The 107,767-nt window shown below is 64.8% G+C and carries 123 protein-coding genes, 1 tRNA gene and 1 pseudogene (1 of these 125 only partly in view); 83 read left to right on the forward strand and 42 right to left on the reverse strand.

Annotated features, from left to right (window positions below; all coding sequences use genetic code 11):
* Positions 1-10 precede the first annotated feature (10 nt).
* From rpsS to GPL20_RS08950, 25 genes are all read left to right on the forward strand, one after another.
* The gene (gene rpsS / locus GPL20_RS08830; protein WP_008136357.1) at positions 11-289 is read left to right on the forward strand and encodes a 30S ribosomal protein S19; all 279 of its coding nucleotides are present in this window, start codon (positions 11-13) and stop codon (positions 287-289) included.
* A 10-nt stretch (positions 290-299) separates the two neighbouring features.
* The gene (gene rplV, locus GPL20_RS08835; protein WP_008549264.1) at positions 300-686 is read left to right on the forward strand and encodes a 50S ribosomal protein L22; all 387 of its coding nucleotides are present in this window, start codon (positions 300-302) and stop codon (positions 684-686) included.
* 17 nt (positions 687-703) lie between these two features.
* Positions 704-1,429, forward strand: a complete 726-nt coding sequence (rpsC, locus tag GPL20_RS08840) for a 30S ribosomal protein S3 (protein ID WP_130212057.1) — start codon at positions 704-706, stop codon at positions 1,427-1,429.
* Positions 1,430-1,459: 30 nt separating this feature from the next.
* Complete coding sequence (rplP, locus tag GPL20_RS08845; RefSeq protein ID WP_008136349.1) at positions 1,460-1,873, forward strand: 50S ribosomal protein L16; 414 nt, start codon at positions 1,460-1,462, stop codon at positions 1,871-1,873.
* A gap of 5 nt (positions 1,874-1,878) precedes the next feature.
* Positions 1,879-2,085: a 50S ribosomal protein L29 gene (gene rpmC / locus GPL20_RS08850; RefSeq protein WP_011088144.1), complete on the forward strand. Its 207-nt coding sequence runs from the start codon at positions 1,879-1,881 to the stop codon at positions 2,083-2,085.
* Positions 2,086-2,098: 13 nt separating this feature from the next.
* Positions 2,099-2,347 carry a 30S ribosomal protein S17 gene (rpsQ, locus tag GPL20_RS08855; protein ID WP_018647248.1) on the forward strand — a complete coding sequence of 83 codons (249 nt, stop codon included), beginning with the start codon at positions 2,099-2,101 and terminating at the stop codon, positions 2,345-2,347.
* 84 nt (positions 2,348-2,431) lie between these two features.
* Positions 2,432-2,800, forward strand: coding sequence for a 50S ribosomal protein L14 (gene rplN, locus GPL20_RS08860; RefSeq protein WP_008549246.1), 369 nt, complete (start codon positions 2,432-2,434; stop codon positions 2,798-2,800).
* A complete protein-coding gene (gene rplX / locus GPL20_RS08865; RefSeq protein ID WP_007603031.1) occupies positions 2,800-3,114 on the forward strand; it encodes a 50S ribosomal protein L24 in 315 nt (104 codons plus the stop codon). The genes rplN and rplX overlap by 1 nt, the downstream gene beginning before the upstream one ends.
* Positions 3,107-3,664: a 50S ribosomal protein L5 gene (gene rplE / locus GPL20_RS08870; RefSeq protein WP_011088141.1), complete on the forward strand. Its 558-nt coding sequence runs from the start codon at positions 3,107-3,109 to the stop codon at positions 3,662-3,664. The genes rplX and rplE overlap by 8 nt, the downstream gene beginning before the upstream one ends.
* Positions 3,665-3,710: 46 nt before the next feature.
* A complete protein-coding gene (rpsN, locus tag GPL20_RS08875) occupies positions 3,711-4,016 on the forward strand; it encodes a 30S ribosomal protein S14 (RefSeq protein WP_018647251.1) in 306 nt (101 codons plus the stop codon).
* Between the two features lie 14 nt (positions 4,017-4,030).
* Positions 4,031-4,429: a 30S ribosomal protein S8 gene (gene rpsH, locus GPL20_RS08880; RefSeq protein ID WP_018322269.1), complete on the forward strand. Its 399-nt coding sequence runs from the start codon at positions 4,031-4,033 to the stop codon at positions 4,427-4,429.
* A gap of 16 nt (positions 4,430-4,445) precedes the next feature.
* Positions 4,446-4,979 carry a 50S ribosomal protein L6 gene (gene rplF / locus GPL20_RS08885; RefSeq protein ID WP_091894742.1) on the forward strand — a complete coding sequence of 178 codons (534 nt, stop codon included), beginning with the start codon at positions 4,446-4,448 and terminating at the stop codon, positions 4,977-4,979.
* Positions 4,980-4,990: 11 nt separating this feature from the next.
* Positions 4,991-5,353, forward strand: coding sequence for a 50S ribosomal protein L18 (gene rplR / locus GPL20_RS08890; protein WP_008549238.1), 363 nt, complete (start codon positions 4,991-4,993; stop codon positions 5,351-5,353).
* Between the two features lie 47 nt (positions 5,354-5,400).
* Entirely contained in the window at positions 5,401-5,997 is a 597-nt protein-coding gene (gene rpsE / locus GPL20_RS08895; RefSeq protein ID WP_157329210.1) for a 30S ribosomal protein S5, read from the forward strand.
* 24 nt (positions 5,998-6,021) lie between these two features.
* Positions 6,022-6,216, forward strand: coding sequence for a 50S ribosomal protein L30 (gene rpmD, locus GPL20_RS08900; RefSeq protein WP_011088137.1), 195 nt, complete (start codon positions 6,022-6,024; stop codon positions 6,214-6,216).
* Between the two features lie 74 nt (positions 6,217-6,290).
* The gene (rplO, locus tag GPL20_RS08905) at positions 6,291-6,776 is read left to right on the forward strand and encodes a 50S ribosomal protein L15 (RefSeq protein WP_018322273.1); all 486 of its coding nucleotides are present in this window, start codon (positions 6,291-6,293) and stop codon (positions 6,774-6,776) included.
* Positions 6,777-6,924: 148 nt separating this feature from the next.
* The gene (gene secY, locus GPL20_RS08910; RefSeq protein ID WP_157329211.1) at positions 6,925-8,256 is read left to right on the forward strand and encodes a preprotein translocase subunit SecY; all 1,332 of its coding nucleotides are present in this window, start codon (positions 6,925-6,927) and stop codon (positions 8,254-8,256) included.
* Positions 8,253-9,464 (forward strand): preprotein translocase subunit SecY, encoded by a 1,212-nt coding sequence (locus GPL20_RS08915; RefSeq protein WP_157329212.1) that lies wholly within the window; start codon positions 8,253-8,255, stop codon positions 9,462-9,464. The genes secY and GPL20_RS08915 overlap by 4 nt, the downstream gene beginning before the upstream one ends.
* Positions 9,461-10,351 (forward strand): adenylate kinase, encoded by an 891-nt coding sequence (locus GPL20_RS08920; protein WP_157329213.1) that lies wholly within the window; start codon positions 9,461-9,463, stop codon positions 10,349-10,351. Before GPL20_RS08915 ends, GPL20_RS08920 begins: the two co-directional genes overlap by 4 nt.
* Before the next feature lie 187 nt (positions 10,352-10,538).
* Complete coding sequence (rpsM, locus tag GPL20_RS08925; RefSeq protein WP_018647258.1) at positions 10,539-10,907, forward strand: 30S ribosomal protein S13; 369 nt, start codon at positions 10,539-10,541, stop codon at positions 10,905-10,907.
* A gap of 130 nt (positions 10,908-11,037) precedes the next feature.
* Complete coding sequence (gene rpsK, locus GPL20_RS08930; RefSeq protein ID WP_007603045.1) at positions 11,038-11,427, forward strand: 30S ribosomal protein S11; 390 nt, start codon at positions 11,038-11,040, stop codon at positions 11,425-11,427.
* Between the two features lie 112 nt (positions 11,428-11,539).
* On the forward strand, positions 11,540-12,571 hold the full coding sequence (locus GPL20_RS08935; RefSeq protein ID WP_157329214.1) for a DNA-directed RNA polymerase subunit alpha: 1,032 nt from the start codon (positions 11,540-11,542) through the stop codon (positions 12,569-12,571).
* Positions 12,572-12,801: 230 nt separating this feature from the next.
* A complete protein-coding gene (gene rplQ / locus GPL20_RS08940) occupies positions 12,802-13,218 on the forward strand; it encodes a 50S ribosomal protein L17 (protein WP_011088131.1) in 417 nt (138 codons plus the stop codon).
* 263 nt (positions 13,219-13,481) lie between these two features.
* Positions 13,482-14,270 (forward strand): SDR family NAD(P)-dependent oxidoreductase, encoded by a 789-nt coding sequence (locus GPL20_RS08945; RefSeq protein WP_157329215.1) that lies wholly within the window; start codon positions 13,482-13,484, stop codon positions 14,268-14,270.
* 9 nt (positions 14,271-14,279) lie between these two features.
* Positions 14,280-14,576: a DUF1330 domain-containing protein gene (locus GPL20_RS08950; protein ID WP_157329216.1), complete on the forward strand. Its 297-nt coding sequence runs from the start codon at positions 14,280-14,282 to the stop codon at positions 14,574-14,576.
* A 100-nt stretch (positions 14,577-14,676) separates the two neighbouring features.
* Here the strand turns inward: GPL20_RS08950 and GPL20_RS08955 are convergent, their stop codons facing one another.
* The 3 genes from GPL20_RS08955 to GPL20_RS08965 all read right to left on the reverse strand — a co-directional run bounded on the left by GPL20_RS08955 (position 14,677) and on the right by GPL20_RS08965 (position 18,298).
* Complete coding sequence (locus GPL20_RS08955) at positions 14,677-15,654, reverse strand: Bug family tripartite tricarboxylate transporter substrate binding protein (RefSeq protein ID WP_157329217.1); 978 nt, start codon at positions 15,652-15,654, stop codon at positions 14,677-14,679.
* Positions 15,655-15,681: 27 nt separating this feature from the next.
* Positions 15,682-17,175: an amidase gene (locus GPL20_RS08960; RefSeq protein ID WP_157329382.1), complete on the reverse strand. Its 1,494-nt coding sequence runs from the start codon at positions 17,173-17,175 to the stop codon at positions 15,682-15,684.
* A gap of 109 nt (positions 17,176-17,284) precedes the next feature.
* Positions 17,285-18,298 (reverse strand): zinc-binding alcohol dehydrogenase family protein, encoded by a 1,014-nt coding sequence (locus GPL20_RS08965; protein ID WP_157329218.1) that lies wholly within the window; start codon positions 18,296-18,298, stop codon positions 17,285-17,287.
* Positions 18,299-18,411: 113 nt separating this feature from the next.
* Here GPL20_RS08965 and GPL20_RS08970 point away from each other — a divergent pair, with 113 nt between their 5' ends.
* Positions 18,412-18,789, forward strand: coding sequence for a winged helix-turn-helix transcriptional regulator (locus tag GPL20_RS08970; RefSeq protein ID WP_157329219.1), 378 nt, complete (start codon positions 18,412-18,414; stop codon positions 18,787-18,789).
* Between the two features lie 174 nt (positions 18,790-18,963).
* On the opposite strand, the gene GPL20_RS08975 is transcribed toward GPL20_RS08970, so the two are convergent.
* A complete protein-coding gene (locus GPL20_RS08975) occupies positions 18,964-20,577 on the reverse strand; it encodes an OprO/OprP family phosphate-selective porin (RefSeq protein ID WP_254125885.1) in 1,614 nt (537 codons plus the stop codon).
* Between the two features lie 313 nt (positions 20,578-20,890).
* Between GPL20_RS08975 and GPL20_RS08980 the strand changes: the two genes are divergently transcribed.
* The 4 genes from GPL20_RS08980 to GPL20_RS08995 are packed head-to-tail and all read left to right on the forward strand — an operon-like array spanning position 20,891 to position 25,237.
* On the forward strand, positions 20,891-22,297 hold the full coding sequence (locus GPL20_RS08980; protein ID WP_167532947.1) for a DegQ family serine endoprotease: 1,407 nt from the start codon (positions 20,891-20,893) through the stop codon (positions 22,295-22,297).
* Positions 22,294-23,631 carry a replication-associated recombination protein A gene (locus GPL20_RS08985; RefSeq protein WP_157329221.1) on the forward strand — a complete coding sequence of 446 codons (1,338 nt, stop codon included), beginning with the start codon at positions 22,294-22,296 and terminating at the stop codon, positions 23,629-23,631. Before GPL20_RS08980 ends, GPL20_RS08985 begins: the two co-directional genes overlap by 4 nt.
* A 52-nt stretch (positions 23,632-23,683) precedes the next feature.
* Positions 23,684-24,898: an RluA family pseudouridine synthase gene (locus GPL20_RS08990; protein ID WP_157329222.1), complete on the forward strand. Its 1,215-nt coding sequence runs from the start codon at positions 23,684-23,686 to the stop codon at positions 24,896-24,898.
* Between the two features lie 39 nt (positions 24,899-24,937).
* A complete protein-coding gene (locus GPL20_RS08995) occupies positions 24,938-25,237 on the forward strand; it encodes a hypothetical protein (protein ID WP_157329223.1) in 300 nt (99 codons plus the stop codon).
* Positions 25,238-25,241: 4 nt separating this feature from the next.
* On the opposite strand, the gene GPL20_RS09000 is transcribed toward GPL20_RS08995, so the two are convergent.
* Positions 25,242-25,688, reverse strand: a complete 447-nt coding sequence (locus GPL20_RS09000) for a hypothetical protein (protein ID WP_157329224.1) — start codon at positions 25,686-25,688, stop codon at positions 25,242-25,244.
* Between the two features lie 170 nt (positions 25,689-25,858).
* Here GPL20_RS09000 and GPL20_RS09005 point away from each other — a divergent pair, with 170 nt between their 5' ends.
* The 4 genes from GPL20_RS09005 to GPL20_RS09025 all read left to right on the forward strand — a co-directional run bounded on the left by GPL20_RS09005 (position 25,859) and on the right by GPL20_RS09025 (position 29,535).
* Positions 25,859-26,653: an ATP12 family chaperone protein gene (locus GPL20_RS09005; protein ID WP_157329225.1), complete on the forward strand. Its 795-nt coding sequence runs from the start codon at positions 25,859-25,861 to the stop codon at positions 26,651-26,653.
* A 58-nt stretch (positions 26,654-26,711) separates the two neighbouring features.
* Positions 26,712-28,331, forward strand: a complete 1,620-nt coding sequence (gene fliK, locus GPL20_RS09015) for a flagellar hook-length control protein FliK (RefSeq protein ID WP_167532948.1) — start codon at positions 26,712-26,714, stop codon at positions 28,329-28,331.
* Complete coding sequence (locus tag GPL20_RS09020) at positions 28,328-28,591, forward strand: EscU/YscU/HrcU family type III secretion system export apparatus switch protein (protein ID WP_157329226.1); 264 nt, start codon at positions 28,328-28,330, stop codon at positions 28,589-28,591. The genes fliK and GPL20_RS09020 overlap by 4 nt, the downstream gene beginning before the upstream one ends.
* Positions 28,592-28,695: 104 nt before the next feature.
* Positions 28,696-29,535, forward strand: a complete 840-nt coding sequence (locus tag GPL20_RS09025) for a penicillin-binding transpeptidase domain-containing protein (RefSeq protein ID WP_373568267.1) — start codon at positions 28,696-28,698, stop codon at positions 29,533-29,535.
* Between the two features lie 215 nt (positions 29,536-29,750).
* On the opposite strand, the gene GPL20_RS09030 is transcribed toward GPL20_RS09025, so the two are convergent.
* Both GPL20_RS09030 and GPL20_RS09035 read right to left on the reverse strand, forming a co-directional pair.
* The gene (locus GPL20_RS09030) at positions 29,751-30,344 is read right to left on the reverse strand and encodes a hypothetical protein (RefSeq protein WP_157329228.1); all 594 of its coding nucleotides are present in this window, start codon (positions 30,342-30,344) and stop codon (positions 29,751-29,753) included.
* Positions 30,345-30,496: 152 nt separating this feature from the next.
* Positions 30,497-30,901, reverse strand: coding sequence for a DUF4260 domain-containing protein (locus GPL20_RS09035; RefSeq protein WP_157329229.1), 405 nt, complete (start codon positions 30,899-30,901; stop codon positions 30,497-30,499).
* Positions 30,902-31,039: 138 nt separating this feature from the next.
* Here GPL20_RS09035 and GPL20_RS09040 point away from each other — a divergent pair, with 138 nt between their 5' ends.
* The 4 genes from GPL20_RS09040 to GPL20_RS09055 all read left to right on the forward strand — a co-directional run bounded on the left by GPL20_RS09040 (position 31,040) and on the right by GPL20_RS09055 (position 34,445).
* The gene (locus GPL20_RS09040; RefSeq protein ID WP_157329230.1) at positions 31,040-32,572 is read left to right on the forward strand and encodes an acyl-CoA carboxylase subunit beta; all 1,533 of its coding nucleotides are present in this window, start codon (positions 31,040-31,042) and stop codon (positions 32,570-32,572) included.
* Between the two features lie 146 nt (positions 32,573-32,718).
* On the forward strand, positions 32,719-33,066 hold the full coding sequence (locus GPL20_RS09045) for a hypothetical protein (protein ID WP_157329231.1): 348 nt from the start codon (positions 32,719-32,721) through the stop codon (positions 33,064-33,066).
* 66 nt (positions 33,067-33,132) lie between these two features.
* Positions 33,133-33,618, forward strand: coding sequence for an adenosine-specific kinase (locus GPL20_RS09050; RefSeq protein ID WP_157329232.1), 486 nt, complete (start codon positions 33,133-33,135; stop codon positions 33,616-33,618).
* Positions 33,619-33,701: 83 nt separating this feature from the next.
* Positions 33,702-34,445, forward strand: a complete 744-nt coding sequence (locus GPL20_RS09055) for a protein-L-isoaspartate(D-aspartate) O-methyltransferase (protein ID WP_246250186.1) — start codon at positions 33,702-33,704, stop codon at positions 34,443-34,445.
* A gap of 129 nt (positions 34,446-34,574) precedes the next feature.
* On the opposite strand, the gene GPL20_RS09060 is transcribed toward GPL20_RS09055, so the two are convergent.
* Entirely contained in the window at positions 34,575-35,036 is a 462-nt protein-coding gene (locus GPL20_RS09060) for a VOC family protein (RefSeq protein WP_157329233.1), read from the reverse strand.
* A 144-nt stretch (positions 35,037-35,180) separates the two neighbouring features.
* Positions 35,181-35,843: a glutathione S-transferase family protein gene (locus GPL20_RS09065; protein WP_157329234.1), complete on the reverse strand. Its 663-nt coding sequence runs from the start codon at positions 35,841-35,843 to the stop codon at positions 35,181-35,183.
* A 131-nt stretch (positions 35,844-35,974) separates the two neighbouring features.
* Between GPL20_RS09065 and GPL20_RS09070 the strand changes: the two genes are divergently transcribed.
* Both GPL20_RS09070 and GPL20_RS09075 read left to right on the forward strand, forming a co-directional pair.
* Entirely contained in the window at positions 35,975-36,289 is a 315-nt protein-coding gene (locus tag GPL20_RS09070; RefSeq protein ID WP_157329235.1) for a hypothetical protein, read from the forward strand.
* Positions 36,290-36,425: 136 nt separating this feature from the next.
* A complete protein-coding gene (locus tag GPL20_RS09075; protein ID WP_157329236.1) occupies positions 36,426-36,719 on the forward strand; it encodes a twin-arginine translocation signal domain-containing protein in 294 nt (97 codons plus the stop codon).
* 150 nt (positions 36,720-36,869) lie between these two features.
* Here GPL20_RS09075 and GPL20_RS09080 read toward each other — a convergent pair whose 3' ends face one another.
* From GPL20_RS09080 to GPL20_RS09090, 3 genes are all read right to left on the reverse strand, one after another.
* The gene (locus GPL20_RS09080) at positions 36,870-37,121 is read right to left on the reverse strand and encodes a GCG_CRPN prefix-to-repeats domain-containing protein (RefSeq protein ID WP_157329237.1); all 252 of its coding nucleotides are present in this window, start codon (positions 37,119-37,121) and stop codon (positions 36,870-36,872) included.
* A gap of 266 nt (positions 37,122-37,387) precedes the next feature.
* Positions 37,388-38,395 carry an alpha/beta fold hydrolase gene (locus GPL20_RS09085; protein ID WP_157329238.1) on the reverse strand — a complete coding sequence of 336 codons (1,008 nt, stop codon included), beginning with the start codon at positions 38,393-38,395 and terminating at the stop codon, positions 37,388-37,390.
* A 195-nt stretch (positions 38,396-38,590) separates the two neighbouring features.
* Positions 38,591-39,289 carry a winged helix-turn-helix domain-containing protein gene (locus GPL20_RS09090; RefSeq protein WP_167532949.1) on the reverse strand — a complete coding sequence of 233 codons (699 nt, stop codon included), beginning with the start codon at positions 39,287-39,289 and terminating at the stop codon, positions 38,591-38,593.
* A gap of 159 nt (positions 39,290-39,448) precedes the next feature.
* On the opposite strand from GPL20_RS09090, the gene GPL20_RS09095 reads away from it, so the two are divergent.
* Genes GPL20_RS09095 through GPL20_RS09105 form a run of 3 tightly spaced genes read left to right on the forward strand, consistent with a single transcriptional unit; the run spans position 39,449 to position 40,991 of the window.
* A complete protein-coding gene (locus GPL20_RS09095) occupies positions 39,449-39,757 on the forward strand; it encodes an NIPSNAP family protein (protein WP_027555111.1) in 309 nt (102 codons plus the stop codon).
* Between the two features lie 23 nt (positions 39,758-39,780).
* Entirely contained in the window at positions 39,781-40,131 is a 351-nt protein-coding gene (locus GPL20_RS09100) for an antibiotic biosynthesis monooxygenase family protein (protein ID WP_157329240.1), read from the forward strand.
* 50 nt (positions 40,132-40,181) lie between these two features.
* The gene (locus GPL20_RS09105) at positions 40,182-40,991 is read left to right on the forward strand and encodes an isocitrate lyase/PEP mutase family protein (protein WP_157329241.1); all 810 of its coding nucleotides are present in this window, start codon (positions 40,182-40,184) and stop codon (positions 40,989-40,991) included.
* Positions 40,992-41,049: 58 nt separating this feature from the next.
* On the opposite strand, the gene GPL20_RS09110 is transcribed toward GPL20_RS09105, so the two are convergent.
* Entirely contained in the window at positions 41,050-41,442 is a 393-nt protein-coding gene (locus GPL20_RS09110) for a hypothetical protein (RefSeq protein WP_157329242.1), read from the reverse strand.
* Positions 41,443-41,608: 166 nt separating this feature from the next.
* Here GPL20_RS09110 and GPL20_RS09115 point away from each other — a divergent pair, with 166 nt between their 5' ends.
* Positions 41,609-42,250, forward strand: a complete 642-nt coding sequence (locus GPL20_RS09115; protein ID WP_157329386.1) for a trimeric intracellular cation channel family protein — start codon at positions 41,609-41,611, stop codon at positions 42,248-42,250.
* 120 nt (positions 42,251-42,370) lie between these two features.
* On the opposite strand, the gene GPL20_RS09120 is transcribed toward GPL20_RS09115, so the two are convergent.
* Entirely contained in the window at positions 42,371-43,597 is a 1,227-nt protein-coding gene (locus tag GPL20_RS09120) for a c-type cytochrome (RefSeq protein ID WP_157329243.1), read from the reverse strand.
* A gap of 292 nt (positions 43,598-43,889) precedes the next feature.
* Here GPL20_RS09120 and GPL20_RS09125 point away from each other — a divergent pair, with 292 nt between their 5' ends.
* From GPL20_RS09125 to GPL20_RS09165, 9 genes are all read left to right on the forward strand, one after another.
* On the forward strand, positions 43,890-47,381 hold the full coding sequence (locus GPL20_RS09125; protein ID WP_157329244.1) for an indolepyruvate ferredoxin oxidoreductase family protein: 3,492 nt from the start codon (positions 43,890-43,892) through the stop codon (positions 47,379-47,381).
* A gap of 479 nt (positions 47,382-47,860) precedes the next feature.
* A complete protein-coding gene (locus GPL20_RS09130; RefSeq protein ID WP_157329245.1) occupies positions 47,861-49,018 on the forward strand; it encodes a thiolase domain-containing protein in 1,158 nt (385 codons plus the stop codon).
* Entirely contained in the window at positions 49,018-49,407 is a 390-nt protein-coding gene (locus GPL20_RS09135; protein WP_157329246.1) for a Zn-ribbon domain-containing OB-fold protein, read from the forward strand. Before GPL20_RS09130 ends, GPL20_RS09135 begins: the two co-directional genes overlap by 1 nt.
* A 217-nt stretch (positions 49,408-49,624) precedes the next feature.
* A complete protein-coding gene (locus tag GPL20_RS09140; RefSeq protein ID WP_157329247.1) occupies positions 49,625-50,485 on the forward strand; it encodes a MaoC family dehydratase in 861 nt (286 codons plus the stop codon).
* 163 nt (positions 50,486-50,648) lie between these two features.
* Entirely contained in the window at positions 50,649-51,527 is an 879-nt protein-coding gene (locus GPL20_RS09145; protein ID WP_157329248.1) for an SDR family oxidoreductase, read from the forward strand.
* 105 nt (positions 51,528-51,632) lie between these two features.
* Positions 51,633-52,586: a dihydrodipicolinate synthase family protein gene (locus GPL20_RS09150; RefSeq protein ID WP_157329249.1), complete on the forward strand. Its 954-nt coding sequence runs from the start codon at positions 51,633-51,635 to the stop codon at positions 52,584-52,586.
* Between the two features lie 4 nt (positions 52,587-52,590).
* A complete protein-coding gene (locus GPL20_RS09155; RefSeq protein ID WP_157329250.1) occupies positions 52,591-53,406 on the forward strand; it encodes an NUDIX hydrolase in 816 nt (271 codons plus the stop codon).
* Between the two features lie 81 nt (positions 53,407-53,487).
* Positions 53,488-54,402, forward strand: a complete 915-nt coding sequence (locus tag GPL20_RS09160; RefSeq protein WP_157329251.1) for a DMT family transporter — start codon at positions 53,488-53,490, stop codon at positions 54,400-54,402.
* A 125-nt stretch (positions 54,403-54,527) separates the two neighbouring features.
* Positions 54,528-57,215 (forward strand): PAS domain S-box protein, encoded by a 2,688-nt coding sequence (locus GPL20_RS09165; protein ID WP_157329252.1) that lies wholly within the window; start codon positions 54,528-54,530, stop codon positions 57,213-57,215.
* A 125-nt stretch (positions 57,216-57,340) separates the two neighbouring features.
* Here the strand turns inward: GPL20_RS09165 and GPL20_RS09170 are convergent, their stop codons facing one another.
* The gene (locus GPL20_RS09170) at positions 57,341-57,691 is read right to left on the reverse strand and encodes a GrlR family regulatory protein (RefSeq protein ID WP_167532950.1); all 351 of its coding nucleotides are present in this window, start codon (positions 57,689-57,691) and stop codon (positions 57,341-57,343) included.
* A gap of 250 nt (positions 57,692-57,941) precedes the next feature.
* Between GPL20_RS09170 and GPL20_RS09175 the strand changes: the two genes are divergently transcribed.
* Positions 57,942-58,439 (forward strand): hypothetical protein, encoded by a 498-nt coding sequence (locus GPL20_RS09175; RefSeq protein WP_254125889.1) that lies wholly within the window; start codon positions 57,942-57,944, stop codon positions 58,437-58,439.
* Positions 58,440-58,489: 50 nt separating this feature from the next.
* On the opposite strand, the gene GPL20_RS09180 is transcribed toward GPL20_RS09175, so the two are convergent.
* Entirely contained in the window at positions 58,490-58,873 is a 384-nt protein-coding gene (locus tag GPL20_RS09180; protein WP_157329254.1) for a VOC family protein, read from the reverse strand.
* A 153-nt stretch (positions 58,874-59,026) separates the two neighbouring features.
* Between GPL20_RS09180 and GPL20_RS09185 the strand changes: the two genes are divergently transcribed.
* From GPL20_RS09185 to GPL20_RS09195, 3 genes are all read left to right on the forward strand, one after another.
* Positions 59,027-59,599 (forward strand): hypothetical protein, encoded by a 573-nt coding sequence (locus tag GPL20_RS09185; RefSeq protein ID WP_157329255.1) that lies wholly within the window; start codon positions 59,027-59,029, stop codon positions 59,597-59,599.
* Between the two features lie 161 nt (positions 59,600-59,760).
* Positions 59,761-60,279, forward strand: coding sequence for a hypothetical protein (locus GPL20_RS09190; RefSeq protein ID WP_157329256.1), 519 nt, complete (start codon positions 59,761-59,763; stop codon positions 60,277-60,279).
* A 154-nt stretch (positions 60,280-60,433) separates the two neighbouring features.
* Positions 60,434-60,510: transfer RNA gene (locus tag GPL20_RS09195), tRNA-Arg, on the forward strand.
* Positions 60,511-60,567: 57 nt separating this feature from the next.
* On the opposite strand, the gene GPL20_RS09200 is transcribed toward GPL20_RS09195, so the two are convergent.
* The 3 genes from GPL20_RS09200 to GPL20_RS09210 all read right to left on the reverse strand — a co-directional run bounded on the left by GPL20_RS09200 (position 60,568) and on the right by GPL20_RS09210 (position 62,264).
* A complete protein-coding gene (locus GPL20_RS09200) occupies positions 60,568-61,533 on the reverse strand; it encodes an AraC family transcriptional regulator (RefSeq protein WP_167532951.1) in 966 nt (321 codons plus the stop codon).
* A 144-nt stretch (positions 61,534-61,677) separates the two neighbouring features.
* A complete protein-coding gene (locus tag GPL20_RS39930; protein ID WP_256557449.1) occupies positions 61,678-61,812 on the reverse strand; it encodes a hypothetical protein in 135 nt (44 codons plus the stop codon).
* 176 nt (positions 61,813-61,988) lie between these two features.
* Complete coding sequence (locus GPL20_RS09210; protein ID WP_157329258.1) at positions 61,989-62,264, reverse strand: hypothetical protein; 276 nt, start codon at positions 62,262-62,264, stop codon at positions 61,989-61,991.
* A 328-nt stretch (positions 62,265-62,592) separates the two neighbouring features.
* On the opposite strand from GPL20_RS09210, the gene GPL20_RS09215 reads away from it, so the two are divergent.
* Complete coding sequence (locus tag GPL20_RS09215; protein ID WP_157329259.1) at positions 62,593-63,054, forward strand: host attachment protein; 462 nt, start codon at positions 62,593-62,595, stop codon at positions 63,052-63,054.
* A gap of 27 nt (positions 63,055-63,081) precedes the next feature.
* Here GPL20_RS09215 and GPL20_RS09220 read toward each other — a convergent pair whose 3' ends face one another.
* The gene (locus GPL20_RS09220; protein ID WP_157329260.1) at positions 63,082-63,345 is read right to left on the reverse strand and encodes a hypothetical protein; all 264 of its coding nucleotides are present in this window, start codon (positions 63,343-63,345) and stop codon (positions 63,082-63,084) included.
* A 293-nt stretch (positions 63,346-63,638) separates the two neighbouring features.
* Here GPL20_RS09220 and GPL20_RS09225 point away from each other — a divergent pair, with 293 nt between their 5' ends.
* Entirely contained in the window at positions 63,639-64,085 is a 447-nt protein-coding gene (locus GPL20_RS09225) for a hypothetical protein (RefSeq protein WP_157329261.1), read from the forward strand.
* A 103-nt stretch (positions 64,086-64,188) separates the two neighbouring features.
* Positions 64,189-65,061 (forward strand): DMT family transporter, encoded by an 873-nt coding sequence (locus GPL20_RS09230; RefSeq protein ID WP_157329262.1) that lies wholly within the window; start codon positions 64,189-64,191, stop codon positions 65,059-65,061.
* Between the two features lie 140 nt (positions 65,062-65,201).
* Here the strand turns inward: GPL20_RS09230 and GPL20_RS09235 are convergent, their stop codons facing one another.
* Together GPL20_RS09235 and GPL20_RS09240 are read right to left on the reverse strand one after the other, a co-directional pair.
* On the reverse strand, positions 65,202-65,495 hold the full coding sequence (locus GPL20_RS09235) for a histone (RefSeq protein WP_167532952.1): 294 nt from the start codon (positions 65,493-65,495) through the stop codon (positions 65,202-65,204).
* A gap of 66 nt (positions 65,496-65,561) precedes the next feature.
* A pseudogene (locus tag GPL20_RS09240) lies at positions 65,562-65,968 on the reverse strand (FAD-binding domain-containing protein); the annotation flags it as partial.
* Positions 65,969-66,101: 133 nt separating this feature from the next.
* On the opposite strand from GPL20_RS09240, the gene GPL20_RS09245 reads away from it, so the two are divergent.
* Positions 66,102-67,832 carry a methyl-accepting chemotaxis protein gene (locus GPL20_RS09245; RefSeq protein WP_157329264.1) on the forward strand — a complete coding sequence of 577 codons (1,731 nt, stop codon included), beginning with the start codon at positions 66,102-66,104 and terminating at the stop codon, positions 67,830-67,832.
* A 119-nt stretch (positions 67,833-67,951) separates the two neighbouring features.
* Here the strand turns inward: GPL20_RS09245 and GPL20_RS09250 are convergent, their stop codons facing one another.
* Positions 67,952-68,611, reverse strand: a complete 660-nt coding sequence (locus tag GPL20_RS09250; protein WP_157329265.1) for a peroxiredoxin — start codon at positions 68,609-68,611, stop codon at positions 67,952-67,954.
* A gap of 382 nt (positions 68,612-68,993) precedes the next feature.
* Here GPL20_RS09250 and GPL20_RS09255 point away from each other — a divergent pair, with 382 nt between their 5' ends.
* Positions 68,994-69,578: a hypothetical protein gene (locus tag GPL20_RS09255; protein ID WP_167532953.1), complete on the forward strand. Its 585-nt coding sequence runs from the start codon at positions 68,994-68,996 to the stop codon at positions 69,576-69,578.
* A gap of 51 nt (positions 69,579-69,629) precedes the next feature.
* Here the strand turns inward: GPL20_RS09255 and GPL20_RS09260 are convergent, their stop codons facing one another.
* The 5 genes from GPL20_RS09260 to GPL20_RS09280 all read right to left on the reverse strand — a co-directional run bounded on the left by GPL20_RS09260 (position 69,630) and on the right by GPL20_RS09280 (position 75,515).
* Entirely contained in the window at positions 69,630-71,483 is a 1,854-nt protein-coding gene (locus GPL20_RS09260; protein WP_157329266.1) for an alkaline phosphatase family protein, read from the reverse strand.
* Positions 71,484-71,781: 298 nt separating this feature from the next.
* On the reverse strand, positions 71,782-72,099 hold the full coding sequence (locus GPL20_RS09265) for a response regulator transcription factor (RefSeq protein ID WP_167532954.1): 318 nt from the start codon (positions 72,097-72,099) through the stop codon (positions 71,782-71,784).
* A 49-nt stretch (positions 72,100-72,148) separates the two neighbouring features.
* Entirely contained in the window at positions 72,149-73,372 is a 1,224-nt protein-coding gene (locus GPL20_RS09270; protein ID WP_157329268.1) for an ABC transporter permease, read from the reverse strand.
* Positions 73,369-74,094: an ABC transporter ATP-binding protein gene (locus tag GPL20_RS09275; RefSeq protein WP_157329269.1), complete on the reverse strand. Its 726-nt coding sequence runs from the start codon at positions 74,092-74,094 to the stop codon at positions 73,369-73,371. Before GPL20_RS09275 ends, GPL20_RS09270 begins: the two co-directional genes overlap by 4 nt.
* Positions 74,091-75,515, reverse strand: a complete 1,425-nt coding sequence (locus tag GPL20_RS09280) for an efflux RND transporter periplasmic adaptor subunit (protein ID WP_157329270.1) — start codon at positions 75,513-75,515, stop codon at positions 74,091-74,093. Before GPL20_RS09280 ends, GPL20_RS09275 begins: the two co-directional genes overlap by 4 nt.
* Before the next feature lie 606 nt (positions 75,516-76,121).
* Between GPL20_RS09280 and GPL20_RS09285 the strand changes: the two genes are divergently transcribed.
* From GPL20_RS09285 to GPL20_RS09310, 6 genes are all read left to right on the forward strand, one after another.
* Positions 76,122-76,781: a response regulator transcription factor gene (locus GPL20_RS09285; RefSeq protein WP_157329271.1), complete on the forward strand. Its 660-nt coding sequence runs from the start codon at positions 76,122-76,124 to the stop codon at positions 76,779-76,781.
* Between the two features lie 165 nt (positions 76,782-76,946).
* Entirely contained in the window at positions 76,947-77,348 is a 402-nt protein-coding gene (locus GPL20_RS09290) for a curlin subunit CsgB (RefSeq protein ID WP_157329272.1), read from the forward strand.
* A gap of 115 nt (positions 77,349-77,463) precedes the next feature.
* Positions 77,464-77,856 (forward strand): curlin, encoded by a 393-nt coding sequence (locus tag GPL20_RS09295; protein ID WP_157329273.1) that lies wholly within the window; start codon positions 77,464-77,466, stop codon positions 77,854-77,856.
* A gap of 26 nt (positions 77,857-77,882) precedes the next feature.
* Positions 77,883-78,293, forward strand: coding sequence for a curlin (locus GPL20_RS09300; protein ID WP_157329274.1), 411 nt, complete (start codon positions 77,883-77,885; stop codon positions 78,291-78,293).
* 58 nt (positions 78,294-78,351) lie between these two features.
* Positions 78,352-78,792: a curlin gene (locus tag GPL20_RS09305; RefSeq protein WP_283812234.1), complete on the forward strand. Its 441-nt coding sequence runs from the start codon at positions 78,352-78,354 to the stop codon at positions 78,790-78,792.
* 12 nt (positions 78,793-78,804) lie between these two features.
* Positions 78,805-79,092, forward strand: a complete 288-nt coding sequence (locus GPL20_RS09310; RefSeq protein ID WP_157329276.1) for a hypothetical protein — start codon at positions 78,805-78,807, stop codon at positions 79,090-79,092.
* A gap of 51 nt (positions 79,093-79,143) precedes the next feature.
* Here GPL20_RS09310 and GPL20_RS09315 read toward each other — a convergent pair whose 3' ends face one another.
* The gene (locus GPL20_RS09315; RefSeq protein ID WP_157329277.1) at positions 79,144-79,428 is read right to left on the reverse strand and encodes a hypothetical protein; all 285 of its coding nucleotides are present in this window, start codon (positions 79,426-79,428) and stop codon (positions 79,144-79,146) included.
* 282 nt (positions 79,429-79,710) lie between these two features.
* On the opposite strand from GPL20_RS09315, the gene GPL20_RS09320 reads away from it, so the two are divergent.
* Positions 79,711-80,169 (forward strand): hypothetical protein, encoded by a 459-nt coding sequence (locus tag GPL20_RS09320; protein WP_157329278.1) that lies wholly within the window; start codon positions 79,711-79,713, stop codon positions 80,167-80,169.
* A gap of 59 nt (positions 80,170-80,228) precedes the next feature.
* On the opposite strand, the gene GPL20_RS09325 is transcribed toward GPL20_RS09320, so the two are convergent.
* On the reverse strand, positions 80,229-80,555 hold the full coding sequence (locus tag GPL20_RS09325; protein ID WP_157329279.1) for a hypothetical protein: 327 nt from the start codon (positions 80,553-80,555) through the stop codon (positions 80,229-80,231).
* 397 nt (positions 80,556-80,952) lie between these two features.
* Between GPL20_RS09325 and GPL20_RS09330 the strand changes: the two genes are divergently transcribed.
* Positions 80,953-81,885 (forward strand): helix-turn-helix domain-containing protein, encoded by a 933-nt coding sequence (locus GPL20_RS09330; protein WP_157329280.1) that lies wholly within the window; start codon positions 80,953-80,955, stop codon positions 81,883-81,885.
* On the opposite strand, the gene GPL20_RS09335 is transcribed toward GPL20_RS09330, so the two are convergent.
* Positions 81,838-82,680, reverse strand: a complete 843-nt coding sequence (locus GPL20_RS09335; protein WP_157329281.1) for a GNAT family N-acetyltransferase — start codon at positions 82,678-82,680, stop codon at positions 81,838-81,840. The genes GPL20_RS09330 and GPL20_RS09335 overlap by 48 nt on opposite strands.
* A gap of 107 nt (positions 82,681-82,787) precedes the next feature.
* Here GPL20_RS09335 and GPL20_RS09340 point away from each other — a divergent pair, with 107 nt between their 5' ends.
* On the forward strand, positions 82,788-83,492 hold the full coding sequence (locus GPL20_RS09340) for an SDR family oxidoreductase (protein ID WP_157329282.1): 705 nt from the start codon (positions 82,788-82,790) through the stop codon (positions 83,490-83,492).
* A 126-nt stretch (positions 83,493-83,618) separates the two neighbouring features.
* On the opposite strand, the gene GPL20_RS09345 is transcribed toward GPL20_RS09340, so the two are convergent.
* The gene (locus tag GPL20_RS09345) at positions 83,619-84,680 is read right to left on the reverse strand and encodes a serine hydrolase (RefSeq protein WP_167532955.1); all 1,062 of its coding nucleotides are present in this window, start codon (positions 84,678-84,680) and stop codon (positions 83,619-83,621) included.
* Positions 84,681-84,962: 282 nt separating this feature from the next.
* Here GPL20_RS09345 and GPL20_RS09350 point away from each other — a divergent pair, with 282 nt between their 5' ends.
* The 3 genes from GPL20_RS09350 (at position 84,963) to GPL20_RS09360 (ending at position 86,884) form a co-directional block, all read left to right on the forward strand.
* Positions 84,963-85,346 (forward strand): ArsR/SmtB family transcription factor, encoded by a 384-nt coding sequence (locus tag GPL20_RS09350; RefSeq protein ID WP_157329390.1) that lies wholly within the window; start codon positions 84,963-84,965, stop codon positions 85,344-85,346.
* Entirely contained in the window at positions 85,346-85,837 is a 492-nt protein-coding gene (locus tag GPL20_RS09355) for an SRPBCC family protein (RefSeq protein ID WP_157329284.1), read from the forward strand. The genes GPL20_RS09350 and GPL20_RS09355 overlap by 1 nt, the downstream gene beginning before the upstream one ends.
* A gap of 204 nt (positions 85,838-86,041) precedes the next feature.
* The gene (locus GPL20_RS09360) at positions 86,042-86,884 is read left to right on the forward strand and encodes a hypothetical protein (RefSeq protein WP_157329285.1); all 843 of its coding nucleotides are present in this window, start codon (positions 86,042-86,044) and stop codon (positions 86,882-86,884) included.
* Here the strand turns inward: GPL20_RS09360 and GPL20_RS09365 are convergent.
* A complete protein-coding gene (locus GPL20_RS09365) occupies positions 86,865-87,548 on the reverse strand; it encodes a response regulator (RefSeq protein ID WP_157329286.1) in 684 nt (227 codons plus the stop codon). The two genes, GPL20_RS09360 and GPL20_RS09365, sit on opposite strands and share 20 nt — an antisense overlap.
* Complete coding sequence (locus tag GPL20_RS09370) at positions 87,545-88,930, reverse strand: sensor histidine kinase (RefSeq protein ID WP_157329287.1); 1,386 nt, start codon at positions 88,928-88,930, stop codon at positions 87,545-87,547. The genes GPL20_RS09365 and GPL20_RS09370 overlap by 4 nt, the downstream gene beginning before the upstream one ends.
* A gap of 186 nt (positions 88,931-89,116) precedes the next feature.
* Between GPL20_RS09370 and GPL20_RS09375 the strand changes: the two genes are divergently transcribed.
* Entirely contained in the window at positions 89,117-89,983 is an 867-nt protein-coding gene (locus GPL20_RS09375; RefSeq protein ID WP_157329288.1) for a DUF3280 domain-containing protein, read from the forward strand.
* Between the two features lie 179 nt (positions 89,984-90,162).
* On the opposite strand, the gene GPL20_RS09380 is transcribed toward GPL20_RS09375, so the two are convergent.
* The 3 genes from GPL20_RS09380 to GPL20_RS09390 are packed head-to-tail and all read right to left on the reverse strand — an operon-like array spanning position 90,163 to position 93,201.
* Positions 90,163-91,194 carry an L-idonate 5-dehydrogenase gene (locus GPL20_RS09380; RefSeq protein ID WP_157329289.1) on the reverse strand — a complete coding sequence of 344 codons (1,032 nt, stop codon included), beginning with the start codon at positions 91,192-91,194 and terminating at the stop codon, positions 90,163-90,165.
* Between the two features lie 27 nt (positions 91,195-91,221).
* Complete coding sequence (locus tag GPL20_RS09385; protein ID WP_157329290.1) at positions 91,222-91,989, reverse strand: SDR family oxidoreductase; 768 nt, start codon at positions 91,987-91,989, stop codon at positions 91,222-91,224.
* A gap of 12 nt (positions 91,990-92,001) precedes the next feature.
* Positions 92,002-93,201, reverse strand: coding sequence for a mandelate racemase/muconate lactonizing enzyme family protein (locus GPL20_RS09390; protein WP_254126314.1), 1,200 nt, complete (start codon positions 93,199-93,201; stop codon positions 92,002-92,004).
* Positions 93,202-93,372: 171 nt separating this feature from the next.
* On the opposite strand from GPL20_RS09390, the gene GPL20_RS09395 reads away from it, so the two are divergent.
* Together GPL20_RS09395 and GPL20_RS09400 are read left to right on the forward strand one after the other, a co-directional pair.
* Positions 93,373-94,140, forward strand: a complete 768-nt coding sequence (locus GPL20_RS09395; protein WP_157329291.1) for a GntR family transcriptional regulator — start codon at positions 93,373-93,375, stop codon at positions 94,138-94,140.
* Positions 94,141-94,164: 24 nt separating this feature from the next.
* Positions 94,165-95,529, forward strand: a complete 1,365-nt coding sequence (locus GPL20_RS09400) for an MFS transporter (protein WP_157329292.1) — start codon at positions 94,165-94,167, stop codon at positions 95,527-95,529.
* Positions 95,530-95,600: 71 nt separating this feature from the next.
* Here GPL20_RS09400 and GPL20_RS09405 read toward each other — a convergent pair whose 3' ends face one another.
* The 4 genes from GPL20_RS09405 to GPL20_RS09420 all read right to left on the reverse strand — a co-directional run bounded on the left by GPL20_RS09405 (position 95,601) and on the right by GPL20_RS09420 (position 100,404).
* Positions 95,601-95,831, reverse strand: a complete 231-nt coding sequence (locus GPL20_RS09405; RefSeq protein ID WP_167532956.1) for a hypothetical protein — start codon at positions 95,829-95,831, stop codon at positions 95,601-95,603.
* A 124-nt stretch (positions 95,832-95,955) separates the two neighbouring features.
* Complete coding sequence (locus tag GPL20_RS09410) at positions 95,956-97,215, reverse strand: arsenic transporter (RefSeq protein WP_254126318.1); 1,260 nt, start codon at positions 97,213-97,215, stop codon at positions 95,956-95,958.
* Positions 97,216-97,297: 82 nt separating this feature from the next.
* Entirely contained in the window at positions 97,298-97,738 is a 441-nt protein-coding gene (locus GPL20_RS09415; protein ID WP_157329294.1) for an EamA family transporter, read from the reverse strand.
* Between the two features lie 188 nt (positions 97,739-97,926).
* Positions 97,927-100,404 (reverse strand): hybrid sensor histidine kinase/response regulator, encoded by a 2,478-nt coding sequence (locus tag GPL20_RS09420; RefSeq protein ID WP_254126320.1) that lies wholly within the window; start codon positions 100,402-100,404, stop codon positions 97,927-97,929.
* A 214-nt stretch (positions 100,405-100,618) separates the two neighbouring features.
* On the opposite strand from GPL20_RS09420, the gene GPL20_RS09425 reads away from it, so the two are divergent.
* The 4 genes from GPL20_RS09425 (at position 100,619) to GPL20_RS09440 (ending at position 105,208) form a co-directional block, all read left to right on the forward strand.
* A complete protein-coding gene (locus GPL20_RS09425) occupies positions 100,619-101,689 on the forward strand; it encodes a zinc-binding metallopeptidase family protein (RefSeq protein ID WP_157329296.1) in 1,071 nt (356 codons plus the stop codon).
* 176 nt (positions 101,690-101,865) lie between these two features.
* Positions 101,866-103,881, forward strand: a complete 2,016-nt coding sequence (locus tag GPL20_RS09430; RefSeq protein ID WP_157329297.1) for an acetyl-CoA carboxylase biotin carboxylase subunit — start codon at positions 101,866-101,868, stop codon at positions 103,879-103,881.
* Between the two features lie 164 nt (positions 103,882-104,045).
* Positions 104,046-104,912, forward strand: coding sequence for an isocitrate lyase/PEP mutase family protein (locus GPL20_RS09435; RefSeq protein WP_157329298.1), 867 nt, complete (start codon positions 104,046-104,048; stop codon positions 104,910-104,912).
* Positions 104,909-105,208 (forward strand): acylphosphatase, encoded by a 300-nt coding sequence (locus tag GPL20_RS09440; RefSeq protein ID WP_157329299.1) that lies wholly within the window; start codon positions 104,909-104,911, stop codon positions 105,206-105,208. The genes GPL20_RS09435 and GPL20_RS09440 overlap by 4 nt, the downstream gene beginning before the upstream one ends.
* A 6-nt stretch (positions 105,209-105,214) precedes the next feature.
* On the opposite strand, the gene GPL20_RS09445 is transcribed toward GPL20_RS09440, so the two are convergent.
* On the reverse strand, positions 105,215-106,735 hold the full coding sequence (locus GPL20_RS09445; RefSeq protein ID WP_157329300.1) for a PAS domain-containing sensor histidine kinase: 1,521 nt from the start codon (positions 106,733-106,735) through the stop codon (positions 105,215-105,217).
* A 142-nt stretch (positions 106,736-106,877) separates the two neighbouring features.
* Between GPL20_RS09445 and GPL20_RS09450 the strand changes: the two genes are divergently transcribed.
* On the forward strand, positions 106,878-107,435 hold the full coding sequence (locus tag GPL20_RS09450) for a GbsR/MarR family transcriptional regulator (RefSeq protein WP_157329301.1): 558 nt from the start codon (positions 106,878-106,880) through the stop codon (positions 107,433-107,435).
* A gap of 16 nt (positions 107,436-107,451) precedes the next feature.
* Positions 107,452-107,767, forward strand: partial view of a DUF4166 domain-containing protein gene (locus GPL20_RS09455; protein WP_157329302.1) — the 5' end (the start) only. Its footprint extends 350 nt past the window's final position; the window shows 316 of its 666 coding nt (coding positions 1-316); it begins with the start codon at positions 107,452-107,454; its stop codon lies beyond the right edge, outside the window.

The raw sequence follows: 107,767 nt of genomic DNA on the forward strand, positions 1-107,767 counted from the left end.
AACGCCGGACATGGTTCGTTCAGTCTGGAAAGGCCCGTTCGTCGAGGGTTCTCTGCTCAAGAAGGCAGATGCCGCGCGCGCGTCCGGCCGTCACGACGTCATCAAGATCTGGAGCCGTCGCTCGACGATCCTGCCGCAGTTCGTCGGCCTGACCTTCGGCGTCTACAACGGCCAGAAGCACGTGCCGGTGGCCGTCAACGAGGAAATGGTCGGTCACAAGTTCGGCGAGTTCTCGCCGACCCGGACCTTCCATGGCCACTCCGGCGACAAGAAAGCCAAGAAGGCTTGAGGATTAAACGATGAGCAAACCTAAGCGCGAACGGAGCCTCGCCGACAACGAGGCCAAGGCGGTCGCCCGGATGCTGCGGGTGAGCCCGCAGAAGCTCAACCTGGTCGCCCAGCTCATTCGCGGCCGGAAGGCGTCTGCCGCGCTCGCCGACCTGCAGTTCTCGCGCAAGCGGATCGCGGTTGACGTGAAGAAGTGCCTGGAATCGGCTATCGCCAACGCCGAGAACAACCACGACCTCGACGTCGATGATCTCGTCGTGGCGCAGGCCTTCGTCGGCAACGGCCTCGTGATGAAGCGTTTTGCCGCCCGCGGCCGTGGCCGTTCGGGCCGTGTCTACAAACCATTTTCGCAGCTGACGATCATCGTTCGTCAGGTCGAAGCCGAAGCAGCCGCTTAAGGGCGCAGGAGAACACGATGGGTCAAAAGATCAATCCGATCGGTCTGCGTCTCGGCATCAACCGTACCTGGGATTCCCGCTGGTTCGCCGGCAAGCAGGAATACGGCAAGCTGCTGCACGAGGACGTCAAGATCCGCGAGATCCTGCACAAGGAGCTCAAGCAGGCGGCCGTCGCCCGCATCGTGATCGAGCGTCCGCACAAGAAGTGCCGCGTCACCATCCACTCGGCCCGTCCGGGCGTGGTGATCGGCAAGAAGGGCGCCGACATCGACAAGCTGCGCAAGAAGGTCGCGGACATCACCTCGTCCGACGTCGTCATCAACATCGTCGAGATCCGCAAGCCGGAGCTCGATGCGACGCTGGTGGCCGAGTCGATCGCGCAGCAGCTCGAGCGCCGCGTGGCGTTCCGCCGTGCTATGAAGCGCGCCGTGCAGTCGGCGATGCGTCTCGGCGCGGAAGGCATCCGCATCAACTGCTCGGGTCGTCTGGGCGGTGCGGAAATCGCCCGCATGGAGTGGTACCGCGAAGGTCGCGTGCCGCTGCACACGCTGCGCGCCGACATCGACTACGGCGTTGCGACCGCGTTCACGACCTTCGGCACCTGCGGCGTCAAGGTCTGGATCTTCAAGGGCGAGATCCTCGAGCACGATCCGATGGCCCAGGACAAGAGAATGGCCGAAGGCGAGACGGGCGGCAGTGGCGATCGTGGTGGCCGTCAGCGCCGCGATGCGGCTGCAGCCTGATCCAGCACAGGAATTTGAGGGCTTAAAGCCATGATGCAACCTAAGAAAACGAAGTTCCGGAAGGCGCATAAGGGCCGCATCCACGGCGTCGCGTCTTCGGGCGCGACGTTGGCGTTCGGCCAGTTCGGCCTGAAGGCGACCGAGCCTGAGCGCGTCACCGCGCGCCAGATCGAAGCCGCTCGCCGCGCGCTGACCCGCCACATGAAGCGCGCCGGCCGCGTCTGGATCCGCGTGTTCCCCGACGTTCCGGTGTCGAAGAAGCCGGCCGAAGTCCGCATGGGCTCCGGCAAGGGTTCGCCGGAACTGTGGGTCGCGCGCGTCAAGCCGGGCCGGGTGCTGTTCGAGATCGACGGCGTCAACACCCAGACGGCGCGCGAGGCGCTGACCCTGGCGGCCGCCAAGCTGCCGATCAAGACGCGCTTCGTCGAGCGCATTGCGGAGTAATGGCCATGGCCCAGATGAAGATCGAAGACATCCGCGCGATGAGCCCCGACCAGCAGGATGACGCCATCCTGAACCTGAAGAAGGAGCGCTTCAACCTGCGCTTCCAGCGCGCCACCGGGCAGCTCGAGAACACCTCGCGCCTGCGCGAGGCCCGCCGTGACATCGCCCGGATCAAGACCGTCGCCGCGCAGACGCGCGCGAAGAAGAAGTAAGAGGCTTACGAAGATGCCGAAACGTACTTTGCAGGGCGTGGTCGTCAGCGACAAGCAGGCCAAGACCATCGTGGTGCGCGTCGACCGCCGCTTCACGCACCCGATCTACAAGAAGACGATCCGCCGTTCGAAGAACTATCACGCGCACGACGAGAGCAACGAGTTCAAGCCGGGCGACGTGGTGTGGATCGAGGAATCGAAACCGATTTCGAAGTTGAAGCGCTGGGTCGTGATCCGGGGCGAACACAAGAAAAGCGCCTGATCTGTTGGCTCTAGCCGACTGACTTCAGGGAAATGTTGAGCGCCGGCTGGGCTGGCGCAAATAGAAAGAGGACGAGGTGCATCAATGATTCAGATGCAGACCAACCTCGACGTGGCCGACAATTCTGGCGCACGCCGTGTCATGTGTATCAAGGTGCTCGGAGGCTCCAAGCGCCGCTACGCCACGATCGGCGACATCATCGTCGTCTCGATCAAGGAAGCGATTCCGCGTGGCAAGGTGAAGAAGGGCGACGTGATGAAGGCCGTCGTGGTGCGCGTCCGCAAGGACATCCGCCGCGCCGACGGTTCGGTCATCCGCTTCGACCGCAACGCCGCCGTCCTGATCAACAACCAGGCCGAGCCGGTCGGCACCCGTATCTTCGGGCCCGTGCCGCGCGAGCTGCGCGCCAAGAACCACATGAAGATCATTTCGCTCGCGCCGGAGGTGCTGTGATGGCTGCGAAGATCCGCAAGGGCGACAAGGTCGTCGTGCTGACCGGCCGCGACAAGGGTCGCACCGGCGAGGTGTTCGAGGTGCGCCCCGACGCCGGCACCGCGCTGGTGCGCGGCATCAACATGGTCAAGCGTCACCAGAAGCAGACGCAGGCCCAGGAGGGCGGCATCATCTCGAAGGAGTCGCCGATCCAACTGTCCAACATCGCGTATGTCGGCAAGGACGGAAAGCCGACCCGCGTCGGATTCAAGATTCTGGCGGACGGCAAGAAAGTCCGCATCGCCAAGAGCTCGGGAGCTGAGATCGATGGCTGAGGCCGCTTACACGCCGCGCCTGCGCGCGGAATATGACGCGAAGATCCGCACGGCGATGACCGAGAAGTTCGGTTATGAGAACGTGATGCAGGTTCCGCGCCTGGACAAGGTCGTGCTGAACATGGGCGTTGGCGATTCCGTCAACGACCGCAAGAAGGCCGAGACCGCCGCCGCCGAATTGACCCAGATCGCCGGCCAGAAGGCGATCGTGACCTATTCGCGCATCGCGATCGCGACCTTCAAGCTGCGTGAGAACCAGCCGATCGGCTGCAAGGTCACGCTGCGCAAGGCCCGCATGTACGAGTTCATCGACCGCCTGGTGACGGTCGCGCTGCCGCGCGTCCGCGACTTCCGCGGCCTGAACCCGAAGAGCTTCGACGGCCGCGGCAACTACTCGCTCGGCATCAAGGAGCACATCATTTTCCCCGAGATCGACTTCGACAAGGTCACGGAAGCCCGCGGTATGGACATCACCGTCTGCACCACGGCGAAGACCGACGAAGAGGCGAGGGCCTTGTTGACCGCTTTCAATTTCCCGTTCCGGCAGTGAGACGCTGACCTAAAGCCTCTCAAACGCGGATACCCAGGAGCCAAGCATGGCAAAGAAGAGTTCAGTCGAGAAGAACAACCGGCGCAAGCGGATGGTGAAGAACGCCGCCGCCAAGCGCGAGCGGTTGAAGGCGATCATCGCCGACAAGAAGCTGCCGATGGAAGAGCGTTTCGCTGCGACGTTGAAGCTGGCCGAAATGCCGCGCAACTCGTCGGCGACCCGCATCCGCCTGCGTTGCGAGCTGTCGGGCCGCCCGCGCTCGAACTATCGCAAGAACAAGCTGTCCCGTATCGCGCTGCGCGACCTTGGCTCCAAGGGCATGGTCCCGGGCCTCGTGAAGTCCAGCTGGTAAGGAGGGTCGTTTAGATGTCTACGCACGATCCAATCAGCGATCTGATCACCCGCATCCGCAACGCGCAGATGCGTTCCAAGACCAAGGTCTCCACGCCGGGCTCGAAGATGCGCGAGAACGTGCTCGAGGTGCTGAAGAGCGAGGGCTACATCCGCGGTTACGCCACGCTCGAGCACTCCTCGGGCCGCAGCGAGATCGAGATCGAGCTGAAGTATTTCGACGGCGAGCCCGTCATCCGCGAGATCGAACGTGTCTCCAAGCCCGGGCGTCGTGTTTACGCCTCGGTGAAGAACCTGCCGCGGGTCAACAACGGGCTCGGCATTTCGGTGTTGTCGACGCCGAAGGGGATCATGGCCGACCACAGCGCGCGCGACGCGAATGTGGGCGGTGAAGTCCTCTTCACGGTGTTCTGAGAAGGATTTTTGATCCATGTCACGTGTTGGCAAAAGGCCTGTGGCGGTTCCGTCGGGTGTGACCGCGACCGTCGACGGGCAGACCGTCAAGATGAAGGGGCCGAAGGGCCAGCTTCAGTTCGTCGTCCATGACGACGTCGAGGTGAAGCTCGAGAGCGGCCAGATCAAGGTCAAGCCGCGGGCCGAGACCAACCGCGCGCGGGCGCTGTACGGCACCGCTCGCGCCCAGGTCGCGAATCTGGTCGAAGGCGTCACCAAGGGCTTCGAGAAGAAGCTCGAGATCACCGGCGTCGGTTACCGCGCCGCGATGCAGGGCAAGAACCTGCAGCTCGCGCTCGGCTACAGCCACGACGTGATCTATCCGATCCCGGAAGGGATCACGATCGCCGTGCCGAAGCCGACCGAAATCACGGTGTCGGGCAGCGACATCCAGCGCGTCGGCCAGGTCGCGGCCGAGATCCGCGCCTATCGCCCGCCGGAGCCCTACAAGGGCAAGGGCGTGAAGTATGTTGGCGAATTCATCTTCCGCAAGGAAGGCAAGAAGAAGTAACGGAGCCGGTCATGTCCAAAGCCAAGGTTACGAATGCCCGGCGCAAGCGGAGTGTGCGGCTGAAGCTGCGCCGCTCCGGTGGTGGCCGTCCGCGCCTGTCGGTGTTCCGCTCGTCCAAGCACATCTACGCCCAGGTCATCGACGACCTGAAGGGCGAGACGCTGGCCTCGGCCTCGTCGCTCGAGAAGGCGATGCGGGACGGCGGCAAGACCGGCGCCGACATCGACGCGGCGAAGGCGGTCGGCAAGCTGCTGGCCGAGCGCGCTGCCGAGAAGGGCGTCAAGGAAGTCGTGTTCGATCGCGGCAGCTATCTCTATCACGGGCGCGTCAAGGCACTTGCCGACGCTGCGCGTGAGAGCGGGCTGAGCTTCTAACAGAATTTGAGGATTGAGGCGTAAGCCTCTGAAGGATTGGAAAAACCATGGCAGCTGAACGCGAACAACGTGGTGGACGCGATCAACGCGGCGGCGGACGTGAACGCAAGGAGCGCGAGGAGCGCGACAGCGAGTTCGTCGACAAGCTCGTCCACATCAATCGCGTGGCGAAGGTCGTCAAGGGCGGCAAGCGCTTCGGTTTCGCAGCGCTGGTCGTGATCGGCGACCAGAAGGGCCGTGCCGGCTTCGGTCACGGCAAGGCGCGCGAAGTGCCCGAGGCGATCCGCAAGGCAACCGAATCCGCCAAGCGCAACCTGACCCGCGTGTCGCTGCGCGAGGGCCGCACGCTGCATCACGACATCGCCGGCCGTCATGGCGCGGGCCGTGTCTATCTGCGTGCTGCTCCCGCCGGTACCGGCATCATCGCCGGCGGCCCGATGCGCGCCGTGTTCGAGACGCTGGGCGTCCAGGACGTGGTGGCGAAGTCGATCGGCTCGTCGAACCCGTACAACATGGTGCGCGCGACCTTCGACGCGCTGAAGCACCAGGATTCGCCGCGCTCGGTCGCAGCCCGCCGCAACATCAAGGTGTCCACTCTGCAGTCCCGCCGTATCGGCGGCGATGCCGAGGCGGCTGCCGACTAACGGAAGCTTTCGGAGTAGACTCCCATGGCCAAGGCCGCAAAGACGATCAAGCTCGAGCAGACCGGCAGCGCGATCCGCCGCCATCACTCGCAGCGTTCGACGCTGATCGGGCTCAAGCTCAACAAGATCGGCCGCACCAGCGAGCTGCCGGACACCCCGGCGGTCCGCGGCATGATCGAGAAGGTTCACCATCTCGTTCGCATCGTCGACGAGAAGTAAGCAAAGGCGCATGATCCCGACAAGCGGGTACCGGTTTCGGTGAAGATCATGCGCAAGACACAAGGAGAAGGGCGATGAAGCTCAGCGATATCGCCGACAACGCCGGCTCGCGCAAGAAGCGCATGCGCGTCGGCCGTGGCATCGGTTCGGGCAAGGGCAAGCAGTCCGGCCGCGGCGGCAAGGGCCAGACCGCGCGTTCGGGCGTGCGCATCAAGGGTTTCGAAGGCGGTCAGATGCCGATGCATCGCCGTCTGCCCAAGCGCGGCTTCAACAACATCTTCCGCGTCGAGTTCGCCGAGATCAATCTCGACCGGCTCCAGGAAGCGGTCGATGCCAAGAAGATCGACGCCGGCAGCGTCGTGAACGTCGAGGCCCTGGTGAAGGGCGGCGTGCTGCGCCGCGCCAAGGCCGGCCTGCGGCTGCTCGGCCGCGGCGAGCTCAAGTCGAAGCTCAACATCGAGGTGCACGGCGCCACCAAGACCGCGATCGCGGCGGTCGAGAAGGCCGGCGGTTCGGTGAAGATCCTCGCCCCTGCCAAGGAAGAAGGCGAGGCGGCGTAACAACTGCGTCATTGGCCCGCGGCTCGCGGGCCTTTACGCATGCGGGACGTGGACTTATCGAAGCCGAGCCCCAGATAATGTCCGGCGTCCGCTAGAGTAGCCCGGCCGCGGGCATGACGGCGCAACAGGCGGCGGGAGAAAGTCCAAGATGGTCTCTGCAGCGGAACAACTGGCAGCCAATCTCAATTTCGGCGCGTTTGCCAAGGCCGACGAACTGAAGAAGCGCATCTGGTTCACCCTGGGTGCGCTGCTGGTTTACCGGCTCGGGACCTACATCCCGCTGCCGGGCATCGATCCCAACATCTGGGAGCAGGTGTTCCGCTCCCAGGCGGGCGGCATCCTCGGCATGTTCAACATGTTCGCCGGCGGCGGCATCCACCGCATGGCGATCTTCGCGCTGAACATCATGCCGTACATCTCGGCCTCGATCATCATCCAGCTCCTCACCACCGTCTCGCCGCAGCTCGAGGCGCTGAAGAAGGAAGGCGAGGCCGGCCGCAAGACACTGAACCAGTACACCCGCTATCTGACGGTGATCCTGGCCGCGTTCCAGTCCTACGGCATCGCGGTGGGCCTTGAAGGCGCCGGCAACGTCGTCAGCGACCCCGGCATGTTCTTCCGCCTGTCCACGGCGATCACGCTGACCGGCGGCACCATGTTTCTGATGTGGCTGGGCGAGCAGATCACCTCGCGCGGCATCGGCAACGGCATCTCGCTGATCATTCTCGCTGGCATCGTCGCCGAGTTGCCTGCGGCGCTCGCCAACATGCTCGAGCTCGGCCGTCAGGGCGCGATGTCGACCGGACTGATCCTGGTCGTCATCATCATGGCTGTCGCCGTGATCGCCTTCATCGTGTTCATGGAGCGCGCGCAGCGCCGGCTTTTGATCCAGTATCCGAAGCGCCAGGTCGGCAACAAGATGTTCGAGGGCCAGTCCTCGCATCTGCCGCTCAAGCTCAACACTTCGGGCGTGATCCCGCCGATCTTTGCGTCGTCGCTGCTGCTGCTGCCGACCACGGTTGCGAACTTCAACGCGGGCAGTGGGCCGGAATGGTTCCAGTGGATCACCACCCAGCTCGGCCACGGCCGTCCGCTGTTCCTGATCATGTACCTGGCGCTGATCGTGTTCTTCGCGTTCTTCTATACCGCGATCGTGTTCAACCCGACCGAGACTGCGGACAATCTGAAGAAGCACGGCGGCTTCATCCCGGGCATCCGTCCCGGCGAGCGCACGGCCGAATACATCGACTACGTGCTCTCGCGCATCACCGTGCTCGGCGCGGTCTATCTCGCCATCGTCTGCTTGATCCCGGAAATCCTGATCTCCTACGCGTCGGTGCCGTTCTACTTCGGTGGTACGTCGCTGCTGATCGTCGTCAGCGTCACCATGGACACGGTGGCGCAGGTGCAGGGCTATCTGCTGGCCCATCAGTATGAAGGCCTGATCCGGAAGTCGAAGCTGCGCGGCCGCCGTAGATGAGCAGGGAGCTCGCGCGCCGGATCGCTTTCACGATTGGCGCGCTGCTCCTTTTCAGGCTCGGCACGCAGATCCCGTTCGCAGGGATGCGCGTGCCGAGCGAGTCGTACTCAGCCGAATACGCGGTCCGCCTCTCAATCTTCGCACTCGGTATTCTTCCCTATCTCACTGCTGCGGTCGTCGTTCGCCTGGCGTCGCTGGTTTGGCAGCGCTTGAGCTCGCTCGAGAGGTCGGGCGAGCGCGGCCGGCGCAGGATCTCTCGCTACACCCTGATCCTGACCCTCCTGTTTGCGACCTTCCAGGCCTATGGCTACGCCTCGGCCATCCAGACATTTCCGGCACTGGTTCCCGATCCCGAGGAATGGTCCGTGCTCGCCGCCACGGCCTCGATCGTCGGCGGCGTGTTCGTCCTGATCTGGCTCAGCGAGCAGATCACCCGTCATGGCATCGGCAATGGTCTGGCACTGCTGCTCAGCGCCAATATCCTTGCTGCCATCCCGCGCGACATTGCCGGCATCGCGTACCTGCTGGAGGGCGAGCAGATCTCCGGCAGTCTTGTGCTGGGCCATGCTGTCTTCTGGATTGTGCTCGTCGCCGTGATCGTCTTCGTCGAGGGCGCGCGACGGCATGTCCGTGTCGAGTTCGCCGAACGCAAGGTCGGAGATCGGTTGCTGCCCGCGCGATCGGCGACTCTCCCCATCAAGATCAACAGTGCCGGTTTTCTGGTGCCGGCCACCGTGGCGCCCTGGATCCTGTTTCTGCCGCTCGCTGGTCTGACCTACATCTTTGGTGCCGATACGCCGTGGGTTGCTGCCGCCTCCCAGCAACTTCAGCTCGGCACGTTGACCCACGTGATCCTTGGAGCGGTCGCGGTCTTCGTGCTTGCCTTCATTTACACGGCCTATGTCGTCGATCCCGAGCACACGGCCAAATCCCTGGCGCAGCGTGATGGCACAATTGCTGGTGTCGCGCCCGGCGAGGCGACCGCCGACTATCTCGATCGCGTCGTGTCATTGACGACGGTCGTCGGAGCCGTCTACCTGACGGCATTGCAGTTGATTCCGGAGGTCTTCGAGCTTTACGGGATCGGGCTGCCTTATAGTATGGTCGTCAATGGTGGTGCAGCGCTGGTTGTGGTTTGCACCGCTCTTGATATCAAAGCACAGGTGCGCGACGTATCGCTCACCAATCCGGGGGGCGTACGCCGATGAGAATTATACTTCTGGGACCGCCGGGGTCGGGCAAGGGGACCCAGGCGCAGCTGCTGGTGCAGCGCTATGGCATCGTCCAGCTCTCGACCGGCGAGATGCTCCGCGCTGCCGTTGCAGCCGGAACGCCGGTGGGGCTGAAGGCCAAGGAGATCATGGCCAGCGGCGGCCTCGTGCCGGACGAGATCGTTGTCGGAATCATCTCTGATCGGATCGACCAGCCGGACGCCAAGAACGGTTTCATCCTCGACGGTTTCCCGCGCACCGTGCCGCAGGCCGAAGCGCTCGATGATCTGCTCAAGCACAAGCATCTCAAGCTCGACGCCGTGATCGAGCTCCGCGTCAACGAGAGCGCGCTGCTGAGCCGCGTCGAGACCCGTGTCGCCCAGATGCGGGAGCGCGGGGAGGAGGTCCGGGTCGACGACACGCCGGAGGTCCTGACCAAACGGCTCGCCAGCTACCGCAGCCAGACGGAACCGCTGATTCACTACTATTCCGAGCGGCGCAAGCTCTCGACCATCGACGGCATGATGGCCATCGACGAGGTCACCCGCGCCATCCACCGCCAGCTCCTGGCGCTCGGGGCGGTCGAGCCCAAGACCCACGCCCGAAGCGCGGCCAAGGCGGCGCCGGCCAAGACGGCCAGGGGAACTAGGACTGCGGCGAAGAAGTCGGCCCAAAAGCCTGCGAAATCCGGCAAAAAGGCCGCCAAATCGGCCAGATCCGCCAAAAAAGCGGCCAAGAAGGCCGTGAAGGGCGCCAAGAAGGTAGCCAAGAAAACTACCGAGAGAACCGCAAAGAAGGCGACCAAAAAGACCGCCAAGAAGGCTGTCAAAAAGGGTGCCAAAAAGGCCCCAAAAAAGGTCACGAAAAAGCGAGCCAAACGCTAGCAGCGGTTGACGAAAGCCCCTGGAATCCCCTAATAAGCCCCGCATCCAAGTCGGATAGTTTCAGACGATGCCGGGCCCCAGGAAGACCGGGGGTGGGCGTCGTGTTCGCGTTTGTGAACACCTGCCCGAGAACGCAAGCACTTAAAGCCCGATTCCTGACGAGGGATCGGCAACAGGAGAGAAGGCCGTGGCCCGTATTGCCGGCGTGAACATTCCCACCAACAAGCGCGTGCTGATCGCGCTCCAGTACATCCATGGCATCGGCCCGAAGATCGCCGGTGACATCATCGAGAAGGTCAAGATCCCCGAGGATCGTCGCGTCAATCAGCTCAGCGACGCCGAAGTGCTCCAGATCCGCGAAGTGATCGACCGCGACTATCTCGTCGAGGGCGACCTGCGTCGTGAGGTCGGTATCAACATCAAGCGTCTGATGGACCTCGGCTGCTATCGCGGCCTGCGTCATCGTCGCGGTCTGCCGGTGCGCGGCCAGCGTACCCACACCAATGCGCGCACGCGCAAGGGTCCGGCCAAGGCCATCGCCGGCAAGAAGAAGTAATTCGCGCGAATAGGTGAGTAGCGAATAGCGAGTGGTCATCCATTCGCTATTCGCTACTCACCATTCGCATTTTCACAGGTGTAGCCGCTGGCATTACGGCGGCGTTTGAGATCTCCAGGAAAGGTAGTCAATGGGCAAGGAAGCCACCCGCGTTCGTCGTCGTGAGCGCAAGAACATCGCCTCCGGCGTCGCGCACGTGAACTCGTCGTTCAACAACACGACCATCACCATCACCGACGCGCAGGGCAACACGATTGCCTGGTCCTCCGCCGGCACGATGGGCTTCAAGGGTTCGCGCAAGTCGACCCCGTATGCCGCGCAGGTTGCCGCCGAGGACGTGTCCAAGAAGGCGCAGGAGCACGGCATGCGCACGCTGGAAGTCGAAGTCGCCGGTCCCGGTTCGGGCCGCGAGTCGGCGCTCCGCGCGCTCCAGGCCGCGGGTTTCACCGTCACCTCGATCCGCGACGTGACCACGATCCCGCATAACGGTTGCCGTCCCCGCAAGCGTCGGCGCGTTTGATACGAGGTTGCGGGCGCATCGGCGCCCGCAATGACTTTTCTAAGAAGCCGCGGGATTGATCTGCGGCCTTTCTCCAACGCCAGTATTTGATTTCGCAAATTGACTGGCCTGTATGGGTGAAACAGTGACGATCCAGAAAAATTGGCAAGAACTGATTCGGCCGAACAAGCTCCAGGTGTCCCCTGGCAGCGATCCGGCCCGTTTTGCGACCATCGTCGCCGAGCCGCTCGAGCGCGGTTTCGGCCAGACCCTCGGCAACGCGCTGCGCCGCATCCTGCTGTCCTCGCTCCAGGGCGCGGCGGTGCAGTCGGTGCACATCGATGGCGTGCTGCACGAGTTCTCCTCGATCGCGGGCGTCCGTGAGGACGTCACCGACATCGTCCTCAACATCAAGGACATCTCGATCAAGATGCAGGGCGAAGGCCCCAAGCGCATGGTCGTGAAGAAGCAGGGCCCGGGCGTCGTCACCGCCGGCGACATCCAGACCGTCGGCGACGTCACCGTGCTCAATCCGGACCTCCAGATCTGCACGCTCGACGAGGGCGCCGAGATCCGCATGGAGTTCACGGTCTCGACCGGCAAGGGCTACGTGCCCGCCGAGCGCAACCGTCCCGAGGACGCGCCGATCGGCCTGATCCCGGTCGACAGCCTGTACTCGCCGGTCCGCAAGGTCTCGTACAAGGTCGAGAACACCCGCGAAGGCCAGATCCTCGACTACGACAAGCTGACCATGACGATCGAGACCAACGGCGCGATCTCGCCGGATGATTCCGTGGCCTACGCCGCGCGCATCCTGCAAGATCAGCTCAACGTGTTCGTCAACTTCGAAGAGCCGCGCAAGGAAGTCGCCCAGGAGATCATCCCGGACCTCGCCTTCAACCCGGCCTTCCTCAAGAAGGTGGACGAACTCGAGCTGTCGGTGCGTTCGGCCAACTGCCTGAAGAACGACAACATCGTCTATATCGGCGACCTCGTGCAGAAGAGCGAGGCGGAAATGCTCCGCACTCCGAACTTCGGCCGCAAGTCGCTGAACGAGATCAAGGAAGTGCTGGCCCAGATGGGTCTGCATCTCGGCATGGAAGTGCCGGGCTGGCCGCCGGAGAACATCGACGAGCTCGCCAAGCGCTTCGAGGATCACTACTGAGCGAATGGCGAGTAGGGAGTGGCGAATGGGGAAGAACTATTCGCTACTCACCATTCGCCACTCGCTGACAGCATGATCCCGGAAAAGTGCGAAGCGGTTTTCCGATAAGGATCATGCTCAAAACAAGAAAGCGAAAGCGCATACGCGCTTTCGCGGGCGAACGCAGGCAGCCCACCTGAGCAACATGTCCGACGAACCGTCGCGGCAGTATTAACGTAAGGACACCACACATGCGTCACGGCAAGGTTCATCGGAAGCTCAACCGCACGGCGGAGCATCGCCGCGCGATGTTCGCCAACATGGCGGCCGCGCTGATCAAGCACGAGCAGATCGTCACCACGCTGCCCAAGGCCAAGGAGCTCCGTCCGATCGTCGAGAAGCTCGTCACCCTCGGCAAGAAGGGTGGTCTGGCCATGCGCCGCCAGGCGATCTCCGAGATGCGCGACAAGGACCAGGTCAAGAAGCTGTTCGATGTGTTGGCGACCCGCTACAAGGACCGCCAGGGCGGCTACACCCGCATCATCAAGGCCGGCTTCCGCTACGGCGACAACGCCGCGATGGCCGTGATCGAGTTCGTCGATCGCGACGTCGATGCCAAGGGTCAGGACTCCGGCCCGGTGCAGGAGAAGGAAGCCGAGGCGGCGTAAGCCTCGCGTCAATCGGAATTCAAAAGCGGCGCCATCGTGCGCCGCTTTTTTTGTAGCTGCTGTAGGGTAGGCAAAGCGCGCTATGGCGCGTCGTGCCCACCACGCCGTCCGCAACTCGCGTCGCAAGGGTGGGCACGCTGCGCTTTGCCCACCCTACAGGCTACAAGCTGCGCGGGGCGTGCATTCGTCACGCATCGGTGAGTGGCGATTGCGGTGCAATGAGCCACCTCCGATATCTCCAGCGACATCCATGGAGACATCGCATGAACATCGACCTTTCCGGAAAGACCGCCCTCGTGACCGGCTCGACCGCCGGCATCGGCCACGCCATCGCCAGGGGGCTCGCGGCCTCGGGCGCAAGTGTCGTGATCAACGGGCGTGGCCAGGACAAGGTTGATGCGGCCGTCCGCAAGCTGGAGGGAACCGGCGCCAAGGTGCGCGGCATCGCCGCCGACGTTTCGACCGCTTCGGGCTGCAAGGCACTCGTTGCGGCGCTTGGCGAGGTCGACATCCTCATCAACAATGCCGGCATCTTCGAACCCAAGGAGTTCTTCGACATTCCGGACGAGGACTGGAGCCGCTTCTTCGAGGTCAACGTCATGAGCGGCGTGCGGCTGTCGCGCGCCTACCTGAAGGGCATGCTCAAGCGCAATTGGGGGCGCATCGTCTTCATCTCCTCCGAATCCGGGCTGAACATTCCCGTCGAGATGATCCACTACGGGATGACCAAGACGGCGCAGCTCTCGGTCGCGCGCGGCCTTGCCCAGCTCACCCGCGGCACCGGCGTCACCGTCAACTCCGTGCTGCCCGGGCCGACCATGTCCGAGGGCGTCGAGACCTTCGTGAAGGATCTCGCCCGGCAGAACGGCCAGTCGGTGGACGAAGCTGCGGCCAATTTCGTCAAGCAGCATCGCCCGAGCTCGCTGCTGCAACGCTTCGCCAGCGTCGACGAGATCGCCAACATGGTGGTCTATGTCGCGTCGAGGGAGGCGTCCGCGACCAATGGCGCGGCGTTGCGCGCGGAAGGCGGCATCGTCAATACGATTGCCTGAGGCCAACATATGCCGGCCTATGTGATCTCCGAGGTCGAAATGCGCGATCTCGACGGGTTTGAAGCCTATCGCGCGCTCGCGGCGAAGACGATCGCGCAGTATGGCGGGCGTTATCTCGTCCGCGGCGGCAAAGCCGAGCTCGCCGAGGGCAATCTCCCGCCGAAGGCCATCGTCATCGTCGAATTCCCGTCGATGACGAGGTTGAAGGAATGGTACGCCTCGCCGGAATATGCCGAGGCGCTGAAGCTCCGGCAAACGGCGCTGGAGCGCCGGCTGCTGTTTGTCGAAGGGGTGTTGCCACCGTAGAGCATGATCCGGAAAAGTGCGAAGCGGCTTTTCCTCGCGACCAACGCGGAACGCGTTTGCGCGGAGATCATGCCCAAACGAAGACCCGTCGAGCCGGCGGCTACTCCTCCTTGACGCCCGCCTTCTGCGCGATGTCCTTCATCTCCGCGGTCTCCTTGGTCACCGCGCCGGCCCAATCGTCAAAGCGTACGAAGCCCGGCTCGAACCCGACCTTGGTAAAACGCTCGATGACGGACGGGCTGTTGATGATCTCCTCCAGCGTCGCCGTGAGCTTGTCGCGAACCGCCGGCGGCAGCCCCTTGGGTGCGACCACCGCGCCCCAGGACGAGAAGTCGATCGCGGGATAGCCGAGCTCGGCAAGCGTCGGTACGTCGGGCAGGAACGAGGTGCGCTTGCCCGAGAACACGGCGAGCGCCTTGACGGTGCCGGCCTCGATCTGCGGCTTCACGGCGATCACGGTATCGACGTGGTACTGGATGTGCTTGCCGATGAGATCGTTCATCGCCGGCGCGCTGCCCTTGTAGGGCAGGTGCACCATCTTGATGCCGGCGTTCGACTTGAACAGCTCGCCGGCGAAATGCGAGAAGGTCGCCGCGCCATAGGAGGCGAGCGACAACTTGTCGGGATTGGCCTTGGCTTCGGCAGCGAGCGCAGCCACGTCCGTAACCGGATTGTCGCGATAGGTGACGAGCGCGAACGAGGTCTTGCCCACCCGTCCGATAGGCTCGAAATCCTTGGCGGCGTCATAGGGCACACTCTCCTTCACAGCTGCAGGCAGCGTGAAGGTCGAGTTCGAGCTGAAGAACAGTGTGTATCCGTCGGGCGCTGCGCGCGCGGCCTCCTTGGCCGCGATCGTGGTGCCGCCGCCGGGACGGTTCATGATGATCACGGGCTTGCCGAGGCGGGTTTCGAGTTCGCCGCCGATGATGCGGGCGACGATGTCGGAGGCGCCGCCCGGCGGGAACGGCACGATCAGTTGCAGGGACTTTTCCGGATAGGTCGCTTGCGCGGTGGCGAGCGAGTTGGCGCCGACCAGGCCGATCAATGCGAGCGCCACCGTGAGAGCCGTTGTTTTCATCGCATCGTTCTTCCGTGGTTCAACGTTTCAATCGAAGGCCAAAAATCCCGGCTTGCCCGCAATCGGCGGCTGGCGGGTGAGCCAGGTGATGTCGGGAAGCGGACGTGCAGTATCCGGATTGGCCGCAAGCACCGCCTCGATCTCGCGCGCCACCGCGAGCGTTGCGAGATCGCCGCCGCGCGGGCCGATCACCTGGATGCCGAACGGCAGCCCTGCGCCGTCGCGGCCTGCCGGAATCGCCACCGTGGGATGCCCGACATTGGTGACGGCATAGGCGAGCGCGAGCCAGTGGAAGTAGCTCTTGGTCGGCCGGCCGTCGATCTCGGCCGGATAGAGTTCTGACCACGGCCTTGGGCTGATGGTGACGGTGGGGGCGATGATGAAATCGTGGCCGGCGAAAAACGTTTGCCAGCGCCGGTAGAGCTCGGTCTGCATCGCAAGCGCGCGCGCGACGTCGGCGGCGGAATAGCCGAGCCCCTCGGCGACGTTGTCGCGAACGTTGGGCCCGACCTTGTCCGGATGCTTTTCCACGAGCTCGCGGTGGCGGCCGAGGAAGGCGACGGCGCGCAAGATGCTGAACACCTCGTCCGCGCCGGTGCAATCAGGATGGGTCCATTCGACGCTGCGAAACGCCGATTCAAACGAGCTGACCTTGCCTTTGAAGGTGCTCGCAATCGCCCGCTCGGTCGGCGCAAAGCCGAAATCGGCGGTCGCGGCGATGCGCAAACTCGAGAGATCGGCGCGCGGCGGATTGCGATAGAACTCGGGCGCCGGCGCGCCGCCGGCATGCAGGATCGCCGACAGCGGATCGCGGGCATCGCGATCCAGCATGCAGGACAGCATGAGGCAGGCGTCGGATACGGTTCTTGCCATCGGTCCGAGCTGCGAGATCTGCAACCAGGCCATGTTGCGGCTGTTGCTTGCGATCAGTCCGGGTGACGGCCGAAAGCCGACCACGCCGCAGAACGATGCGGGATTGCGCACCGAGCCGCCGGTATCGGATCCGGTCGCGAGCGGCACCATGCCGGTTGCGAGCGCAACCGCCGATCCGCCGGACGAGCCGGCGGCGGATCGATCAGGATCGAAGGGATTGCCGGTCGCGCCATACACGGCGTTGCGCGTATTGCCGCCGGCACCCCATTCCGGAACGTTGGTCTTGCCGATGACGATCGCCCCCTCGCGCTTGAGCATCGCGACGATGGCCTCGTCCTGCCTGGCAACATTGTCGGCAAACAGCACGCTGCCAAAACTGGTCGGCAACCCCTCGGCGTCGATCAGATCCTTGACGCCGAGCGGCAGGCCGTGCACGGCGCCAAGCGTATCACCGCGCATGACGGCGGCCTCGCGCTCGCGCGCCGTCTTGCGCGCGGTCTCGAAGGAGCGCGCAACCACGGCGTTGACCGCCGGATCGATCGCCTCGATGCGGCGGATGCAACTATCCGTCAGCTCGACGGGCGAGAGCTTGCGTTGGCCGATCAGCGCGCGGGCCGCGACCGCCGACAGATCGCATGGTTCGGTCATCATGTGTCTGCTTGTTCCGGACCCGGCGGGCCCTGCCGGCCCTCGTGTCCGGGGCCACAGACTCATGATGCCGCAATCGGCCTCGCGTGCCAAGCCGTCCACTTCAAGCCTACCACCCCTCCAGCACGATCTTGCCGCGCGACTTGCCGCTCTCGAGCAGCGCGTGCGCGCGCTTGAGATTGGCCGCGTTGATCGTGCCAAAGGTCTGGTCGAGTGTGGTGCGCAAGACGCCCTTGTCGATGAGGTCGGCGACGTCGCCCAGCAGATGATGCTGCGCGATCATGTCCGGCGTCTGGAACGAGGAGCGCGTGAACATCGATTCCCAATGCACCGAGATCGCCTTGCCCTTGAACGTGCTCATGGCAAATTCCGGCGGATCGTCGATCAGGCCGAACTTGCCCTGCGGTGCCATGAACTCGGCGATCGATTTGTAGTGCTGGTCGGTGAAGGTGAGGCTCGCCACCAGCGCAACCGGCGGCAGCTTCAAGCTCTCGATCTGCTCCTTCATCGGCTTGCCGTGGTCGATCACCGCATGCGCGCCGAGGCCGAGGCACCATTTTTGCGACTCCGGCCGCGTCGCGGTGGCGAGCACCGTCAGCCCGGTGAGGCGGCGGGCGAGCTGGATCAGGATCGAGCCGACGCCGCCGGCGCCGCCCGTGATCAGCAGCGTGCGCGGATCGACGCTCTTGCCTGGGACCGCGCCGAGACGGTCGAACAGCAATTCCCATGCAGTGATGGAGGTGAGGGGGAGCGCTGCGGCTTGCGCGAACGACAGGTTCTTCGGCTTGTTGCCGACGATGCGCTCGTCGACCAGGTGATATTCCGAATTGGTGCCCTGGCGCAGGATCGAGCCGGCGTAGAACACTTCATCACCCGCCTTGAACAGCGTGACGTCGGGGCCGACGGCATCGACCACGCCGGCTGCGTCATAGCCCAAGATCTTGGTCTCGCCTTCGGGCGGGGCGGCGCGCTTGCGCACCTTGTAATCGACCGGATTGGCCGAGATCGCCTTCACCGCGACGCGGATGTCGCGGCCCCCGGGCTCGGGCTTTGCGGTCTCGAAGTCGATCAGTGAATTCGCGTCCTCGATCGGAAGCGATTTCTTGTAGCCGATGGCCTTCATGGCTGGTCTCCATCAGATGGCGTGTCGCTGTAACTGTCGCGCTGGCTCCGGTTTGGCAAGTACTGTAAATTCGGGGATATAGTCCCTGTTTGGATACTATTGGGAAAACACGCATGAAACGGCGCAATTTCGCCCGGCGTCCCGGCTGTTCGGTCGAGGCCACGCTGGACCTGATCGACGGCAAATGGAAGGGCGTGATCCTCTATCACCTCCAGAGCGGCACCCAGCGGTTCGGGGAACTGCGCCGCCGGATGCCCGGCATCACCCAGCGCATGCTGACGAAGCAGCTTCGCGCGCTGGAGGAGGACAAGCTCGTCATCCGCAAGGTCTATGCGGAGGTGCCTCCGCGCGTGGAGTATTGCCTCTCCGAGTTAGGTGAGAGCCTCAGGCCGGTGATCGATATCCTCAAGGCCTGGGGCGAGAGCCATCAGCAGCGGCTGTCCTGCGCGCCGCCGCCGGTGGTCGTGAAGAAGCCGAAGCGCGCGGCGTAATTTTTCAGCGAAGCTGGCGCCGCACTCCCGGTGTCGTCCCTGCGAACGCAGGGACCCATAACCCCAGGAAGAGGTTTTGGCGCGAGCTGGCGACTCCGAGCTCTCGCGAAGACGGATACGGCAGCTGGAGGTCCCGGGTTCGCGCTTCGCGCGCCCCGGGACGACAGCTGTGTCTCAGAACGCGAACTGCGTGCGCAACGCGACGGCGTCGAACTTCGAGCCCACGTCCGCCGTCGAGAGGGCCGACGCCTGCTTGGAGACCGTGCCATGCAGATAGTCCAGCATGAAGCGGACGTTGCCGTTGACGTACCAGTTCAGTGCCAGCGTGTAGACGTTCTGCCGCCCGCCGGCGATGCCGTTGGCGGTTGCGAGCTGGTCGTTGAGATCGATCGTCGAGAAGCGACCCGCGATCTCCCACGCGCCCCAGCCGCCGCCGTCGAGCGAGAACGGATGCGCCGGCTTGACGCCGTTATAGGCCGCGCTCGATGCGTTGTAGGTCCGGCCTTCACCCGTCAGCACATAGCCTGCCTGGGCGTAACCGCCCTGGAATTTGAGGCTCGGTGCGCCCACGAGCGGCACGCCGGTGTTGGCGGTGCGGTCGACATTGTACCAGAAGTACTCGCCCTGAACGATGAACGGCCCGTAGGTCGCCGCGGCCTCGACGCTGTAGACCTGCGCGCCCGAGACGTTGGCCATCGCGCCGGTCGACACCAGTGTGGTCGGGTCGAGACGCAATTCCGGACGGTCGCTGAGCGTGAGCGTCTGCGTGTTGGCGATCAGATTGCGCGGCGGCTGGATCAGCCATTGCGCATCGGCGCCGATATGCACCGAGTAGTCCTTGCCGCTGATCGGGTTGCCGGCGACACGCGCCACGGCGCCGTATTGCTCGCTCGTGCCGGGCGGCGTCGCGCTTGAGGCGGAATGGATCGCGCCGGTCGACGGTCCGGTGGCATAGCCGCCGATCCAGAGCTGGTCGTTGAACCAGCGCGCACCGGCTGCGGAGCGGAAATCGCCGGCGCCGATGTTGGTCGCGACCACGCCGGGCGAAGCGCGCTCCATGAACATGATGTCGTTGGAGCTCGTGGCCTCGTCCATGGTGTAGGGCAGGTCCATGATGCCGGCCTCGATCGCCATCCGTCCGCCGAACGGCTTCAGGCCGGTGTAGCTGAGATAGGCGTTCTCGACGCCCGACACGCCGCCGCCCGGCAGCGAACCGGCCGCCGCGCCGCCGAAGCCGTCCGAGCTGCCGCCGAAGTCGTAGACCAGCGCGAAGTTCCAGTCGTTGAAGAACTTGCCGACGAGGCCGATGCGCGCGCGGCGGACGTTCTGGCCGCTGTCGAGCTTCTGCGGCACGGTAGCCGCTGTGTTCGGGCGATAGTCGTAGCCGCCGACATCCCAATGCAGGCGGCTGGTGATGGCGACGCAGTTGGCCTGGTCGGCGGTGCAGATGGTCGGCCGGTTGTTCGGCATGGTGACGACCACGCCGGACGCCGGCGCCGGGCCCTTGACCGGAACAGCCGCGTTCGCATTGGCCACGACCGCCTTCGCCTCCGAGCGCGCTTCGGCCTTGGCCTCAGCCTTCGCTTCGGCCCTGGTCTTTGCCGCGGCCGCGGTGTTCGCCGCGGTCTGGCTCTGGAGCTTGTCGAGCTTCTGCTCCAGCATCTTCAGCTGCTGCTTCAGCAGCGCGATCTCCTGCTCGCTGCTGCTTGTCGATTGGGCCTGGGCCTGCGAGGCCGCCAGTGCACCGGCGAGACCAATCGCCGTGGCTGCAAGTCTTGTCCTGCTCACGTCATGACTCCATCGTTTGACGAACTTCCCCAAGTCGCTCGCGGAGAGCCTAGATGTGATCGATGACTGCCCCGCGACGCTGCGCCCGGTTGCGCGGTTCCCACTGATGCCAATTCGCCGCAACCGAATCCGCTTCTCACTACAATGCTGGATGACGCGCATCATGCCAATCCATCATGCCGGCAGATTGCCATTTCGCACGCTGGACTTGCATGCCGGGCACACCGGAAAAGGGCCTGAATAATACCGCTTGCCGCCCTTCTATTGGCGCGCGAACGCGCTTATATTCCGGCGTCTTTTCCGAGAGGTATGAATGTTTCGATCGATCCGTGCCGCCGTTATCACGGCATTGTGCATGACGTTTTCAGCCCACTTCAATCCGGCCGCCGCACAGGACCGCCGTGTTCCGTCCTCGCCGGCCGAGCTGCGGCTGTCCTATGCGCCGATCGTGCAGCGGGTGCAGCCGGCGGTCGTCAACGTCTATGCCGCCAAGGTCGTGCAGAACCGCAATCCGCTGCTTGACGACCCGATCTTCCGCCGCTTCTTCGGCGTGCCGGGCCAGCAGCCCGAGCAGATGCAGCGCTCGCTCGGTTCGGGCGTCATCGTCGATGCTTCCGGCCTCGTCGTCACCAACGTCCACGTCATCGAGGGTGCCGACCAGGTCAAGGTGTCGCTGTCGGACAAGCGCGAGTTCGAGGCCGAGATCCTGCTGAAGGATCCACGCACCGATCTCGCCGTGCTGCGTATGAAGGATACGAAGGAAAAGTTTCCGACCCTCGACTTCACCAATTCGGACGAACTGCTGGTCGGCGATGTCGTGCTCGCCATCGGCAATCCCTTCGGCGTCGGCCAGACCGTGACCCACGGCATCATCTCGGCGCTGGCGCGCACGCAGGTCGGCATCACCGACTACCAGTTCTTCATCCAGACCGATGCGGCGATCAATCCCGGCAATTCCGGCGGTGCGCTGGTCGACATGAACGGCAGGCTCGCCGGCATCAACACCGCGATCTATTCGCGCTCGGGCGGCTCGCAAGGCATCGGCTTTGCGATCCCCGCCAACATGGTGCGCGTCGTCGTCGCCTCCGCCAAGAGCGGCGGCAAGGCGGTGAAGCGGCCATGGCTCGGCGCCAGATTGCAGGCGGTCACGCCCGAGATCGCCGAAAGCCTCGGCCTGCGTTCGCCGACCGGTGCGCTCGTCGCAAGCGTGGTATCGAATGGCCCCGCGGCGAAGGCCGGCCTGAAATCCTCCGACCTCATCACCGGGATCGACGGCCAGACCGTCGACGATCCCAACGCCTTCGACTACCGCTTCGCGACGCGTCCGCTCGGCGGCACCGCGCAGATCGACGTGCAGCGCGGCGGCAAGCCGGTGAAGCTGACGGTGGCGCTGGAGACGGCGCCCGATACGGGACGCAACGAGCTCGTCGTCACCGCGCGCTCGCCGTTCCAGGGTGCGAAGGTCTCGACCATCACGCCGGCGGTCGCCGACGAACTGCATCTCGACGCCGACACCGAAGGCGTCGTGATCACCGATCTCGGCGGCGACAGTGCGGCCGCCAGTGTCGGCTTCCAGAAGGGCGACATCATCCTGGCCGTCAACAACCAGAAGATCAGCAAGACCGTCGACCTCGAGAAGGCCGCGGGCGAGCGCCCGCGGCTCTGGCGCATCACGGTGGTGCGCGGCGGTCAGCAGATCAACGTCACGCTGGGCGGATGAGTTCGAAACGACCACAGGAGACGCCAACTCTGTTTGCCGCGGCGGGGCTCGATCACGATGCTCCGCATCCGCTGCCGGACCGGCTGCGCCCGCGCAGCCTGTCCGAGGTGGTCGGGCAGGACCACATCCTCGGCCCCGACGGCGCGCTGACGCGCATGCTGGAGACGCGCACGCTCGGCTCGCTGGTGTTCTGGGGACCGCCCGGCACCGGCAAGACCACGGTGGCGCGGCTGCTGGCCGATGCGACCGATCTGCATTTCGAGCAGATCTCCGCGGTGTTCTCCGGCGTCGCCGATCTCAAGAAGGCCTTCGATGCCGCGCGAGCCCGCCGCGAGATGGGCAAGGGCACGCTGCTGTTCGTCGACGAGGTGCACAGATTCAACCGCGCCCAGCAGGATTCGTTTCTGCCGGTGATGGAGGACGGCACGGTCGTCATGGTCGGCGCCACCACCGAGAACCCGTCCTTCGAGCTCAACGCGGCGCTTCTGTCGCGCGCGCGGGTGCTGGTGTTTCGCTCGCTCGATGCCGCCGCGATCGAAAAGCTGTTCGCGCATGCCGAGGCGGTGGAGGGCCGCAAGCTGCCGCTCGATGCCGAGGCGCGCGCGGTGCTGGTGCGGATGGCCGACGGCGACGGACGGGCATCGCTGACGCTCGCGGAGGAAGTCTGGCGCGCCGCGCGCAAGGACGAGATCTTCAATGCCGCGCAGTTGCAGGAGATCCTGCAGCGCCGCGCGCCGATCTACGACAAATCGGCCGACGGCCATTACAACCTGATCTCGGCGCTGCATAAGTCGGTGCGCGGCTCCGATCCCGATGCCGCGCTCTATTACCTCGCGCGCATGCTCGATGCCGGCGAGGACCCGCTGTTCCTGGCGCGCCGCGTCGTGCGCATGGCGGTGGAGGACATCGGCCTTGCCGATCCGCAGGCGCTCGTCATCGCCAATGCCGCGAAAGACGCCTTCGACTTCCTCGGCCATCCCGAAGGCGAGCTCGCCATCGCGCAGGCCGTGGTCTATCTCGCCACCGCGCCGAAATCGAACGCGGTCTACACCGCCTTCGGCACGGCGATGCAGGTTGCCAAGCAGGCCGGCTCGTTGCTGCCGCCAAAACACATCCTCAATTCGCCGACCAAGCTGATGAAGTCGGAAGGCTACGGCTCCGGTTACGCATACGACCACGACGCCCCGGATGCCTTTTCCGGCCAGGACTACTTCCCGGAAGCCCTGGGCCGCCAGACCTTCTACGACCCGCCCGAGCGCGGCTTCGAGCGCGAGATCCGCAAGCGGCTGGATTACTGGGCCAAGCTGCGCAAGGAGCGGGGCGGCTCGCGCTAGAAACGGCCATTTCGTCGTGACGGGAGCCGGCTTTTAGGGTACGCAGGCAACCATGAGCCGCCGCATCAAGAGAACCGATCCAAAGCCCCGTTCGCGCGACGAGCGCAAGGAGGCGCGTCCGTTCAAGGCGCGCAGCGCGAAGACGACCGGCCCGCGTCCTGGCGGCAAGCCCGGCTCGAAGCCGCCGCGTTTTGCGGGCGAGCGCGCCGAGCGGCGTGCCCCCAAAGCTGCGCCGGAAAGGGCTGCGCCGGCAAAGCCGGTCGAGGAATTGCTGCCGACCAAGGTGCAGACCGTCACGGTGACGGCCGACGAGAACAACATGCGCGTCGACCGATTCCTGGAAGCGCGCTTCCCCGGGCTGTCGTTCTCCCACATCCAGCGCGTCGTCCGCAAAGGCGAGCTGCGCGTCGACGGCAAGCGCGTCGACAGCAAAGACCGCCTGGAGGAGGGGCAGAGCGTCCGCATTCCGCCGCTGAAGATCGACACGCCGAAGGCGCCCGGTGCGCTCTCGGAAGCGGCGCAGAAAACGCTGGCCGCGCTGAAGGAGATGACGATCTGGGAGGACGACGACGTTCTCGTCCTGAACAAGCCGGCCGGCCTTGCCGTGCAGGGCGGCTCGGGCATGACGCGGCACATCGACCAGATGCTGGAGGTGATGCGCGATTCCAAGGGTCAGAAGCCGCGCCTCGTGCACCGCATCGACCGGGAGACGTCGGGTTGTCTGTTGATCGCCAAGACGCGCTTTGCCGCCTCGCATCTGACCGGCGCGTTCCGCTCGCGTTCGGCGCGGAAGGTCTATTGGGCGCTGGTGCCGGGTTTGCCGAAGCCGAAGCAGGGCCGCATCTCGACCTTCCTTGCGAAGGAGGAAGGCGAGGACGACACCATCATGCGCATCGCTCAGCACGGCGACGAGGGCGCGAGTCACGCGGTGACCTATTACGCGGTGGTCGAGACCGCCGGCAACAAGCTGACCTGGGTGTCGCTGAAGCCGGTGACCGGCCGCACCCACCAGCTGCGCGCCCACATGGAGCATATCGGCCATCCCATCGTCGGCGATCCCAAATATTTCAACATCGAGAACTGGCAGCTGCCGGGCGGCCTGCAAAACCGCCTGCATCTCCTGGCGCGCCGCATCGTCATCCCGCATCCGCGCGGCGGCGTGATCGACGCCACCGCGCCGCTGCCGCCGCACATGCAACAGTCGTGGAACCTACTCGGTCTCGACGCGACCAGATTTGATCCGATCGAGAACGCGCCTGAAGAATGATCGGGTTGAATGGGGCGGCGGAAGCACGATATGTGCCCCATGAAACGGCTCTCGACCTCCCTCGTGATTCTGATCGCGTTGCTCGCGGGGCACGTCGCCAAGGCGCAATACGTGCTGCCGGGCGCCTCGCGGTTCAATCCGCCGCCGCCTTCGCCGCCACCGCCGCCCAGGATCGAGGTGCCGAAGGTCCCGAAATTCGACGCGCCGCTGCGCTACAATTACCAACCGCTCCCGCGCAATTCGTTCAGCGACCGCATCTCGAAGTGTCTCGACGATGCTGCAGGCGCCGGTCTGGGCCCCGCCGACCGCGACACCTATGCGCGCAGTTGCGCGAATTAGGACCCTAATTCCGAAACTGCTCCAGAAACATCCGCAAGCTGTCATGCGGGCTTTCGACGTCCGTGATCAGCCAGCCCTCGGGGCCGTTGACCAGGATGAAGTTCAGCGTGACCGGCCGGCCGCGATTGTCGAAACTGGCCGCAACATAGGTCTTGTCGTATTGCCTGCGGATGACCGCAATCGTGACCGGGCCGAGCTTCCAGCTCGGGCTCTGCACCAGGAAATCATAGGGCTCGGTCCTTGGCGCGCTCCAGGCCCTGCGCAGGCTCGGGTCGAAGAATTGCCGGGTGGTGGCGGCGTCCCGCGGCAGGCCTTTTGAAAGCTCCGGCGCACCCTGGCCATAATGGGCGTAGACGTTGCGCACGAGCGATTCCGGGGTGCGGAAGCCGGCGTCCGCCGCGGCCAGCCCCAATCCGGCGAACAGGGCTGTAACGCCCGCAAGTTCCCTCATGCCTGCCGCTCGCTTTATCCGCCGCCGGTCTTATCTTACAAGCCTAGAGCATGATCCGGGAAAGTGTGCAGCGGTTTTCCGAAAGATCATGCTCAAACAATAACCTAAAGCGCGATGACGATTCATCCCAATCTCATCGCGCTTTAGCGAGCGGAGCCGAAAAACGTCAGATGCGCGAATTGTTCGATGAAGCTGCGGGGCAGTCCCCGCTCGATCCGCACGAGGCGGCCCGCCAGTCCGCGCGCGCGCCCCAGCGCAAGCGCTTCTACAAGGAGGCTGGTGTTGCCGAGGCCGAGGGCGGCTTCGCCATCACGCTCGACGGCAAGCCGATCCGCACGCCCTCCGGTCGCCAGGTGGTGATCCCCGCGCGTGCGCTGGCCGATGCGGTGGCGGCGGAATGGGCGGCGCAAGGCGAGACGATCGACCCCGTCACAATGCCGCTGACACGGATCGCCAACAGCGTGGTCGAGGGCGTGATCGACCGTGTCGATCTCGTCAGCGACGATCTCGCAAAATACTTCCAGTCCGATCTGTTGTTCTATCGCGCCGGCCATCCGGAAGCGCTGGTCGCCCGCGAGGCCGCGCATTGGGACCCCGTGCTGTTCTGGGCGGCGGAGGGGCTGGGTGCGCATTTCATCCTGTCCGAAGGCATCATGCACGTGAAGCAGCCCGACGAGGCGGTCCGGGCCGCCCGCGCCGCGCTGCCCGGCGACGCCTGGTCGGTCGCGGCGCTCCACGTGGTCACGACCCTGACCGGCTCGGCGCTCCTGGCGCTGGCGCTGGTCCACGGCGTGCGCGATGCCGACCAGGTCTGGGCCGCAGCCCATGTCGATGAGGACTGGAACATCGATCAATGGGGCGTGGACGAAGAGGCAGCCGGCCGCCGCGCCGCTCGCGCGCGGGATTTCGAGGCCGCCGTGGCGGTGCTGGCGGCGGTCAAGCCGCTCCGGGCCGAAGGTCCTTAACGAGAGGTTTACGACGGCGGCCTTAGGGTGGGGCCAGCGTTCCCCCGGGCCCTTCGCTATGCCGACGCAGATAAGCTCGATCGTTCCCGTCCGTGCTGCCAGCCCCGCGGCTGATGCGGCGACGCCGGACCTCGTGCTGCAGGTCGACAGCGTCGTCGACGCCAGGGTCGTCAGCGTGCTCGCCGACAATCTGGTGCGGATCGCGATCGCAAATCTCTCCCTCGACGTGATGTCGGAGGTGGCGCTGTCGCCGGGGCAAAATCTCCAGCTCGCGGTGTCGCGGAATGACGGCGCCATCCGACTTGCCGTCGTGGGGGCAGGTGGGGCGGCGGCCGATCAGGTCACGCTGACGCCGACCGCGGCCGCGTTGGTGGACAGCCCGTCGCTTGCACCGTCCGCCAATACGGCGCGCAACACGTTGACGCCTGCGGAGCAGGTCGCCGTCGCCGCGGCTTCGGCCGAGGCCGTGACGAAGCAGGGCAGCCAGGCGCAGCTGTTTGCCAATCTGGCCGCCGTCGTGACCGGCAGCGACCTGCCGGCGGGGCTGAAGCAGGCCGTGCTGGACGTTCTGGCGCAGCAGACGCCGCTCAATGCGCAGCTCGAAGGCGGCGATATCGAATCCGCCTTGCAGAAGTCCGGATTGTTCCTCGAGGCGTCGCTGGCCGCGGGCACGACGCCGTCATCCGGCACGATGCCCGATCTGAAGGCCGCGTTGCTGGTGCTGAGGCAGACACTGGCAACGACGTCCGGTGCGCTGCAAAGCGACGTACCGCAGGCGCCGGTGCAAGGCGCTGCGCTTGCCGCGAACGCCACGCCGCAGGCGGCAAGCCCGCCGGCTCAGCCTGCTGGCGCGAGCACGCAGGCGATGGTGCCATCTCCCGACGGCGGAATCTCCCAGATACCGCGCAACGCCACACTCGCGGCTGCCGTGCTGGCTGACACCGCCGCCGGCGTCTCGCAGGCCGCGGTACCGCGGACCATGTCCGCAGGCCTTGCTGCGAGCCTCCTGCAAGAGGTCACGCAGAACCTGCCGCGCATGTTCGGCAACGTGCCCGGCTCCAACAAGGCCGTGCCGGATGGCCACCTCTTCGAGGCCGCCGCGCGCGCCACACCACCGCCGTTCCGCGGTGCGCTGCCGGCGCCCCAGTCCATCGCCTCGGCATCGCTTGCGTCTGACACGCCGCTCGCTGCAACCGTGCACCGTCTGCTCGACGATACCGACGCCGCGATCGCGCGACAGACATTGTTGCAGGTCGCTTCGCTGCCTGATCGCACCGATGCCTCCGGACATCGCATCGATCCCGCCGTGCCGCAGTGGAATTTCGAGATTCCCTTCGCAACCCCGCAGGGCACCGCGATGGCGCAGTTCGAGATCTCGCGCGACGGCGGTAACGAGTCCGCCGATTCCGCCGCGCGTGCCTGGCGCGCGCGCTTCTCGCTCAATGTCGAGCCCGCCGGCCCCGTGCATGCGCTGATCACGCTGAACGGCGACAAGACCTTCGTGCGGATGTGGGCGGAGCGGCCGGCGACTGCGCAGCAGCTCCGCGCCGGAATCGGTGAACTCAATCAGGCCCTGACGAGGGCCGAGCTCAAGCCGGGCGACATCGTGGTCCGCGACGGCACGCCGCCGCAGCCCGCGCCGGCCCGTGCCGGCCACTTTCTGGATCGCGCCACATGAGCGACCCATCCAAGCTTGCGATTGCCCTGCATTACGAGAAGGGCAACAACGCGCCGGTTGTCGTCGCCAAGGGCAAGGGCGCGGTCGGCGAAAAGATCGTCGAGATCGCCAAGGCGCACGACATTCCGATCGAGGAAAACGAGATCCTGGCCGGCGCGCTCTCCAAGGTCGAGCTTGGCGATGAGATCCCGCCGGACCTCTACAAGGCCGTCGCCGAGGTGCTGGTGTTCGTGCTGCGGCTGTCGGGCCGGGGGCGCTAGAGCATGATCCGGAGACGTGTGCAGCGGTTCTCCGGAAAGATCATGCTCGAGAAATAGCTGTCATCGTTTCACCAGATATCGGCGGCATTGTCGCGGCCAATCTCATGATTGATCGGATACCGCACTTGCTCACCCGCCGTTCCACCCTCGGCCTTTTTGCCGCAGCCGCCACCCTGCCGTCACGTGCGTTCGCCCATGTCGCGCCGCCGCGCAACGAAATCCGCGACAGCCTCGCAAAACGCTTCACCGACCTCGGCTCGGCCGGCACTTTCGTCGGGTACAAGGTCGAGGACTATCTGATCGTCGCCAGCGACAAGGAGCGATCAGGCGAAGCGAAGCTCCCGGCCTCGACCTTCAAGATTCCGAACTCGCTGATCGCGCTGGAGACCGGGGTGGTCGCTGATCCCGACAAGGACGTGTTTCCCTGGGATGGCGTGAAGCGGCCGATCGAGGCCTGGAACAAGGATCACACGCTGCGCAGCGCAATCGCCGTGAGCGCAGTGCCGGTCTATCAGGAGATCGCCCGGCGCATCGGCCAGGAGCGCATGCAAAAGTACGTCGATCTGTTCGACTACGGCAATCGCGATATCGGCGGCGGCATCGACCAGTTCTGGCTTACCGGAGCGTTGCGCATCGATCCCATCGAGCAGATCGATTTCGTCGACCGGCTGCGCCGCCGTGCACTGCCGATCTCAAAGCGCAGCCAGGATATCGTCGCTGACATCCTGCCGGTGACCAAGGTCGGCGACAGCGTCATCCGCGCCAAGTCCGGCCTCTTGGGCGCCGAGCGCGGCGAGCCGTCGCTGGGCTGGATGGTCGGCTGGGCCGAGAAGGGCGAAGCCCACACCGTGTTCGCGCTCAACATGGATTGCAAGGAGCCGCGCCTCGTCGGCGAGCGCATGCCGCTGACGCAAGCCTGCCTTGCCGAGATCGGCGCGATCTAGCGCTACCGCGCTGGCGGAAAAGACAGTGCCGCCGGGCCCCAAAGGGCGTCATGCCCGGGCTTGTCCCTGGCATCCACGTTCTTGGTGCCGCGGGCGAGCCGTGGATGGCCGGGACAAGCCCGGCCATGACGCTGTGGAATCTTCAGCGCGCCCAAGCTCCCATGTGTTGTGCGATCGTCCGCCGCCTATCCCAGCTTGAACAGCGCCTGGCAGCCTCAGGTCTTGTCGGCCTTCTTCGTCGTCAGCGCCTGGTCGATCGCAAAGCCGCCGATCTCGCTCATGGCCTGCGAGATCACGTCGCTGTTTCTGGCAAAGCCGCTCGACAGATAGTCGAACTGCGTCCGCGCCAGCCGCAGCACCTCGATCGGCACCGAGACGACGGTCTCGTTGAAGCTGTCGACGGAAGCGCGCAGCGTCTCCAGCTCGCCTGTGAGCTTGCCGATATGGCTCTCCGCGTGCGTCATCAGGCCGAGCAGCTTGCCGCGCTCGGCCTCGAACGCGGCACGCTCGGCCGCCGCCGCCGCGGTGACCTCGGCAAGCTGGGTCCGCAGCGCCGCGATCTGGCCGACCATGGCGTCGGACGCAAGCTCGGCGGCCTCGCGCAGCTCGGCGCTGCGCATGCTCTGGACCTGCTGCTCGTGATAGAGCCGCTCGGCCGACATCGCGCGCTGCGCCAGCGACTCGATCAGTGCGGCCGCACGCAGCAGCATCTCGCCGTTGCGCCCCGACACCATGCTGGCCATGCGCCGCAGGAAATCGATCGTCTCGGACGATGGATTCGGCGGCAGGGGGACGACCGTCGCGGACATGAGGTGATGCTTGCAGCCAGACGTGATGGACCGCCGCCGTACCGACTGGGCTCACGCAACATTCGGCGCCTGATCGCAAGTCCGGAGCAAGCCTGAATCGGCTGGCCCGGTCAACCGGACCGGCCGCCAAATTTGCGGGCAGCGCGCGGCCGTCAGGTGTCTTTCTGCCGTCCGATCCGCCCGAGATGGGTGAAGCCGTATCCGGCGGAATATTTCAACCCATAGCCGAGTGCCCGGTCGATGCCGATATGAGCGAGCCAGATCAAGGCGATGGACAGAGTGAGCGGCGAGGCGAGGCCGAAGCCCAGCGTCAGCAGCGTCACCGGCGCCATGTAGCTGTGGGCGGCGTTGTAGACCATCGCGCCGAACCGGGCGTCGGACAGGTATGCCAGGAAGCTCAAATCCGGGACGAAGAAGAGCAGGGCGAACACCAGCCACGAGCCATCCCAGGCCGCGTAGAGCATCACCATGCCTGCGAACAGGGTCAGGCCCTCCAGGCGGAGCAAGATGTTGACGCCGCCTGTCGCAGCCCCGGTTTCGGCAGATCTCTCGTCCATGTCGTCTCCAGGCAAAACTTTGTAATTCCTTGCGCTTTCACGCTGCGGCAAGGCAGCCCTGCGGGGCCGAAAGGGCGCTTTCCGGCCCGCAAAATGCCGTGTTAGAACCCCGCATCACTTAAGACCTGGCGGGAGCAAATGAAACACATCCTGGACGCCCTTGAAGATCGTCGTGCCGGCGCAAAGCTCGGCGGCGGGGAGAAGCGCATCGAGGCGCAGCATGCCCGCGGCAAGCTGACCGCGCGCGAGCGCATCGAGCTGCTGCTCGACAAGGGATCGTTCGAGGAATTCGACATGTTCGTCGAGCACCGCTCCACCGAGTTCGGCATGGAGAAGACCAAGGTGCCCGGCGACGGCGTCGTCACCGGCTGGGGCACCGTCAACGGCCGCAAGACCTTTGTGTTCGCCAAGGACTTTACCGTGTTCGGCGGCTCGCTGTCCGAGACGCACGCGCTGAAGATCACGAAGTTGCAGGACATGGCGATGAAGGCGCGGGCGCCCATCATCGGCCTCTATGACGCGGGCGGCGCGCGCATCCAGGAGGGCGTCGCCGCGCTCGCCGGCTATTCCTACGTGTTCCGCCGCAACGTGCTCGCCTCGGGCGTGATCCCGCAGATCTCCGTCATCATGGGCCCCTGCGCCGGCGGCGACGTCTATTCGCCGGCCATGACCGACTTCATCTTCATGGTGAAGAACACCAGCTACATGTTCGTCACCGGCCCGGACGTCGTGAAGACCGTCACCAACGAGGTCGTCACGGCGGAAGAGCTCGGCGGCGCCTCGGTGCACGCGACGCGCTCCTCGATCGCCGACGGCGCCTTCGAGAACGACGTCGAGACGCTGCTCCAGATGCGCCGCCTGATCGACTTCCTGCCGTCCAACAACACCGACGGCGTGCCGGAATGGCCGAGCTTCGACGATATCGGCCGCGTCGACATGTCCCTGGACACACTGATCCCCGACAATCCGAACAAGCCCTACGACATGAAGGAGCTGATCCTGAAGGTCGTGGACGAGGGCGATTTCTTCGAGATCGCGGAGGCCTTCGCCAAGAACATCGTCACCGGTTTCGGCCGCATCGCGGGCCGCACCGTCGGCTTCGTCGCCAACCAGCCGATGGTGCTGGCCGGCGTGCTCGACTCTGATGCCTCGCGCAAGGCCGCGCGCTTCGTCCGTTTCTGTGACGCCTTCAACATCCCGATCGTCACCTTCGTCGACGTGCCGGGCTTCTTGCCGGGCACCGCGCAGGAATATGGCGGCCTGATCAAGCACGGCGCAAAACTCCTGTTCGCCTATTCGCAGTGCACCGTGCCGCTGGTCACCATCATCACCCGCAAGGCCTATGGCGGTGCCTTCGACGTCATGGCGTCCAAGGAGATCGGCGCCGACATGAACTACGCCTGGCCGAGCGCCCAGATCGCCGTCATGGGCGCCAAGGGCGCGGTCGAGATCATCTTCCGCAGTGACATCGGCGACCCCGACAAGATCGCCGCCCGCACCAAGGAATACGAAGACCGCTTCCTGTCCCCCTTCATCGCCGCCGAGCGCGGCTACATCGACGACGTCATCATGCCGCATTCGACGCGGAAGCGGATCGCGCGGGCGCTGGCGATGCTCAAGGACAAGAAGACGGAAATGCCGGCAAAGAAGCACGACAATTTGCCGTTGTGAGGTCACGTAGCCCGGATGAGCCAACGGGTCGGCGCAAAGCGCCGCCCGATGACAGGCTCCGCGACATCCGGGTCTTTGCCCAGTTCCCGCATGTCGCTGCGCTCATGCGGGCTAACAATTTCTTCTGATTTGGCATCCTCGATCCAATGACCGAAGACGATCCGACCGACGAAATCTCCGACATCGAAGATCGGATCGAGGCTTTGGCCGAGATCGCCGAGCGGTGCCGGAAATATATTCTAGCATCCAAGATCGCGATCGGCGGCGGAGGGGCGCTGCTGCTGATCACGATCCTCGGCCTGTTGGGGGCAGGGCAGACCGCGGCCCTCGGCTCGATCGCCCTGGTGCTGGGCGGGATCGTGTCGCTGGGCTCGAACGTCAGTACCTTGCGGCAGACCGACGCCGCGATCAGCGCGGCGGAGCTGCGCCGCCTGGAGCTGATCGGCAGGATCGATCTTCGTCTGGTCGCTGATGCGCCCATGAAGCTGATGTGAAGCGGCTTGCAATCGCCTGCCGCAGGCCTACCATGACTGGCGTTGGACCCTTGAAGGAGCGCAGCCATGGAACTCACCGTGGTGCCCATCGTCAAGCCGGACACCGCCAACTTCATCTTTGGGCAGTCGCATTTCATCAAGACCGTGGAAGACCTCCACGAAGCGCTGGTCGGCGCGGTGCCGGGCATCCGCTTCGGGCTCGCCTTCTGCGAGGCCTCCGGCAAGCGGCTGGTGCGCTGGTCGGGGAACGACGAACCTGCTCTCACCCTCGCGCGCGACAACGCATTGGCCATCGGCGCCGGACACACGTTCCTGATCTTCCTGGGTGACGGATTCTTTCCCGTCAACGTGCTGGCTGCGGTCCGCGCGGTGCCGGAGGTCTGCCGCATCTATTGTGCGACGGCCAATCCGACACAGGTGATCGTCGCGCAAACGGACCTCGGCCGCGGCGTGCTCGGCGTGGTGGATGGCAACTCGCCACTCGGCATTGAGACCGACGCGGACATTGCGTGGCGGAAAGACCTGCTGCGAAAGATCGGCTACAAGCTGTAGCGACTGGATACCGGTCATCGATCGATTCCATTCGTTGCGCGCAGGCGGTCGACGCAAATTGCGTACCTCGTGGAGGACGCACGATGATGAAGGCCTTGCTGCACGTGCTTGCCATGGTTGTCGCGGCGTGGGAGGCGGCCGCACAGGGCGCCCCGCAGGACGACCAATGCGTCCGCGAACGCGCCGCCATGGTCGAAACCATCCGGGCCTATGCCCGGTCCGCCGGAAGTGGCTTGGGTCCGCAAGGCCTGCCGGAGAGGGTGCTTGAGGCGATGGCACAAACCAAACGCCATCTGTTCATCCCCGAGCGATCCTGCGCGATCGCCTACGCCGACAGCCCGGTACCGATAGGCCTCGGCCAGACCATATCGCAGCCCTACATCGTGGCCCTGATGACAGCGTTGGCCGAGGTCGCGCCCGATCAAATTGTGCTCGAAGTCGGCACGGGTTCGGGCTACCAGGCCGCAATCCTCGCGCGACTGGCGCGAAAGGTCTGCACCATCGAGATCATCCCGCAATTGGCCGAGACCGCCACGAAGACACTGAGAGACCTCGCGTATGACAACGTCAGCGTCAGGCTTGGCGACGGCTACGATGGCTGGCCCGAATGCGGTCCGTTTGACGCCATCATCGTCACGGCCGCGCTCGGTCATGTGCCGCCGCGATTGATCGAGCAGCTCAAATTGGGTGGTCGACTCGTCATGCCGGTGGGAGCTGGTTACAGCACCCAGCAGCTCACGATCGTCGAAAAAACTGCACCCGGCAAGACGACGACGCGCGCCGTTGCCCTCGTGCGTTTTGTCCCCTTTACGCGTCCACAGAACTAGATGCGCAACGGTCGAGCGCGAACGCGTAAGGCAGGTTCGACGAAGCCGTAACGCGCCGCCTTCCTGACGGCAGATGGGCGGATTGCGCTAACGCCAATCCGCCCTGCGGCTGCGAAGCGTGTGCCTCGTCTACGCAGCCTTGTTCTGCTGCCTCATGGCCTCCGCCGCACGCTTCTTCAGCTCGGCCGGAGATACATCCTCGATATGGGTGCCGATGTGCCAGCGGTTGCCGGCGGGATCCGTCACGCCACCGCTGCGGTCGCCGTAAAATTGATCGGCCGGCTCCATCACCGACGTGCCGCCGGCCTTGAGCGCCTTCTGATAGACTGCATCCACGTTCGGTACGTAGAGATAAAGCATCGTGGATGTTGCTTGTGCGCGCTCCGAGGAATCGGAAATCATGACGATGGAATTTCCGATTTTGAACTCCGCATGTCCAACCTTGCCATCCGGCCGCATCAGCGGCTCGAAGACCGGTTGGGCTCCAAAAGCGTCTTTCATGAAGTGGATGACCTTCTCCGCACCATCGACGACGAGATAGGGCGTGACGGTGTGGTATCCCTCGGGAACCGGTTTTACTTTGGTTGCCATGGCTGCCTCTTCTGGTTTGATGGATTTGATCCATGCAGGACGACCCAGCCCGCCTCGTACCGTGTCCGGAATCTTCGGCCCGGTCTTTGAACAAAGTATGACAGCCGGTGCGCCGCGCTGCGATGCGTCAATGCCTGTCCGCCGCTAGGTTCCTTGGCTTTTACGTGCCGCATCCGCTGCGGCGAAATGCGCCATCTGGTCCGCGCGCGCCTTGACGAAGGCCGGTCGGGCCGTGGCGCGTGCGACGTAGTTGTGGCAGGCCGGGTGTTCAGCCAATCCATCGAAGCGATCGACGAGGCGCAGCACGTCCGACATCAGGATGTCGGCGACGGAGAAGGAGCCCGCCAGCCATTCGCGGCCGGCCAGCACCGTCTCCATGCGCTTGAGGCGGAGCCTGAGGAAATCGTCGAGAAATTTCCACGCGGGTGTGTCGTTCGCATTGCCGGTGAACTTGAGAAGCGCCCAGGGCAGGCTGGCCATCTCCACCGAATTGAGCGCGGCGAACACCCACTTTGTCGCCTCGCTGCGGCCGCGCGGATCGGTCGGCATCAGCTCGGCGTTGCGCTCGCCGAAATGCAGCAGGATCGCGCCGGTTTCGAAGATCGAGAGGTCGCCATCGGTCAGCCACGGCACCTGGCCGAACGGCTGGTGCGCGAAATGCTCGGCGCCGCGGTCGCCGAACGGCACGCTCGCGACGCGATAGGGCAAGGCGGCTTCTTCCAGTGCCCAGCGCACGCGAACGTCGCGCACGAAGCCGCGCGGCATCTCGGGAACCCAGTCGAAGGTGAAGAGTGTAAGGTTGGCCATGCGGTGTCTCCATGTCCCGTTCGAAGCAAAGGACGAACGAACGGCGCGCGTTCCGACATCGGTGCCAACTCTTTTTTGGGCGCCGGCGATTTAAGCGGCTAGTCTTTCCCCAAACAACAGGAGGAACCCCGATGCCGTCAGCCTTCTTCGTCGTCCGCGCCACCGTCACCGACGCCAGCAAGCGCGCCGCCTTCGACACATGGTACGAGACGGAACATGTGCCCGACGCGGTGGAAGCATTCGGCGTGAGCAAGGCCTGGCGGTTCTGGAGCCTGGATGATCCCTCGCTGCACCAGGCGATGTATCAGTTCGATGACGAGGAGAAGCTTGCCGCGATGCTGAAGGGTGACGCGCTGAAGCGCCTGACGGCCGACTTCAACCGCGACTGGCCCGATGTGAAGCGCACGCGCGAGACGCTGGTGCTGGCGCAGGCATTCGCGGCGTGAATGCGTGATTCAAGCCGCGCTGCTCCGCAAATGACGTCACGACAAAACTCGGACGCGCGATTCAGCTTCGGTTCATGTCGGCCCGTCGACACTTCTCTCTGCATCACAGGCACGATGATCCAAGAGGAAAGATGTCATGGAACGCCGGAACTTTTTGAAGCTCGCACTGGGCGTGACTGCGGGAGCCGCCGCTTTCGCTGCGACCGCACAGGCCGCGCCGCTGCCGCCGCAGCCGCTTGGCGGCCCGGCCGGGAAGCCGGATGTCGATGCACATCAGGCGGTCACGACCAGCGAGGAAGCTGCGCAGCTCCAGCCGGAGCAGGTGCACTGGCGTGGGCGCGGCCGTCATTGGGGCTGGCGGCATCGGCACTGGCGCCATCGGCATTGGGGCTGGCGTCGTCGCCACTGGCATCGCCGCCGTTACTGGTAATCTCGCGCCGGTCGGGCTTGAACGGGGATCGCGGCTTGCGGTCTCCGTTTTCGATTCCAGCTCGGCGAGGAATACTTGGCAACAGTTCCAAAAGAAAATGGCCGCGCAGGTTGATCCTGCGCGGCCACTCAGTAACGCGAAAAGACGAGATCAGAACGGGCGGCAGCGGCCGGCGTACCAGCGGAAGCCATAGGGGCAGACGCGTGCGCGCGGCACGACGACGACGGGAGCCGGGGCGACCACCACCGGGGCGGGGCGCACGACGACCGCACCGCGCATCGGGCGGCAGCCGCCATAGGCGCCACGATACCAGCCCGGGCCGCAGCCGCCGGCGGCGCTGGCCGCCTCGCTGAAACCAACGATCGCGCTGGCGAGCATGACGGCGGCAAACAGATATTTCATTTGATCTTCCTTCTCGTCTTTGGGGGCAAGTCTTTGGAGGCAAGTCTTGGGAGCAAGTCTTGGGAGCAAGTCTTGGGAGGCAAGTCTTTAGGGGGGCAAGTTCTTGGAGGTTTTGGCGCTTGCGGCGCACAATGAATCAAAAGGCACGATTCGACACGTTAAATCTGAGGAGAAACGCGCCGGCACGTCGCGATCCAAACCTGCCAATCATGACCTGAATGCGGCATGAACGTCTGCGCACTGCTCCAGGCGACACGCCAGTGTCGCTAGCGGCCGAGAAAGCCCAGCACCAGCTCCTTGTACTTCTCGGGTGCCTCCAGGAAGACGAGATGGCCGGTGTCGGGAATCACTTCCGCCCGCGCATTCGGCATCTTGGCGGCAAGCGTCTTCGCGAGCTCGGCGTTCTGGCCCATTTTTGCGCGCAGCGCCTCCGGGGCGTTCGGCCGGCCCGGCGCGTTGTGGTCGTCGGCGCCCATGACGAACAGCGTGGGTACGGTGATGAGCGGGATCTCATGCGCCACCGGCTCGCGATAGATCATCTGTCCGGAGCTGACGAAAGCGCGCAGCCAGCGCGGATAGTCGGGGCTGCCCTTGATGTTGAAGCGGGCATCGATGAACGGGGTGATCGCATCGCCCGGCAGCTTGATCGCGTAATTGGTCTGGAGCTGCTTGCGATAGCCCTCGGCGGTGAGCTTGTCCTCGGTCTCGATCATCTTCTCGGTCGGCGTCGGCGGCACGTAGAGGCGATAGTCTTCCAGCCCGATCGGCGCAGTCAGCACCAGGTGGGAGACGCGGTCGGGATAGGCGCGGGCGATGCGTACGCCCAGCATGCCGCCGAGCGAATGCGCGACGATCTCGGCCTTGTCGATCTTGAGGTGATCGAGCAGCGCGATGGTGTTGCGCGCCAGCGTGTCGAAGTGAAGCTCGCCGGTCGGCTTGGAGGATTTGCCGAAGCCGATCTGGTCCGGCACCACGACGCGATAGCCGGACTCGCTCAGCATCTTGACGACCGGCGCCCAGTAGCTCGACGGAAAATTGCGCCCGTGCAGCAGCACCACGGTGCGGCCGTTCGGCCGCTCGGGGGCGACGTCCATATAGGCCATGCTGAGCTGCTCGCCGTCGTTGACGACCGGCAGGAGGTGCACGGGATAGGGATAGGCGAAGCCTTCGAGCGCGATGCCGTAGGGCTCGCGCGGCGCGGTCTCGGCGGCGTTGGCGGTGAGCGGGGAGGCGAGGAGGACGGCGGCGAGTGCGGCCGGGAGGATGCGGTTCATTGGGGTCTCTGTTATGTGGCGCCGTCATTCCGGGGCGCGCGGAGCGCGAACCCGGAATCTCGAGGTTCCGGGTTCGATGCTTTGCATCGCCCCGGAACGACGTTGCGCATAAAGCGATGGATGGCCGGGTCAAGCCCGGCCATGACGGGAGGAAGCATTCACACGCAAATGTGCAATCTCGCGCAGCTTGCGTGATCAATCCTTGCCGTTGCCGAACAGCGCGGCAAATTGCTTCTCGCCGGTGCGGGTGAAATTCACCACGCGGCTGCCGGGCGTGGTGTCGCGCGCGGCCCATTTCAGCTCGGTGAAGCGCTGCATCATGGCGGCGCCCAGCGTGCCGGCGAGATGATGCCGCCGCTCGCTCCAATCGAGGCAGGCCTTGCACACCGGGCGGCGGGGATGGGCGAGCATGTCGGGCGAGATCTGCAAATGCCTCGTCAGGAAGCGCTCGCCCTCGGCCGTCAGCTCGATCTCCTGCTTCTTCTGCCGGACCAGATGGCGCTCGCGCAGGGAGTCCAGCATCTGCACGCCGAGATCGCCGGCGAGATGATCATAGCAGATGCGCGCGCGACGCAGCGCCGGATCCTTCGGCCCGGTGCGCACGCGCATGTGCCCGGTCCGCGCGGCGAGGCCCGCAAGGCCTTCGAGCACGCCGGCGACGTCATCGTCGGTGAGGCGATAGTAGCGGTGGCGGCCCTGCTTCTCCGGCTCGACCAGCCCGCCGGCCTCGAGCTTCGAAAGGTGGGAGCTGGCGGTCTGCGGCGTGATCCCGGCCTCCTGCGCCAGCTCGCTCGCGGTCAGCGCGCGGCCGTTCATCAGCGCCGTGAGCATGTTGGCGCGGGCGGGATCGCCGACCAGCGAAGCGACCATGGCGATGTCGGGACCTGATTTCATGCTTCGATGGTAGCCGAAGCATCGCGGTCGGGCAAGGGCGTAGTCTGCCGGCCGGGTCGTCATTGCGAGCGCAGCGAAGCAATCCAGAATTCCTCCGCGGAAACATCTCTGGATTGCTTCGCTGCGCTCGCAACGACCAGGAAACAAGGAGCTCTCATCATGTCCGTCACCGTCTTCATCCGCTACCAGCTGGATCCCTTCAAGCGCGCGCAGTTCGAGGACTATTCGAAGCGCTGGCTCACCATCATCCCGAAATGCGGCGGCGACCTGATCGGCTATTTCATGCCGCATGAGGGCACCAATAACATCGCCTTTGCGCTGATCACCTTCGAAAGTCTCGCCGCCTACGAGGCCTATCGTGCGCGGCTGCGCCAGGATGCCGAGGGCATGGCGAATTTCCATTTCGCCGAGGAGAACAAATTCATCCTCGCCGAAGAGCGCACCTTCCTGCGCAAGGTGGTATTGTAGGCCATCCACGACAGGAGACGCCCATGATCGCCGTGATCTTCGAAGTCTGGCCGAAGCCGGAACATCGCCAGGACTATTTCGACCTCGCGGCCGACCTGAAGCCGATCCTGCAAACCATCGACGGCTTCATCTCGGTCGAGCGTTTCGAGAGCCTGACCGAGAAGGGCAAGATCCTGTCGGTCTCGTTCTGGCGCGACGAGGCAGCGGTCGAGGCCTGGCGCAACACGATGGAGCATCGCCGCACCCAGGCCAAGGGCAGGGCCCAGATATTTGCCGACTACCACCTGCGTATCGCCAGCGTCATTCGTGACTATAGCATGACCGATCGCGAGCAGGCGCCGAAGGACAGCCGCGCCGTGCACGACGCGCACTAGCGCGCCCGATCATGGGCGCCTATGTCTGCGCAGCAACAAGGGAGAGAAACATGCACGTCACGACCGCGGACAAGCGCGCGACATTCCGGAAGATGCACGAGAGCGGCTGCTTCATCCTGCCCAATCCGGTCGACGTCGGCAGCGCGAAAGCGCTGCAGCATCTCGGCTTCAAGGCGATCGCGTCATCGAGCGCAGGCTTTGCCTGGACCATCGGCAAGGCCGACAACCACATCACCGTCGAGGACGCCTGTCAGCATCTGGCAGCATTGAGCTCGGCGGTCGACATCCCCGTGAACGCGGATTTCGAGGGTGGCTTCGCAGTCGAGCCCGACAAGGTTGCGGACAATGTCCAGCGCGGCGTGCGCACCGGCGTCGCCGGCCTGTCGATCGAGGACTCCACCGGCGACAAGAACAACCCGCTCTACGACCGCACGCTTGCGGTCGAGCGCATCAAGGCGGCGCACCAGGCGATCGGTGACAGCAACACGTTGCTGGTCGGCCGCTGCGAGGCCTACCTTTGGGGTGTGACCGACCTCAAGCTCGTCATCGACCGGCTCACCGCCTACGCGGAGGCCGGCGCCGACTGTCTTTACGCGCCCGGCCTGAAGAGCCGCGAGGACATCGCCGCGGTGGTGAAGGCGGTCCACCCAAGGCCGTTCAACCTTCTGATCGGCGGCTCCGGGCTGTCGTTGCAGGAAGCCGAAGATCTCGGCGTGCGCCGGATCAGCGTCGGCGGTTCGCTCGCGCGCGCCGCCTGGGGCGGGTTCATGCGCGCGGCCAAGGAGATGGCGGAGCAGGGGACGTTCAGCGAACTCGGCAACGGCTATTCCGGCGGCGAGCTCAACAAGATGTTCAGCTAAACATGCGAAAGCGGCGGGACGTTTCCGTCCCGCCGCTCTCACGCATCATTGCGAACTGTTACTTCGAGCCGTCGGACGGAGCCTGCGTATCCGGAGCCGGCTTGCTCGGTGCCGCACCCGTGGTCACGCCTGGCCCGGTGTTGTTGCGCGGCGGCGTCACGTCACGCATGCCGGGAGGCGCCGCCGGATTGGCGGGCTGTGTCTGGGCAGTCTGCGAGGCCGGGGGATTGCTGGCCTCGTTGGTCGTGCTGGTATTGTTCAGGCCGTAGAACACGGCACCCAGCACCAGCGCAATGGCAACGGCGAACAACGCAACCTTGCCGCTGGAGGCGGGGCCCTCGCCAAGCTCGGGATCGGCCTGCAGGTCGGCATCCCGGCGCGCCGCGCGAAGATACTCATCGTCGGCGAGATTCGGGCGGTACGGATCGTTGGGAAAACGGTCGTCAGCCATCGATTGGTCTCCTCGTTGATTGCAAGGGGACAACCCGTAGCTGCGAGATTCTGTTCCCGGCACTTGATAGCTTTCGTCGCGTGTTGCTCCAGCCGCGGGAATCAGGAACCTGTTGAGGAGGGAACCGTGGACGCGAAGTTCCATGGTGGGACCAGGGAACAAATCGATGTGGAGCCTGCCGCCGACCGACAGCGTGCTGCATTTTTTGGCGTACGTCGCCTTGACGGCGGAGGGCATGACCGCCGCACTGGCCGCGGGCCGGCGCAGCATGGACTACGTCGGCGTCTGCCTGCTCGCCTGTATCACCGCCCTCGGTGGCGGCACCCTGCGCGACCTGATTCTCGGTCACTATCCGCTGGTCTGGGTCGCCAACCCGATCTACCTCGCGCTGCCGGGTGGCGCAGCGCTGCTGACGATCCTGATTGCGCGGCTCGTGCATCGGCTGCACGTCGCCTTCATCGTGCTCGATGCCATCGGCCTCGTCGTCTTCACCATGATCGGCTGCAACGTCGGCTGGCAGATGGACGCTTCGCTGCCGATCGTGATCGTCGCGGGCATGGTGACGGGCTGCGCCGGCGGCGTGTTGCGCGACGTGCTCTGCAACGACGTGCCGCTGCTGTTTCGGTCCGAGCTCTATGCCAGCGTCTCGGTCGTGACTGGCCTGTTCTACGCCACCGCCTTCGGTCTCAAACTCAATGCCGAGCTCTGGACGATCCTGACCTTCGTGCTCGGCCTCAGCTTCCGTCTGCTCGCGGTGCGGTACAGATGGGAGATGCCGAAATTCGTCTTCACGGGAGATGAGAAGTAGCACGCGCAGCTCCATCCAAGTCATTGCGAGCGCAGCGAAGCAATCCAGAATCCTTCCGCGGAAAGACTCTGGATTGCTTCGCTGCGCTCGCAATGACGCAGAGGAGGCGATGGCGCGGATCTACGGCTCTTCCTTCCTCGCCTTCGCCACCTGCGCGGGCGTCACCAGCGGTGCGGCATTGCCCCAGGAATTGCGGATGTAGTTGGTCACCGCCGCGATCTCGTCGTCGGACAATTGCTTGGCATAGGGCGGCATCTCGCCGGTGTTGGGCGCGCGCGGCGTGGTCACGGTGTGGGCGCCGTCGAGGATGAGGCGCAGGGTCGAGGACGGGTTGATCGATTGCAGCAGCGCGTTGCCAGGCAGTGGCGGATAGATCCGCGGGCTGCCTGTGCCGTCGGCTTCATGGCAGGCGATGCAAAGCTTTGCGTAGATGGCCTGGCCGGCTTTCATCTCGGCATCGTCAGGCGGCGTGGCGATCGTCTCGCGCCGCGCCGGCGGCAGGCTCTTCAGATACACCGCGATCGCATGCACATCGGCATCGCTCATCTTCGAGGTCGAGCCGACGACCACCTCCGCCATCAGCCCGCCGGCATGGCTTTTGGCGTTGCGGCCACTTTGCAGATATTCGGTGATGTCCTCGACGCTCCACGACTTCAACCCGGTGCGCGTCGCGCCGTCGAGCCTTGGTGCGTACCAGCCGCCGACCTCGTTGCCGGATAGCGCCTGGGCCTGCCTGTCCGCGCCAAAATAGTTCTTCGGCGTATGGCAGGCACCGCAATGACCGAGACCGGTGACGAGATAGCCGCCTCTGTTCCACGCCGCACTCTGGTTCTGGTCGGGCTCGAACAGTCCGGGCTTGAAGTAAAAATAGTTCCAGACCCGCATCAGGCCGCGATAGCCAAATGGCCAGCGCAGCCCGGGCGGCTTGTTGCGGCTCGTCACGGGCGCGAGCGTGCCGAGATAGGCGCGGATCGCCAGCGTGTCGTCCTTCGTCATCCTGGTGAAGTAGGGGAAGGGGAAGGCCGGGTAGTAGTTGGAGCCGTCAGGCGCGATGCCATAGCGCAGCGCGCGCGTGAAGTCGGTATCGGCCCAGGCGCCGATGCCGGTGTCGCGGTCGGGTGTCAGGTTCGGCGAATAAATCGCCCCAAATGGCGTGTCGATGCGCTTGCCGCCAGCAAACGGCTTTGCCGGATCGGCGGTGTGGCAGCCCGCGCAGTCACCGGCCTCGACCAGCGTCTTGCCATAGGCGATCAGCTCCGGCGACGGCTCGGCGGCGCGGGCCGCGCTTGCAATCGCACTGCACAATGCCAAACCCACAAGAGCCGAGCCCGCCAGAATCGTCCGCATCGAAAGCCTCTCCTGCGACCAATCGACGTCGTCCCGCAGCATAGGGGCGTCACGTCATTTCGCGACGGCGGGGGTATGGTGACACAAATTGAAAATGCCTTGCGTGTTTCAGGCCACGAAATTGCGATTTTTACCCGACGCTTGCTTTGCTCCAGATTTGTGATGCGGAGCGTTAAATATCCGACATAGAGTGGCGCAGGTGGTCGGCGCGCCCTAGCTAAAAACAACGGGCAGGCAACGACTTAAGCGACCTTGAGCAACAAAGGCCTGAGCAGGGCGAAACGAGGACAGAATGGGCATCAACCAGGGTCCGATCAGTCTCGATCAAAAATACACCCAGCAAACCGGGCATGTCTTCACCACGGGCATCCAGGCGCTGGTTCGCCTGCCCATGGCTCAGATCCGGCGCGACCGCGCCAACGGCCTCAACACCGCGGGCTTCATCTCCGGCTATCGCGGCTCGCCGCTCGGCGGCTACGACCAGCAGCTCTTCGCCGCGCGAAAGCATCTCGAACAGTACAACATCAAGTTCCAGCCCGGGGTGAACGAGGACTTGGCGGCGACCGCCGTCTGGGGCTCGCAGCAGCTCAACCTCTCGCCCGGCGCCAAATATGATGGCGTGGTCGGCATCTGGTATGGCAAGGGCCCCGGCGTCGACCGCTGCGGCGACGTGTTCCGCCACGGCAATGCCGCGGGCTCGGCCAAGAACGGCGGCGTGCTCTGCCTTGCCGGCGACGACCACGGTGCAAAATCCTCGACCGTTCCGCATCAGTCCGACCACGCCTTCATCTCGGCATTGATGCCGTATCTCTATCCCTCGAGCATCCACGAGATGATCGAGATGGGTCTCCTGGGTATCGCGATGTCGCGCTACTCGGGCTGCTGGGTCGGCATGAAGGTGATCACGGAGACGGTGGAGACCACCGCCGAGATCGATCTCACCGACGAGATGAAGCCCTTCATCATCCCCACCGATTTCGAGCTGCCGCCCGGCGGCCTCAATCTGCGCTGGCCCGACGACCGCTTCGAGCAGGACCGGCGCCTCCAGGACTACAAGGGCTTTGCCGCGATCGCCTTCGCGCGCGCCAACAAGGTCAACCGCATCACCATGGATTCGCCGAACGCCCGTTTCGGCATCATGGCGTCCGGCAAGAGCTATGAGGATGTCCGCCAGGCGCTGCGTGAGCTCGGGATCACCGAGGAGGTCGCCGCGAAAATCGGTCTCCGTCTCTACAAGATCGGCATGCCCTGGCCGCTGGAGCCGGAGGGCGTGCGCCAGTTCGCTGTCGGCCTCGAAGAGATCTTCATCGTCGAGGAGCGGCGCGAGATCGTCGAGAACCAGGTCAAGCAGGAGCTGTTCAACTGGCGCGACGACGTTCGCCCGCGCATCGTCGGCAAGATGGACGAGCACGACAAGCGATTCCTGACCTTCGCCGCCGAGCTCAGCGTCGCCTCGCTGGCGACCTCGCTCACCGAGCGGCTGCTTCGACTTAATCTCAATCCCGAGATTGCGGAGATGCTCCGCGTCAAGGCGGACTGGTTCAACGGCCGCCAGGCGACCCAGATGCAGGCGGTCGCGCCCGTTTCCCGCACCCCGTATTTCTGCTCCGGCTGCCCTCACAATACATCGACCAAGGTCCCCGAAGGCAGCCGCGCCTTGGCCGGCATCGGCTGTCACTTCATGGCGCTGTGGATGGATCGCTCGACCGAGACGTTCACGCATATGGGCGGCGAGGGCGTGCCGTGGGTCGGCATCGCGCCCTTCACCAACGAGAACCACATCTTCGCCAATCTCGGCGACGGCACCTATTTCCACTCCGGCATTCTGGCGATCCGCCAGGCGATCGCCTCGAAGGCCAATATCACCTACAAGATCCTCTACAACGACGCGGTCGCCATGACCGGCGGCCAGCGCCATGACGGCGATCTCTCGCCGCAGAAGATCATGGCCCAGCTCCACGCCGAGGGCATCAGCGAGATCTACCTGGTCTCCGAAAATCCCGACGCGTATCCGTCCCATTCCATCGCGCCCGGCGTGAAGAAGTATCATCGCGACGAGCTCGACAACGTCATGAAGATGTGCCGCGAGTACAAGGGCACGTCGGCCATCGTCTTCGTGCAGACCTGTGCGGCCGAAAAACGCCGCCGCCGCAAGCGCGGCCTGATGGAGGATCCGGCGCGCCGCGTCATGATCAACCCGGCCGTCTGCGAAGGCTGCGGCGACTGCTCGGTGCAGTCGAACTGCATCTCGGTCGAGCCGCTGGAGACCGAGTTCGGCCGCAAGCGCGCCATCAACCAGTCCTCCTGCAACAAGGACTATTCCTGCCTGAAGGGCTTCTGTCCGTCGTTCGTCACCATCGACGGCGGTGCGCCGCGCCACCGCGCGCCGGCGGAGCTCAGCGAGATCGGCGAGCTGCCGGAGCCGGCCTCACGTCCGACCCTCGACAAGCCCTACAACATCGCCGTCGGCGGTGTCGGCGGCACCGGTGTGCTCACCATCGGCGCGCTGCTCGGCATGGCCGCCCATATCGAGGGCAAGGCCTCGATGATCCTCGACATGTCGGGCCTTGCGCAAAAGGGCGGGGCGGTGCTCAGCCACGTGCGCCTGTCGGATCATCCGGCGGAAGTGACCTGCTCGCGCATCGTCACCGGCACGGCCGATCTCGTGCTCGCGGCCGACGAAGTGGTCGCAGTGGCCAAGGACACCATCTCGCTCTGCGACTCCGGCCGCACCCGCGGCATCATCAACAGCCACGTCATCCCGACCGCCGATTTCGTCCTCAACCGCGACTTCAACTTCCAGACCCGCAAGTTGAACGGACTCTTGGAAACGGCGCTGCACAAGGACTCCGTCTTTTTCGACTTCACCAGGCCGGCCGAGCAGCTGCTCGGCGATGCCATCGCCACCAACATGATGATGATGGGCTATGCCTATCAGAAGGGCCTGTTCCCGCTGTCGGCGGAGTCGATCGAGCAGGCCATCGAGGTCAACGGCGTCTCGATCAAGATGAACAAGGAGGCCTTCCGCCTCGGCCGCCTCGCGGTCGCGGACCCCAAGCGGCTTGCCGACATGCTGAAGGGGACCGACGAGGTCGTCGCGCCAAAGACCCTGGACGCAATGACGCTCGACGAGATCATCGAGCATCGCGCCAAGCACCTGGTCGCCTATCAGAACACCCGGCTGGCCAAGCGTTATCGCAAGCTGGTCGACCAGGTCCGCGACGCCGCGGCGAAGGGCGGCTACGGTGATGCGCTGCCGCGCGCGGTCGCGGTGAACTACGCCAAGCTGTTGGCCTACAAGGACGAATACGAAGTCGCGCGCCTCTTCACCGACGGCGCATTCGAGCAGCAGCTCCGCGACCAGTTCGAGGGCGACTTCAAGTTCAACTTCAACCTGGCCCCGCCGATCCTGGCCTCGGGCGTCGATGCGCTGGGACGCCCGAAGAAGCGCGCCTTCGGCCCGTGGATGCTGAACGTCTTCCGCGTGCTGGCGAAATTCAAATTCCTGCGCGGCACGCCGCTCGACATTTTCGGCCGCAGCGCCGACCGCAAGCTCGAGCGCGACCTGATCGCCGGGTACGAGAAGGACGTCGCCACCGTGCTCGGCCTGCTGTCGCCGGTCACGATCGACACCGCCGTCGAGCTTCTGTCATTGCCCGACCGCATCCGCGGCTATGGCCCGGTGAAGGAGAAGGCGGTGCACGACGCCAAGGCCCGCTACGCCCAGCTCGCCGCGGATCTCGCGAGCCCACCGCCGGCACCAAGGCAGATCGCGGCGGAGTAAGCTGCGCTTTCGTAGCCCGGGTGAGCGAAGCGACACCCGGGACAGTGCTCGCGGAATCCCGGATGTCGCTACGCTCATCCGGGCTACAATCCATTGTGTTGCGCGACGAGCGACCCACCACCGGCTACTGTGCATGGGGTTGTTTTCGTAAAAAAAGAAAATCGCTTGCGCCGTCGGGCAAAACACCTTTAGGATTTTGCTGTCGCCCACGTCATTGCGAGCACCGGGTCCGCGCGAAGCGCGGCCCGATGACAGGCTCCGCGAAGCAATCCAGAACTGCATCCGCGGAAAGACTTCTGGATTGCTTCGCTGCGCTCGCAATGTGGGTGAGGATGGCACTCCGCTGCTTACCCCACTTGTATCCCACTTGCGCCAACTCGCTGCCCTCTCGCCCGACGGAATATTTCCGCGCTTGCCAATCAGGCCACCGCGGTTCAGAAAAACGGAGCAAAGAAGAAACGCGAGCGGAGACCTGAAGTTTGACCATCAAGGGCAAGGCCTACATTGCCGGGATTTTTGAACACCCGACCCGGCATGCGCCGGACAAATCCACCGCCCAGCTCCACGCCGAGGTCGCCAAGGGCGCGATCGAGGATGCCGGGCTCTCCAAGGACGATGTCGACGGCTATTTCTGCGCGGGCGACGCTCCCGGCGGCGCCTGGCCGATGGTCGATTATCTCGGCCTGAACACCAAAAAGCTCCGTCACGTCGATTCCACCGAGACCGGCGGTTGTTCCTACATCATCCATCTCGGCCATGCGGCTGAGGCGATCGCGGCGGGCAAGTGCTCGATCGCGCTGATCACGCTTGCCGGCAAGCCGCGCACCGGCGTGATGCCGCCGCGTGCGGCCGGCGCCGAGGTCGATTTCGAGTCCGCTTACGGCGCGACCACGCACAATGCCTACGGCATGTGTGCCATGCGCCACATGCACGACTATGGCACCACCAGCGAGCAGCTCGCCTGGATCAAGGTCGCGGCCTCCCATCACGCGCAATACAATCCACATGCGATGCTCAAGGACGTCGTCACCGTCGAGGACGTGCTGAACTCGCCGATGATCTCCGATCCCCTGCACCGCATGGATTGCTGCGTCGTCTCCGACGGCGGCGGCGCGCTGATCGTGACGACGCCGGAGATTGCGAAGAGCCTGAAGAAGCCGCTGGTCAAGCTGATCGGCCATGGCGAGGCCATGAAGGGCCCGCGCGGCGGCAAGGATCTCGACCTCACGTACTCCGCCGGCGTCTGGTCCGGCCCGCGCGCGTTCGAGGAAGCCGGCGTCACACCAAAGGACATCAAATACGCCTCGATCTACGACAGCTTCACCATCACCGTCTTGATGCAGCTCGAAGACCTCGGCTTCTGCAAGAAGGGCGAGGGCGGCAAGTTCGTCGCCGACGGCAATCTGATCTCGGGCGTCGGCAAGCTGCCGTTCAACACCGACGGTGGCGGCCTGTGCAGCAACCACCCGGTCAACCGCGGCGGCATGACCAAGATCATCGAGGCCGTCAGGCAGCTGCGCGGCGAGGCGCATCCGAAAGTGCAGGTCAAGAATTGCGATCTCGCCATCGCCCACGGCACCGGCGGCCTGTTGGGCGTTCGCCATGCCGCCTCGACGGCCATTCTGGAGCGCGTGTGATGAGCGAGACGAAGAAATATCCGGCGCCGGCGACCAACCCGGAGACCGCTGCGTTCTGGGAGGCGGCCAAGCAGGGCAAGTTCATGATCAAGCGCTGCACCGCCTGCGGCGAAGCGCATTACTTCCCGCGCGCGATCTGCCCGTTCTGCTACTCCGACAAGACGGTGTGGGAGCAGGCTTCGGGCGAGGGCACGATCTACACCTACAGCCTGATGCGGAAGTCGCCGACCGGTCCTTATGCGATCGGCTACGTCACGCTGAAGGAAGGCCCGTCGGTGCAGACCAATTTCGTCGACTGCGATCTAACGACGTTGAAGATCGGCCAGAAGGTGAAGGTGGTGTTTAAGCCGACCGATGGCGCGCCGCTGCCGTTCTTCACGGTGGCCTGAGCGCGAGGCAAGATGTAACCCTCCCCCCTTGCGGGAGAGGGTGGCAGCCGAAGGCTGCCGGGTGAGGGGTCTCTCTCCACACGAAAAGTGTCACTGCGGAGCGAACCCCTCACCCGAGTGAGTTTGTTGCAAGAGCGGTGCTGCCCTCTCCCACAAGGGGAGAGGGCACATTAACGAGCGCCGCTGCTCGCTGAGAGACCGGGAGGAAACCAGAAAAATGTCGGCCAGATATGAAGAGCTCAAAGGCCTGAAAAACCTCGGCCAGAAATACGCCTACGCTGATCGCGAAGTCATGCTCTACGCCTGCGGCATCGGGCTCGGCGCCGACCCCATGGATGAAAACGAGCTCGCCTTCGTCAACGAGGGCACGCTGACGCCGCGGCCGCTCAAGGTGGTGCCGACCTTTGCATCCGTCGCAGCCTGGGGCTCGGGTCCCGGCGAGATGAACCTCAACCGCGTGATGGTGGTCGACGGCGAGCGCGACATCACCTTTCATCAGCCGCTGCCGGTGGCCGCGCACATCACCGCGGACTCCTCCGTGCTCGAGGTCTACGACAAGGGCAAGGACAAGGGCGTCGTCATCAGCCACCAGACCGTGCTGAAGAACGAGAAGGGCGAGAAGCTCGCAACGCTCGTCGCTTCGCGCTTTGCCCGCGGCGATGGCGGCTTTGGCGGCCCGAATCTGACCCAGCCGGATCCGCACAAGATCCCGTCGCGCAGCCCCGACAAGACCATCGACATCACCACGCGCCCCGACCAGGCGCTGGTCTATCGCCTCTGCGGCGACCGTAACCCGCTGCACAGCGATCCCGAGTTTGCGAAGAAGGCCGGCTTCCCGCGGCCGATCCTGCACGGCATGTGTACCTACGGCATCACCTGCCGCGGCGTGCTCCAGACCTATGCCGACTACGACGCAAGCGCGTTCCGCCAGCACGTCGCGCGGTTCTCCTCGCCGGTCTATCCCGGCGAGACCGTGACCATGGACCTCTGGAAGGACGGCAACGTGATCTCGTTCGAGGCCAAGGTGAAGTCGCGCGGCGTCACCGTGATCAAGAACGGCAAGACGGTGCTGGGTTAGGCGGGCACCGGCGGCGTACTCCCTCGCCCCGCTCTTGCGGGGAGAGGGTGGGGTGAGGGGGCTCTCACCACGAGCCGCGACGGTCTTGAGACCGCAAGGGCGATCCGACCTCTCCCCGCAGGCGGGGAGAGGTGAAAGAAAACAAAAACAGGGAGAAGCCACCATGGGACTACTCGACGGCAAGGTTGCGCTGATCACCGGCGCGGGCGGGGGGCTTGGTGAGGCCTACGCAAGGCTGTTCGCGCGGGAAGGGGCGTCCGTCGTTGTCAACGACCTCGGCGGTCCCCGCGACGGCTCCGGTGCCGACAAGTCCATGGCGCAGCAAGTGGTCGATGCGATCAAGGCGGAGGGCGGCAAGGCCGTCGCGAATGGGGCCGACATCTCCACCATGGAAGGCGGCCAGTCGGTGTTCGACGACGCCATCAAGCACTTTGGCCGCGCCGATATCCTCGTCAACAACGCCGGGATTTTGCGCGACCAGACCTTCGCCAAGGCCTCGGAGGCCGACTGGGACATGGTCATCAAGGTGCATCTGAAGGGCGCCTTTTGTTGCACCATGCCGGTGTTTCGCTGGATGCGGGAAAACGGCGGCGGCGTCATCGTCAACACCTCCTCGACCTCGGGCCTGATCGGCAATTTCGGCCAGACCAATTACGGCGCGGCCAAGGGTGGCATCTGGGGCCTGTCCAACGTGCTGGCGATCGAGGGACGCAAGTACAACATCCGGATCTGGACCCTGGCGCCGGGCGCACTGACCCGCATGACCGCAGACCTGCCCCGCTACAAAGAGAACCCCTCGGCGGCGCTGGGGCCGGACGGCATCGCGCCGGCCGTGCTATACATGGTCAGCGATTTGTCGGGCGACCAGACCGGCAAGGTGCTGGGCGTGTCCGGGCCCCGCGGCGTGCGCGAGATGCGGATGATGGAAATGGAAGGCTGGAAACCGCCGCACACGGGCTGGAAGGCCCAGGACATCGTCGATCACGCCAAGGAGATCTTCTTCTCCGAGGAGCAGATCAAGATGGGCGCGCGGCGGTTCTGATTCACTGTCGTTCCGGGGCACACGTAGCGTGAACCCGGAACCTCGAGATTCCGGGTTCGGCTCTGCGAGCCGCCCCGGAATGACGAACGAGAGGATAAAGGACTTATGAAACTCACCGCCGACGCCAAGGGCACCTTCGCAATCGCGCCGACACCGTTCCACGATGACGGCCGGATCGACGAGCGCTCGATCGACCGCCTGACCGATTTCTACGAGGAGGTCGGCTGCGATGGCGTTACCGTGCTCGGCATTCTCGGTGAGGCGCCCAAGCTCGACGCCGCCGAGGCTGAGCAGGTGGCGGTGCGCTTCGTCAAGCGCGCCAAGAAGATGCAGGTGATCGTCGGTGTCTCCGCGCCGGGCTTTGCCACCATGCGCTCGCTGGCGAAGGCCTCGATGGATGCGGGCGCGGCCGGCGTGATGATCGCGCCGCCGCCCTCGCTCCGCACCGACGACCAGATCGTCGGCTATTTCAAGCAGGCTGCGGAAGCCATCGGCCCGGACGTGCCCTGGGTGCTCCAGGACTATCCGCTGACCCTGCAAGTGGTGTTCACCCCCGCCGTGATCCGCAAGATCGTCATGGACAATCCGAATTGCGTGATGCTCAAGCACGAGGACTGGCCGGGCCTCGAGAAGATCACGACACTGCGCAATTTCCAGAAGGACGGCTCCCTCCGCCCGCTCTCGATCCTCTGCGGCAACGGCGGCACGTTCCTGGACTTCGAGATGGAGCGCGGCGCCGACGGTGCCATGACCGGCTATGCCTTCCCCGAGCTTCTGATCGATGTCGTGAACCTCTCCAAGGCCGGCAAGCGCGATGCCGCGCATGATCTGTTCGATGCGCATCTGCCGCTGATCCGCTACGAGCAGCAGCCGGGCGTCGGCCTGACCATTCGCAAATACGTGTTGCAGAAGCGCGGCATCATCGCCTCCAGCGCCCAGCGCAAGCCCGGCGCGACCATCACGCCGACGGCGAAGGCCGAGGTCGAGTATCTGCTGTCGCGCGTTGCCCGCTTCGACAAGCGCGCCAATCTTGGGCCCCAATCAAGCGCCGCGGGTTAGTTGAATGGCCGAGACATCAGCATCGCGCCCGGCTTCGACCATCCTTCTGCTCCGTGATGGCGCGGGTGTCGACGGCAAGAGCCGCGACGAAGTCGAAGTCTTCATGATGGTTCGCCATCATCAGATCGAGTTCAACTCGGGCGCGCTGGTGTTTCCGGGCGGCAGTGTCGATGCCGGCGACAAGGAGATCGTCGCGCGCTCCGACCTGTATTCGGGCGGCGAGGGGCTTAGCGAGGCAGACTGCGGCTTTCGGATTGCCGCGATCCGCGAGACCTTTGAGGAGAGCGGCATTCTGCTGGCGCGGGCGAAGGATTCAGGGTTGCCGATCGGTGCCAGGCGCGCCGGCGAGATCGCCGACGCGCACCGCGTCGCGCTCAACGAGCACAAGATCAGCTTCCTCAGCATTCTCGCCGACAACGGCCTCCAGCTCGCGCTCGATACGCTCGTGCCTTACGCGCACTGGATCACGCCCGAGGGCATGCCGAAGCGGTTCGACACCTGGTTCTTCCTTGCCGCTGCACCGCCCGACCAGCTCGGCGCCCATGACGGTCGCGAGTCGACCGATTCCATTTGGGTCTCGCCGCGCGAGGCGGTGGAGGGCGGGGAGAGCGGCCGCTTCAAGCTGCCGTTCCCGACCACGCGCAATCTGATCCGGCTGGCCAAGCAGGGCAGCGTGAGCGCAGCGCTGGAGCATGCCCGCAGCATGTCCATCGTCACCGTGATGCCAGTCATGACCAAAACCGGCACCGGCCGCCAGCTCCGCATACCCCGCGAAGCCGGCTATGACGGCGAGGTGTTCGAGGTCGGGGCGGTCGGCTAGGACACTTCGGCACGCAACGAAGTATTGGCGCCTGCGACGCGCTAAGTTCCGTCCATTCGCGGAATGGACGGGACGCATCGGATGGACCACCGGCAGGACACCAACATTGCCGCCGAGCTGGCGCTGCTGGTCGCGCTCGCGACGCTCTGGGGCGGCTCCTACACCTTCATCAAGCTCGGCGTCGCCACCATCCCGCCGATCACGCTGATTGCGGCGCGCACCACGATCGCGGGGCTCTTGCTGCTTGTCGTGATGCGGGCGCGGGGCATCAGCATGCCGACGGATGCCGCGACCTGGCAGCGCTTCGCGTTCCAGGCCGTGCTCAACAGCGTCATCCCCTGGACGCTGATCGCCTGGGGCGAGCACCACGTCGATGCCGCGCTTGCCACCATCCTCAACTCGGCGGGGCCGATCTTCACCTTCCTGCTCACAGCCGTCGTCACCCACCACGAGGCGACGACCCCGCGAAAGCTGTTCGGTGTGGTGGCGGGCATGGCCGGCATCTGCCTGATCGTCGGCGTCGACGCCTTCCGTGACATCGACAGCGGCCTCGTCGCGGAGGCCGCCATCGTCGCAGCCACCATCTGCTACGCCTGCGCCGCGATCTTCGGCCGCAGCTTTAAAGGCCTTGATCCCATGGCGCCCGCGGCCGGATCGCTGCTGGCGGGTGCAGCCGTGCTGATCCCGGCCTCGCTCGTCGTCGAGCAGCCCTGGACGTTGTCGCCCTCGCTTAGCTCCGTGCTGGCGCTGCTTGCGCTCGCCGTGTTCTCGACCGCTGCGGCGTTTGCGATCTACTTCCGCCTGATCCAGACGTTGGGTTCGGTCGGCACCACCGCGCAGGCTTATCTGCGCGTGCCCATCGGGGTTGCCATCAGTGTCGCCTTCCTCGGCGAAACGCTGAGCCAGACCGCCTGGATCGGGCTTGCCTGCGTCGTCCTCGGCGTGGCCGCCATGACGATCCCGGCCCGGCGGCCGGCCAGCGTCAAAACGTCATAAAGCCGGCAAGGCGGGCGGGCCGAGAATCACGATATTAAGGATATTCCGAGGCGGGAGGCATGTTCCCCCGGGCCCGCAATACGTCGTATATTGGGTCTCCAATTGCCCGGTCCCTCAAAACCCCAATGTCCGCCGAATTGACGCCGCCCCCCGAGAAAAAGCGAATATTCTCGCTCTCCATCGGCCAGCTCACCTTCGGCAGCTTCATTTTGGTGCTGGCGGTGATCATCGTCACGTCGACCGCGAGCGTGATCGCGATCCGGCACATCGACACGACCTTCGCCGAGCTGCAGCGGCTCCAGAGCGTCGGCGACCTCGCCGAGGACATCGACCGCCGCATGAACGAGCTGCGGCTCGCGGCACGCGACTTCGTCACCGACCCAGGCGCCGGCATTCAGTTCCAGCAGGTCGGCGAGGCGGCCTCGACGCTGAGCGACATCCTGAAGAAGACCCGCATCGAGCTCGCGCCCGAGCAACAGGACATGATCGACGGGGTCACGGAGCGGCTTGCGACCTATCGCAGCGGCCTGGAGCGGATATCGACTCTGATCGACCGCCGCGCCCAGCTGCTCGCCGGCCTGCCGCCGCTGCGCGACCGGTTCGACACGGCCGTCACCGGTGCCGCGGACCGCGAGCTGGCGTCCCGCCTGTCCGAGGCGCAGAGCCGGATCGCGCTCGGGCTGCTTGCGCGCAACCCGTCCGCCGCCGAGCAGGCCGCGCAGGGCATGCGGGCGATGGACATCGCGGACGCCGGGCTGAAGACGGCCGTCAACGACTACGCCGAGGCGATCATCGCCGTTGCGGTCAGGGAGCGCCAGATCGCCGACATCGACCGCGAGGTGCTGGGCACCGAGGGGCGGCTGATCGGGCGCGTCACCGAATTGCTGCGCGAGGTCAGTTCGCGGCGCGGTCATGTACTGTCGCGCGACTTTGCCCGCACGCTGACGGAAGCCCGCTGGCAGAGCATCGTGCTCGGCACCATCGGCGTGCTGATCGGCATGGCTGCGGCATGGTTCGTGGTGAGGCGGACGGTCCGTCCGCTCGCCCAGATCGCGCGCTCCATTCGCGCGCTTGCGGCGGGCGAGAAGAACACCTCGATCCCGTCCGCCGATCTCGACAACGAGATCGGCGACATCGCGCGGGCGGCAGAGGTGTTCCGCCGCGCCCTGGAGGAGGCCGACACCGCGCGCGAGGCGGCGGTGCGGGCGCTCACCGAACAGCGGCTCGCGGAAGAGAGCTACCGAAAACTGTTCGAGGGATCGGTCGACGGCATCTACGTGACGACCCCGGCTGGCGACCTGCTCAACGCCAATCCGGCATTGGCGCGGATGATGGGCTATGACAGCCCGCAGCATCTGATCGACAGCATCAACGACATCGCCCATACGATCTACGTCCATCCCGAGGCGCGCGACGAATATCAGCGGCTGATGGCGCGTGACGGCATGGTGCGCGAGTTCGAGTACCAGGTGCGCCAGCGCAGCGGCAACATCCTGTGGCTCTCCGACAGCGCCACGGGGGTGCGGGACGAGCAGGGCAACATCATCCGCTATGAGGGCACGCTGCGCGACATCACCGACCAGAAGCGCGCGGAAGATGCCATCGCCGAAGGCCGCCGCCTGCTCCAGCAGGTCATCGACACCGTGCCCGCGGTCATCAACGTCAAGGACCGCGACCTGCGCTATGTGCTGATGAACCGCTACATGGCCGGCATCTTCGGCATCGAGCCCGGCGACGCGCTCGGCCGCACCACGGCCGACCTGATGTCGCGCTACGGCGCGGCCAAGTCCGACGAGAGCGACAAGAGGGTGCTCAAGCTCCGTAAGGGCCTCGGCTTCTACGAGGAGGAATACAAGGACGCCGGCGGCAACATGCGGCAATGGCTCGTCAACAAGCTGCCGCTGCTCGACGCCGAGGGCGAGATCGAGCGGATCGTCACTGTCGCGCTCGACATCGGCGAGCGCAAGCGCGGCGAGCAGGAGATGCGCAAAGCCAAGGAAGCGGCCGAAACGGCGCTGCGCAATCTGCGCGAGACGCAGGCTTCGCTGATCGAGGCGGAGAAGCTCGCCGCGCTCGGACGGCTCGTTGCCGGCGTCGCGCATGAGGTCAACAATCCCGTCGGCATCAGCCTCACGGTCGCCTCCGCGCTGGAGCGCAAGACCGCGATGTTCACGTCCGAGGTCGAGCGCGGCGAGCTCCGCCGCTCCACGCTCAACGACTTCCTCAACACCAGCCGCGACGCGTCCTCGCAGCTCGTCTCCAATCTCAACCGCGCCGCCGAGCTGATCCAGTCGTTCAAGCAGGTCGCGGCCGACCGCAACTATTCGGATCAGCGCACCTTCGACCTCGGCGACCTCACCGAACAGGTGGTGATGAGTCTACGGCCGGGTCTGCGCAAGCACAATCTGACGCTGAATGTCGAGTGCCAGCCGGATTTGACCATGAACAGTTATCCCGGCCCTTACGGCCAGGTGCTGACCAATCTGTTCCTCAATTCGGTGGCGCACGCCTTCCCGGACGGCCGGCCGGGGACCATCGACATCCAGGTGCGCGAGTCCGGCAAGGACAATGTCGAGATCATTTTCTCCGACAATGGCTGCGGCATGTCGCTCGACGTCCGCCGCCGCGCCTTCGATCCGTTCTTCACGACCCGGCGCGACCAGGGCGGCACCGGCCTCGGCCTGCACATCGTCTACAGCATCGTCACCAACCGGCTCGGTGGCCGGCTTGATCTCGATTCCGAGCCAGGCGGCGGCACGCGCATCCAGATGATCCTGCCGCGCGTGGCACCGCTCGAACAAGCCGCGGAGTGACCCGGCCGCGGGCTCACTAACGCGCCGCAAGCCGTCGCATGCTGGCAATGGTTATCTGCCAACGAGAGCCGCGCCGAGACATCAGCATCCGATCGCGCGTGTCAACGTGATCGGATGCTGCACGCCTAATCGGCGTCGGCGAGCCTGTGCAGCGTCGCGCCGAAGATCTGGCTGGCCTTGCCGACCAGCGCCGTGCCGGTCATCTCCCCGCGCGTCTCCGTGAAGGTGCCGCTGACGCCGATGCCGACCGGGGCGGGGCCGCCGAACAGCGGATTGTCGTCATTGCGCGGAGAGGTGTGGCGCTGCACCAGCACCTCGCCCTTGAAGGTGTTGTCCTTCACCGTGTAGCTGCCGGTGTAATAGAGATAGGCGTCGCCGCCAAGAATCTTGCCGTCGCGGAAAAGGATCACGCCGCTGCCCTTGCCGATCCGGCCATCGAGCAGGCTCACGTGAATTGAATAGAGGCCGTTCTTCATAACGTCCCGCAGGCAGGCCGCCATCGCCCAGTGGCGTAACCAGTAGAGCTTTTATGCCAAAGCGCATCCGCTGGCGCAACGCGGCAGTTTGCCGGTTGGCAAGTCCGCGGGCCGTAATTGTCCCGGCTTGCCCATGACGCGGTTATGACGGTCTCATCATGGTGCGAGGCCAGTGCTTGCGAATCAAAGTTGGCCCGCGAAATGCATAACCATTGTTGCACTGGCCGCGGGGTGCTGGAGCAAGACGAACGTGAGCAACTGGATCGATTCCGGCGGCGATGAGCCGCGTCTGTACAGTGCGCGTCCCACGAATTGCAAAAGAGAACGATGGCGGATCGGCAGCGCGCCACGCTGGCGAAGCGTGGCGATGGCCGGTTGTGCCGTGGCCTTGATTGCGCTCGCAGCCCCCTTCGGGCACGCGCGCGACCGCGGTCAGTTCGCCAACACCAATGCCGAATTGAAGGCCTGGTTCGATAGCCTGCGAAGCGGCAAGGGACCATGCTGCTCCGATGCCGACGGCTCGGCGCTCTCGGATACCGATTGGGAGAGCAAGGACGGGCACTATCGTGTCCGCATCCCGCGCTATGGCTACGCGCTCGACGGGCAGAGGCAGGAACTCGTCTGGGTCGACGTACCCGAGGAAGCCGTGATCTCCGAGCCCAACCGGGTCGGACGAACCATGGTTTGGCCGATCTACGGCTACATGGGCGTCACCATCCGCTGCTTCATGCCCGGCAGCATGACATAGCCGCGCCAGACGGCACGTCGCCTGGACTGCTCGATGCGGCTTGCGCCGCGTCAGGTATACTTCTTGTCGCGCTCGAGCAGCTCGATGGAGATGCCTTCGGGACCGCGGATGAAGCAGATGCGCACGCCGGGCCGGATCGTCGTCGGCTCGCGTGTGAACGTAACGCCCTTGGCCTTGATCTCGGCGGCGACGGCGTCGATGTCCTTCACCGTGAGGCCGAAATGGTCGAGACCCTGATGTGGGTGCGGGGGCGGCGGGCTCACGGCGCTTTCGCCCTCGAGTGGTGCAATGAAAATTCTGGCCCCGCCGAGATTCACGTCGATCCGTCCCGGCGCACGTACGATCTCGCCGCCGAGGATGTCCCGCAGCCAGGCTGCCGTGGCCTCCGGATCGGGGCTGCGCAGATGGACGTGATCCCAGGTGACGACCGGCATTTCATTTCTCCCGACGGGTCTTCGATATTGCAGCGCATGTTAACGGTGCCGGCCGGTGATCGCCACCGTCCTTGCCGATTCGCACGAGCGCGGGAACCTTAGTTCGTCTTCCGGATTAAGGTAAGCAGTGGCGGAATCCCTCGTGATGCAATCATGAACGCAGGGTTTGACCGGATCGGGTTGAAACGCTTCGCCGGCACCGGCGAGCGGCTGGCCCGGGCCGTGACGGTCGCGAGCGTCTCTTTTGGCCGAAGCCTTCTGTGGCTGCTGGCCGCGATCATCGTGGGCTGCGGCGTCTGGATGCTGCTGCCCCTTTCCAAAGGCAACAGCGCACAACCGGAAAAGTCGGAGCTTGCGTCCGTCGAGACGTCTCGTTCGGACGATGCGCCCGCAGCTGTCTCGCCGGTTTCCGAAGCTCTGGCTCCGGCCATGGCCGAACTCGATCGTCTCAGGATCTCCTCACAGACCTGGCGCCGCGGCGGGCTTGGCTCGAAGGCGCTGGTGACGTTTACGCTGCGAAACGACAACGACTATGCCGTAAAGGATGTCGAGATTGTTTGCGCATTCGCGCGACGCGACGGAAGTCATCTCACCAACCGCAGCCGCGTGCTGGCCGATCCCGTAAGCATGAAGAGCCGCAAGACCTTTGCGCGCATCACTGTCGGCTTCGTCAACGTTAACGCCGACCAGGCGAAGTGCTCGCTGGTTGCAGCACGTCGCGCGTAATGGTCCGCATTCTGCGGTAGCGGAAAAGTTACCGTTCCCGGTCCTTGGCCAGGAAACTTGGCGTTGCCATTTGAACCAAACGGCTGGGCCAGGAACCAATTAAAGGATCGCCTATTAAGGCGGAGAGCCCACGCGTGGATGCGGGGGGCGGAGCGCGGTCGATGCCCATCTTTCGGTATTTCATCTTTGTCGGTGGCGCCTTGCTTGTGCTGCTGTTCGCGGCGAACTTCGTGCTGCCTTCGCCACCCGTGGTGCAGGCCGTCGCGACCGCGAGCAGCGATCAGCCGCTGATCCGGATCCGTTCCGATCGCCATCTGCCCGAGCGTGTCGTGCTCGACACCAGTCAGCCGACCATCGCCGCGCCCGTGGTGAAGACCGCCGCCGTTGCGGCTCCGCAGCCGCCTGAGGCTGTGTCACCGGCGCTTGCCGAGATGTCGGCAAAGGCGCGGGTGCGCGAGACGTTTGCCCAGTTCACGCCGGCCGTGAAGTCCGATACCGCGGCCAGGAAGGGCGAGACCAAGCCGCAGGCTGTGGCTCAGGCTTCCCAGGGCCAGGTTTCTCAGGTCCAGGCACAGCCGAGGCGCAAGGTCGCCAGGGCGCATCCGGCCCCGCAGGCCGGCCGCCCGATGATGATGGTGGCCCAGCAGCCGCATTTCGGTCTCTTCAACACGACCTGGTGAGGGCGCCTTTGACCCGCCTCGGTGGAGGCGGGTGGGGCTTTTTATTGGTCAGTCTCTCTGCTAATTCCAACCCGTCCGAACGAACGCTGCCCGCTGTGCTGGCTCGCCAGCAGCGGTCCGGCGTATCTCGGTCGCGGCCCAATGCCCGGGCCAGGCGCTCGTAGCTCAGCTGGATAGAGCATCGGATTTCGATTCCGAGGGTCGGAGGTTCGAATCCTTCCGAGCGCGCCAGTCCCAGCTTAATGTTCCGGATATGTTCGGCCGCGACCCGGATGATCGCCTGCGGCATCAGCCTGTCGGGCGACTGGTTTGCCGGCCACGTGCCAGCGTGTCGGAGGGCGTCTCGTGGAACGTCGCGCGGTAGGCTGCGGCAAACTCGCCCAGATGATGGAAGCCTTGCGCGCGCGCGCATGTGGCAACGCTGACACCGCCGCCCCGGAGCAGCCGGGCGCGGGTCGCCCACAGTCGCTTCAGACGGATGTACTGGTGCAGACTCATGCCGCGCACTTTGGTCACGGCGCCGCCCAGCGTCCGCATCGAGACGCCAAACTCGCTTGCGAGATCGGCGCTATAGATTGGAGCGGTCGGATGGGCTGCGATGTAATCGTCGATCCGCTGCACGAGTTTGACCGACCGCTGGCCATGGACCGAGGCGCCTCGATCTGACGGCGTTTCGATCCGAAACAAGTCGTCGAGCGCGAGCAGCAGGCCTTCCTGGAGATGGGCGGCGACCTCGGTGGTTTGGAACAGGAACGGCTGCACCGACGCGGTCCGCAGAATATCGAGCAGAAGTTGCCGTATGTGGAGCAGGGCGGGCCGGTTCGCGGCGTAAGCCCGCAGATCATCGGCGCGGTCGAACCAGCCCCGGTCTTTCAGGGCGGGTGAAAGGATGATCATCGCGTGATGATTGGTCTGGGGTTCGACGAAGTGACATTCATCAATGCCGCGCAGCGCCACGAAGAAACGGGCGTCGAGATCCTCACCCTTGAAATTGGCCTGAACGTCGTCGGTCATCGACAGGATCACCATCCCGCCCGGCATCCGATACGTGGCGTCGAGGATGCGCGCGAAGGATTTCATCACGATGATGCGGCATGCCGGCAAGGAGACGACGGCGCGGGCCGCCGCGAAGTTCGCGACGTCGAGCGGGATGCTTCGGGCGTCCTCCATCGACTCGATCGGCCGAAAAGCATCGACGTCGGGGAAGCCGATCAGTCGAAGCGCAGAGGACGGGGCGAGGGCATCGAACAACATGCGTCTGGCCGGCCGGGCAATGTGACAATCAAATGAACGTCGGTACATCGCCATCAATGGCGAAACATCGCGCTTCAGTAAACCGGATTTCGGGCCGTAGTATCGCGGACATCATGCGATGAAGCCCGCCGATCATTGCCACCGTCAACGTTCCTGGCTCATCGGCTGGCCGGAGGCGAGGTCGATGAAATGCAGCCGCGTGCAGGCGGGGCAGGCGAAGGACGCGAAGCTCCGTCCCTCCAGTCTTTGCTGCTTCTCCAGATGCGTCTGCACGTTCATGCCCGTCTGCGGGCATCGGAAAACAATGAACTCGGCCATCGACGTAGAATGACGGCGCGGGCGAATTTCATCTTTGATCTGGATCAGTTTTGGAATTGCTCCAGGGCGGCGGCCGCAGGCTTACGGCAATCCGCGATCCTGCAAAAGCGAAAGGGCCCGAAGGCCCCTTCTGGATCTCACCACCGGCGATAGCCATAATAGCGCGGGCCATAGCCATAGTAGCGCTGCGGCCCATAGTACCGCGGGCCGTAATAGGGCCGCGGCCCGTAATACCCATAATAGTTCGGACGCCACCAGCACCGCCCCCAGGCATCGCAAACCATGCGAACCTGCTCGACGCCGGAAATCTGCGGCGTCGCAGGCGCGGGCGCGACGGGCATGGCGAACGCCGCCGGCGATGCCGCAAGAGCACCGAACAGGGACGCGGCGACGAGGCCAATCTTAAGCTTCATAATAATCTTCCTCCGCTTACGCGATGCAGGATATCGAAGATGTTCTGATCAAATTGTGGCGGAACCGAAATGTAATGCCGATGAACAAATCTTCAGCCAGTCCGCCCCAAGCCTGATCCGGCTCTGCCAGCCTAGCTCATGTCCGGCCTATGGCCAATGTCGCGTTCGACCACGCTCGCCGCAGTTCGCTTCGGTTCTTGATCCTGCGCAATTCGCGTCGCCCGCTTCGTCCCTAGTCTTGCGGCGTGGGCAGTCCTTCGAGGAATCAGAAGGCGCCTCCGGTCGCTCGCGTCGGTCGGAAGCCCATGGGTTAGTTTGGAGCAGTGCAATGGACAAGATGAGAATCGACAAGGGTGATTGGCTGGTCGTGTGCGACGGGCGCAAGGCGCTCATTCTGGAAAACCTCGGCGACGAGATGTTTCCGAACCTCCACACCAGGGAGGTGCACGAGCAGCCTAACCTCTCGACCAGCGCACAGGGGACCGACGCGCCGGGCCGATTGCATGCCGCGGTCGGCGGTGCGCGCAGTTCGGCCGAGCAGGCCGATTGGCATGACGAGGCCGAGCGCGCCTTCCTCCGCGGCCTGGCCGGCCGGCTCGATTCCGCCGTGAGCGCGGGCGAGACCTCGGCGCTGACCATGGTGGCCTCGCCGCGGGCACTCGGCATGATCCGAGCCGACTATTCCGATGCCGTGCGCAAGGCGCTCCAGGCAGAGGTGAGCAAGGACCTCGTCAAGCTGCCGGTCTACGAGATCGAAAAGCAGTTGCTGCGATCGGGAGCCCCAAAGTAAGGGGCCCTCCGACCGCGCCGGCGTCCCTCAGTAGCAGGGGTGCCGGCGGCCATCCTGGCCGATATAGGCGGCGGCGCTCCGGTAACAGTGGTTGGTCGCCGGGCCGTCGTAATAGGCGAAAGTGCCGGGGGTGATCCCGGGCCCGTAATTATGCAGGTAGCTGATCGGGTAGGGCAGCGGATTGGTGTAGTGGCGATGGTACCGGTGATGTCCCCGCGCCTCCGACAGGCTGGGGGCAAGGGTTACGGCCGACAGGGCAGCAACCGCGGCTACAAGCTTCAACTTGCTCATCTTGATTCTCCGGAACCCGCGCGAATAGGTCGTCCATCTATAGCCATTTCGGGCCGGCAGGACACCTGTCCGGCGGCCCGAAATCGGGGCCCATCCCGCAGATTCCCGGGAGGGTGTGACAGAATTGCCCAGACATGCGGCCAAAGGCTGCCCATTTTTGGCCTTTTCGGGATGCTTAACGAATTCCCCACACAAGTATGACCAAAGAGAATTCGCTTAAGAATCCTGTCGCCGGCCCTTTGGGGGTCCTTCGAGGCCGGTCCATTCCTGAAGGCTGCCACCGTCACGTCGCCATGCGCATCACGCTTCCGAGCCTGCTGTTGCTCTCCGTCGCTGCCGCCACGCCGGCGCGGGCGGAGTTGCACATCACCCGCGACCATGGCGGCTATGTCGAGGAGTACAAGGCCAAGTACAAGCGCGTCCGCGAGAAGGGCGAGCGCGTCATCATCGACGGTATCTGCAACTCGGCCTGCACGCTCGTGCTCGGCATCGTGCCGATGAACAAGATCTGCGTGACGCCGCGCGCCAGTCTCGGCTTCCATCAGGCCTACTACGACAAGGCCTTCACCTTCGGCATCAAGGTTACCAGCGCCGAGGGCACCTCCGATCTCATGTCCTACTATCCGGACAAGGTGAAGGACTGGATCCGCCGCAATGGCGGGCTCACCACCGACATGAAGAAGATCAAGAACGGTGTCGAGCTCTGGAAGATCATCGACCCCTGTCCGGAAGAATGGTGAGTGCCTGAGCTGAGCCGCTTTTCGGCTCTCTGTCGCGCCGCAACATCGCGCAGGAGGAAATTGGCATTGCCGCATAGGTCCCGGTGGGGCAATGAGGGCGGCAATGAGCCACAATCAAGAAGCCCTGACCGCCCGCGCCGCGCCGATCCTGTTCGTGCTGCTCTGGAGCACTGGATTCATCGGCACCAAATACGTCATCAACAATGCCGACCCCTTGACCTATCTGGCCATCCGGATGGCGATCGTGGTCGGCCTGATGGCGATCATCGCTGGCGTAGCACGGCCGAAATGGCCTGATGGGATCGGCATCGCGCATAGCGCAGTTGCGGGCATCCTCGTCCACGGCTTCTATCTCGGCGGCACCGCGATCGCGATCGCGCATTCGATTCCGGCCGGGCTTTCCGCGCTCATTCCGGGCCTTCAGCCGATCCTGACCTCGACCATCGCCAACCGCTGGCTCGGCGAGAAGGTGACGCCGGTGCAGTGGGGCGGGCTCGTGCTCGGCCTCGGCGGCGTTGTGCTGATCCTGCACAACCGTCCGATGACGGGCGAGGCCGGACTCGGCTGGCTGGCCTCGGTGGTCTCGCTGATCAGCATCACGCTCGGCACGCTCTATCAGCGGCGCTACTGCAATCACATCGACTGGCGCGCCGGCAATCTCGTGCAATATGTGTCCGTCACCATTTTCTTCGCGATCGGCGCCTTCCTGTTCGAGGACCGCGTGGTGCACTGGACGCAGGAGTTCGTGCTCGCGCTCGCCTGGCTTGCCGTGGCGCTCTCGATCGGATCGATCGGGCTGTTGTACTGGCTGATCCGCCACGCTGCGGCGACGTCGGTCGCGAGCCTGTTCTATCTGGTGCCGGCAGTGACGGCGCTGATGGCTTATCTGCTGTTCGGGGAGAGGCTCGACGCGCTGGCGATCGGCGGAATGGCGATGTGCGCGGCGGCGGTGTTCGTGGTCAACCGGCGCCACTAGGCGGGCAGCCGGGGGCGGGCGGAATACATCCCTGACGTGCGCGGCCTGTTCGTGCCAGGTTGGGAGCATTCAAGAGACGGGGGTAGAGTGGAGCCGTCTCCGGGCGCGCCCGCACCCGGAGACCTGCTTTGGCATCGCGATCAGCGCTTGGTCTTCTTGGCCTTCTTTTTCGACTTGGCGGCTTTCCTGGCGCCCTTCTTTGCAGATGTCTTGGCGGCCTTTTTCGCGGCTTTCTTGGACGACTTCTTTGCAGCTTTCTTCGTCGTCTTCTTCGCTTTCTTCTTGGCGGCCTTCTTCGGCGCGGCTTTCTTCGCGACCTTCTTGGCGGCTTTCCTGACCTTCTTGACGGCGGTGACTGCGGCGTCCTTGGTCGCTTCCACCGCAGTGGTGATCGTATCCATCGCCTGTTCGCTGACCGGCTTCTCGTCGTCCATATCGTCCCCCATTGCTTGTATGGAGCGATGACGATAGCGGGATTCGAAATTGTGTCAAAGTAACGCTCAACCTCTACGGATCCTTGCGTAGGCCGAGAGCGCACGCTCGCGTCCCATGGCGTGATCGATGATCGGCTGCGGATAGGTCTGCCGAGCGTGATGCCGGCGCTCGCCAGCTCGATCGGCGTTGCCTGCAACGGTGGACGAGCTTCGCCGGCAGCCCTTGCAGCTCCGGCACCAACGGCGGACGTAGGTTCCATCCGGATCGAACTTCTCGCCCTGAAGCACCGGGTTGAAGACGCGGACATAGGCGCGGCGTCGGCGCCGCAGCCAGCACCCATTGCCATGCTGCCGACATCCGCGTCGACCAGCGTGCCCCAGAACCAGCTCTCGCCGTCACGCCAGTCGACCAGGAGGTGCTTGACGAGCAAGGAGGCGGCCACCATCCGGACCCGGTTGTGCATCACCCCGGTGTGCCGGAGCTCGGGTCAGGGAGGCCTCGTTTACGATTTGGAAAGCATGTCGCGTGCGGCGGTGCGAACGGCCGTTAATGCGGCCGTAAGCCGATTGCACGAATATGCAGGAATTACGGGGGTAATTCCATACATGTCCAACGGTCTAACGGCGAAGTTCCTGCCGCAGTTCAAGCTCGGCACCAAGGCGGTCATGTGCGCGGTGCTGCTGATCGCCATGAATACGGCGCTCGTGGTCGGCGCCGGCTATTGGTCGCTGACGTCCGCCTTCAATGATCGCGCATTGCGCGACATCGAAGTCAATCTGCGCACGCTGGCGCTGGCCTTTGCCGAGACCGTCCCAGACGTCAAGATCACGGTGAGGGACGGCGCGGTGGTGCGCGCCGAGATTCCCAAAATGCCCGACCTCAGGGATCACGCCATCGTCGATCGCGCGGTGTCCTATGTCGGCGGCAATGCGACCCTGTTCGTGTTCGACGATGCGAGCGGACAGTTCGTGCGACGCTCGACCAACGTGAAGAAAGAGAATGGCGATCGCGCCGTCGGCACCCAGCTTGCCGCCGATCATCCGGGGCAGGCGCCGCTGCGTCGTGGCGAGGCCTATAAAGGACCGGCCACGCTGTTCGGCAAGTCGTTCATGACCGCCTATTTTCCCATCGCGGATTCGACCGGCAAGGTCGCCGGCATTCTCTACGTCGGCATTCCGATGGCCCAGTTCGAGAGCATGCTGACCCAGGCGATCGAGAGCATGGCGGCTGCCGCAGGGCTCGCCGCGCTTCTGGTCCTGATCCTCACCCTGCTGATCGTCCGCCGTGTCACGCGTCCGCTCACCTCGGTCACGCGCTCGCTCACGGCGCTCGCCGACGGCCAGAGCGACGTCGCGATCGATTGCGAGGATCGCGCCGATGAGATCGGCGAGATCGCCCGCACGGTCGCGGTGTTCAGGAGCAATTCGCTGGAGCGGGCGCGCCTGCGCAGCGAGCAGGCAGCGGCCACGGCTGCCGCAGCCGAGCAGCGCAAGGCGGAACTGCGCAACTTCGTCGAGGAGTTCCGCGGCAGTGTCGGCGGCACCCTCGATAAGGTGTTGAACTCTTCCGGCGAGTTCGAACGGGCGGCGCGGCAACTCACCGACCTCGCACGTTCCACCGCCGATCTGTCGGCGCAGTCGGCTGGAGCTTCCGAAAATGCCTCCGAGCACGTGCGTTCGGCGGCGTCGGCCTCCGACGAATTGTCTCAGTCGATCTCCGAGATCACCCGCCGGGTGCAGGAATCGAACGAGATTTCCGCCGAGGCAGTGCGGCAAGCCGAGGCCACCGACCAGCGCATCGCACAGCTCTCCGAGGCGGGCGCGCGCATCGGTGACGTCGTCAAGCTGATCACCTCGATCGCGGAGCAGACCAACCTGCTGGCGCTGAACGCCACCATCGAGGCCGCACGCGCGGGCGATGCCGGCCGTGGCTTCGCGGTGGTGGCCCAGGAGGTCAAGACGCTGGCCGGCCAGACCGCCAAGGCGACCGACGAGATCTCGAACCAGATCGAAAGCATGCAACTCGCGACCGAGGAATCGGTCGTTGCCATCAAGGCGATCGGCCAGACCATCGAGCGTATCAGCGGCATCGCCGGCTCGATCTCGGCTGCGGTCGAGCAGCAGAAGAGTGCGACCCACAACATCGTGGCCAGCGTTCGCGCGGCGGTGTCGGGCACGGCCGATGTCGCCGTCAACGTCCGTCACGCCGCCAAGGGCGCCAGCGAGACCGGCGAGACGTCGAGCCGGATGTTCGCCTCGGCCCAGACGCTGTCGGGCGAGAGCCTGCATCTGAAGGCCGAGGTCGACGGCTTCCTCGACCGCGTGCACGCGGCGTAGTCCCACGTCGTCATCCCGGGGCGGTGCGAAGCACCGAACCCGGAATCTCGAGATCCCGGGTTCGCGCTTCGCGCGCCCCGGGATGACTTTTTGCGGTTGCTAGGCGCAACCGCCAAAAGTCACTTCGGCTGCGGCACGATGCGGATGTAGGGCTTCGGCTCCTTCCAGCCCTGCGGGTAGATCGTCTTGGCCTCGTCGTTGGAGACCGAGCCCGCGATGATGACGTCTTCGCCCTGGGTCCAGTCGGCCGGCGTCGCGACGCGATGCTTGGCGGTGAGCTGGAGCGAGTCGACGACGCGCAGGATTTCCTGGAAGTTACGGCCCGTGGTCATCGGGTAGACCAGCACCAGCTTGATCTTCTTGTCGGGCCCGATGATGAAGACGTTGCGGACGGTCTGGTTGTCGGCCGGTGTGCGGGTGAGGGGATCGCCCGAGGTCGAGGCCGGCAGCATCTCGTACAGCTTCGAGACGTTGTAGTCGGTGTCGCCGATCATCGGATAGTTCGGAGCGGCGCCTTGCGTCTCCTTGATGTCCTCCGACCATTTGGAATGGCGGTCGACCGGATCGACCGAGAGGCCCATCAGCTTGACGCCGCGCTTGTCGAACTCCGGTTTCAACTTGGCGAGAGCGCCGAGCTCGGTCGTACAAACTGGCGTGAAGTCCTTGGGGTGCGAGAACAACAGGGCCCAACTATTGCCGATCCAGTCGTGGAACTTGATCTTCCCTTCGGTGGTCTCGGCTTCGAAGTCGGGTGCGGTGGCGCCGATCGGAAGTGTCATGGTTCTACCTCATCGCATTGAATTTACTTGTGAATTTACCTCTGGCCGTCACCTTCAGTATAGGATCTTGGCGAGGCCAAGTGAACCGGCTCAAGTAAAATGTGAATTCCTGCTTTGAAGAGCCGATTTTGTAGCACCTTTCTGTTACAGCGGCGCCTGCGGCGAAACATCTCCACCCGGGGTCACACGGCTCCGCTCGCCCCGATAATGCCTTTTATGACTCGCATCACGCTCGCCCGACGCTCTCCGGAACCGAAATGGTCCTCGTAGCGACTAATCGGCAACCATTGAGAAAAGTCGCGATCCCCGTATCCAATCATTAACCACCTCTTTACGCCCGCATGGAAATGCTGGCCGGTCAGAAGAAATCTGGAAGTGAACTATGTCTGTCGCTGCGCCCAAGTCCGTTGAGAAGCCTACCGAGTCGCCGTCCCTCGAACCGTCCTGCCGCGATACCGCGGCCCATGCGCTGACCATCGTGCGCGACGGCGTGATCACGGGCGAAGGCCCGACCACCAAGGGAAGGGTGCACTTCTCCCGTTCGCTCGACGCCGATGACACCGCCTGGTGCGCCCGTATCCTGACCGCTGCCGCGGTCAACGACCAGCCGGTAAGCCGCACCGAGGCCGAAGTCCTGTTCGAGATCAACGAGGCTGCAACCGAGCGCACCGATGGCGGACGGTTCGACGACCTGCTTGCCAAGGCCGTGGCCCACTATGCCGCGAGCGCCTCGGGCCTGAAGGTGCCGCCGCGCAGCGTCGCACTGTCGGCAGAATCCGACATCGAGAGCTGGGCGCCGTCCTATGCCTCGAAGGTCAACAGCGAGATGCTGGAGTGGATTGCCGGCCAGATGCGCGGCAAGCGCCAGAACAACCGTCGCCTGATGGCGATGGTGGCGACCTTCCTGGGCGCCACCGCGCTGCCTCTGGCGGGCCAATTGCCGAACGTATTCGACATCGGCATGTAAGATCCGAGATGTTCTCGCGCCCCTTGCGAGGCGCGAGAGACAACGGCGGGGTTATTTCCCCGCCGTTTTTTGTTTGTCGGCGTCCGGCTCGAGACCGAGCGTGCGGCCAGGGAAGCCGGCGGCGTCGAAATAGCGCTGGCTGCCGACGCGCTGCACGTTGAGGACGGTCTGGAGACCGTTCTCGGACTTCTTGGACTTTTCGACCGTCTTGAACGCTCTCGGCACGATGCCGTTGGGCAGCGCCTCCGACATCACCCGGCCGACGAGGCCGCCGTTCTGCGCGCCGCGCAGCCCGAGGAGCTGGGCGGCCGTCATGCCGACGTCGGCGTTGCTGACGGGAATCTCGTCGACATAGCCAGCCTTGAAGTCCGGACCGATGGCCGCCATGAAGTTCATGGTGTCGCCACGGCTGAAGCTGCCATGCATGCCCTGGCCCTGGCGCAGCACGGTATCGGCCACCTGCACCGAGCAGTTGGTCGGCGCCTCGCCGCAATCGCTGGCATAGGAGCGGAAGTTGACGACGATCGCCGGCGTCGGCGTCGCCGCCTTGCCGCGCAGGTTGATGCTCGACAGCGGCAGGGTGCCGGGGAAGCGGCCGAGCGAATCCTCGACGAACAGGCCGGAGACGTAGTCCTGCTTGAGCAGCGCCTTGATGGTTTTGGCCGCCAGCTTCTTGTCCTTGCTCGGCAGATAGATCAGGTCGGAGCCGCCATTGGTGGCAACGACGAGATCGGGCTTGGCCGGATCCTTGCCGAGTACGCCGTTGCCGGCCTTGGGATGCTTGTTGCCTTCGACCTTCGCGTTCTTGTCGTTGGGATCGAACAGCGGCAGGTCGAGCGCCTTGGCAAGATCGATCGCCAGGAAGCCCATAGGCAGGAAGTCCTTCGGCGTGTCGTCATAGCTGACCTTGGCCGAGGGGCTGGTCTTGCTCTCCTTGGAGATGGTCGAGAAGCCGTGGTCGGCCTGAACCATGATGTTGGTGCTCGCGGCAAGCCCGAGCTCGTCCAGCGCCTTGCGGATCTGGGCGAGGTTGTCGTCGGCATTCTTGATGCCGGCCATCGAGGTCGGGCCGTTGATGCCGGGCATGATCTGGTTGAGGCTGTCACCGGTATTGTGCTGGCTGCCGTCGGGATCGCGCGACCAGAACACCAGCACGAACGGCTTGTTGCGCGCCTTGAACATCGGCAGCACGACTTTGGTGGCGACGTCGGCAAAATAGGCTTGCTGCGCGACGTTGGCGACCGTGGTGCCGGGCGTCTTGGCATCGCCCGCCTTGGAATTGTCGCCACGCGGCGGCGTGGCGAGGGGCAGGCCGGCCTTGGTCAGCGCGTCCTTCACCTCGTCCGACAGCGCCACGCCGTTCTTGCCGCCGGTGGAGTCGTCGAACACGACCGAATGCAGGCCGGCTTTCTCGGGTTTGTCAGTATGGTCGAACTGGTAAGTCGGGCCGACCTTGCCGATTGCCGCGGTGCTGAGGCCCTTGTCGCGGGCCATCTTGAGAATGGTCTCTTCGTTGAGGTAGTCGCCCTTGAAGTGCTCGTCGATGTCGCCGAGCACGGCGTCGTTCTCGATGAAGGGGACCACGGTGTCGCCGGCGGGCACTGACGTGTAGTTGGTCCAGATCGTGTTGGAGAACACGCCGGTGTCGCCGAGATAATGGCCGGTCGACATCGCCGAGCCGTTGGCCATGGTGAAGGTCGGGAAGAGCGAATGCGGGTTCTTGAAGTTGACGCCCTTGTCGCGGACCTCGGCCATTGCCGGCGCCGTCTCCGGTGTGACCTTTAGCGCCCGAAGGCCGTCAGGGATGAACAGGATCAGGTTACGGGGCGTGTTGTTCTGGGCGGAGGCAAGTCCGGTGGACAAGACTGTCAGTCCGGCGGACAGCAACACCAGTGAACGGCGCATAGAAGTCTCTCCTGCGGTGTGGCGGCGTGGCCGCCGACCGCGGCCCCCGGCAACCCGTTTAGTTTTGCTGTATGACGGTTTTGTTACAAGGGGCCAAAGCTATGCGAGGGGCACAGGAAGGGCGATCTTGTTGCCACGATCTGGTCGTTGCGCCCGCGGCGCCGCAATCCCGAATCCCTGCGCGGCGCGGTCTGGTTGGCCCCACGGCCGAAATGCGTCGTCGAAAATCAAATCTTCAAATTCAAAATACGAAAATGACAGACCAGTCGAAGGCCCGAACGAGGGCAGGGCCGAGCCACTATTCCGGCGCGGTCTGCACCCGCGGATTTTGTGCAAGGGCCTGCGCGGGCTTGGTTGCCGTCGGATAGTCCGCGGGATTGGCAAGATCCCGGCGTAGCGATGATGGCGCTGCATGCAGCGCAAACGCGATCGCTATCTGTGTTCTGTTCTGGAGGCGGTATTTGCGCATGATGTTGCCGATATGCGCCCGCACCGTGTTCTCCGAGATCTTGAGCTCGTAGGCGATGTTCTTGTTCTGCATCCCTCGCGCGATCAGCGTCATCAACTCGCGTTCGCGCGGTGTCGGCGTAATCGAATCCTTTGGATCCGGACCCATGACTGGTTCCTCCCTGGCTTTTGGTTGATGCGAACATCCCAGCATGTTCTCATTCCGTCTTGAGAGCCTCGATCGGGCTGAGCTTGGATGCCTTGTGGGCGGGATAAAAACCAAAGATGAGACCGGTGGCGATCGAGAAGACGAGGGAAAGGCCGATCGCCTGGCCGTCGATCGAAGTGATCCATCCGGCCATGCGGGCGACCGTCATCGAGAGTGTGACGCCGCCGCCGACGCCGATGGCACCGCCGAGCAGGCAGAGGACGAGTGCCTCGCAGAGAAATTGAAGACGGATGTCCCGCATCCGCCCGCCGAGCGCGCGGCGGATTCCGATCTCTCGCGTGCGCTCGGTGACCGATACGATCATGACATTCATGATGCTGATGCCGCCGACGAGCAGCGAGACGGAGGCGATGGCGACCAGCAGGAGCGCGACGGTGCGGATCGCTCCCTGCTGCGCTTCCATGGCGGCGGCCGGATCCTGGACCTTGAAGTCGTCTTCCTGGCCGGAGGGGATCCGGTGGCGCTGCCGCAACAGGTTCTCGATCTCCGATCGCGCCCCCGCCATCTGTCCGTCAGCAGCCACCTTGGCGATGATGTAGGCGACGGAATCGCGGTTGATGTTGCTCGCGCTGCCGAGGAAGCGAAGCTTGGCCGTGGCGAGCGGCACGAAGGCGACGTCGTCCTGCGCCGGGCCCTTGCGATCGAGCACGCCGACCACTTCCAGCGGCACCTTCATGATCCTGATCTGCGCGCCGATCGGGTCGTCGCCGGGCGCGAACAGCTCGCGCGCGACCGTGCTTCCGAGGATCACGACCTTGCCGGCGGCGGCTTCCTCGGCGCCGGAGAAATAGCGTCCGCTCGCAAGCTGCCAGTCGCGCACCATGAAATGTCCGGTCGTGGTGCCGTTGATCGTCGTATTCCAGTTCTTGCTCTCGTGGATGACCTGTGCCGTTCCGGCGATGGAGCCGGCCGCAGCCTGGATTTCCGGAATCTGCTCGAGGATGGCCTGCACATCGCTCTCGGTCATCGTCAGCTTGCTGCCGTCCTTGAGGCGCACGCCGCCCTGGTAGACCGCGCCGGGCGTGATCATCAGCACGTTGGCGCCGATCGAGCGGATCTGCTCCTGAAGGCGAAGCTGTGCGCCTGATCCGATCGCAAACACCGTCACGATCGAGGCGACCCCGATCACGATGCCGAGCATGGTGAGGAAGCTGCGCAGCGGGTTGAGGCGCAAGGCGTGCAGTGCGATCTGAAAGCCCTGGAGCATCGTCATGACGCAGCGCTCCGTTTCGGCAGGATCTGAACCTGCGTCTCGTCGCCGACGAGCTCGCCGTCGTGCAGGCGGATGGTGCGGTTACATTGCGTCGCGATGCCGGGATCATGCGTGATCATCACGATGGTCTGGCCGGTCCGGTTGAGCGCGGCGAACAGCGCTAGGATCTCGGCGCCGGTGCGACTGTCGAGCGCGCCGGTCGGCTCGTCGGCGAGCACGATCAGCGGGGAGGCGATCAGCGCACGCGCGATCGCGACGCGCTGCTGCTCGCCGCCGGAGAGCTGCCGCGGGAAGTGATGGGCCCGGTGCAGCATGCCGACGGCTTCCAGGCTCCGCTCGGCGCGCGCCAGACGTTCCTTGCGACCGATGCCGCAATAGACCAGCGGCAGCGCGACGTTCTCGATCGCGTCGTGGCGGGCGAGCAGATTGTAGGACTGGAACACGAAGCCGATGCTCCGGGCGCGCAACGAGGAGCGGCGATCTTCCGAGAGATCGGCGACATTGGCTCCCTCCAGATAGACCGCCCCCTCGCTTGGCAGGTCGAGCAGCCCGATCATGTTCATCAGCGTCGACTTGCCGGAGCCGGACGGTCCCATCACGGCGACGATCTCGCCTTGCTCGATGTCGAAGCTGACATTGCGCACCGCGGCCACCGCGATTCCGTCGGTGCGATAGGTCCTGCTGACCGACTGGAGGCTGATGAGGGGCGGAGAGGCGGTCATGATCCGAACCTGATCCCGAGAAATTCCATGCCAGCGGGACGGATTGCCTGGCCGACTGCAACCTGGCTGCCCTCGACGAGGTCTCCGCTCCTGAGCGCCACCTGTTCGGTGCCGGCTGCGCCGACCGTCACGACAATGCGCTGGAGCGAGCCGCTTGCGGTGCGCACCCATACCCCGCTGCGAGCGGAGGCGTCCGGTCGCGTGCCGGAGGGCTGGAAGCGCAGCGCGGCGAGCGGCACTTTCAGCACGTCGTCCTGCCGCTCGATCACGATCTTCACCAGGGCGGTCATGCCGGGCAGCAACGCACCGTCGAGATTGGACGTCGCCAGGACCACGGTGTAGGTGACGACGTGCTGCTGGTTCTGCGGCGCCTTGCGCACCTGCCGCACCACGGCCTCGAAGCGGCGGTCGGGATAGGCATCCACCGTAAAATGGGCGGGCTGGCCGGGGGCGATGCGCCCGATATCGGCTTCGTCGACCTGGGCGTGGATCTCCATATCCTCCAGGCGGTGCGCAACCACGAAGGTGGTGCGCGATTCGAGTCCGACCGCGAGCGTCTGGCCTTCGTTGACGAACCTGCCGACGACGACGCCGTCGATCGGCGAACGGATCACGGTGCGGTCGAGATCGGCTTGCGCCGCGGCGAGAACGGCCGCTTTCTCCGGCACCGCCATCCGTGCCTGCTGCAGCTCGGCTTCGATCCGGCGGACGTCGGCCTGCGCCCCATCCACCGAGTAGGAGTTGAGGGACATCAGGACCTCGGCTTCGCGTTCCTGGGCCAGACGGGCGGTGAACTCCGTCTGCGCGTCGTCGACCGTCGTCGTCGCGACCACGTTTTGCGACTGGAGCGCCAGCTTCCGCTGCAGGGTCTTCTGTGCCGAGGATTTGACCGCCTGCGCGCTCTCGAGCTTGGCGGCGAGCACATCCCGGCTGCCCCGGGCGTTTTGCAGATCGATCCTGGCGCGATCGAGCTTGGCCCGCGCGATGTCCACCAGGGAGTTGGCGACGGCCAGCGAGGCCTTGGCTTCGTCGACCTTGGCCGCAAAGCTGCGCGGGTCAATCAGGGCCAGCGGCTGATCCTTGCTGACCGTGTCGTTGAAGTCGACATAGACCCGGGCGAGCTGCCCGGACAATTGGGAACCCACTTCGATCGTTTTGACCGGCTGGAGCGCGCCGGTGACGGTGATGGTCTGCTCGACGCTGCCGCGCTGGATCGAGGCATAGCGGAACACGGGCGCATCCGACCCGAAGGTCGGGGCTTCGCTCCCGGCAGGCGTGAGCAGCCGCCTGGTCGATTCATAGGCGCGGGTGGCCTTGTCCGCCGCGCTCTCCGCTCCGGTGATGATGGCCGGCTTCGCAACATAGACCGTTGCGAGGCCGCATGCCGTTCCGAGCAAGGCAATAATTGAAACAAATCGCATACTAAAAACCCGCCTCTTGAAATGGTTTCGCTGGCGGCACGGATTTTGATCGCGCTATGGTTGTAAAATCACCAAAGTGATACCGATCGTCAGTATGTCGCCGTTGCCGGGGCGACGGTCGGGCGCGCTTGATGATCCAGTAGTAAAGCCTGCGTGGTACTACCTTTCGTGATTTGATGCGAATGCATACCGAGCGTATCAATACCACGCGCGCGGTATCGAACTCGATAAGTCGACTGAACGTCCCGTCTGGTCTCGCCGAAGAGGCCACCGGCCGGCGTTCGAGTTGGCAGATGCGTGACGATGCCATGACGCGACTTATGACGCGACTTGCGATGCTACGGCGAGGCCAGCGATTTGCCGTATTCTCGATATCGCCTCGCCGTGCCGCCTTCGCCGGCGAGATCGAACCGGTGCGATCACGAAGCCAGATATGTGAACAACTTCACTCGTGTCCGAACGGTGTTGGCGCTAAGACATCGAACCGGCGAATCGACGCGTATCGTTCGATCCCGCGAATTTTTCCAAGCACCTTAAACTCGCTTGCAAGAAGGATGGATAGCTCGTTGCTTGCTCATCGAGCCCCAAGCTGGGGAGCCCGTTGCCATGAGTTCAGGTCAAGCCACAGTTTATGTTGTTGACGACGAAGTCCAGATTAGAACCGCGATTGGAAGTCTCTGCGAGGAGACAGGACACCAGGTGAAGTTGTTTGCGTCGACCGACGAGTTCCTCGCGGAGAGTATTTCCGGCGGGCCTTCGTGCCTCGTGCTCGACGTCCGTTTTCCCGGCACCTCGCCGACGGGTCTCGATCTTCAGCGCCGGTTGGCCGAGACGGGCGTTGCCATTCCGATCGTCTTCATCAGTGGCCATTCCGATGTCCGCGTCTCGGTCGAGGCCATGAAGCGCGGCGCGGTCGAGTTTCTGCCAAAGCCCTTTCGCGAGCAGGAGATCCTCGACGCGATCAGGCACAGTATCGAGCGCGACCGCAGGCGAATGCAGCGCGAGGACGCCGTACGCGAGGCACGGCAGCGCGTCGAGACGCTGACGACGAGGGAGCGCGAGATCATGCTGCTGATGGACGAGGGCCTGGTCTCCAAGCAGATCGCGGCAAGGCTTGGCGTGAGCGAGGTGACGGTGAAGGTTCATCGCGCCAGGATGATGCGAAAGCTGGAGCTGCGCTCGCCGATCGAGGTGGTGCGGCTGATCGACAGCATGGGGCGTGAAGCGGAGACGACGCGCGCTGGTTCGAGGCAGCCGCTCTTCTAGGCTGAGTATGGCGAGATGCCGCGCAACGTCTAGTCCGTACCGATTAGCATGAACTGCAGTCTGTCGCGTGATCCGCGATCGGTTCAGAGTGATCCCACGATGTCGGTCACATCCGAGACCAGCATCTGAAACCAGTCAGACAACTTGGTCAGAAAGGGATACTCCATGCGCAAATTGTTTTTTGCTTCCGTTGCCGTGCTCGCCCTGTCTTCCGCGGCCCAGGCCGCCAACACGTCGACGACCGTGCAGGTCGGCCTCGCGAACGGTTCGAGCGTCACTCAGAACGGTCTCACCAACTCGACCTCGTCGACCAGCCAGCTCGGTCTCGTGAACAATGCGAGCACGATGCAGGGAACCGGCGCGGCCTCGCTCAACAACGGCAGCACGGTGACCCAGGTCGGCGTGCAGAACACCGCAACCACCGGCCAGGTGGCCTTCGGCAACAACACCAGCGCGATCACCCAGGACTCGTTCGGGCCCGCTGCGCTCCAGAACAACTCCGCCGGCGTCGGCCAGCTGAGCGTGTTCGGCGTCAACGGCAGCACCGTCACGCAGACGGCGCACTGAACCACAGACTGTTTGGCCGGACGCATCAGCGCGGTGCGTCCGGGCCATTCTCGAAAGCACCGCGGGCCGGCCGATCAACCATGATGGCCCCGCCCGTTCTCGCGGAGGAAATGACATGCGGATCACCTACCTCGTTGCGACGGTCGTGGCGCTCGGCGCGCTGAACGTCGTCGAAGCCCAGGCCGGCAACTCGGCCAGCGTGCTGCAATTCGGCACGACCAACAGCTCCTTCATCTCGCAGAGCGGCTCCACCAGCAACAGCGCCACCACGATGCAGTTCGGCGCGACCAATCAGGCGACCACCTTGCAGACGGGCTCGCTCCTGACCGTCAACACCTCGGTGATCGGGCAGGGCGGAACGACCGCGACCGCGTCCAACACCGCGCTGGCCGGCCAGATCGGCGGCTCCAATTCGAGCCTGATCGGCCAGATCGGCGCCAACAACACCGCCGGAGTTGGTCAGCTCGGAATCCTGAACGGCTCGACGATTCTCCAGCAGACACCGTGAGCGGTTATGAAGTGGTGAGGCATGCCATGAAACATCCTTTGGGAAGCGCGTTCGCCGCAATGCTCGCTCTGTGCTCGGCCGGCGCCGGGTCGGCCCGTGCCCAGACGGCCGACATCAAGACCATCGTGTCGGTCGGCGGACCGCCCGTCGTGCTGAACCAGAACAGTCAGACCAACATGGCCGGCGTGTTCATGATCGGCGGCAGCACCAGCGCGACCGTCGTCCAGAACGGCACCAACAATGCCACCGGCGTTCTGCAATTCGGCGGAACGAATTCCGCATCGATCGGGCAGGCCGGGATGAACAATTTCGCGTTCGTCGGTCAGACCGGCCAGTCGGCGACCAGCCTCGTCTCCCAGCTCGGCACCATGAATACCGGCGTGGTGGCGCAGTTCGGCGCGGTCAACGCGTCGACGATCGTCCAGACCGGCCCATAACACGCTCGTCGGCGTCGACAACGAACGGGGAAGCGCGATGCGATGCGTCAGACGGGTCTTGAGGACCGCCCTGGCCCTGGCGGTGTTGCTTGGCGCGATCGGCACGGCGACGCAGGCGTGTGCCGGATCGGTCCAGCGCAGCGTGACGAACCGGAACGTGAGCATCGAGACGATCGTGCAGTTCGGCGACAATGTTCAGCCGGTCACGATTGAGGAGAACAGCCGCATCAACATCGCGCGGGTGATCCAGATCGGCGGAACCGGGACGGTCGACGCGACCATCATCCAGAACGGCACGCGCAACTATGCTAATGTGATCCAGGTGGGCGGCACCACCAATGCGGTGATCGGTCAGTCCGGCGTGAGCAACACCGCCGACATCACCCAGATAGGCAATTCCACCAACGCGCTCCTGCTCCAGATCGGAGACATGAACACGGGATCGGTGAGGCAGTTCGGGCGTTTCAACTGGCTGGCGATCTTTCAGTTCAGCCGATGATGGAGGTGTGACATGAGATTGCTCCTGCTCGCATCCGGAATAGGGATCATGAGTGTGGTTGCGGCGGCGCCGGCCGGGGCCGGCGACGGTCACACCACGGTGGTTCAAGATGAGAACGGCACCTCGGTCATCACGCAGAGTGGCGATCCGGCGCAGGCCGAGGTCAAGATCGAGAAGGAGCCGGGCCGGACGACGGTCTACCGCCGCAGTGGCGGGAACACCGCCATCGTGACCCAAGGCACCGGCACCGGAAATTCCCAGGAGATGCTCGACTGGCTGCGCAAGAACCAGGGCCGTTGACGTACGAAGACCCACCGTCCGGGGAGACGATGGGCCTCACGTCAAGCGGCCTTACCAGCTGCGATATCTGCCGGTCAGCGTGCCGTTGTTGTTGCCGTCAGGACCGACGTCGCCCTGCGTCGAGCTCGGCGTCGGATGGTTGGTGCCGTTGAGCGTGCCATAGGGCCCGGCGACATCCGGATAGTACATCACGCGCGGCTGAAGCGGCGCGTAGACGGGTCCGCGGTCCCACCCCGGGCGTGGTCCGGTCCAATCATAACCTTGCGCCGAAGCGGCTGCGGTGCCGGCAACGAGCGATGCCGTGATCAGGCACAGGAGTTTTGACTTGTTCTGCATTCGAGATGCTCCTTGCTTGTGTCGGGGCCAACGACGGCAATGGGGGAGCGTTCCGGACGTGGTCGGCTGGTGCGATCAACTCCGATCAACTGGTTATGAGACCGCGTTCCATGGAACGAAATGGTCTGGACGGGCCCGGATTCGGGCGCCTTGCCGCACCATGCTCCCTGCTAATCCCGTGCCTTAACCAACAATTAATTATACGTTTGCGGGCGGATGACGGCCCGGCCTAGCGTAACCGTGGGGAGTTGTTTCGCGAAGCCAAACGAGTTGGTGCGTATCATGATGTCCAGATCACATGGCAGATCATTTGGGGCGTTGCTCGCCTCGCTCAGCGCCGCCGCGCTGCTCCTTGCCGTCAGTGACAGTCTTGCCAGACCGGGAGGTGCTGCGCCGCATGGGCGGGTGGGCGCGCATTCAGGCGTAGTGGCGCATCCGCCGATCGCGCCGGGAGCCCGGTTCCACCGCCGCAGCAATCCCTGGGTCTATTGGCCGGGCGGTGGCGGTTTCTTCTATGACGGCGCAGGCTACAATCAGCCTTTCGTCGATGCCGGGCAGCCGCTCTCCAACGACGTGCGCTACACCTACACCTATGACGTTCCCTGGGACTGGACGCATCGCTTCCCGCCGAATGTCGTGCCGTCCGACCGGCCCTATGTGCCGAGCTGCCCAACGGAGCAGGTGACCGTACCCGGTCGCGGCGGCGGCGAGCACACCGTCAACATCATGCGCTGCTACTGACACAGGTGCTGTGCCGTGCGGAGGCCGCCGTGCCTCGCACGGCGGTCAGCCGGGCGTTGCTAGAAGACGCCCTGTGCGGCCGCATTGACGCGGTCGGTCTGCTTCTGCCGGACATTCGCCAACTCGCGGCTGCAGACATTGAACTGGCTGGTCCCCGGCCGTATCCCGAACTGCCCGCAGATATCGCGATCCTCCGCGGCGATGGTTCGCTCGAGCTGCTCTTGAGCGGCCTCTCGCATGGCCGGTCCGGAAATGAGCAGCGCGTGCACGCCGTAGGCAACGATCACGGCAAGGAGCAGCGCAGAGGCCAGCGTCGGCCGTGGCAGATCTTCGGATGCGCGTGAATTGGCGGCCCTGAACCTGGCCTTCAATCTCGGTTCGCTCATGAAAGTGCTCTCTCGAACAATTGAAAAATCACTGGACGAACAGTTCACGACAACAAGGCAGTGGCGATGATTTCGACGATGAGGATCATCGCGATGGCAACGCCCGCGATGGCATAGCCGCGCCGGTAGCCTGGCTCCTCAGGGCCGCCGTTTGTATGAAGCAGGACACACAATGCGAAAATTCCAAAACATCTCGATTTCAAACCAGCAACGACGCCGATCCTAGGAGACAATCGATCCGGGCGTGCGAAACAGTTTGCGTCGATCGAGGACGCGACGACTCTTGCGGGAGCGCGCGACGCCGTTACACGGCAAGCGAGCAGGCCGCGAGGGAAAGCGCTCTGGCCTTTGCCATTCCCAACGTATATCGAAAGTACGTTCCTCGAAGGGGGACGGGATGGAAGATGCTGACGTCGCACGGCTCCTCGGCGAGCCGCCGCGACTGGTGCATGCCGACATCGTGGGCCATCCACGCCTGCCCGAGGCGCGGCGGTACTATCTTGACTGCATCCTGAAGATCTATGACGGCGAACCATTCCTGGTGAGGCTGTTGGTCGAGTCGGGCCGGTTCTCGCTCTATCATCTGGCGCTGGTCCTTGAGGCCGCGCAGGATCCTGCGCGCCGCGAAACCTGGCTGACGGCCGCGCTATTGAAGAAGTGGCTCGCCACGCTTGGCATAGCGAGCGGCCGGCACGTCGATCACTTGCTCGCGCGGCTTCACGAGGTGGGCTATATTACCTCCGAACCCTCGTTGTGTGACCGCCGGGTGCGGATCCTATCGCTGACGGAGGAGGCCCGGGCGCACGATCGGGCATGGCTCGCTGCCCACTACGCTCCGCTGAGCATGCTTTATCCCGAGCACGACTATGCGTGCGCGTTGCGGCCCAGCGCCAGCTTCCAGACTCTCCATCGGCGCACGTCGCTGAATTTTGCATCGCTGGGCGGGCGGCTGATGCTATCCGAACCGCATGTGCTGCTGTTCTTGAACCATGCCGCCGGCTATCCGATTCTCGCCGCGCTCCTGCAGGCCGCGATGTGCGACGGCGAACAGCAGGCTTCCCTGCGCTACGCCGACATCGGCCATCGTTTCGGCGTGTCGCATACCCAGGTGCGCAAGCTTCTGGTTGCCGCCGAGGAGAGGGGTCTCGTGAAGCTGCACGCAGGGGGCGGACACAAGGTGGAAATCCTGCCCGAGCTCTGGACGTCCCACGACCGCGCCATTGCCGGCGGCATGTATTATCACGACGTGGTCTATGTCGCGACGATGCGCGCCGCTGACGCGCTAACCCAGCTCGAAGCTGGTCACGCCGTAGATGCGATCGAGGCGTAGCGGGACGATTGCACCCGTGTACATGCGTGCCGTCTCGAATGTCGGCGCCAATCCAACAGCTTCCGCCAGCCGGATCGCATCGCGATTGACGGCGGGAACGTCGAGGAAGATTTCGCCGCCGCCTGCGTTTGCCACGAGGGCCTGGACGATCGCCTCCGCCGCGGCGCGATCGTCGGCGATCAGCGGACCGATCTTGTGGCCTGTCCGGCACGGACGGATCACGCCCCAGCCCGCGAGCCTGCCGTCGCGCAGCAGCGCACGACCGAGGTGCCCGGGCGCTGCGATCCAGGCGCGCAGGAACGCGCTGCGCCGAGCAGGAAAGACGGTGGCATCGTCGGCCTCGATCACCGCCAGCGGGACCTTGTCCAGGGCAACGACATCGACCGGCGGCGAAGGTGGTGCGGCGATGTTGCCGCCGTAGCGGACATTGGCGTAAGCCAGCGCAAAGCCGGATTTCCTGTAATTGTCCTGCTGCGCCACCACGCCGTCGAGCCCGATGACGCGGGACCCTGCATGTGCGATCGCCGCGTTCCAGATGCGCAGGCCGTGGCCCGCGCCGCGAAAGCCGGCGCGCACGATGTAGAAGCCGAGGAAGGCGAAGCGTTCATCGTAATTGACGCAGGAGACGGTCGCCACCGGCTCGCCGTCGATCTCGCCGACGAAGAAGCCCTTCGCGTCGGGGATCGCGAAGCAGGCGGCATCGGCAAGGCCCGGATTCCAGCCCTCGGCTGCGGCCCAACCGATGGCGATGGAAAGCTCTTCCGGGCGCAGGTTGCGGATCTGCCAGTTGCTCATGGGAACGTCTTCAACGATGGACCTGTCGGCAGGTCTGGCTGTAGAAGGCCCGATCATAGGCCGGGCTTCGTGCTCGTCCCAACCCTATCACAAGGAACGGATCGGTCATGACAGCAGAGAAAGTCGCGCTCGTCACTGCGGGCGGCAGCGGCATGGGAGCGGGGGCTGCGCGGCGGCTTGCCGCGGACGGGTTTCGCGTCGCGATCCTGTCGTCCTCCGGCAAGGGTGAGGCGCTGGCGACCGAGCTCGGCGGGTTCGGTGTCACCGGGTCGAACAAGTCCAATGACGACCTGAAGCGCCTCGTCGACGGCGCGCTGGCCAAATGGGGACGCATCGACGTGCTCGTCAACAGCGCGGGCCATGGGCCGCGCGCGCCGATCACGGAGATCACCGACGAGCAGTGGCATGCCGGCCTCGATACCTATCTGCTCAACGTGATCCGTCCGACACGGCTGGTGACGCCACTGATGCAGGCGCAGAAGAATGGCGCCATCATCAACATCTCGACCGCCTGGGCGTTCGAGCCGAGCGCGATGTTCCCGACGTCTGCCGTGTTCCGGGCCGGCCTTGCCGCCTTCACGAAGATCTTCACCGACACCCATGCGGCCGACAACATCCGCATGAACAACGTGCTGCCGGGCTGGATCGACAGCCTGCCGCAGCTGGATGCGCGCCGCGACAGCGTGCCGATGAAGCGCTACGGCAAGGTCGAGGAGATCGCGGCGACGATCTCGTTCCTGGCGTCGGACGGCGCCGCCTACATCACCGGCCAGAACATCCGCGTCGACGGCGGACTGACGCGCTCGGTCTAGAGGCGCCTAAAGCGCGATGAGATTGGGATGAATCGTCATCGCGCTTTAGGTTGTTGTTTGAGCATGATCTTTTCGGGAAACCGCTTCACACTTTTCCGGATCATGCTCTAACTTTCTGTTGCGAGCTCAGCCCACGTGCGCTGCCACCAGACGCGCCAGCGCGGGCAGGATCCTGTAGCGCGCGATCTCGTGCGGATATTCGCCGCGATTGGCCAGCAGGACGATGCCGAGCCGCCGCGTGGGGACCAGGCCGATATAGCCGGAGGCGTTGTTGAGGCCGCCCGGCTTGTCGACGATGGTGACGCCGGGAAGATGCACGGTCTCCCAGGCCATGCCTTGTCCGAATTTGTCGTCGACATGGAAGGCCTCGCGCTGCGTCATCCGCAACGCCTCGCGCAAATGCGGATTGACCGAGCGGCCGTCGATGCAGGCGGCAACGAAGGTCGCGAGATCCCGCGCCGAGGAGAACATCTGGCCGGTGCCGGGGAAATCGAAATAGCTCTGCTGGTTGCCGATTGGGCCGATCGCCGTGCCCTGATCGGAATGGCCCTGGACCACGCGCCGCATCCAGGCCTCGTCCATGACGGCGCGGTTATCCTCGCCGCGTTCGGGCACCGAGGTCGCGGTCATGCCGAGTGGCTTGAGGATGCGCTGTTCGAACAGCGTTGCGATCGGCGTGTGGTAGCAATTTTCGAGCACGAGCTGGAGCAGCACGTAGCCGGCGTGGCTGTAGATGCGTTGCTTGCCGGGCGTCTCGCCAGCCTGCGGTTTCCAGGCGTTGAGCATCTGGATGAACTGCGCGCGCGAAAACTGCTCGTTCGGCCAGGGCGGATGGTCGGTCGGCAGTAGGAGCCCCGACGTGTGCGTGACGAGCTCGCCGACGGTGACGCGGCGAATGTAGTCGCCGTTGAGCTCGGGAAGGTATTTCGGCAGGCGATCGTCGAGCCGAAGTTCGCCGCGCAGCGTGCCGAGCGCGACCAGAGTCGCCTCGAACGGTTTGCGCAAGGAAGCGAGGTTGAACAAGGTGTCCGGCGTCACCGGCCGTTGGGTGGCATCATCGGCGAATCCGTAGTTGAAGAACTCGACATGGCGGCCGGCATACAGGGCGGCGGCGAGGCCGCCCGCATGGTCCGGGGTCGCGGTCGGCGCCAGCTCGTTCGCGACGATGTCGCGCATCTGCGCGATCATGTCGGAATCCGCGGAGGCGCGGCGCGGCAAGGCCAGTGCGAGGGGAACGAGCACAGCCCGGAAGAGCGCCCGCCGGGTAAGGTGCGATAAGGTGACAACAGACGACACGGCTCTGACGCATGATGCGAGCGCCCCCGGCGGCCTTCTTAACGTGACGGCGCGCGCATCCCAATTCACGATTGCGCGTTGTGGGTTCCGCCTCGGGCGGCCTGCGACAAAGTCACTTAGCTGATGAGCTAACAATTGTTGACGCCGGGCTGCGGCGATCCTATAGTTAGCTTCATGGCTAACCAATTGTCCCGGCTGGACCAGGTATTCGCGGCCCTTGCCGACCCCACGCGACGGGCGATCGTGATGCGGCTCTGCGCCGGCGAGGCATCGGTCGGCGAACTCGCCGATCCCTTCGACATGGCGCTGCCGAGCTTCATGAAGCACATCCATGTGCTGGAGACGAGCGGGCTTGTGCTCTCGGAAAAATCCGGCCGCGTGCGGACCTGCCGCCTCAGCCCCGACGCGCTTGTGGGAGCGGAAGATTGGTTCCAGCAGCAGCGCGCGATCTGGGAGGCGCGCCTCGACCGGTTCGAGGCCTACGTGATGAAGCTGAAGAAAGAGAGGGCGGCGGCGAAGCGGCCGTCGCGCACAACAAGAAAGAAAGGTGCTGAGTGATGACGAGTTCTGTCAATCCTGCTTTGTCGCAATGGTCGCTGGACCGCGAGATCGTGATGTCGCGCGTGATCGACGCGCCGCGCGATCTCGTGTTCGAGGCATGGTCCGACCCGAAACATCTGCCGCAATGGTTCGGGCCGAAGGGGTTCAAGGTCGAGACCTTCGAGATCGACGTCCGCGTCGGCGGGGTCTGGCGCTTCAACATGATCGGTCCCGACGGTACGGTCTATCCGAACCGGATGCGCTTCCGGCGCATCGAACGGCCGTCGCTGATGGAGATGGATCACGGCGTCGACCAGGACGACGATCCCGGCATGTTCCGCTTCACCGTCACCTTTGCCGAGCAGAGCAACGGCAAAACCGTGCTGATGATGCGGCAACTGGCCTCGAGCGCCGAACAGCGCGACGGCATGATCGGCTTCGGTGCCGTCGAGTACGGCTACCAGACGCTGGACAAGCTCGCGGCGTATGTTGGCGGGATGAAGAAATAGATTTCTCACATTATTCCGGGCGCCCCGAAGCGGCGCCCCGGAATAGGCGCGGGAAGCAATGGGGAGAGCAGTCGCCTTCGCGAATATGACAGCGCGAAGGCCAATTATGACAGCGCCATAACGTAGATTTTTGTCGCGTCGTGCTGCCGAAATATGACAGAATTGCTACCGTTCGATGTCACGTCGATTACAGCGGAGCGATTCATGTTGCAGTGGCAGGCGCGGTCAAATCCCCTCGCGTGGTGGTGGGGGTCTCTGACGCTGGTCAGTGCCGCCAACATCCTCGTCTGGTTCATGCTGTACCGCGAATTCTACCCGACCGTTGCGGGCAGCGTCGGCGGTGGCTCCGACATCGGCCTGATGTTCCTGCTTTGCGCAGCCTATGTGTTCGGCTGCGCCTTCCGCTCGGTGCTGCCGCGCGCCGATGTGCAGCGCATCTGTCTGTTCGATACCTGGCTGTCGAGCGTCTTCGTCGGCCGCACCGTCGCAACCGTGGCCGAAGTCTGCTTCGCGGCGCAATGGGCCATCATCCTGCATCAGCTTGGTCACATGACGGGGGCGGGGACCGCGGTGAACATCGCGCTCCTGATCGTGCCCATCATCATCATCGCGGAGTGCTTCTCCTGGTACGCGGTGGTGACCACCAACTTCCTCTACAACGCGATCGAGAACTCGCTCTGGGCGGTGACCTTCTTCCTCGCCGGCCTTGCGCTGTGCCGCCTGATGCCGGAATTCCAGGGGCCGGTGCGCTGGGCGCTGATCGCCGGTATCGTCGGCATCGCCTGCTTCCTCGCCTTCCTCGTCACCGTCGACGTGCCGATGTATCTCAGCCGCTGGCGGGCAGGGCATGAAGAGGGCAACAGATTCCTCGGCTTTCTCGAAGGCCTGCATGACGTCTCGACGCGGTGGGTCGTGACCCATGACATCGCGCACTGGAAGGGCGAGTTGACCTGGATGTTCCTTTATTTCAGCGCCGCGGTGTGGTCGAGCCTTGCGCTTTGCGCGCTCTACGCGATGGAAGGCTACCTCATGCGCTATCTGGCCTGAGCGATCGGGTCTCGCCGAGATCGACCTCCGTCAACAATCCCTGGCGCAGCGCCAGTCGGACCAGCTCGATGTCGGAGCCGACGCCGAGCTTGTCCTTGATCAGGGAATGCAGGTTCGCCACCGTCTTCGGGCTGACATGCAGCGTTTCGGCGATCTCCTCCGTCGTGTTCTCGGCGAGCAGGAGCCGCATCACTTCGAATTCGCGTGCCGTGAGCACGTCGGCGGCCGAGCTTTCGCCGCCGAGCCGGCTCAGCGCGAGCTCGTGGTCGATATCGGGGCTGATGGCGATCTTGCCGGCGAGCACGTCCATCACCGCGCGCACCAGCGTCTCCGGCGGATTCGTCTTGGTCACGTAGCCCCTCGCGCCGGCGCGGATCGCCTGCACGGCGAAGCCGGCATTCTGGTGCATGGTGAAGATGAGGATCCTTGCGGCCTTGTCCCACTGCCTGATCCGCCTGACGGCCTCGATGCCGCCGATGCCGGGCATGCTCAGATCCATGATGACGAGATCGGGCGCCTCGGATTTGAACAGACGGTAGGCTTCCGCGCCGTCGGCCGCTTCGGCGATGACGCGCAATCCCGGCTGCTTCTGGAGCACCGAGCGATAGCCCTCGCGGACGACGGAATGGTCGTCGACCAGCAAGATGGTCGCGTCAGCGCTCATGCCGCGTGTTCCAGGGGCTGCCGATTGGCGGCCGCGAGCGGGATGACGACGCGCAGCGCCGAGCCGCCGTTTGGTCCGGCCTCGAAGCTCAGCCGGCCGCGCAAGGCCGCGACGCGCTCGCGCATGCCGAGCAGGCCCATTCCGGATTTCGCGGCGGGATCGTTCGACCGTCCATCGTCGTCGATCGCAAGCGCGATCTCGTCAGCGCGCATCGTCAGTTCCAGATTGACCCGGGTGGCGACGGCATGCTTGGCGGCGTTGGTGAGCGCCTCCTGCACGATGCGGTAGAGGTTGGCGCTGATCGAAGCCGGCAGGGCCTCGAACGCGCCGTCGAAACGGATCGAGAACCGCGTCTGGCCGCGGCTGCGTCCGTTCCAGCCGGCAACGAGACCTTCGAGGCTGGCGACGAGCCCGAGCTCCTCGACATCAGGCGGGCGCAAGCGGAACAGGGCGCCGCGCAGTGTCTCCATCATGCCGGTCGCGGTCCGCGCGATGCCGTCGCATTCGCCGAGCAGGGCCGGGCAATCCTGCGCGGCGGTCTGTCGGGCGGAGGAGGCGAGCGCGCGGATGGCGGCCAGCGACTGACCGAACTCGTCGTGCAGCTCGCGCGCCAGATGACGACGTTCCTCGTCCTGGAGCGCGATCAGCTTTCGCGTCAGCTCGCTGCGCTCGGCAAGCGCGGTGTCGAGACTTTCAGCGAGATGGTTGAAGACGTCGCGGATGGCTGACAGTTCGGCGAGGTCGAATGGCGGCAGCCGCGCGGTGAGGTCATTGGCGGCGATGCGTTCGAGGCCGCTGCGGATCATGCGGGTGGGACGCAGCGCGCGGGCGAGTGCGGCATAGACCAGGACGCACAACAGCGGCAGGGCGATCGCAAGCGCGAGCATCAGCCGGCCGGCCTCGTGCCAGGCTTCGGCCGTCTGCACGGCCGGATCGACCGAGACCACGGTCTCGCCAAGCTTCGTTCCGCGCACGATCACAGGCCGTGCCGCCTCGCGGCCGGGGTCGAACAGGCTGCCATAGAAGGCCGCGAAAACCTGCGGCGGCGGGTTCGCCGGTATAGGCGCGCCGCTACAGAAGCGCTGAAGGACGTCGCCGCCCGTGCCGCGGAACGCCAGGCACAGGCCGGGCGTCATCACATAGGCCGAAACGGGGTCGAGGTTTGGGAAGTCCGAGCGCGGGCTGGCCACCCACTGGACCTTGCCCTGCTGCAGCTCCAGCGTCTTCGCCACGATGGCGGCGATATCGTCGATGCGCGCATGGGCCGCTCGGTCAGCCGTGATGAGGAAATAGGCGGAGATCGCGGCGAAGCAGGCGGCCGTTATCGCGGCCACACGCAACGTCAGACGGACCTTGAGATCGAATCTCGGGCGGTTCCACATCGGGGCACCTGGCGCGAACGGAATTGTTGCGCCCGCATTAAACGGCAGAACGCAAGCGGCGGAAAGCGCCACTCTTACCGCAGTGCAACGTCGTGAGATTTTCCCGGCTTTCGCCGGGACCGGTGCTGCTGCATTGCCTGAGGCGGCCGTCCAGATTGCGCCGCCGCTCCACCACACGAGGCCTGCATGCGCTCCCCCCGGTTGATCCTCTCCGCTTTCCTCCTCTTCGTTCTCCCGGCAGCTAATTCGCCGGCCGGTGCCGAGACAGCCGTCGGCGTTGCCATGGACGATTTCAGCTATACCGATACATCAGCCGAACCGGCCAACCAGACCGCCGCCCATGAGCGGCGGCTATCGGCGTTCATGGCCGCGCTCAGACGCGATATCGGCGCGGACCGGCGCTACCGGCTGGTGCCGTCGGCCCAGGACGGCGCGGCGTTCAAGATCATCGGCGGCATCCAGAAGACCAGTACGCTGGTGCAATGGGCCAAGGTCGCCGTGATCGACGTCGGCGCCAAGAAGCTCGTGATGGACAAGCTCTACAGCTTCCGTGGCGACAATGACGAATCATGGGAGCGTGCCGAGATCTTCGTGTCACGCGAGGTCATGGCCGCGCTCGGCACACCAGCGCCGGTCGCGCTTGCGGTGTTCGACTTCGAGCTTGAGGACATGACGGCCGCTTCCGCTTCCGCATTGGCCGCCTCCGACGCGTCGTACCTGGCCGAGGTCACCAGCGGTGTGCGCGACATGCTCGGCCAATCCGGCCGTTACCGGATCGTCGATGTCGGCGCAGACGCGGCGAAAGCGGGCACCTTGCGCGACTGCGGCGGCTGCGAGGCCTCCATCGCTCAGAAGCTCGGCGCGGACCAGTCGCTGATCGGCGTGGTGCGCCGGGTCAGCCGCACCGAATACACGCTCGGTTTCCAGGTGCGCGATGCCAGGACCGGCGCGGTGCTGGCGCGCGGCGACAGCGGCCTGCGCATGGGCGCGGACTATTCCTGGAAGCGCGGGGCCGTGCGGCTCGTCAGCGACCGGCTGATCGAGAGCCAGTAGCGTCCGCCGTCGCCGATCGGCCGCCGGGCTCCACCTCTCCCCAGCGGGGACGGATTGCGAAGCAATCCGGGTGAGGGGCCGCAGTATTCAGTGAGGCTGTAACCCCTCACCCGGATCGCATCTTTCGATGCGATCCGACCTCTCCCTACGGGAGAGGTGAACCAAGGCACAGGCGTAGCCTAGAAGGTCAACTGCACCTTCATCGATTGCGAGCGGTCGCTGGCGAGCTCGAACGCGGCGACCGCGTTCTCGAACGGCATCGTGGCCGTGATCAGCGGCTTGACGTCGATCAGGCCTTCGCCCATCAGCCGCACCGCGAGCTCGAACTCGGGATCGAAGCGGAAGGTGCCGCGGAGCTGCAATTCCTTGGCGACGATCGAGTTGATCGGCAGCGTCATCTCGCCGCCGAGGCCGAGCTGCACGAGCGTTGCGCCCGGCCGCAGCACGTCCAGCGCGGTGCGTAGCGCGGTCTGGTTGCCGGAGGCTTCGAACAGCGTATCGAACACGCCCTTGCCGGCGCGCCACGGATCGAGCGCCGAGACATTGGTTGCGACGTTGATGGCATGGGTGGCGCCGAGCTTCCTGGCGACTGCCAACGGCGCATCGGCGACATCGGTCACCACGATCTCGGATGCGCCGCCGAAGCGCGAAACCAAGATCATCAGCGCGCCGATCGGGCCGCAGCCGGTGATCAGCACGCGCTTGCCGAGGAGGGGGCCGGCCTGCCGGCCGGCATGCAGGCACACTGCGAGCGGCTCGGCCACCGCGGCTTCCGCCAGTGAGAGCTTGTCAGCGATCGGCACGGCCTGCGTGGCATCGACCGTGATGAATTCACGGAAGCCGCCCTGCACATGTGGAAAGCGCATCGCGCTGCCGAGGAAGCGCATGTCGAGGCACTGGTTGCGCATGCCCTCCTGGCAATGCAGGCACTGACCGCACGGCTTGCTCGGATTGACCGCGACGCGCGTGCCAGGCATGACGCTGGTGACGCCGTCACCAACTGCGGCAACGACGCCGGCGATCTCATGGCCCAGCGCCATCGGCTGCTGGATGCGCACGACGCCAAAACCGCCGTGATGGTAGTAGTGCAGGTCGGAGCCGCAGATTCCGCCATTGGCGATCTTGACGCGGACTTCACCCGGACCGGGCGCCGGGTCGGGATAGGCGTCGATCCGCAGATCCTTCGGGGCGTGAATGACGACGGCGCGCATGGCTTGCTCTCTCGTTGCTCTTCGCGGTTACATCGCGGCGATCATGCCGCCATCGACATAGATGATCTGGCCGTTGACGTAGGTCGATGCGTCCGAGGCCAGGAAGATGGCGGCGCCGACCAGTTCGTCCGGCTTGCCCCAGCGCTTCGAGGGAATTCGCCCCATCAGCCAGTTGTTGAAGTCGGGATTGTTGACCAGTGCCTCGTTCATGTCGGTCAGCATATAACCGGGGCCGATCGCGTTGGCTTGGATTCCGTGCTGGGCCCATTCCACCGCCATCGAGCGGGTCAGGTTCTTGATGCCGCCCTTGGCGGCGGTGTAGGGCGCGATTGTGGGGCGGGCGAGCTCGCTGCCGAGCGAGCCGATATTGATGATCTTGCCGTGCTTGCGCGGGATCATCCGCTTGGCCGCCTCGCGACCGATCACGAAGGCGCTGGTGAGGTTGGTCTCGATCACCTTGCGCCACTCGTCGGTGGTGAACTCCACCAGCGGCTTGCGGTGCTGGATGCCGGCATTGTTGACGACGATGTCGACCGCAATGCCCTTCTTGTCGAAGTCGTTGAACGCCGCGACGATCGCGGGCTCGTCGGTGACATTGAAGGCGGCGCCCTCGGCCTGATGACCGGAGCTGCGAAATTCAGCCACGGCCTGCTCGACGCGCTTGGGATCGACGCCATTGATGATCAGCTTGGCGCCGGCCTTGGCCATGCCCTCGGCGATGGCGCGGCCGAGGCCGCGGGAGGAGCCGGTCACGAGCGCGGTGCGGCCGGAAAGATCGAACAGGGAAGTGCTCATCTCAAGAAATCCTCAGACGTTGGAGCGGCGAACGGTGAGATCGGAACGGTCGAACACGGCGGGGAGGAGGTCGACGCCCAGTCCGGGGCCTTCCATCGGATAGACAAAACCGTCCTTGATCACCGGCATCGTGGTGACGAGCTCATTGTACCAGCCCTTGTAAAAGGCGCGCACGGATTCCTGGATCAGCGTGTTGGGCTGGCTGAACGACATGTGGATGGCCGCGATGAAGCCGATCGGGCCGATGCAGTCGTGCGGCGCAAAGGGCCGGTGGTAGGTCTCGGCCATCGCCGCGATCTTGCGGCCTTCGGTGAGGCCGCCGGTCCAGCACAGGTCGGCCATCACCACGTGCATGGCATCACGGTCGAGCATGTCCTTGTAGGGGAAGCGCGAGCCCAGCGTCTCGCTGGCGCAGACCCAGACGTCGGTCGAGCGCGCATATTCGGCGAGCGCCTGCGGCGAATTCATGCGGATCGGGTCTTCGTACCAGGTCGGCTTGTACGGCTCGAGCGCGCGCGCGATCTGCTTGGCGGTCGGCAGGTTCCACAGCGAGTGGAGCTCGACCATGATCTCCATCTTGTCGCCGACGGCTTTTCGGATCTTCTCGAACGGCTCGATCGCCTGCTTCATCTGCGCAGCGGTGATGTAGAGACCCTTGTTCTCCTGTGCCGCCGGATCGAACGGCCAGATCTTCATCGCCGAGATGCCGCTCTCCAAGAGGCTTTCGGCGAGCGCATCGGCTCGGTGCATGAAGCCCTCGAGATCCTCGTAGGGGCCCTTGGAGGCTCCGAGATTCCAGTTGGCGACCGGGCTGATATTGGTCGAGCGGACATATTGGGTGCCGGCGCAGGTGTTGTAGATGCGCTGCTTGTCGCGGCAGAGGCCACCGAGCATCTGGTGCACCGGCTGATTGCAGACCTTGCCGAACAGGTCCCACAGCGCAATGTCGATCGCGGAGGCTGCGCGGTATTCGACGCCGGTCGACGACTGCGCCATCGGCAGGTTCAGCATGTCGCGATGGATCGCCTCGATATGCAGGGGATTGCGACCGAGCAGGCGGCCGGCGAAGGTGTCGTGGATCTGCGCCTCGACCGCGCCCGCGCCATAAAAGGTCTCGCCGAGCCCGATCACGCCGGTGTCGGTGTAGATGCGCACCCAGATGACGTTGGAGAATTCCTCGGTGCGCAGGGTCTCGATCGACGTGATCTTCACGACAACAGTCCTCCCGTCAGGCGCATAGGCCCGCTTTGTTTGTCATTTCTGCGCCGCCATTGCCGGCGGGCCGGGCGCAGTCTTACGCCCGCTTGTAATATATCACAACATGTTTTAAGGGTGCCACGGACAAGGCGCGCCAGCGAGAGCGCGGGTCGACGGGAGGGAAAGATGGCACGGCGCAAGCGCGCGCTCGAGGTGGTGAGAAACGATGACGGCGGCAAGGGCAGGCCTTCCCGGCGCAACCGTCTCAACTTCTTCGAGCTTGCCTACCAGAGGATCGAGGAGCTTCTCGTTCATTGCGAGCTCAAACCCGGCCAGTTCGTGACCATGTTGGAATTGCAGCAGATCACCGGTTTCGGCCGCACGCCGGTGCATCACGCGGTCAACCGTCTCTCGGCCGATACGCTCATCATCATTCGTCCACGCCATGGCCTGCACATCGCGCCGATCGATCTGGCGCGCGAGCGCATGCTGCTCGGCCTCCGCCGCGACATGGAGCGCTTCGTGATCCGCCTCGCGGCCGATCGTGCCAGCCTGTCGCATCGCAATCAGGCGCTTCACATCGAGCGTCTCCTGCGCGAGCGCCGCGCCAGCCTGACGCTCGACGAATTCAACAGCCTCGACCGCCGCATCGACGCGCTGGTGCTGGAGGCCGCCGGCGAGCCGTTTCTGGTGCACACGTTGCGGCCGTTGCACACGCTCTACCGCCGCATCGGATACATCCACCACCGCTTCATGCCGGGGCAGGCCGACCTGTCAGGCACGATCGATCACCACCTCGCCATTCTCAATGCGGTCGCCAGCCGCCGCGTCGATGACGCGGTGAAGGCGAGCGATGCGCTGATCGACTACATGGACTTCATGTTCACGGGCATGGAGGCGGGCATCGATCCGCGTCTGCTCGATTGCAGCATCGAGCCGCTGCTCGGCACGTAGAGAGTTTTGAAGAGAGGACCAAACATGCAAACGATGGCCATGCCACAACCGACCGCGAGCGAAGCCGCGGTCCGCTACCTCATCACGAACTACAGTCCAAAGGGTAACAAGGTCGGCTGGCTGATGATGGCCTCGATCCTGGTCGAAGCCTGGGATCTCTATTCGATCGCTTTCGTGCTGATCTTCATCAAGGAGCAATACAATCCCGATCCGCTGATGCTCGGCCTTGCCGCGGCCGGCACGCAAGGCGGCGCCCTGATCGGCGCGCTGCTCGGCGGCTGGCTGTCTGACAAGATCGGTCGCCGCGTGATGTTCCTGGTGACGATGGTGCTGTTCATCGTGCTGGCGTTGGCGCAGGCCTTCGTGCCCAGCGTCGGCTGGCTCGTCGTGATCCGCTTCCTGCTCGGCATCCCGCTCGGCTCCGACATCTCGACCGGCTACACCTACATCATGGAATCCATGGCCAAGGGCGAGCGCGAGGTCATGGGCAACCGCTGGCAGTTCATGTTCGCCGTCGGCGAGGTCCTCACCATCGGCGTCATCGTCATCTTCCTCCTGATCGACATGCAGCACGAGATGCTTTGGCGCGTGACGCTCGGCCTCGGCGCGGTGCCGGCGCTGATCATCCTGATCATGCGGCACGACGTGCCGGAGACGGCGGTGTGGCTGGTGCAGAAGGGACGCTACCGTGAAGCCAAGCGGGTCGCGCGCGAGATGTTCAACGACAATCTCGACATGCTGCCGGACCAGGATGTGAAGGTGCCGAAGGTCTCAACCCGCGACTTCCTCGCCGACCTCAAGAAGGATCCGATCCGCTGGCGCGCCACGGTCTACGGCTGGATCGCCTGCTTCGCGCAAGGCAGCGAGTTCTCGACCTTCGCGTTCTACCTGCCGGTGCTGTTCGTGATGGTCGGCGTGTCGAGCGTGCTGGGCAACAATCTGGTGACGATGGGGCTGTTCTGCTTCGCCGCTCTGTCCGGTTGGGTCGGTCCGTTGCTGACGCCGAAGATCGGCCATCGCGGCATCGCGATTGCCGGTTTCGGCATCGTGCTGGCCTCGCTGCTGGTCGCGGCCTTCGCGCTCTACACCGACAACAAGATGCTGCTGCCGTTCGCGGCCGCCGCCATGCTGTGGGGCCACTATTGGGATGCCTCGAACTGCATGACGATCCCGACCATGGTCGCCAAGCCCAAATATCGCGGCACCGCCAGCGGCTTCGCCTACATGTTCGTGAAGCTGCCGTCGTTCCTGGCGATCTTCCTGTTCCCGTCGCTGTTCGCGGCGATCGGGCAGGCGAATGCCACGCTGTTCGTCGCGATCTTCCCGCTGATCGGATTGCTCGCCGCAATCTTCATCCTGCCGGAAGTCTACGGCTACGAGAACGACTGACGAAGCGCTGCCCGGTCGCGGCGTCACGGCCGCGATCGGGCGTCTTCCTAGAGGATGAGCCGCGGGGGCGGCTACGGGCTCAAGAACACCGGGTCGATCCCGACCCCGTGGCCGAGCAGGCCGATCGCCTGGAGCTGGGCGGCATGGAGGTCGATCTCCACGATGGCGAACAGGGCCAGCAGCACCACTGCGGAGAAGAGGAGCAGCGGGTGAGATGTCTCGCCTTCGCCCTGCGCGGTGAAGCCCTGAATCGCGCGACGCAGGGAGAAGCTTTGCGGCAATGCTTTCGATTGGATCTGCATGATGAACCTTCCTCGCCGCGCCATATCCGTCTGATCTGCGCGACAATGGAATTCTAGCCGCGGCCTCGCCGCCGGCATTGATGCACCGCAAATAGCTGCAGTTGATTTCGAAGGCTTGCCGCCGCTACCAGATTGCCGCCGCCAGCGCCGCGATCAGGGCGGGCGGCGTCACCAGCAGGCCGAGCTTGAGGAACGGCCAGGCGCCGACCTCGATCTTCTCGCGGCGGAGCGCGACCAGCCAGAGGATGGTGGCGAGCGAACCTGTCACCGACAGATTGGGGCCGAGGTCGACGCCAATCAGGATGGCGCTGACGACAGGCGCAGGCAGATGGTCGTTGGCGGCGACCGAGCCTGCGACGAGGCCGACGGGTAGATTGTTGGCGATGTTGTCGGCGAGCGCGGTGGCAATGCCGACGCTCCAGGCGGCTTTTGTTACGGACTGCTCCACCGCCTGATGCAGCAGCGCGCTGAGCCGCCCGATCACGCCAGTCTTCACTAGCGCCTCGACCATCACAAAGAGCCCTCCGACCAGCGGCAGCACGCTCCAGGAGATCGCCTGCAGCACGGGGAGAGGAGATTGGCGGTTGATGAGCAGCACGGCGGCCGCCGTTGCGCTTCCGCAGACGAAGGTTGGCAGACCCAGCTGCAGATCGAGTGCGGAGGCCCAGATCAGCACGATACCGATGGCGCCAATGCCGTAGGCCGTCAATCGGCCGCCGCGGCCGAGTTTCGGGTGAGGAACACTCGTTTCGATCGTTTCGTCCTTCAACTCGCGGTGCAGGGCAAGGCGCAGCGCGATATAGGTGAGGCCGATCGAGGCAAGTGACGGCAGCGCGAACTGGCGGAGCCACGTTCCGAGATGCGGCATGTTCTTGCCGAAGACCACGAGGTTGGCCGGATTGGAGATCGGCAGCACGAAGCTCGCCGCGTTGGCAATGAAGGCGCAGACGAACAGATAGGGCAGTGGTTTGGCGCCGGCCGCGCGCGTCGCGGCATAGACGGCGGGCGTCAGCACGATCGCGGTGGCGTCGTTCGACAGGAGTACTGTCACGAGCGTGCCGACGATATAGATCAGCAGGAACAGCCGCTGCGGCGAGCCTCGTGCATGTTCAACCGCGAACGCGGCGAGATAGTCGAACAGGCCTTCGAGCCGCGCGAGCTCGGCAATCAGCATCATGCCGATCAGGAAGAGATAGACGTCGACGCCCTTGTCGATGCCGGTGAGCGCGTCCTGCCACGACAGAAGCCCGAGCAGCACCAGCGCCACGGCGCCAATCACGGCCCAGATCGCCTCGGGCAGGCGAAACGGGCGGATGATGACGCCTGCGGTCGCGGCGACGATGATGCTCCAGGCCCAGATGGCCTCATGCGGCGCGGCCGGCACGTTCAATCCTCGAAGTGAGATGGGTTCATTCGGCAGCGATAGCCGAAGCTGGCGGTGCTGTCTTCCCCTGCGGGCGGATACCTCAAAACTTGACCGCGAGCAGCACGGCGCCGGCACCGATCATGGCGATTCCGAGCCAGCCCTGCGCGGTCGGGCGCTCGCCGAGAAACGTAAAGGCGAACAGGGCGACTAGGACCACGCTGAGCTTGTCGATCGGCGCGACGAGCGTCGCAGGCCCGAGCTTCAGCGCGCGGAAATAGCAGAGCCAGGACGCGCCGGTTGCAAGCCCCGACAGCACAAGAAATAGCCAGGTCTTCGGCGAGACCGCCGACGGCACGACGAACTGGCCGGTGAAGAACAGGAGAATGGCGAAAGCGAGCAGCACCACGATGGTGCGGATGAAGGTCGCCAGATCTGGATTGATGTTCTCGACGCCGATCTTGGCGAAGATTGCGGTCAGCGCCGCAAAGCAGGCGGACAGGAGCGCCCAGGTTTGCCAGGCGGAGAGGAGGACGGGTTTCATGGGAATACCTGACGTGTTGCTTTCGTTCGGCGTTGTGCGGATCGCGGCTTGCCAAGCCCTCCGCTGTCGTCCCGGCGAAGGCCGGGACCCATACCGCGGAGTTTATCCTGAGGCACGCACGACGTCGGTCTTCGCCAAACACAACCCTGTGGTTATGGGTCCCGGCCTTCGCCGGGACGACAAGGAACTCACCGCGCCATCGAAAGCTTCTCCGTGATCGCCTTGCGCAAAATTCGTGACAGCGACTCCACGGAATACGGCTTCTGAATCAGCTCGAAACCGCGATGGGCGTTCTCGGCGAGCACGTTGCTGTAGCCAGAGGTGAGCACGACGGGGAGGCCCGGATAGTGCTCTCGGATGATGCCGGCGAGCTCGACGCCGTTCATGCCGGGCATGATGACGTCGGAGAAGACGAGGTCGACGGCGAATTCGTTCTCGCCGAGGATGGCGAGCGCCGCATTGGCGTTGGCGACGCGGCGGACGACATAGCCGAGATCTTCCAGAAGCTCGGTCGAGAACTGACCGACATCGTCATTGTCTTCGACCACGAGCACGCGATAGCCGCGCCCCGTGGCGAGGGCTTCGTGCGTCAGCGCCGCGGCTTCCTTGTCGGTTGCCGGGCTCTGCGCCTGCGGCAGATAGATGGTGAAGGTCGCGCCTTGCCCGGGCACGCTCGTCACCGCGATGTCGCCCTCAGACTGTTTTGCGAAGCCGAAGGCCTGGCTGAGGCCGAGGCCGGTGCCCTTGCCGACTTCCTTGGTTGTGAAGAACGGCTCGAAGATCGAGTCGAGATGTTCGGGCGCGATGCCGCTGCCGGTATCGGCGACCGATATGGCGACGTAGTCGCCGCCGCGCGCCGACTGCGCACGCAGGCTCGGAATGCCTCGGATCTTGCGTACCGCGATGATCAGCCGGCCTTCGCCCTCCATGGCGTCGCGGGCGTTGATGGCGAGGTTGATCAGCGCGGTCTCGAACTGGGCGATGTCGGCCACGGTGAAGCAGTCGGTATCCTCGACCTCGACCGCGATCTCGATGCGGCCGCCGACCAGCGGCCGGATCAGTTGCGCGACGCCCTCGACCTGGCTGCCGACGTTGAAGATCTGCGGTTTCAGCGGCTGCCGCCGCGCGAACGCCAGGAGCTGCGCCGTCAGCTTGGAGGCGCGCTCGACCGTGTCGGAGATGGCGTCGACATAGCGGCGGCGGCGCTCCTCCGGCAGCTCGCGCCGGCGCAGGAAGTCGGTGGCCGAGCGGATGATGGTGAGCAGGTTGTTGAAGTCGTGCGCGACACCGCCGGTGAGCTGTCCGATCGCCTCCATCTTCTGCGACTGCCGCAGCGCTTCCTCGCCGCGGCGGCGCTCCGTGATGTCGACGGCCTCGGGCACGGCGCCGGTGATGTTGCCGTGGCGGTCGAGCACCGGGCGCATGCCGAATTCGAAATCGCGCTCGCCGATCGGAAGGCGCAGGCGCATCTCCAGCCGCACCGCTTCGCCCTTGAGCACGGTCTGGAACGCCTCGCGTACGACGGCGCTCATGCCGTCTGTCGCGCAGAACCAGGGCGTCTCCCACAACGGCTTTCCGATCACATCTGAAGAACTCGCCTTGATGCCGTCCAGCGCGGTCTTGTTGGCGTAAAGCAGCTCGCCCCTGAGATTGACCAGGCCCTGATACTGATTGCTGGTCTCCAGGATCGCGCGCAGCCGCGCCTCGTTGGATTCGAGCTCGGCGGTGCGCTGAGTGATGCGCTCTTCCAGCGTCTCGTTGAGCCGCCTGAGTTCGATCTCAGCCTGCTTGGCGGCCGTGACGTCATGGGCGACGCCGATGAAGCCGATATGCTTGCCGGTCGGATCCCAGCGCGGCTGTGACTCCGAACGCAGCCAGCGCCATTCGCCGCTGGCGTTCTTGTAGCGCGCCTCCAGCACGAAGGGCTTTAGCGAGGCTTCACCCTGGACCGACTGCTGCAACACATGGGGGAGGTCGTCGGGATGCAGCACCTTGCGCCAGTCGAAGTCGATGGCCTGGTCATAAGGCAGGCCGACGAAGTCCACGTAGGCCTGGTTGGCGAAGCTACGCTTGCGGTCGAGCTTGGTCACCCAGATCGGCACCGGCGCGCTGTCGGCGATCAGCCGGAAGCGATCCTCGCTCTCGCGCAGCGTCTCGCGCGCGAGCATCTGGTCGGTGATGTCGATATGGGCGCCGACGAGGCGGATGGCGCGGCCACCCTTGTCGCGCTCGATCTTGGCAACGACGCGGATCCAGCGGGTCTCGCCGTCGCTGGGACGGATGATGCGGTATTCGGCGGTGTAGTCTTCGCTCGTTCCGGCGAGAGCCTCGAAGAAATGGTTGACGGTCGCGTCGCGATCGTCGGGATGAATGCGATTGACCCAGTCCTCGTGCGACTCATCGGCGGCCTCGGGCGGAAGGCCGTGGATCATCAGATATTCGGGTGAGCGGCGGTTCTTGAAGCCCTCTCGGAAGTCGACCTCGACGCCGCCGACCTTGCCGATGCGCTGGATGCGCGCGAGTTCGGCCTCGCGCTCCTGGAGTGCGCGATAGGCGTTGTCGCGCTCGCGTGCGACGTCTTCGAGGTGCTGGCGCAGCCTTTCGGCGGCGATGGTCTCGGGCAAAGGATTGTTCAAGGCGTCGGCCGTTGTCATGCGGGTGCGCACGTGCCGGACCGATATTCACACAGACGGAGCGTGATGGCCATTGCTCAAAGAGGGATATGCGGGGAAAGACGCCACCGAATGGGCTGTGGCGGGTATGAACGAAACGCCGGGTCTGGCAATTTGTTCCTGACATTGGAACGATGAGCCCGCGGATGAGTCTTTGCGAGGCATCGGACTCGCATTCATAAAACTCCCTTGCCGAAGAGGCTAAATCTTGAAGCTCTTTGTCTGCCAGGCCTGCGGCAACGTCCTCTATTTCGAGAACCGCGCCTGCGAACGCTGCGGCCACCGGGTCGCCTTCCTGCCGGAGAAGGAGACGATGTCGGCGATCGAGGCCGACGCGGAGGGTTGGACGACGCTGGCCGACAGGGGCAAGGGCCGCATGCTCTGCCGCAATGCCGAGTACGACGCCTGCAACTGGCTGACGGACACAGGCGAGACCACCGGCTATTGCCGTGCCTGTCGTCACAACGGGACGGTGCCGAACCTGTCGGATCAGGCACAGCTCGCCGGCTGGCGCGAGCTTGAGGTGGCAAAGCACCGGCTGTTCTATTCCCTGATCCGCTGGAAGCTTCCGCTCCAGACCCGGCAGAACGATCCTGCGCATGGCCTGATCTTCAATTTCCTCGCCGACGATCCGAACAGCGGAGAGAAGGTCATGACCGGCCATGACAACGGCCTGATCACGATCGCGCTCACCGAGGCCGATGACATCGAGCGCGAGCGACGCAGACTGGAGATGGGCGAGCCTTATCGCACGCTGCTCGGGCATTTCCGCCACGAGGTCGGACACTACTTCTGGGACGTGCTGGTGCGCGAGGGCGGCAGGTTGGACGAATGCCGCGCCGTGTTCGGTGACGATTCGACCGACTACGGCCAGGCGTTGCAGCGCCATTATGCCGAAGGCGCGCCGCCGGACTGGCAGCAGAACTTCGTCTCGGCCTACGCGACGACGCATCCGTGGGAGGACTTCGCCGAGACCTGGGCGCACTATCTCCACATCGTCGACACGCTGGAGATGGCCGCCGAGTTCGGCATGGAAGTGCGCCCCAAGGTCGACCGCGACGGGGAGTTGACGGCGCGCATCCGCTTCAACCCGTATGAGGCCAGGGACGTGCAGGCGCTGGTCAACGCATGGCTGCCCTTCACCTTCGCCATGAACAGCGTCAACCGCGCCATGGGTCTGCGCGACCTCTATCCCTTCATCCTGTCGCCCGCCGTGGTCGCCAAACTGGGCTTCGTTCACGGCCTCGTCCGGGACGTGGCCAAGGCCGGAAAGCCGTAAGCCGTCCCAAGGGGTTGCCAAGCCCGTTCCGGTCTTGCGCTGGTACGCCAGAAGGCCCGGATTTAGACCGTTGCCTCCGGCCGATTTTGATGTACCACGGGAGCCACACGGCCCATTCCCATAGGCCCCAACGGCCAGGGGAGGGGTCCCGCCCAAGGTCGAGACTCAAAAAAAGCATGTTCAAACGCATTCTGATCGCCAATCGCGGCGAAATCGCCTGCCGGGTCATCAAGACCGCTCGCCGCATGGGAATTCAGACGGTCGCGGTCTATTCCGAGGCCGACCGCGATGCCCTCCACGTCGAGATGGCCGACGAGGCCGTCCTGATCGGCCCGCCGGCGGCGGCCGAGAGCTATCTGGTGATCGAGAAGATCGTGGACGCCTGCCGCAAAACCGGCGCGGAAGCCGTGCATCCCGGCTACGGCTTCCTGTCCGAGCGCGAGGCGTTTCCGCGCGCGCTGGAAGCCGCCGGCCTTGTCTTCATCGGCCCGAACCCCGGCGCGATCGCGGCGATGGGCGACAAGATCGAGTCCAAGAAGGCCGCAGCCAAGGCCAAGGTCTCGACCGTGCCCGGCTATCTCGGCGTCATCGAGGACGACAAGCACGCGGTCAAGATCGCCGACGAGATCGGCTATCCCGTGATGATCAAGGCCTCCGCCGGCGGCGGCGGCAAGGGCATGCGCATCGCGCACTCCAAGGCCGAGGTCGCCGAAGGCTTCAACCTCGCCAAGGCCGAGGCCAAGGCCTCGTTCGGCGACGATCGTGTCTTCGTCGAAAAGTTCATCGTCGATCCCCGCCACATCGAGATCCAGGTGCTGGGCGACAAGCACGGCAACGTGATCTACCTCGGCGAGCGCGAATGCTCGATCCAGCGCCGCAACCAGAAGGTCATCGAGGAGGCACCGTCGCCGCTGCTCGACGAGGAAACCCGCCGCAAGATGGGTGAGCAGGCGGTCGCGCTGGCGAAAGCCGTGAACTATGATTCCGCGGGCACCGTCGAGTTCGTGGCAGGGCAGGACAAGAGCTTCTACTTCCTGGAGATGAACACGCGCCTCCAGGTCGAGCATCCCGTCACCGAGCTCGTCACCGGCATCGATCTCGTCGAGCAGATGATCCGCGTCGCCGCCGGCGAGAAGCTCGCGATCAGCCAGAAGGACGTCGCGCTGACGGGCTGGGCGGTGGAATCGCGGCTCTACGCCGAAGACCCGTTCCGTAACTTCCTGCCCTCGATCGGGCGCCTCGTGAAATACCGTCCGCCGGCGGAACTAAGCAAGGACGGCATCACCGTGCGCAACGACACCGGCGTGCAGGAGGGCGGCGAGATCTCGATCCATTACGATCCGATGATCGCAAAACTCGTCACGCATGCGCCCTCGCGCGCCGCCGCGATCGAGGCGCAGGCGACCGCGCTCGACGCATTCTATGTCGACGGCATCCGCCACAACATCCCGTTCCTGTCCGCGCTGATGCACCATCCGCGCTGGCGCGAGGGCCGGCTCTCCACCGGCTTCATCGCCGAGGAATTCCCCAAGGGCTTTGCGGTGCGCGTGCCCGAAGGCGAGGTTGCGCGGCGGATCGCCGCGGTCGGTGCGGCCATCGATCACGTGCTCGGTGAACGCAAGCGGCAGATCTCGGGCCAGATGGGTGGCCGCGTCGTGCAGCGCGAGCGCCGCCGCGCGGTCTGGCTCGACCGCCAGGAGATATCGTTGGAAGTCGGACGCGAGGGCGATGCGATCGCGATCCGCTTCGTCGACGCCGAGGGCAGGGCCGGCAATGCGCATCTGTTGCAGTCGCCGTGGAAGCCGGGCGATCCGGTCTGGCAGGGCACCATCGACGGCCAGTTCATCGCGGTGCAGGCGCGTCCGATTCCGAACGGCATCCGTCTCGCGCATCAGGGCGTCGAGGTGCCGGTCTATGTCTGGACCGAGGCGGAAGCGGCCTCCGCGCGCCTGATGCCGGTCACGACGGCCTCCGACACCGGCAAGAAGCTGCTCTGCCCGATGCCCGGCCTCGTGGTCTCGATCGCGGTGAGCGAAGGGCAGGAGGTCAAGGCCGGCGAGACGCTCGCGGTCGTCGAAGCCATGAAGATGCAGAACGTGCTGCGCGCCGAGCAGGACGGCACCGTGAAGAAGATCCACGCCAGCGCCGGCGCAACGCTCGCGGTGGATGCCCTGATCTTGGAGTTTGCGTAAGTGTGAATGGGGCGGGCGGTCCGTCCTCAAGCGCCGTCATTGCGAGGAGCCCTTGCGACGAAGCAATCCAGACTGTCTCCGCGGATGCGTTCTGGATTGCTTCGCTTCGCTCGCAATGACGGAGATCGGGGAGACCGCGTCAATCCCCAGAGAGAGACAGCACCATGGCCTTCCGTTCCCGCCGCGAGAAACTTCGCTTCATCCTGTCGGGCCGGACTTGCGTCCATCCCGGTTCGGTCTATGACGCCATCTCGATCCGCATCGCCGAGGATCTCGGCTTTCCGCTCGGCATGTTCGGCGGCTCGGTGGCATCGCTTGCCGTGCTCGGCGATCCCGATGTCACGCTGATCACACTCACCGAGCTTGCCGAGCAGATGCGGCGGATGTCGCGCGCCTCCGCGCTCCCCGTGCTGGTCGATGCCGATCACGGCTATGGCAATGCGCTCAATGTGCGCCGCACGGTGCAGGAGCTGGAGACAGCGGGCGCGGCCGGCCTCACCATCGAGGACACGCTGCTGCCGGCCGCTTTCGGCGAGGCCAGGACGCAGCTGATCTCGCTCGAAGAAGGCGTCGGCAAGATGAAGGCGGCGCTCGATGGCCGCGGCGATTCTTCGCTCGTCATCATGGGCCGCACCGGAGCTGCCTCGATCACTTCGATCGAGGATGCGATCCGCCGCGCCAAAGCTTATGAGGCGACCGGTGTCGATGCGCTGTTCTTCACCGGCATCAAGTCGCGCGCCGAGCTCGAGGCCGTCGCGGCGTCAACCCATCTTCCAATCGTGCTCGGTGGCGCGCCGGAGGAACTGAACGCGATCGACTATCTTGCGGGGCACCGCGTGCGCATCGCGCTTCAGGGCCACGCGCCGATCGCGGCGGCGACGCGGGCCGTCTATGACACGCTCAAGGCGCTGCGCGAGGGCGCGCCGCCGAAGACTCTCGGAGGCCTTGCCTCACCGGAATTGACCAGTCGCGTGATGCGGGAGGTCGAGGTGAAGGCGCGCAGCGCCGCTTTTCTCGGACCGAAGACATGAGCAGGGCAATCCTCCAGGTCATGATCCGCGGCCGGGTGCAAGGCGTCGGTTACCGCGCCTGGGTCGAGTACCAGGCCACCGCCAGCGGCCTCGAAGGCTGGGTCCGCAACCGCCGCGACGGCAGCGTCGAGGCGGTGTTCGCGGGCGCGCCCAAGCATGTCGCCGACATGGTCGCACTGTGTCGCCACGGCCCGCCGTCGGCGCGAGTCGACAGCGTCACCAGCGAGACCGCTGCTGCGGATGAACTGAACCTGCGCAGGGCAGGGGAAGCCTTCTCGGTATTGCCGACGGTGTAGGTGCGATCACCGCGGCAGCTTGGCGATCGCCTCGCTGAGCTCGTGGATCTCGTAGGGCTTGCGCAGGATCGGGAAATCGCCCCGCACGCCGGCGGCGACCTCGCTGTAGCCGGTGGCAAGCAGGATCGGCAGGCCCGGGCGGATCTGGCGCAGGTGCTGGGCGAGGCTGAGCCCGTCCATCTTGCCGGGCATGACGATGTCCGAGAACACGAAGTCGACGCCGTTCTTCTCGATCTCGCGCAACGCGGCTTCGGCATCGGCAACCCTGCGCACGCTGTAGCCGAGCTGTTCCAGCAGGCCAACGCTGACGGATGCGACGTCGGGATTGTCCTCGACCAGCAGCACCGTGCCGCTGCCGCTGAACGGCGATCCTCCCCCCGTCTCGCGCGAAGGCACGTCTTCCCCGCGCGGCAGGAGAATGGTGAAGGTGGTCCCCTTGCCGAGCTCGCTCGCGACCTTGATCGTGCCGCCGGCCTGATGAGCGAAGCCGTGCACCTGGGAGAGGCCGAGGCCCGTGCCTTTTCCGATCGGCTTGGTCGTGAAGAACGGCTCGAAGATCTTGTCGAGGACGTCGTCGGGAATGCCGAGCCCGGTATCGGCGACATCGATCGCGACGAAGTCGCCGGCGAGGGATGGCTCGTCGAGCACCGTGTTGTGCGCCCCGATCGTCACCGTGCCGCCGTCGGGCATCGCATCGCGGGCATTGATGACGAGGTTGAGCAGCGCGGTTTCGAGCTCGGAGACGTCAGCCTTGATGTGCCAGACGTCGCGGTCGATGTCGAGGACGAGACGCACGGAGCTGCCGACGCCGGCGTCGAGCACGTCGCGGATTGCTGCGATGCGCTCGGCAAAGTTGATCGCCTGCGGGTTGACGCTCTGCCGCCGCGCGAAGGTGAGGAGCTGGTTGGTCAGCGCTGCGCCGCGCCTGGTGGCGGTCTCGATGGCAGAGATCGCGCGCTGAAGCTTGGCCTCGTCGTCGGCCGCCCTCTTCAGCATGTGGAGGCTGCCGCTGATGATCATCAGGAGGTTGTTGAAGTCGTGGGCGATCCCGCCGGTGAGCTGGCCGAGCGCGTCGAACTTCTGGGATTCGGCGAGCTGCTTCTGCATCGCCTCGAGCTTGATCTGGGTATTGCGGCGTTCGGTGATGTCGCGGGTGATCTTGGCGAAGCCGACCAGCTCGCCGTCCTCGTAGATCGGATCGATCACCACGCTGGCCCAGAAGAACGTGCCGTCCTTGCGGACGCGCCAGCCTTCCTCCTCGTAGCGGCCCTTTTCCCGCGCGATCCCCAGCGCCCGCGCGGGCTTGCCGTTGGCGCGGTCGGTCTCGGTGTAGAAGCGGGAAAAATGCTGGCCGAGGATCTCTTCGGGCGAATAGCCCTTGATGCGCTCGCCGCCGATATTCCAGCTCGTGATGATCCCGGCGGGATCGAGCATGTAAAGGGCGTAGTCCGCAACGCCTTCAACCAACAGCCGGAAACTGCGCTCGCTCTCGAACAAGTCTCTCTGCTGACTGGACTTTTTTACCATTCCGGGACCCCGCCTCGACCGGGGCAAACGTGGCACGCCGCAGATTGTTCCCTGATCTTGGAACATATTTAGGCAAATATCGGGGGCGGTATGCAGGTCAAGCGGCCTTGACAGACGAGCGGTCGTATCAGATATTTCTGTCATGACAGAAACAACCGGAAGGAAGAAACTTCCAGCCGCCGTCGAGCGCTTCATCCTGCATTGGGGCGACATGGGGGACGGGTGGGGCGTCAATCGCTCGGTCAGCCAGATCCACGGGCTGCTTTATCTCGCGGAGGCGCCGATGACGGCCGAGGACATCGCCGACACGCTCGGCATGGCCCGCTCCAACGTCTCCAACTCGCTCAAGGAGCTGCTCGCCTGGAACCTGATCCGGCGCGTGCCGATCCTCGGCGACCGCCGCGACCATTACGAGGCCGAGACCGACATCTGGGAGGTCGCGGCCAGGATCGCGGCGCGGCGCAAGGAGCGGGAGATCGATCCTGCCATCGTGGCGCTCAGGGCCTGCGTGTCCGATGCCGCCGACGATCCCTCCATCAATCCGGTCGCGAGCAAACGGCTGAAGGAGATGCTCGCCTTCACCGAACTCGCCGATCACTGGTTCATGCAGATGCTGAAGGTGCCGCGGCCACGGCTGGTTGCCTTGATGCGGCTTGGCGAGAAGATCGTCAACCTGCTGCCGCTGGGCAAGGCCAAATAGCGTTGAGGAGGGGGCGATGACGTCGGCTCGATTATCAGGTTCTCACGTATCTCACCCCGCTCACACAAAACTGCTCGACGACCGCCGTTTCCGCGCGCTGCTGTCGGACGAGGATTGGGGCCGGCTGCCGCTGGCGACCTGGCGGCGCTTCTCAAAGCGCGTCGCCGACGGCGACAGCGTCGTCTATGTCGGCGCGGTCGACGAGGTCTCTTTCAGCGACATCGGCTGGTGGTTCGCGCAAGTCGCGCGCCTGATCGGAGGTCCGCTGCCGACCGGCCGCGACACCGGCGTGCCCATGATCGTGACGGTTACCGAGGACGGCGCGACCGGCG

It is taken from the genome of Bradyrhizobium cajani (assembly GCF_009759665.1).
GTDB lineage: Bacteria > Pseudomonadota > Alphaproteobacteria > Rhizobiales > Xanthobacteraceae > Bradyrhizobium > Bradyrhizobium cajani.

Bases quoted from the DNA above. Each gene is read 5' to 3' on its own strand.
- rpsS (WP_008136357.1), top strand. From the start codon at position 11: ATGGTTCGTTCAGTCTGGAAAGGCCCGTTCGTCGAGGGTTCTCTGCTC.
- rplV (WP_008549264.1), top strand. From the start codon at position 300: ATGAGCAAACCTAAGCGCGAACGGAGCCTCGCCGACAACGAGGCCAAG.
- rpsC (WP_130212057.1), top strand. From the start codon at position 704: ATGGGTCAAAAGATCAATCCGATCGGTCTGCGTCTCGGCATCAACCGT.
- rplP (WP_008136349.1), top strand. From the start codon at position 1,460: ATGATGCAACCTAAGAAAACGAAGTTCCGGAAGGCGCATAAGGGCCGC.
- rpmC (WP_011088144.1), top strand. From the start codon at position 1,879: ATGGCCCAGATGAAGATCGAAGACATCCGCGCGATGAGCCCCGACCAG.
- rpsQ (WP_018647248.1), top strand. From the start codon at position 2,099: ATGCCGAAACGTACTTTGCAGGGCGTGGTCGTCAGCGACAAGCAGGCC.
- rplN (WP_008549246.1), top strand. From the start codon at position 2,432: ATGATTCAGATGCAGACCAACCTCGACGTGGCCGACAATTCTGGCGCA.
- rplX (WP_007603031.1), top strand. From the start codon at position 2,800: ATGGCTGCGAAGATCCGCAAGGGCGACAAGGTCGTCGTGCTGACCGGC.
- rplE (WP_011088141.1), top strand. From the start codon at position 3,107: ATGGCTGAGGCCGCTTACACGCCGCGCCTGCGCGCGGAATATGACGCG.
- rpsN (WP_018647251.1), top strand. From the start codon at position 3,711: ATGGCAAAGAAGAGTTCAGTCGAGAAGAACAACCGGCGCAAGCGGATG.
- rpsH (WP_018322269.1), top strand. From the start codon at position 4,031: ATGTCTACGCACGATCCAATCAGCGATCTGATCACCCGCATCCGCAAC.
- rplF (WP_091894742.1), top strand. From the start codon at position 4,446: ATGTCACGTGTTGGCAAAAGGCCTGTGGCGGTTCCGTCGGGTGTGACC.
- rplR (WP_008549238.1), top strand. From the start codon at position 4,991: ATGTCCAAAGCCAAGGTTACGAATGCCCGGCGCAAGCGGAGTGTGCGG.
- rpsE (WP_157329210.1), top strand. From the start codon at position 5,401: ATGGCAGCTGAACGCGAACAACGTGGTGGACGCGATCAACGCGGCGGC.
- rpmD (WP_011088137.1), top strand. From the start codon at position 6,022: ATGGCCAAGGCCGCAAAGACGATCAAGCTCGAGCAGACCGGCAGCGCG.
- rplO (WP_018322273.1), top strand. From the start codon at position 6,291: ATGAAGCTCAGCGATATCGCCGACAACGCCGGCTCGCGCAAGAAGCGC.
- secY (WP_157329211.1), top strand. From the start codon at position 6,925: ATGGTCTCTGCAGCGGAACAACTGGCAGCCAATCTCAATTTCGGCGCG.
- GPL20_RS08915 (WP_157329212.1), top strand. From the start codon at position 8,253: ATGAGCAGGGAGCTCGCGCGCCGGATCGCTTTCACGATTGGCGCGCTG.
- GPL20_RS08920 (WP_157329213.1), top strand. From the start codon at position 9,461: ATGAGAATTATACTTCTGGGACCGCCGGGGTCGGGCAAGGGGACCCAG.
- rpsK (WP_007603045.1), top strand. From the start codon at position 11,038: ATGGGCAAGGAAGCCACCCGCGTTCGTCGTCGTGAGCGCAAGAACATC.
- GPL20_RS08935 (WP_157329214.1), top strand. From the start codon at position 11,540: ATGGGTGAAACAGTGACGATCCAGAAAAATTGGCAAGAACTGATTCGG.
- rplQ (WP_011088131.1), top strand. From the start codon at position 12,802: ATGCGTCACGGCAAGGTTCATCGGAAGCTCAACCGCACGGCGGAGCAT.
- GPL20_RS08945 (WP_157329215.1), top strand. From the start codon at position 13,482: ATGAACATCGACCTTTCCGGAAAGACCGCCCTCGTGACCGGCTCGACC.
- GPL20_RS08950 (WP_157329216.1), top strand. From the start codon at position 14,280: ATGCCGGCCTATGTGATCTCCGAGGTCGAAATGCGCGATCTCGACGGG.
- GPL20_RS08955 (WP_157329217.1), bottom strand. From the start codon at position 15,654: ATGAAAACAACGGCTCTCACGGTGGCGCTCGCATTGATCGGCCTGGTC.
- GPL20_RS08960 (WP_157329382.1), bottom strand. From the start codon at position 17,175: ATGACCGAACCATGCGATCTGTCGGCGGTCGCGGCCCGCGCGCTGATC.
- GPL20_RS08965 (WP_157329218.1), bottom strand. From the start codon at position 18,298: ATGAAGGCCATCGGCTACAAGAAATCGCTTCCGATCGAGGACGCGAAT.
- GPL20_RS08970 (WP_157329219.1), top strand. From the start codon at position 18,412: ATGAAACGGCGCAATTTCGCCCGGCGTCCCGGCTGTTCGGTCGAGGCC.
- GPL20_RS08980 (WP_167532947.1), top strand. From the start codon at position 20,891: ATGTTTCGATCGATCCGTGCCGCCGTTATCACGGCATTGTGCATGACG.
- GPL20_RS08985 (WP_157329221.1), top strand. From the start codon at position 22,294: ATGAGTTCGAAACGACCACAGGAGACGCCAACTCTGTTTGCCGCGGCG.
- GPL20_RS08990 (WP_157329222.1), top strand. From the start codon at position 23,684: ATGAGCCGCCGCATCAAGAGAACCGATCCAAAGCCCCGTTCGCGCGAC.
- GPL20_RS08995 (WP_157329223.1), top strand. From the start codon at position 24,938: ATGAAACGGCTCTCGACCTCCCTCGTGATTCTGATCGCGTTGCTCGCG.
- GPL20_RS09000 (WP_157329224.1), bottom strand. From the start codon at position 25,688: ATGAGGGAACTTGCGGGCGTTACAGCCCTGTTCGCCGGATTGGGGCTG.
- GPL20_RS09005 (WP_157329225.1), top strand. From the start codon at position 25,859: ATGCGCGAATTGTTCGATGAAGCTGCGGGGCAGTCCCCGCTCGATCCG.
- fliK (WP_167532948.1), top strand. From the start codon at position 26,712: ATGCCGACGCAGATAAGCTCGATCGTTCCCGTCCGTGCTGCCAGCCCC.
- GPL20_RS09020 (WP_157329226.1), top strand. From the start codon at position 28,328: ATGAGCGACCCATCCAAGCTTGCGATTGCCCTGCATTACGAGAAGGGC.
- GPL20_RS09025 (WP_373568267.1), top strand. From the start codon at position 28,696: ATGATTGATCGGATACCGCACTTGCTCACCCGCCGTTCCACCCTCGGC.
- GPL20_RS09030 (WP_157329228.1), bottom strand. From the start codon at position 30,344: ATGTCCGCGACGGTCGTCCCCCTGCCGCCGAATCCATCGTCCGAGACG.
- GPL20_RS09035 (WP_157329229.1), bottom strand. From the start codon at position 30,901: ATGGACGAGAGATCTGCCGAAACCGGGGCTGCGACAGGCGGCGTCAAC.
- GPL20_RS09040 (WP_157329230.1), top strand. From the start codon at position 31,040: ATGAAACACATCCTGGACGCCCTTGAAGATCGTCGTGCCGGCGCAAAG.
- GPL20_RS09045 (WP_157329231.1), top strand. From the start codon at position 32,719: ATGACCGAAGACGATCCGACCGACGAAATCTCCGACATCGAAGATCGG.
- GPL20_RS09050 (WP_157329232.1), top strand. From the start codon at position 33,133: ATGGAACTCACCGTGGTGCCCATCGTCAAGCCGGACACCGCCAACTTC.
- GPL20_RS09055 (WP_246250186.1), top strand. From the start codon at position 33,702: ATGATGAAGGCCTTGCTGCACGTGCTTGCCATGGTTGTCGCGGCGTGG.
- GPL20_RS09060 (WP_157329233.1), bottom strand. From the start codon at position 35,036: ATGGCAACCAAAGTAAAACCGGTTCCCGAGGGATACCACACCGTCACG.
- GPL20_RS09065 (WP_157329234.1), bottom strand. From the start codon at position 35,843: ATGGCCAACCTTACACTCTTCACCTTCGACTGGGTTCCCGAGATGCCG.
- GPL20_RS09070 (WP_157329235.1), top strand. From the start codon at position 35,975: ATGCCGTCAGCCTTCTTCGTCGTCCGCGCCACCGTCACCGACGCCAGC.
- GPL20_RS09075 (WP_157329236.1), top strand. From the start codon at position 36,426: ATGGAACGCCGGAACTTTTTGAAGCTCGCACTGGGCGTGACTGCGGGA.
- GPL20_RS09080 (WP_157329237.1), bottom strand. From the start codon at position 37,121: ATGAAATATCTGTTTGCCGCCGTCATGCTCGCCAGCGCGATCGTTGGT.
- GPL20_RS09085 (WP_157329238.1), bottom strand. From the start codon at position 38,395: ATGAACCGCATCCTCCCGGCCGCACTCGCCGCCGTCCTCCTCGCCTCC.
- GPL20_RS09090 (WP_167532949.1), bottom strand. From the start codon at position 39,289: ATGAAATCAGGTCCCGACATCGCCATGGTCGCTTCGCTGGTCGGCGAT.
- GPL20_RS09095 (WP_027555111.1), top strand. From the start codon at position 39,449: ATGTCCGTCACCGTCTTCATCCGCTACCAGCTGGATCCCTTCAAGCGC.
- GPL20_RS09100 (WP_157329240.1), top strand. From the start codon at position 39,781: ATGATCGCCGTGATCTTCGAAGTCTGGCCGAAGCCGGAACATCGCCAG.
- GPL20_RS09105 (WP_157329241.1), top strand. From the start codon at position 40,182: ATGCACGTCACGACCGCGGACAAGCGCGCGACATTCCGGAAGATGCAC.
- GPL20_RS09110 (WP_157329242.1), bottom strand. From the start codon at position 41,442: ATGGCTGACGACCGTTTTCCCAACGATCCGTACCGCCCGAATCTCGCC.
- GPL20_RS09115 (WP_157329386.1), top strand. From the start codon at position 41,609: ATGTGGAGCCTGCCGCCGACCGACAGCGTGCTGCATTTTTTGGCGTAC.
- GPL20_RS09120 (WP_157329243.1), bottom strand. From the start codon at position 43,597: ATGCGGACGATTCTGGCGGGCTCGGCTCTTGTGGGTTTGGCATTGTGC.
- GPL20_RS09125 (WP_157329244.1), top strand. From the start codon at position 43,890: ATGGGCATCAACCAGGGTCCGATCAGTCTCGATCAAAAATACACCCAG.
- GPL20_RS09135 (WP_157329246.1), top strand. From the start codon at position 49,018: ATGAGCGAGACGAAGAAATATCCGGCGCCGGCGACCAACCCGGAGACC.
- GPL20_RS09140 (WP_157329247.1), top strand. From the start codon at position 49,625: ATGTCGGCCAGATATGAAGAGCTCAAAGGCCTGAAAAACCTCGGCCAG.
- GPL20_RS09145 (WP_157329248.1), top strand. From the start codon at position 50,649: ATGGGACTACTCGACGGCAAGGTTGCGCTGATCACCGGCGCGGGCGGG.
- GPL20_RS09150 (WP_157329249.1), top strand. From the start codon at position 51,633: ATGAAACTCACCGCCGACGCCAAGGGCACCTTCGCAATCGCGCCGACA.
- GPL20_RS09155 (WP_157329250.1), top strand. From the start codon at position 52,591: ATGGCCGAGACATCAGCATCGCGCCCGGCTTCGACCATCCTTCTGCTC.
- GPL20_RS09160 (WP_157329251.1), top strand. From the start codon at position 53,488: ATGGACCACCGGCAGGACACCAACATTGCCGCCGAGCTGGCGCTGCTG.
- GPL20_RS09165 (WP_157329252.1), top strand. From the start codon at position 54,528: ATGTCCGCCGAATTGACGCCGCCCCCCGAGAAAAAGCGAATATTCTCG.
- GPL20_RS09170 (WP_167532950.1), bottom strand. From the start codon at position 57,691: ATGAAGAACGGCCTCTATTCAATTCACGTGAGCCTGCTCGATGGCCGG.
- GPL20_RS09180 (WP_157329254.1), bottom strand. From the start codon at position 58,873: ATGCCGGTCGTCACCTGGGATCACGTCCATCTGCGCAGCCCCGATCCG.
- GPL20_RS09185 (WP_157329255.1), top strand. From the start codon at position 59,027: ATGAACGCAGGGTTTGACCGGATCGGGTTGAAACGCTTCGCCGGCACC.
- GPL20_RS09190 (WP_157329256.1), top strand. From the start codon at position 59,761: ATGCCCATCTTTCGGTATTTCATCTTTGTCGGTGGCGCCTTGCTTGTG.
- GPL20_RS09200 (WP_167532951.1), bottom strand. From the start codon at position 61,533: ATGTTGTTCGATGCCCTCGCCCCGTCCTCTGCGCTTCGACTGATCGGC.
- GPL20_RS39930 (WP_256557449.1), bottom strand. From the start codon at position 61,812: ATGAACGTGCAGACGCATCTGGAGAAGCAGCAAAGACTGGAGGGACGG.
- GPL20_RS09210 (WP_157329258.1), bottom strand. From the start codon at position 62,264: ATGAAGCTTAAGATTGGCCTCGTCGCCGCGTCCCTGTTCGGTGCTCTT.
- GPL20_RS09215 (WP_157329259.1), top strand. From the start codon at position 62,593: ATGGACAAGATGAGAATCGACAAGGGTGATTGGCTGGTCGTGTGCGAC.
- GPL20_RS09220 (WP_157329260.1), bottom strand. From the start codon at position 63,345: ATGAGCAAGTTGAAGCTTGTAGCCGCGGTTGCTGCCCTGTCGGCCGTA.
- GPL20_RS09225 (WP_157329261.1), top strand. From the start codon at position 63,639: ATGCGCATCACGCTTCCGAGCCTGCTGTTGCTCTCCGTCGCTGCCGCC.
- GPL20_RS09230 (WP_157329262.1), top strand. From the start codon at position 64,189: ATGAGCCACAATCAAGAAGCCCTGACCGCCCGCGCCGCGCCGATCCTG.
- GPL20_RS09235 (WP_167532952.1), bottom strand. From the start codon at position 65,495: ATGGACGACGAGAAGCCGGTCAGCGAACAGGCGATGGATACGATCACC.
- GPL20_RS09245 (WP_157329264.1), top strand. From the start codon at position 66,102: ATGTCCAACGGTCTAACGGCGAAGTTCCTGCCGCAGTTCAAGCTCGGC.
- GPL20_RS09250 (WP_157329265.1), bottom strand. From the start codon at position 68,611: ATGACACTTCCGATCGGCGCCACCGCACCCGACTTCGAAGCCGAGACC.
- GPL20_RS09255 (WP_167532953.1), top strand. From the start codon at position 68,994: ATGTCTGTCGCTGCGCCCAAGTCCGTTGAGAAGCCTACCGAGTCGCCG.
- GPL20_RS09260 (WP_157329266.1), bottom strand. From the start codon at position 71,483: ATGCGCCGTTCACTGGTGTTGCTGTCCGCCGGACTGACAGTCTTGTCC.
- GPL20_RS09265 (WP_167532954.1), bottom strand. From the start codon at position 72,099: ATGGGTCCGGATCCAAAGGATTCGATTACGCCGACACCGCGCGAACGC.
- GPL20_RS09270 (WP_157329268.1), bottom strand. From the start codon at position 73,372: ATGACGATGCTCCAGGGCTTTCAGATCGCACTGCACGCCTTGCGCCTC.
- GPL20_RS09275 (WP_157329269.1), bottom strand. From the start codon at position 74,094: ATGACCGCCTCTCCGCCCCTCATCAGCCTCCAGTCGGTCAGCAGGACC.
- GPL20_RS09280 (WP_157329270.1), bottom strand. From the start codon at position 75,515: ATGCGATTTGTTTCAATTATTGCCTTGCTCGGAACGGCATGCGGCCTC.
- GPL20_RS09285 (WP_157329271.1), top strand. From the start codon at position 76,122: ATGAGTTCAGGTCAAGCCACAGTTTATGTTGTTGACGACGAAGTCCAG.
- GPL20_RS09290 (WP_157329272.1), top strand. From the start codon at position 76,947: ATGCGCAAATTGTTTTTTGCTTCCGTTGCCGTGCTCGCCCTGTCTTCC.
- GPL20_RS09295 (WP_157329273.1), top strand. From the start codon at position 77,464: ATGCGGATCACCTACCTCGTTGCGACGGTCGTGGCGCTCGGCGCGCTG.
- GPL20_RS09300 (WP_157329274.1), top strand. From the start codon at position 77,883: ATGAAACATCCTTTGGGAAGCGCGTTCGCCGCAATGCTCGCTCTGTGC.
- GPL20_RS09310 (WP_157329276.1), top strand. From the start codon at position 78,805: ATGAGATTGCTCCTGCTCGCATCCGGAATAGGGATCATGAGTGTGGTT.
- GPL20_RS09315 (WP_157329277.1), bottom strand. From the start codon at position 79,428: ATGCAGAACAAGTCAAAACTCCTGTGCCTGATCACGGCATCGCTCGTT.
- GPL20_RS09320 (WP_157329278.1), top strand. From the start codon at position 79,711: ATGATGTCCAGATCACATGGCAGATCATTTGGGGCGTTGCTCGCCTCG.
- GPL20_RS09325 (WP_157329279.1), bottom strand. From the start codon at position 80,555: ATGAGCGAACCGAGATTGAAGGCCAGGTTCAGGGCCGCCAATTCACGC.
- GPL20_RS09330 (WP_157329280.1), top strand. From the start codon at position 80,953: ATGGAAGATGCTGACGTCGCACGGCTCCTCGGCGAGCCGCCGCGACTG.
- GPL20_RS09335 (WP_157329281.1), bottom strand. From the start codon at position 82,680: ATGAGCAACTGGCAGATCCGCAACCTGCGCCCGGAAGAGCTTTCCATC.
- GPL20_RS09340 (WP_157329282.1), top strand. From the start codon at position 82,788: ATGACAGCAGAGAAAGTCGCGCTCGTCACTGCGGGCGGCAGCGGCATG.
- GPL20_RS09345 (WP_167532955.1), bottom strand. From the start codon at position 84,680: ATGATCGCGCAGATGCGCGACATCGTCGCGAACGAGCTGGCGCCGACC.
- GPL20_RS09350 (WP_157329390.1), top strand. From the start codon at position 84,963: ATGGCTAACCAATTGTCCCGGCTGGACCAGGTATTCGCGGCCCTTGCC.
- GPL20_RS09355 (WP_157329284.1), top strand. From the start codon at position 85,346: ATGACGAGTTCTGTCAATCCTGCTTTGTCGCAATGGTCGCTGGACCGC.
- GPL20_RS09360 (WP_157329285.1), top strand. From the start codon at position 86,042: ATGTTGCAGTGGCAGGCGCGGTCAAATCCCCTCGCGTGGTGGTGGGGG.
- GPL20_RS09365 (WP_157329286.1), bottom strand. From the start codon at position 87,548: ATGAGCGCTGACGCGACCATCTTGCTGGTCGACGACCATTCCGTCGTC.
- GPL20_RS09370 (WP_157329287.1), bottom strand. From the start codon at position 88,930: ATGTGGAACCGCCCGAGATTCGATCTCAAGGTCCGTCTGACGTTGCGT.
- GPL20_RS09375 (WP_157329288.1), top strand. From the start codon at position 89,117: ATGCGCTCCCCCCGGTTGATCCTCTCCGCTTTCCTCCTCTTCGTTCTC.
- GPL20_RS09380 (WP_157329289.1), bottom strand. From the start codon at position 91,194: ATGCGCGCCGTCGTCATTCACGCCCCGAAGGATCTGCGGATCGACGCC.
- GPL20_RS09385 (WP_157329290.1), bottom strand. From the start codon at position 91,989: ATGAGCACTTCCCTGTTCGATCTTTCCGGCCGCACCGCGCTCGTGACC.
- GPL20_RS09395 (WP_157329291.1), top strand. From the start codon at position 93,373: ATGGCACGGCGCAAGCGCGCGCTCGAGGTGGTGAGAAACGATGACGGC.
- GPL20_RS09400 (WP_157329292.1), top strand. From the start codon at position 94,165: ATGCAAACGATGGCCATGCCACAACCGACCGCGAGCGAAGCCGCGGTC.
- GPL20_RS09405 (WP_167532956.1), bottom strand. From the start codon at position 95,831: ATGCAGATCCAATCGAAAGCATTGCCGCAAAGCTTCTCCCTGCGTCGC.
- GPL20_RS09415 (WP_157329294.1), bottom strand. From the start codon at position 97,738: ATGAAACCCGTCCTCCTCTCCGCCTGGCAAACCTGGGCGCTCCTGTCC.
- GPL20_RS09430 (WP_157329297.1), top strand. From the start codon at position 101,866: ATGTTCAAACGCATTCTGATCGCCAATCGCGGCGAAATCGCCTGCCGG.
- GPL20_RS09435 (WP_157329298.1), top strand. From the start codon at position 104,046: ATGGCCTTCCGTTCCCGCCGCGAGAAACTTCGCTTCATCCTGTCGGGC.
- GPL20_RS09440 (WP_157329299.1), top strand. From the start codon at position 104,909: ATGAGCAGGGCAATCCTCCAGGTCATGATCCGCGGCCGGGTGCAAGGC.
- GPL20_RS09445 (WP_157329300.1), bottom strand. From the start codon at position 106,735: ATGGTAAAAAAGTCCAGTCAGCAGAGAGACTTGTTCGAGAGCGAGCGC.
- GPL20_RS09450 (WP_157329301.1), top strand. From the start codon at position 106,878: ATGACAGAAACAACCGGAAGGAAGAAACTTCCAGCCGCCGTCGAGCGC.